A 111,279-nucleotide genomic window follows, 5' to 3' on the forward strand; every position below is an offset into this window, starting at 1 on the left:
TTTCGAGCAACTCATAATTAAGAATTGAAGTGAACTTCACTTCTCTCTCATGAGCGTTTGTAGTGCTAAGCACTAGTTCCAAAGAACTTGGCACTCGCCATCAAACGCCCACGCTTATCGGCTGTATATTTTTAATGAACCGGATCACTCACAAAGACCGAAGTCTTTCTTTGTTTTCCCGACTTAGCTGCGATCAGCTGAGCCTTGAATTCTAGCACAGTTTTTGAAGAACTGTCAAACTTTTGAAAACTTTTTCGTCTTCATCACCTTTCAAACTCAGCGTCTTGCAACACCTTGCTCTACTCAGCGAAGCCTTGAATTATATACCGGTTTTTACACCACCCACAACTCAAAACCAAACTTTCTTCACCACCTTCTCAGCCCCTGCAGCAACAAGGCCTCAGCCCCATCACCACCCGAACCACCAGCTCCCTGCATTTCTGCAGAACCGCCTCAGTAGCGAAGCCCTCGACTATAGCATTAGTTTTAGGGGCAACAGAAAGATGGGAGGAAATTTCTAGGAAGCCTCACTCGCCCCGAACAGGGGTCTGCACGTCAGCCCACTACGCGCAGCAAGCTGCGGCCACTTGTCGCGTAGCTGCACCGCTATCTATATATAGGACAGAAATTAGCAGAGACTCTCGCCAACAGAGGGCGACCAGAACCAGTCCAACAGAGGCAACGGAGAGCTGCGCAGCCTCTCGCCCCGATAATCCAGCCCTTATGGCACTTATCACCCTACTGGACGCCCAACTCGCATTTGGGCACGTTGCATTGCTGGACCACGCCGGCTTTTCCCTGGAGACTGCAGAACGCGTTGGACTGATCGGTCGCAACGGTGCAGGCAAATCCTCGCTTCTCAAAATCCTCGGCGGTCTTGCAAAGCCGGACGACGGCTCGCTACAGGTCCAACAAGGCGTGCGAATTGCCTTTGTGGCCCAGGAGCCATCGCTGGACGCTACGGCCACCATCTTCAAATCTGCTTCTGAAGGACTGCAGCGGATTATCGCAATCCGCGATCAGTATCTGTCGGGCGCGGAAGGGCTTGACCTGGATGCCCTGCAATCCGAAATCGAAGCGTACGATGCCTGGAACTGGGAGCAGCGGGTAGAGGAGACCCTGCAGCGGCTGCACCTTGATCCCGACGCTGTCATCGGGACGCTGTCGGGTGGAACCAAGAAACGTGTCGCACTGGCACAGGCGCTGGTGGCTCGTCCCGATGTACTGCTGCTCGACGAACCCACCAACCATCTGGATCTCGATTCAATCGAATGGTTGGAGGACCTTCTGCTCGATTTTCCGGGCAGCGTTGTCACCATCACCCATGATCGATCATTCCTCGATCGCGTCGCCACCCGCATCGTTGAGCTGGACCGAGGTCAATTGCGATCCTACCCCGGTAACTTCGCGCAGTATCAGCTGCAAAAGGAAGACCAGCTAGCGCAGGAGGCCGTCATTTCCGCCAAAGCCGACAAGCTTTTGGCGCAGGAAGAAGTCTGGATACGCCGCGGCGTCGAAGCGCGCCGCACTCGCAGCCAGAGCCGCATCAGCCGCCTGGAGCATTTGCGTGCGCGCCGCGAAGCACGCCGCGAAGTGGTCGGCAGCGTTCGCATGGATGTGGCGACCGGTGGCTCCAACGGATATCAGGGAAAGATCGTCGCGGAGCTGACGGGAGTCAGCAAGTCGTTCGGCGACAAGACCATCGTTCGCAATTTCACCGGAACCATCTTGCGCGGGGACAAAGTAGGACTGATTGGCCCCAATGGCGCAGGGAAGACCACACTGCTCAAAATGATCCTGGGCGAGTTGGCACCTGACGAGGGAACCATCCGCCAAGGGGCTAACCTGCAGGTTGCTTATTTCGATCAGATGCGCCACGCCGTCAATCTGGATGCCACCCTGGAAGACTTCATCAGCCCGGGCAGCGAATGGATCGAAATAGGCAACCAGCGCAAGCACGTCAAAAGCTATCTGAGTGATTTCCTGTTCTCTCCTGCCCGGGCGCATTCCCCGGTCCGCTCCCTATCAGGTGGCGAACGCAATCGTCTGTTGCTGGCACGGCTGTTCGCCCGCCCTGCGAATGTCCTGGTGCTGGACGAACCCACCAACGATCTCGACATCGACACGCTGGATCTCCTGGAAGAGCTACTGGAAAACTACGAAGGTACCGTGTTCCTCGTCAGCCACGACCGGACATTTCTCGACAACGTGGTCACCAGCACGATCGCATTTGAAGGCGACGGCTTGTGGCGCGAGTACGAAGGGGGCGTACAGGACTGGCTGGTGCAATCCAAGCGCAGCAGGGCCCTCAACGCGTCCGCGCCCACCACCAAGAAGGCTGACAGAGAAAATTTGAATGAAAATACGGCCCAGGGCTTATTTAATAGGCCTGAGCAGCTATCAAAAAAGAAGCTAAGTTACAAAGAGCAGCGCGAGCTTGATCAACTTCCCGCGCAAATAGCGGCATTGGAATCAGAACAGCAAGAACTGCAAGCGGCCTTGGCCGATGGAAGGCTGTACAGCACCGATCCTGCAAAGGCCACAGCCATGACCGCACGGGCTGGCGAGATAGAGGAAGCGTTGATGACGGCTCTGGAGCGCTGGACAGCCCTGGCCGCATAAACCAGCCGACACCGGGGCAACACCAAGGCTGCGCAATCGCCGGAAGCATCCGGTCTGCGCATGCCAGCTATGCCAGTTACCCCATCAGATTCGATGGTGCAGCCGGTCTGTAGCACCACGCAGGCGTGCGATCAATGCCGACGCAATTTGCCCCAGCGGCAGAACTTCGTCGGCAGCACCATGGGCAATCGCTTCACGCGGCATACCAAAAACGATGCAGGTCGCCTCATCCTGCACATAGTTGTAGCTACCAGCGTCCTTCATTTCCCGCATCGCAGCGGCCCCATCGTTTCCCATACCGGTGAGCATGATGCCGAACGCGTTGCGTCCGACTACAGCTGCGGCCGATTTGAACAACACTTCTACCGAAGGCTTGTGGCGGTTCACGGGTGGGCCGTCATCCACCACCGCTACATAATTGGCGCCACTGCGGGCCACATGAAACTGAGTACCACCCGGGGCAATATAGGCATGGCCAGGCAAGATGCGCTCGCCATTCACCGCCTCCTTGACCGTGATCTGGCAAAGACCATTCAGCCGAGCCGCGAAGCTGGTGGTGAACCCTGGGGGCATGTGCTGAGTGATGACGATCGCTGGCGAATCCGCAGGCATCTGCACCAACACCTCCTTGATAGCCTCCGTGCCACCCGTGGACGCACCGATGCAGATCAGCTTTTCGGTGGACAAGCGGCCCAGAAGCGCTGACGCGGTGGGCGCTGCTGCCACTCCAGCCGATCCTCCCGCACCGCCGGAAGGCGTGTTTTCACGCGCAGGCGCGCGGCGAACCTGGGCCACCGCAGCCACGCGGATCTTATCCACGATCTGAGCCGCAAGATCATTGAGGCCGCTGGCCAAGCCAACACGGGGCTTGGCTACAAAATCGACGGCACCCAGCTCCAGGGCCTTCATCGTCACCTCAGCGCCCCGCTCCGTCAGCGTGGAAATCATCACCACAGGCATCGGGCGCAAGCGCATCAAACGCCCCAGAAAGTCGATGCCATCCATGCGAGGCATCTCAACATCCAATGTGATGACATCGGGATTGAGCTCGCGGATCATCTCGCGCGCCACCAAGGGATCATTGGCGGTGCCGATGCACTCCATGTCCCGCTGCCGGTTGATGATCTCGGACAGCAGACTGCGGACCAACGCCGAATCGTCCACCACGATCACCCGGATTTTCCTGCTCATTAACTCACGCCTTCCTCAAAACAGATCAACAGAACCGCCCGAGGTAGTCTTTGCCACAGTGGCTGCATTGCCGCGCACTTCCTGGGCCACCAAGGCTTCGGGGTGTGCATGCGCCAATCGCTTCACCATGGCTTTCCCTGTGATAGGGAAAAAAACCACCTTGCGCGGATAAATATCCAGGACATCCTCGGAGACGATGGGAATACGCTCCGTATGCAGGTAGTTCAAAACAAAATTGGTGTTGCGCTCTCCGACATTCATGGTCGTGAAGTTGTGCATCACCTGCGCGCCCCCAAAAATCTTGGCCTGCATGGTTTCGCGACGGGCCCCCAGCTTGAGCATCTCGTTGATCAGCAATTCCATGGCATACGAGCCATAACGCCCTGACGCATCCGCAACATCACCGTCGGGCAGCATGAAGTGGTTCATCCCACCCACGTGCGCGCGGCTGTCCCAAAGACAGGCGGCAATACACGACCCCAACACGGTCATGATGATCATGTTCTCGTCACCGACAAAATACTCACCAGGGAGGACTTTCACAGCGTTGTGCTGGAAATGATGGTCCAGATAGAAAAAAGATGCCTCCCCAGGCTTGCGGCTGCGTGTTTTGAGCTCCTGCAGCGAAGACTCCCGTGCAGGTCCAGTCCCTGCGGAATAGATGTCCGCACTCAATGGCGCAATGCGCGGGGCACGTCGCCGTTCGGACGAGCCTGGAGAAGCTGCGGCCGGGGGAAGAGATGATCCTGAAGGAATATTGGTCATGGGGCTAGGTGCGAGGCAACATGGCAGGTCAGCGGCGCTCGTACACGGTTTTGCCACGCAGCGTAAACAGGTCTCTGGACTCGCTAAAGTTTTCGGCATGTCCCACAAACAGCATGCCCCCAGGTTTCAAGACCCGGTGAATCCGCTCTAGCACACGCCTCTGCGTAGGAGCATCAAAGTAGATCATCACGTTGCGGCAAAAAACCACATCAAAGGGTTCTTTGAACGGCCAATCGTCCCGGATGAGATTCACGCTCATGAAATCAATCGCGCGTCGCAGCTCCGGCTTGGCCCGCACCATGCCGAGATTGCCACCCTTCCCACGCAGGAAAAACTTCTGCAACCGCTCCGGGCTCAAGCCCTTGAGGCTGTCAAGACGATAGACACCTTGCGCCGCAGTCGCCAAGACACGGGAATCAATATCACTGGCAGTGAGCTTGAACGAAGCGTTGGCCCCCAGCGCCTCGAATGCCGTCATGACAATCGAATAAGGCTCTTCTCCGGTGGACGCCGCGTTGCACCAAACCTTCCAGCCGGCAGACGGCTTGCCCCGCAGGTGTGAAGCAAAAATTTCGAAGTGATGCTGCTCGCGGAAAAATGCCGTGAGGTTGGTAGTGAGCGCATTGATGAACTCCTGCCACTCCGGGCCGTCGTGCGTCTCCAACCATCCCAGATAGTCATGAAAACTGCTGTGCCCCGTATCCCGCAAGCGGCGTGAAAGCCGGCTGTACACCATGGCATGCTTGCCGTCGTGCAAGCTGATCCCCGCCCGCTGATAGATCAATGCCTGGACCCGCGCAAAATCTGCGTTGGTCCAGACAAATTCACGCCCCTGAGCCAGCGGCCCCGACGGGGCCGCCGCAGCGGCATACGCGGGGTCCACCCTGCCGATAGTGGGCCGGGCTGCAGAAGAGGCACTGGTGGTTGGGGCCATATTGATCGTCCGACGGGAAATCCTGTTCGCTCCTAGAGATCTGCAAGCCACACCCGCAAACTGGCAGGTGACGGTTCCACCACGTTAGCGACGGAGGCGTCCTACTCGTTGGCAGTCACCAGCCCCATGTCTACACCGGACATGAGCTTTTCGATGTCCAGCAGAATCAGCATTCGCTCCCCCACCGATCCAAGTCCGAGAATGCAACTGTTGTCGATGGCACTTTCAATATCTGGTGCCGAGCGGATGCTCTCTGGTGTCAGTTCCATGACGTCGCTGACGGAGTCCACCACGATTCCAACCACCCGGTTACGGAGGTTCAAGATGATGACCACCGTGAAGCTGTTGTAGTCGGCCTGCGCGCAGTTGAACTTGAGGCGCATATCGACAATGGGCACGATGGTCCCACGCAGATTGACGACACCCTTGATGAAATTGGGAGCGTTCGCAATCCGTGTCGGCGGCTCATAGCCACGGATTTCCTGCACTTTCAGGATGTCGATGCCGTACTCTTCCTGGTCGAGGCGGAACGTCAGATATTCACGGGTGCCCGTTGGCACCGCTTCTGCAGTTTTACCCATCACACTCATGGTGCATTCTCCTTTCGTGACAGCGCCATGCCCCTCTCGGGCACAGCCGCTTAAATCTAGTGGCGCGCCCGTCGCACCAAGCCACCGGTGTCCAGAATGAGCGCAACCGTGCCGTCGCCCAAGATGGTGGCCCCGGATACGTTGGGGACCTTGCGGTAGTTCGACTCAAGGTTCTTGACGACTACCTGGTGCTGGCCCAGCAACTCGTCGACCAACAGCGCCACACGGCTGCCATCTGCCTCCACAACCACCATGATGTTGCTGGATTTGTTTGGGTCGAAACGCGGCACCTGGAAAATTTTCTCCAGTGCGATCACAGGCATGTACTCGTCGCGCACTTTCACCAGTTGCGAGCCCTGGGCCACGGTGCTCACATCGTCTGCGTTGACCTGGAAAGACTCCACCACCGAAGACAGCGGAAGAATGTAAACCTCATCGCTCACTCCCACGGACATGCCATCCATGATGGCCAGCGTCAGCGGCAAGCGCACAGAGACCTTCATCCCGTAACCTTCAGCGGAATCGATTTCAACCGAGCCGTTGAGCGCAGCAATGTTGCGCTTGACCACATCCATACCCACACCACGCCCCGACACGTCGGTCACCTCATCCGCGGTAGAGAAACCGGGGGCAAAGATCAACTGCCAGACTTCGGCGTCGCTCATCTGCTCGGACACTTCAATGCCACGTTCTTGTGCTTTGCTGAGGATTTTTTCGCGCGAGAGTCCACGGCCATCGTCGCGCACCTCAATCACGATCGAGCCGCCCTGGTGAGAGGCCGACAACGTGATGGTTCCATGCTCGGATTTGCCTTTGGCCAATCGGTCTGCCGGCATCTCGATCCCGTGGTCGCAACTGTTGCGCACCAGGTGAGTCAGCGGGTCCGTGATCTTCTCGACCAAACCTTTGTCCAGTTCGGTGGCTTCGCCCAGCGTCACCAGTTCAACCTTCTTGCCCAGCTTGTTGGCCAAGTCCCGTAGCATGCGGGGGAAACGGCTAAAAACAATCGACATCGGAATCATGCGGATCGACATGACCGACTCCTGAAGATCGCGAGTATTGCGATCCAGGTCGGCCAGTCCCGCCAGCAGCTGTTGATAAGCACCCGCATCCAACCCGCGGCTGTTTTGGGCCAGCATTGCCTGGGTGATCACCAGTTCACCCACCAGATTGATCAGCTGATCGACCTTTTTCACATCGACGCGAATCGTTGTGGACTCCATTTGTGCCTGCATGGCGACCTTAGGCTCACTGGCCTTCGGCGCCACCACCGCCTTGGAGGCTTGCGCGGGGGCATGTGCAGCCGCCTGAGGTGCCTCAGCACGTGGCGCACCAGGCGCGTCACTGAAGAATCCGTAGGCTTCACCCCCAGCAGCACCGGCTGCGAGTGCAACTTCTTCATCCTCATCAAGCGATTGGGCTGGCGCTGCCCCCCCAGCATCGCGAATCAACACTTGCTCCTTGGCCACATGAAAGGCAAACAGGTCGAGAAGGTCGTCGTTGGTGGAGGTGGTTTCCACCGCGAAGAGCCGCGTATTTGCCTGTTGACTTTCTATGTCACGAATAGCCCCGAGGCCAGGGATATCCCGGAACAGCTCCTTGATGGCGTCCGCCTGCTCCAATCGGTCCAACGGGCCAATCTGAATCTCCAGCATCCGCGCTTGGCCTGCCACCGCCGGCGCAATCACCTTCGGTGCGGGCGCGGGCGCAGCAACCTGGGGTGCTGGTGAAGGTGCCGCAGGCGACGGCGTTGGAGCCACAGCGGGGGCATCACCGGGTACCTGCCCCGCAGCAAGCTCACTGATGCGACGGACCAGTGAAGTGGTGGACACAGCATCACCCTGTCCACCCGCCTGATGGCGGGCCAACAGGCTGCGGGAAGCATCGGCAGATTCCAGCAGCACGTCCACCATCTGGGGGATGGGCTGCAGTTCATGGCGGCGCAACCGATCCAAAAGAGACTCCATCTGGTGGGTCAGTTCGGCAACATCCGAGAACCCAAAAGTGGCCGAACCACCCTTGATCGAATGGGCACACCGGAAGATGCCATTGAGTTCTTCGTCGTTGGCGCTACTCAAATCCAGGTCCAGAAGCATCTGCTCCATCTGGTCCAGGTTTTCGCCCGCTTCCTCGAAAAAGATCTGATAGAACTGGCTCAGGTCGAAGTCAGCGCCTGCACCCGATCCTTCTTGGTAGGTTTCCGCCATCGTGGGCTCCTGTGTACTTGGTGATCCTGGACAACCGGCTCAGCGGATCACTTTCTGGATAACTTCGATCAGGCGATTAGGATCAAAGGGTTTGACGAGCCAGCCCGTGGCCCCTGCGGTCCGCCCCGCCTGCTTCATCTGATCGCTGGACTCGGTAGTGAGAATCAGAATCGGAATGGTCTTGAATTTTGGGTTTTCACGCAGTTTTCGCGTGAGTCCAATCCCGTCCAGCCGAGGCATGTTCTGGTCTGCCAGCACGAGATCAATGTTGTGGCTCTCGGCCTTTTCCAGGGCATCCTGCCCATCCACTGCCTCCACGACGTGATAGCCGGCACCCGTGAGAGTGAACGACACCATTTTTCGCATGGACGGTGAATCATCTACGGCAAGGATCGATTGCATGTAAGGCTCCAACTGACTTGAATATATAGGTGAACCAGTGATGTGAGGGTCAGAACAGGTCCACAGAACCCGCATCCATCTCGCTCTGCGTGACGGGATTGGGCCGGTCGGGCGCCATCTCCGCAAAGGGGGCGGCTTCTTCACCATCTTCGTTGCCCATGGCCTCGGAGGCAAGGCGGAAAGCGCATCCTTGCAGCACTTTGGTCGTGTGCCAGATCAACTGGGATGCCATGTCCTGAAACTGCAACTCGGTCACAGCACTCCGCAGTGCTGCACGGGCGGCCACCAGCTCAGGGGAATCTGCAACAGCGGCATCCGTTAGCACGGCATTCGCCTCTCCGAAGCGTTCCAGCAGGTTGTCGGTTGCATGGTTAAGCAGTCCTTCCAGGCGATGCAGGTCATGCATAACGACCAGCAACGAATCCTGCAGTTCTGCCGCCACCATGACGGGAACCTGGACAGCAGGTCCTCCAGACGTTGTTAGCGTAGATTGCATCGTTTCTCCATCGCGGCACGCAGCAGCAAAGCACGCAAAAACACAGGACTACGACACCCGCACAATGGCCCAAAGCCCTTGTGCACCCTCGTGCCAGCACCCATTGGACGCTGACGCGGAAACCATCCCAATCGGACAAACACCCTTGTTTGTTCCAATTTGTATCCTATGATAGCGCTCCTATGGTCACCATAGCACCAGACCAGACCCTCAGCATCCTGCATCTTGAAGATTCACTGGCGGATCATGAGTTGACCGCATTGACCCTGCGACGGTCTGGGCTCCACTGCCACCTCCGTCAGGTGGACTCACTTCCCGATTTCCAGCGACTGACGGACACCCAGCCGTTCGACATCATCTTGGCAGATTACCGGCTGCCCGGCTTCACTGCGCTGGACGCATGGGCGCATGTGGTGCAAAAGCCGCACCACCCACCCTTTGTGCTTCTTTCGGGGGCCATCGGCGAGGCGGCGGCTGTGGACGCGATCCGCCTGGGTATTGCCGACTATCTGCTCAAGGACGACCTTCAACGCCTGCCCCACGTCATCGCTCGCGCTCTGGAGGTTCACGAAGCCCGGCAGGCGCGCGAACGGGCTGTTGCGCAACTCGAAGCCTCCGAGCGCAGATTGGCGGATCTGACGGAGCATCTGCAGACATCGATCGAACAGGAGCGCGCGTCGATTGCTCGCGAAATACACGACGACATTGGCGGCGCGTTGACCGCCGTGAGGTTCGATGTGGCGTGGATTGGGCGCCACAGTGCCAACCCAGAGATGCAGGAACACGCGGCGTCTGCGACGGAAATGCTGCAGCACGCCATCGGGGCCAGCCAGCGCATCATGATGAATCTGCGCCCCCCCATTCTTGAACAAGGGCTGGTCGCAGCGGTGCAGTGGCTTGCCGCCGGATTTGAACGCCGCTCCGGCATTCCAGCCCGTGTTGTAAGCAGCAGCGAAACCATCCAGGCAGCCGCAGATATCCAGCTGGTTGCCTATCGCACGGCGCAGGAAGCGTTGACCAACATCGCCAAACACGCGCACCCAAAAACGGTACACATTGATCTCTCCGACACGGAGGACGTGCTGACGCTGGAAGTGACCGACGACGGCCAGGGCATCGACCCAGCCATGCTGGAAAAACCCAAAGCCTTCGGGCTTAAAGGCCTGCATGAACGCGCCAAGACCGTGGGAGGGTGGCTGGATATCAGCAGCCGTCCCGGTCATGGCACCTCCGTGATCCTGTCCATACCGCTAACATCGCACCCTACACCACCAGCCTCAGGAGATGCGCAGTGATTCATGTGGTCCTGTGCGACGACCATGCCGTCTTGCGGCGGGGAATACGCGACACGCTGGCCGACGCACCCGACATCCAGGTGACGGGCGAGGCTGGAGGATATTCCGAGCTGCGCGAGGTGCTGCGCTCCGCCCCCTGCGATGTCCTGCTGCTGGACTTGAACATGCCGGGTCGCAGCGGCTTGGAAGTGCTCACCAGCTTGCGTGAAACCCACTCCACCATCAAGGTGCTGGTGGTCTCCATGTATCCAGAAGACCAGTACGCCCTGCGCTGCCTGAAGGCTGGCGCTCAGGGCTATGCCAACAAGGCCGGAGACCCCGTCGAGTTGATTGCCGCCGTGCGGACCGTCATGCAGGGGCGCAAGTACCTCACGGCAGAAGTTGCGCAGATGCTGGCGGACAGCCTGGCCCAGCCTACGCCGGAAGCGCCGCACACGGCGCTGTCCGAGCGGGAACTGCAGACACTGGTCAAGATAGCATCCGGCCGCAGGCTGTCGGACATCGCAGAGGAATTGATGCTGAGCCCGAAGACGGTGAGCGTGTACCGTTCCCGGGTCCTGGAAAAACTCAAACTTTCCAACAACGCAGAACTCACCGTCTACGCCATCCGGAACCAGCTGGTCTGACTCCGCGCCCAGGCTCCCTAACGCTCTATCTCTGAGCGGCAAACAGATCGACTGCCTGCTGCATGAGTGCCAGTACGGGTTGCTCCAAAAGGGGCAGCGTGGCCACAATGCCCAGCATCCCCACGGTCAGTGTCACAGGGAAACCCACCGCATAGATGTTCATTTGAGGCGCGACACGCGAAATGATGCCGAGCGTCAAATTGACAAACAGCAGAAGCGCAATCATGGGCAGCGCGATCCACAGCGCGCTGGAAAACAGCGAAGAGCCCAGCTCATAAAGGCGCATTTGCCCCAGCGCCTGCAGAAAGTTGCCATTGACCGGAAAGCGGTCGAAACTTTTCACCACCGCCATCAGAATCAACAGATGGCCGTTGATAACCACAAAAAGCAGCGTCGCCATATGCCCAAAAAAGCGCGCAACGGCGCTGATCTGCGCATTGGAAGACGGGTCAAAGAACGACGCGAAATTCAACCCCATCTGCAAGCCAATGATTTCACCTGCCAGTTCTACAGCGGCAAACACCAGTCGGACTGAAAATCCGATCGCAAGCCCCACAGCCACCTGCTGCGCGACGGCACCAAACGCCTCTCGGCCATTGACACTGATGACCGGTTGATCACCCAGCACGCCCTGCGCGCAAAGTGCCACCAGAAACGCCAGTCCGATCTTGACGCGCATCGGGACTGTTCGCATGGAGAACACCGGCGCGACTGAAAATACGGCCAACACACGCAAAAAGGGCCACAGGATGGGAGACAGCCAAGCCATCAGCTGGGCTTCGGTGAAGGTGATCACGCGATCCTCAGGGGCCAGCCGGAAACGGAGACTGCGAACATCCGGCGATGGGAAACACGCCCATAGCTCGCCCTTTTCATGGAACTAGCCGATCATCGAAGGAATGGATTCGATGGTCCGCCGGATAAAGTCCACCAGGGTGCTGAGCATCCAAGGACCCGCAATGGCAAAAACGACCATGGCGGCAATCAGCTTGGGCACAAAAGCAAGCGTCGCTTCATGGATCTGGGTAACGGCCTGAAAAATGCTCACGATCAACCCCACCGCCATGACCACCCCGAGCACGGGCATGGAGATCATTAGGAGCAGTGTCAGGGCATCGCGCCCTATCGTCAGCACCATTTGCGAAGTCATTGGCAACTCCTTTAAGGCACAAAGCTGGCAGCCAGCGAACCGATCAGCAAGTTCCAGCCATCCGCCAACACAAACAGCATGAGCTTGAACGGCAGCGCCACCAGCACCGGAGACAACATCATCATGCCCAGAGACATGAGAATGCTCGACACCACCATGTCGATGACCAGAAACGGAATGAAGATCATGAACCCGATCTGAAACGCCGACTTCAGCTCACTGGTGACAAACGCCGGTACCAGCACCCTCAAGGGCGCGGTCTCCGCAGTCACACTGGAATCGAGGCGCGCCAGGCGGGAAAAGAGGGCAAAGTCGGATTGCCGAGTCTGCTTGAGCATGAAGCTGCGCATAGGCGCTTCGGCCTTCTCCAGGGCCTGTTCAAAACTGATGGTGTTGTTGGTGTAAGGGACGTAGGCATCCTGGTACACACGGTCCAGCGTAGGCCCCATCACGAAAAAAGTGAGAAACAGCGACAACCCAATGATGACCTGGTTGGGAGGCGCCGATTGGGTGCCCAGCGCCTGGCGCAGCAGCGACAAAACGATCACGATCCGAGTGAAGCCCGTCATCATGAGCAGCACTGCCGGCAAGAAAGAGAGCGCGGTAAAGAACAGCAGTGTCTGGATGGGCACAGAGTAGCTGTTGCCAGACGGCCCGCTACCCACCACCAGCGGCAAGGAGCCAGCGGACGCCTGCGCGAAGGCCGGGGCATGCACCAAGAAACTCACGGCAACCACTGCCCCCAGCAACACCACACTACGGACAGGTGACACGTCAGACATTGGCAGGACTTCCGGGAGTGTTCACTGCGGAAGCTATTTCCAGCGCAAAAGAAGGTTCCGCCTTGGAAGCTGAGTTGGGAACAGCAGAAGGGCCGACGGGAAGCACATGCAAGCAGCTCACCTGCTGTGCCGTCACGCCCAGCACCAGCCAGGTCCTCGCATGTTCCGGTCCGACCTCCACCGTGACCACGCGCTGATGGGGTCCGACTGCCACCGCAGACAACACCCGGGACGCAGCACCAACACCCGCACCACTCGCCGCGTGACGCTGCTGCAGTCGACGGACTAGCCACGGCAACAAGGCCATGGCGCCGACAAAAAGGACAACAACAACCAGCGTCTGCGTCATGCTGCCACTATCCACGACTGACCCGCCGCAAGCGCTCGGAAGGAGTCACCACATCCGTGAGACGGATACCGAACTTGTCGTTCACCACGACGACCTCACCCTGTGCAATGAGATAGCCATTGACCAGCACGTCCATTGGCTCACCCGCGAGGGCATCGAGTTCCACGACAGAGCCCTGGGCCAGCTGAAGGATGTACTTGATCGGCACCTTGGTGCGTCCCAGCTCCACCGACAACTGGACGGGTATGTCCAGCACCATGTTGATATCGTTGACCGTACCATCGCCGCCGCCTGAAAAAGGACGGACCGGCTCACCGGACAACGGACCACCCTGCTCCACGTCGCCGGGCTTGTCGTCGGTGCGTTTTTGCTCTTCAAGTGCCTCCGCCCAACCCGCAAATGGGTCGTCCGCGCCTGCATCCTTGTTATCTTCTTCAGTTGACATCTTTTTCTCCCAGCCAGCTCATGTCGGCATTGCGCAGGCATTCTTCGATACGAATGGCGTACTTGGAATTGTGCGTTCCGTACTGGCATTCAAAAATGGGAACCCCTCCGATCGACGCGCGAATACGGGGCTCACGGTCCAGCTCGATGAAATCACCAGGTTTCATGGCCAACAACTGCTCTACGGTGGCATCCGCACGGGCCAGTTCTGCCACCAGGGTCACTTCGGCCGCCTGGATTTCACGTGTCAGCACACGGACCCAGCGGCGATCCACCTCAATGGAGTCGCCCTGTGTGGACGAGTACAGCACGTCGCGGATCGGCTCCAGCGTCGCATAGGGCATGCAAATATGAATTGCGCCTGAAAGATCCCCGATTTCCAACTGAAATGCCGTGGACACGACAATCTCGCTGGGGGTGGCAATGTTGGCAAACTGGGGCTGCATCTCAGACCGCTGGTACTCCAGCTCCAGCGGATAGATGCCCTGCCATGCCTTTTTGTATTCGGCGCAAATCACGTCCACCAGACGGTTGATGACCCGTTGCTCTGTGGGTGAAAAATCCCGCCCCTCGATCCGAGTCTGAAACTTGCCCACACCGCCGTACAGCGTGTCGATGATGCCGAACACCAGCGACGGTTCACACACGATCAGTCCGCTGCCGCGCAGCGGACGAATGGCCACAATGTTGAAATTGGTGGGCACCGCCAGCTCGCGCAGAAAAGCGCTGTAACGCTGCACGGACACGGTGCCCACTGAAATTTCAGGGCTGCGGCGGATGAAGTTGAAAAGCCCGATCCGGAAGTTGCGCGCAAACCGTTCATTGACGATTTCCATCGTCGGCATGCGTCCACGGACGATGCGCTCCTGGCTGGAAATGTCGTAATTGCGGACAGAGCCCGCCTCCGCCACTTCCTCGACCGATTTCTGGCTCTCGCCAGTAACCCCTTCGAGAAGGGCATCGACCTCTTCCTGGGAAAGAAATGAATCACTCATGACTGGTCCTCGCCCGGGTCACTGGATGATGAAGCTGGAAAAGAGCACACGGTGCACCGGGTTACGCTCCGTGCGCCGACGCGAAGGCCGCTCCTGCGCGTCGTCCTCCTTGTCGGCCGCCGCAGCCCGTGGGCGCTCTGTCGAAACCGTGTAACCCAGGGGGCGCGAGACTTCACGCAAGATGTCGGCAGCCAGTTTTTCCTTGCCTTCCCGCTGCAGCAATTCGCTGGAGGTCCGCTGAGAAATCAACATCAGGATGCCACTGCGTATAGAAGGCAGATAGAGCTTTACTTGCTCCGCCGTTTTGGCATCTTCCAATTCCAGGGTAATGCCGATCTGGGCAAACCGGTCTCCGCCAGGGTCCGCCAGGTTCACCACCATGTTTTCCATGGGCAGAAAAGTGGGGGCCACCTTGGGCGCCTCCTTGCGGGCGGGCGCAGCACCTTCCTCCTCGTCGGCATGAGAACGGCTGGCAATGAACCAGGCCGCCGCGCCACCGCCAATCACCAGCACCGCCACCACAACGCCAATGATGATGATGAGCATCTTCTTGCTTTTGGCCGGGGCCGCTGCGGGAGTTGCGGGAGTATTGGCTGACACAGTGCGGATTCCTTGCTATGGGGACGGGTGGTACCCGCGCAGTCCCTGGGCGGGCAAAACCGGATGGCCCATTATTGGGCGAGGCTGCAACCAATAATAGCCAGAATAAAAGCCCAAAACCATGGCATTCGCTGCGCTAGGCCCTCTGCGCGCACCCGCAGGAACCATTCACGGCCTCGCGGTGGCCGCATGCCCTTCATGGCATCCAGGCAAGGATTTCGTCACAACGCCGCAAGAAGAAATGCCACGCGAGGCACAACACGTTATCAGCACGCGGCCAGCAGCGTAGCGTCCCCGTGGCGGGACCTCGCCCAGGAATGCAGCATGGCGACAGACCGACGGCCCCGTTGCCCGCCTGGATTTACACAAAAACATCGACGGCGCGGTCCGCAGCCCCGCCGCGCAGCAACGAGGCTGTGCCCGCGGGCGCGGTGGCAACCACCTGCGCCTGGCGGGCTCCATCGCGTTGGCTCTGGCGCTCGGAGCCCCCGGCATCTCCACGCTGTCCTGCCGAGGTTCCGACCGACATACCCGAAAGCACGAGGCCCTCACTGCGCAACAGTTCACTCAGTTGTGCCATGCTGCGGTCCAGCAGTTCACGGGTCTGCGGCTGGTCGCTGCGGAACGTGACATGGGCTTCATTGCCAGACAACGATACCGACACTTCCACCGGCTGACCGTCACGGTTGAGCGTGAGCTCTGCATTCTGTGTCTTCTGATTGACCCAATAAGCCACCTGCTCAGTCATCTGCTCTTCAGCGCCCGCCTGGGCGGGATCTGTGAACACGCCGCCCCCATCCAGGGAACCAGCCTCCACCGGCCCGGAGCCGCCCCCACTATCGAACCACGCCCCAGCCCCGGAACGCCCTTCGCCAGAGCGCCCCCCCCCCGTCTGCACCGCCACCACCCTGTGCAGATGCCACCGGAGACAACAAACCGTCCATGATGGAAGCCACCACGCCGCCGCCTGCAGGATCCCCCCCACCACCGATACTGCGATCCGCTGCGCCAGCGGCGGGCGCACCCACCACCATCCGCTCGCTGGCGGCCTGCACCGCAGCCAAGGCCGACCCCTGGTGGCCCGGCGACTGCAGCATGGCGCCGCCCACCGGTGAGCGCCCTGTAGACATCTCCAAGGCATCTGCCTTTTGGGACAACGCACTCTGCATGCGAGAAAAAACCCGGCCGTGCGCCGTCCCGCCGGCTTGAGGGAGCCCCTCCTTCAGGTCCACCGAGGTGTCGAGCATGGCCGTTTCCGCCACCATCCCTTGTGGAAGGCCGTCCGTGGCGACCAGGGAACTCGCCATAGAAGTCAAACCACCCTGGACGCCCCCCCCTTGCGCACCCGCCCCCACGGTCGATCCGTTTTGCACTCCGGTACGAAGAATGCCGCCTTCCTGAAACCCCTCAGGCGCGGCAGCATCCACCCGCGCGCTTGCGCCGGGTACCAGCAGACCTTGCCATGCCGCCATGGCCGATGCGTCCATCGCGCCCTTCGCAGCGTCGGTAGAGACAACGTCGGCAGGCACCACGGAGGCCGCAAGATCCAGCGGAGCGCCATCCCCCTGGGACACATCGCCCAGCGCAGCCATCAGTGCGAGAAAGCCTCCAGCCCCCGGTGCATTCGCATCCGAGGCCTGGGCAGTGGACCGGGGACGTGCGGCGTGGGCGGGTTGGGTGCCCTGGGAAGAAGAAATTTTTGTGGGTTCCATTGTCAATACTCCCGGCCCGCAGAGCCCTGAATCTCACTGCGGTACTGCAATGCAGCCCGCTCATCGGTTTGTTTCTGATCTCTTCGCATTTCGGCCAACTCCAGGTCATGGCGCCGCTTTTCCACGACCTTGCGCAGGCTTGCCAGCCGCAGCTCTGCCTCCAGCAAGGCGCGCCTGGCTGCCTCCACCCGGTTGGCATGCTCCCCCACCACAGTGTTCTGGACACTCGCAGCATGGCCCAGGCGGTCCATGAATTGGTAGTGGTGGTACATCACCTCGGGCTTCATCGTCGTGTCGGCCTTCATGCCCCAACGCGCCTGCGTCTCACGGGCATAGTCTTCGAGCTGGTCGAGCTGGGCACACGCCGCCTGCTGCGCAGCCAGCATGTCCTGCAGCACTTTGCGCGCGTCGTCCCGCTTGCGGGAAGCCACTTCCACAGCGACGGCGAGGGAGTTGAGGCTGGACATGGCTCGCTACCCAAGGCGTTCAATGGTCCAGCACCGCAGCCATGCCCGCCACGCTCTGGTCCATGGAGGCTGCCTCGAACATGTCCTGCTGCAGGAAATTTGCCATCTGCGGCTGCAGGCGAATGGCCTCGTCCAGGGCGGGGTCTGACCCGCTCATGTACGCACCCACCTGCACCAGATCACGGCTTTTCTGGTAACGCGAGTACACGGCCCGAAAACGTCGCGCCAGATCAAAATGCCCCCGCGACACCACGTTGTGCATCACCCGGGATGCAGACTGCTCGATGTCGATGGCCGGGAAGTGCCCCGTCTCGGCCAGGGCCCGCGACAGCACGATGTGCCCATCCAGAATGGCCCGCGCCGCATCCGCGATAGGGTCCTGCTGGTCATCCCCTTCCGACAACACGGTGTAGAACGCCGTGATCGAACCGACGCCATGCAGCCCGTTGCCACTGCGCTCCACCAGCTGAGGCAGCTTGGCAAAACAGGAGGGCGGATACCCCTTGGTGGCGGGCGGCTCACCGATGGCCAGCGCAATTTCGCGCTGGGCCATCGCATAGCGGGTGAGTGAATCCATGAGCAACAACACGTGCTTGCCCTTGTCCCGAAAATGCTCTGCCACGGCGGTGGCATACGCCGCACCCTGCATGCGCAAAAGGGGCGGGGCATCGGCAGGCGCGGCCACCACCACCGAGCGGGCGCGGCCGTCGTCGCCCAGAATGTCTTCCACAAACTCCTTGACCTCACGCCCCCGCTCGCCAATGAGTCCCACCACAATCACATCCGCCCGCGTGTAGCGGGCCATCATGCCCAGCAAGACGCTCTTGCCCACACCAGATCCAGCGAACAGACCCAGGCGCTGCCCGCGCCCCACGGTGAGCAGGGCATTGATGGCGCGCACGCCCGTGTCCAAAGATTCGCGCACGGGATCGCGGTCCATGGCATTGATCTGGCGCCGTCCCATGGGTTCGGACACCACATCCTGCACAGGCCCACCGTGGTCCAACGGCAAACCCTGCGCATCCACCACCCGACCCAGCAGGCCTTCACCCATTGGCAAACGCAGCACACCCGCACGCTGGATGGCCCGCGCAGGCTCACCCAGGCGCGGCACGGGAACGTAGGGCGCAGCGGGCACCACGCTGGCACCACTGGAGAGCCCGTGGATATCTCCCGCAGGCATCAAAAATGCACGGTCGGCAGAAAACCCCACCACTTCTGCCAGCACGGGGGCGTGCCCCGGCATCTGGACCATGCACTGCGAGCCCACCGGCACGCGAATGCCCACGGCTTCCAGCACCAGGCCCGTCAGCCGGGTCAGCGTGCCGCGCGTCTCCAGCGGCGCGCCTTCGGCAACACGCGCACGCGCATCGTCCATGAGGCACGTCCAGGCGGAAGGAGATTCAACGGTCATCGCCGCCCTCCTCTTCCCATGGCGACTGGAGTCCCAGTGCGGCAATGGCACGCTGCCAGCGTTTGTCGAGGCTGCCATCCACCACCGTCCCGGCTGATTCGACCAGACAGCCGCCCGGCGGCACCGCCGCATCGGCCATCCATTGCACACCCGGGGCGTCGATTGCTTCGCGCAGGGGCTGTGCCATGACCTCCATGTCGGCCGGGTGGAGACGAACCATGGCAGGTCGCCCTTCGGTCACGAGCATGCCCACAGCCTCTTTCACCACGGGCTGCAACGCATTGGGATTGACGGACAGTTCCTGGCGCACCACCTGGCGCGCAATGTCACAGGCCAGCTCCAGCAGTTGCTGTGCCATCTGCTGCTGCATGTCAATCAGGCTTGCATCGAGGGTCTGCACCACGCCTTGCAACCGCTGCGCCGTTTCGTGCCCTTGCTGGGCAATGTATTCGTCCATGCGCCGCTGCCATTCCAGCGCCGTCTGGGCTTGCCCCTGGGCAAAGCCTTCGGCATAGGCGTCGTCACACGCCTGCTGAATCAGTGCCTGCTGCGCAGCCTCATCAATTTCGACCGGGATCTCCACCACAGGCTCCGGCTCCGCCGGCTCAACCAGGTCAGAGCCATCCACCGCACCAAACTTCCACTGCGTGAAATCGCCCACTTCCTCGCTGGGAATGAAGCGCGAATAAGAGCGCTGGCTAGACGAAGGCATCATCACCGCCAGATCCAATCACGATTTGACCCTCGTCGGACAGGCGACGCACGGTCTTGAGGATTTCCTTTTGCTGGGCCTCGACCTCGGACAGCCGCATCGGGCCACGCGACTCGAGGTCTTCGCGCAATGCCTCGGAGGCACGCGACGACATGTTCGACAGGAACTTCTCGCGCAACTCCGGCACCGCCCCCTTGAGCGCGACGATGAGCGTTTCGGACGCCACTTCCTTGAGCACGGTCTGGATCGCCTTGTCGTCGAGCTTGAGCACGTCTTCGAACACGAACATCTTGTCCATGATCTTCTGGGCCAGGTCGGGGTCGTAGCCCCGGATGGACTCGAGCACCACGGCGTCCATGTTGCCGCCCAGCAGGTTGATGATTTCGGCCGCTGCCTTGACACCGCCGAGCGAACTCTTGCGGATCTTGTCACCGCCCGCCAGTACCTTGAACAGCACCTCGTTGAGATCCTTGAGCGCGGTCGGCTGGATGCCTTCCAGCGTGGCCACGCGCAGCAGAATTTCACTGCGCTGGCGGTCGGTGAGGTGCATCAAAATGCCCGACGCCTGGTCGCTGTCCAGATGCACCAGGATGGCCGCGACGATCTGGGGATGCTCGTTGCGCAGCAGTTCCGCCACGGACAGCGGGTCCATCCACTTGAGGCTTTCAATGCCCGAGACATCCCCACCCTGCAAGATGCGGTCGATGAGCAGGCCCGCCTTGTCGTCCCCCAGCGCTCGCTTGAGCACCGCGCGGACATAGTTGCCGGTGTCCGACACCAGCAGGCTCTGGGCCGCCGCCGCGTTGGAGAACTTGTTGATGACCTGATCGACCTTGTCGCGCGACACCGAGCGCATGCGGGCAATGGTCTCGCCAAGCTTTTGCACTTCCTTGGGCGAGAAATGCTTGAACACTTCGGCCGCCTCTTCCTCGCCGAGGGACATCAGCATGATGGCGGCGTCGTTGAGTCCTTGGTCGTCCATGGTCGTCGTCCGTGGGTTCGGTGGTCAGACGGGGTCGCCGTTCAGCCAGGTCTTCAGGATGTTGGCCACGGCAACAGGGTTCTCCTTGGCCAGCACCCGCGCATCTTCCAGGCGCAGCTGCTCCGGCGTGGCGGGAAGCACTTCGTTCTTCTTGGCGGGCGCAGGCAGCGCCGGACGCTCGGGCGTTTCGGATTCCACAGCATCCAGCTGGCCACCAGCCACCGGGATGGCGCGGGGTTTGGTAGCGGCGCCACCCTTGAGCGCAGGCCGCACCAGGCCCATCAGCACCAGGGCAGCGAACAGCACAGCACCCACCGGCCAGGCGAAGGTCTTGGCCAGGTCGATCACCTCGGGCTGCTTCCACAGCGGAACATCGGTGGTTGGCGTCACCGCAACCTGGAACGGGGTGTTCATGAGATTGACGGAGTCGCCGCGATCCCGGTTGAAGCCAATGGTCTCGCGCACCAGCGCCGTCATCTGTTCCAGTTGCTCCGGCGTGAGCGCCTTCGTCACAGTCTTGCCCTTGTCCTCCGTGGACTGGTAGTTCACCACCACCGCCGCGCTGACCCGTTTGAGCGCCCCGCTGCCGCCGCGTGTCACGCGCACGGTCTTGTCCACCTCGTAATTGGTGATGGACTCGCGCTTGCTGCCCACGGCCTGGGTGCCCTGGGCCTGCTGGCCGGCGGCGGTGGGAGGCGGGTTGGCGCCGTTGATGGGCGCGGTAGAAGGTGCGGGGGGCTGGTTCGTGGTGGCGCCCGGCACCCCCGTGGGCAGCGGATTGCCCTGGGGGCCAGCGCTTTCCACGATCTGCTGGCTGCGGATGGCGCTGGCGTCAGTGGCAAGATTGGGCCGGTGCTGCTCCGACGTGGATTCAGTCTGGGTGAAGTCCACCTCGGCCGTCACCTGCGCCTTGACGTTGTTGCGGCCCACCACGGGCTCCAGAATGTCCAGGATCCGACGGGTGTACTGTTGTTCGATCTGCTGCACATACAGCAGTTGCTGAGCATCCACGCCGTTTCCGGATGCGGTATCGGGCGATTGGGAAAGCAGCTTGCCCGTGTCGTCCAGCACGCTCACGGCAGAAGGAGACAACTCCGGCACGCTGGACGCCACGAGGTGCACGATGCCCGCCAGCTGGGCTCGGTCGAGAATGCGGCCGGGATGCAGGCTCACCAGCACCGAAGCCGACGGCTTTTGCTGCTCCCGGAAGAAGCCATTCTGGTTGGGAAGCGCCAGATGCACGCGCGCGCCCTGCACAGAAGACAGCGCCTGGATGGAGCGGGTGAGTTCGCCTTCCAGGCCACGCTGGAAGTTCAGGCGCTCCTGAAACTGCGTCATCCCGAACTTGCTGGACTCCATCAGTTCGAAGCCCGCCACCGAACCCTTGGGCAGGCCCTGGGTGGCCAGGCGCAGGCGCACGTCGTGCACGCGGTCTGCGGGGATCAGGATGGCGCCACCCCCATCTGCGTGCTTGTAGGGCACGTTCATCTGCGACAACTGAGCGACGATGGCGCCGCCATCCTTGTCGTTCAGGTTGGCAAACAGCACTCGGTAGTCAGGCTGACGCCCCAGGACAATGGCCGCAATGGCCACCGCCACCAACAGCGCCGCGCCCACACCCAGCCGCATGCGCTGTGCCCTGTCGAGGGCAGACAGCCGCTGCAGCCAGTTCGGGCTGGCAGGGGGAGTGAGAGGAATTTCAGCAACTGCAGACATCTTGCTTTCCAGTAGGGCGGCCCGGCAAGGACCAAAGCGTGGGGTCGATTATTCGGTCACGCCTCCAAAATGTTCGCTGGATAAGCCGCGCGTTTGGCCATCAATTCAGAGCGATGGATCCCGGCGCGATGGCTAGGATACGCAGCATACCGCCATTCCCACGGATACAGCCATGGACCTTCGCATCTCAAGCTCTACCGCCCCCCTCACGGGCGCTGGCGTGGCGCGCCGTGCTGCAGCGCCGCAAAACGACGCCAACGACGTGGGTTTCTCGGGCGCCCTCAAGGGCGCGCTGCAGTCGGTCAGCGCCGCGCAGAACAAGTCATCCAATCTGCAGACCGAGGTCCAGATGGAAAACCCCTCGGTCAGCCTGGAAGAGACCATGGTGGCGATTCAGAAAGCCCAGATCGGCTTTCAGGCCACGCTGCATGTCCGCAACCGGATGGTGCAGGCCTACACCGACATCATGAACATGCAGGTTTAGGAGCAGGGGCGCTCCCCTGAGCGGCTGCGCCGCTTCCCCTCGCTCCGGGGCGATCCTTGCTTGGCATCCCTCGCCTGGGGCGCGCCGGTATCGAGCGGTGGGGGCCTGCATTTACTCCTGATTTCGTAGCTGCTCGCGCCCTACAGATAAGCGCTACAGGGGTTTTTCTCACAAAAAAGGCATTCCACGCTCTTGTCACAGGGGGCTGAGCGACGCATCGCTGGCCGTGGCACCGTTTTGCCAAGCGCCAGGAAAATATGCTCCCAATTTGATAGCTTACTGCGTTTGATAGACAAGCGGTAGCGCCCCATTTCGCCCATGAAAAAGCCGACCTCGCGGGGTCGGCTTTGTCTTGAGGCTCAGCGCACGCCTCAGTGCATCATTTGCGGCTGCCCTTCAAACAGGTGTTCGAATTGCGCCAGCCAGGGCTCGGCCAGACAGCGAATCTGGGCATCGTTGCGCAGGATGCGCTGCATGATCCGGGTCTTCTCACGTTTGTGCTCGGGCAGAAGTTCGTGCTCTTGCGACTTGAAGCGCAGTTGCTCGATCAGTACCGCGCAGGCACCTTCGTAGCGCACAACGCCATCCCAGTCCTTGAGCTTGGCAGCCTCCAGCATCTTGGCGCTGCTGTCTTCAATCGCCTTGTAGTAGTCAATCAGCATGTGGGACATGGTTCAGGCCTCCACCAGCACGGGCTGGCCAGTGGCGGCAGGCGCATCGGCCGAAGCCGCGGTGCCGGTTTTCTTGATTTCGTTCCAGCCCTGCGCCACGGGCTCGATCAGGCGCATGACCTCGAGCATCATCGCGTCGTCGTTGCGGGCGTTGGCCAGGATCAGGCGGCGCATGCAGTAGTCGTAGAGCGCGCCCAGGTTTTCCGCCAGTTCGCCCCCGTCGACCTTGTCGAGCGAAGTGCTCAGGCCTTCCTCCAGAATGCGGACGGCTTTGGAGATGCCATTGACCTTGCCCAGCACGTCTCCGCGTGCCATGGAGCCACGTGCCGTGGCGATGGAATTGAGGACGCCTTCATACAGCAGACTGACCAGCTGGTGCTGATCCATCGTGTGCATGCTGGTTTCCACATTGATACGCTGGTAAGCGTTGGCTGCACGGGGGCTGTAGGCGCTGAACATGCTGACAATCCTTCCGAGGTATTACTTAAGTTATCGGCGTGCGCCAGAAAAACTGAAGCCCCTGATTAACCAGTCGACTTGTTCCAGGCGGTGACCTGCTGAGAGATGTACGCGTTCAGGCCGTTCAAGCTGCTCAGTTGCGTATCCAGTGCGTTATAGCGCTGCGTGATGCGTTTTTCAAAGGCCTCCACCTTTTCATTCACCCGCGTCTGGTCCTTGCCGTTGCGCTTGAGGCTCATCTGCAAGGTGTCGTCCTTCGATTTGAAGAAGCCGTCATTGGCGAGCAGTGTGGTGGTCAGCGCCTTGAGCTGCACCGCAATACCGTTGGCAGAGCCGCCGCCCGTGTTGCGGAACAGATTTTTGACGTCATCCGGGTTTTCGGAAAGCGCCTTGTTCAGCTTGGTACTGTCCACTGCCAGATCCCCGCCCAGCTGCTGTGTGATGCCCACGTCGGCCAGGCGCTGAAACGCGCCCCCCCCGGTGGTGACCGACTGGATCGCGTTGCGCAGAGAGTTTTGCAGCGCGACCGTCGTGGAGTCGCCTTGCAGCAAGCCGGCCGAATTGGTCTTGGCGTCGTATTTCGTCGCCTCTTGCAGCAACTGGTTGATAGCGTTGTAAGCCTTGACGAACCCATCAATGTTGGACTTGACCGCCGCGTCATCTTTGCCGACCGAGATCTCGATCGGAGCAGTGGTGACCTGCTCTGCCTTGAAGGTCACGCCTGAAATCGTGGATGCAAAGGTGTTGGTACCCGAAGACACCGCAATCCCGTTGACCGTCGCCTTGGCATTGGCTGCCGCCTGCGTCACAGTGGTTCCAGCCACCAGGCGAGACAAGCCGGTGGCGTCGGTATTGCCCGCACTTTGCGGGTCGGTATCTCCATCCTCCATGACACTGAGGCGAAAACCCGACTCTTCCCCCGTGCTCTTGCTGCGCAGCAGCAAGCGCTCGCCCGAGGCATCCGTCAGCACGGAGGCGGTGACACCTGCATTCGCGCCGTTGATCTTGCTGGCCACGTCCGACAGCTTGTCGCTGGCACTGATGGTGATGTCCACGGGCTGGCCACTCCCTGGCGTGAAGGACGCGGGCGCCACACTCCATTTGCCCAGCTCCAGCCGCAAGGTGCCTGACCCCAGCGCGCCACCCACCGGCAAAAGTGCAGCAGAGGCCGTAGCTTGTGCCTTGGCCAGGCTTTGCACCTCCACACTGAAGGTGGTAGGCAAAGTACCGCCGACCGCAGTGGCCGATACATATTTAGAGTCGGACGAGGTGGTGGTGACACCGTTCCAACCGGTCACGCTGGTGAGCTTGCTCGCAGCATCCTGCAAGGTGGACACCAGCGACTTGATCTGCCCAAAGGCAGAAATCTTGGTATTGACCGTGGCCGCCTGCAGCTTGAGCGTGTCCAGGGGCTTTTTTTCCAGCGCGACTAACTGGGAGATGATGCTCTTGACATCAAGTCCGTTCGTGCCGACGCCTGGGGATGAAATGGTGGCCATACAAACCTCCTGAACTGGTCCAACGGAAATTATGGCGCCGAATGGCGATCAAGAACGTCCGTAAACACGCCAGGAAACCCGTCTTATTCCAGCGGTCCTGGCACCCGCCTTCCAGAAAGCCAAAGGGCGGCGACAGAAATCTGCCGCCGCCTGGGGTTCGCCAGGGCGCTGCAACGCCCTGGCTGCCATGCCCGCCGCTTAACGCAGCAGGGCCAACACGCCTTGGGGCAACTGGTTGGCCTGGGCCACCATGGCCGTGCCAGCCTGTTGCAGGATCTGCGAACGCGACAGGTTGGCCGTTTCTGCGGCGAAGTCGGCATCCAGGATGCGGCTGCGCGAAGAAGACAGGTTTTCCGACGTCACTTGCAGGTTGCTGATCGATGTTTCGAAACGCGATTGCAGAGCACCGAGCTTGGCACGCTCACCGTTGATGAAGGCCAGGGCCGAATCCACAGTCTTGAGCGCGTTGGTCGCGTTGCTGAACGTGGTCACGTCCAGGTTGGCCACCGTTTGCAAGGCCGATCCACCATTGTCCAACTGATTGCTGGTCGAAGTAATTGCGAAAGACTTTTCCGAGTCCAGCGTGATGTAACCACCGGTGTTCACGTTTTCCACCGTTGCTGCAGCAGAGCTCAGCGTCGTCGTACCGCCGTTGGCTGCACCAGCTGCGTCGTAGCCGGTGACCGTCACGTTGGCCGCATTGGCGTTGGTCGTATCGCCCACCACGATGTTGTTACCGGTGGCGTTGCTCAGGATGATCTGGGTGCCATCCGTGCTCAGCGAAGCATTGATACCGGTCTTGGCAGACTGGTCGTTGATGGCGGACACAGCAGCCGACAGGCGGTCCGTGCCGGTGGCGGAGGTCAGCGTGAATGACACGGTACGAGCCGCGCCAACGTTGTCACCTTCCAGCGTCAGCGAGTAAGAGCCAACAGCCGCCATACCACCCAGGCGCACTTCGGTGCGGGCCGTGGCCGTCACGCCGGTATCGGCCTTCAGGGCATTGATCTGGTCGGCCGTAGCCTTCGCGGTAGCGCTGACAGCCACGGTCAACGTCCCCGTACCCAGAGCGCCGCTGATGGCCACGGTACCCGTGGTCACACCGTTGGTGCCTGCGGTGGCTTGGGTGGCCGATGCGCCGATGCCCGAGCCGTTGGAGGCGACGTTCTGGTTGTTACCGTAGACGCTGGTGCGCAGATTGCCCGTGGCAGCCACGATGGTCTGGTTGGCATTGGCACCCACTTGGAACTGCTGCGTGCCGAAGCTACCGTCCAGCAGCTTGGAACCGTTGAATTCCGTGGTTTGCGAGATACGGTCCAGTTCGGACACCAGCTGGCCCACTTCCTGTTGCAGGGCCTGGCGGTCGCCAGCGCTGTTGGAAGCGTTGGCCGATTGCACAGCCAGTTCACGCACACGTTGCAGGATGTCGCCAGACGCCTTCAAGGCGCCTTCAGCGGTTTGCGCCAGGGAGATGCCGTCATTGGCATTGCGAACAGCCTGGTTCAGACCACGGATCTGGCTGGTGAAGCGCTCGGAAATCGCCAAGCCAGCGGCGTCGTCCTTGGCGCTGTTGATACGCAAGCCAGACGACAGGCGCTGGATCGACGTATTGAGAGAAGTCTGACTCATGCCCAGGTTGCGTTGGGCGGTGAGCGAGGCGATGTTGGTGTTGATGGTGGAAGCCATTGCAAATCTCCAGAAAAGAACTGACTGAATATGGCGTTACCGCCAGCCGGGGCGCCAGCACCGCGCTGGCCTCCTGGGTTCCCAGCGCTGCAGGCCATCTGGTGAACGGCGGGCCGCTTACGGACCGTTGCAATTGTTTTCGGGTCGCCGCCGGAAAACTTGAGGGGCAAACGCACAAGTTGTACGACTTTTTTGCCGCTTATCTCCTAAACGCCCAAAAGCAGCGTCTCCACAATTCATCCATCGTTCCCCCATTGACAGCCGGACGGGTGCGCTTGAACCGGCAAACAGATCCGTCTTGCGACGTTAAGGAGTTTCGCCATGGCAGCAACCATCAATACCAACATCAGCTCGCTGACCGCCCAGCGCAACCTGGGCACCAGCCAGGCTTCGCTGAACACGGCCATCCAGCGGCTTTCATCCGGCTTGCGCATCAACAGCGCCAAGGACGACGCCGCTGGCTTGGCCATCTCTGAGCGCTTCACCAGCCAGATCCGTGGCCTGAACCAAGCTGTTCGCAATGCGAACGACGGCATTTCGCTGGCACAGGTGGCGGAAGGCGCGATGGGCTCGGCCGGCAATATCTTGCAGCGGGTGCGTGAATTGGCGGTGCAATCGGCCAACGCTTCCAACAGCGCTGGCGACCGCCAGGCCCTGCAACAGGAAGTCGGTCAGTTGGTCGCAGAACTGGACCGCATTTCGCAAACCACCGAATTCAACGGCCAGAAATTGCTGGACGGCACCTTTGGTACGCAGCAGTTCCAGGTGGGCGCCAACGCCAACCAGACCATCGTGGCAGCCACAGCCAACTTGCGCACCAATGTGTATGGCAACAACCAGAACGTAGCCTCCAATGGCTCGGGCATTGGCGCATCGGCCACGCAGGCCACCACGGGCACCAACGGGGTGACCACCGGATCGGCCGCCATCAGCGGCTACCTGGGCACCGGCACCCTGACCGTGGCTGTCAGTGCTACCGCGAAGGCGACGGCCGACCAGATCAATGCGCTGCAGGCGTCCACCGGTGTGACGGCCTCGGCCCGCACCGAAGTGCGCCTGGGCGGCATGGCCGCTGCGGGCTCCTACTCGCTGACACTGGAAGGCGACAACGTGGGCGCGTCCCGCACGGTCTCCTTCACGCTGACCTCCGCCACGGGCACGGACCGCCTGTCCCCCGCTGTATCGGCCATCAACGAGCAATCGGCCAAGACGGGGATCAACGCCTCATTGAATTCGGACGGCACCCAGATCATCCTGACCAACGCCACCGGGAACAACATCGTGATCGGCGACACCGTGAACGCCAACGCGGCAGCGGTCACCGTCACCGGCTACGACGCCGCTGGCGCCAGCAACGGCACGGCCCAAACTCTGGCTGCGGATGCCAATGTGGAATTCGTCAACACGGGCGGCTACATCACGCTGGACTCGGAAAAGTCGTTTGCCGTGACCTCGGCCAGCAACCAGTTGGACAACGGCGGCTCGACCCTGCACACGGTGGCCAACCTGGACGTGACCACGTTCACCAATGCCACCGACGCCCTGAAGACCGTGGACTCGGCCCTGGCCTTCATCAGCGGCGAGCGCGCCAAGCTCGGTGCCATGCAGTCCCGCTTTGAGACCAGCATTGCCAGCCTGCAGATCACGTCCGAGAACCTCTCGGCATCACGCTCGCGCATTCAGGACGCAGACTTCGCGGCAGAAACGGCCAACCTGTCGCGCGCCCAAATCCTGCAGCAGGCCGGCACGGCGATGGTGGCCCAGGCCAACCAGATCCCCCAGGGTGTGCTGTCGCTGCTCAAGTAACAGCCAACGCGCCGAAGGAACAACGACAAAGGGGCCCAACGGGCCCCTTTGTACATGGCACACTGCCGCATCCCGCCCATTTGCTCGTAGATCGGTCGCAACGTGCAACCCAAACACCCCGAACAGGACGAGGCCCGCCTCCAAGCCGCGCTCACCGCCGCCGACTGGCCCCTGCTGACCCGCCTGTGCCGCCATGCGCTTCGAAAAAGCGGACGCAGCCTCGCTGCGCACCGCCTGCTCGGGTTCTCACTGAACAAACAGCGCGAGTTCGGCGCGGCCCTCAAGGCCTATCAGCAGGCTGTCGTCCTGTGGCCCAACGATGCCGAACTGCTGATCAACTACGCCAACGTACTCATTGAGCAAGCCCGCAATATTGACGCGCTCCCCCTTCTGGAGAAAGTCTGCAAGCTGCGCCCCCGGCAAGCCATTGGCTGGATCAAGCTGGCCGAATGCTGCTACCTCCTGACCCTGCACGACAAGGGTTTTGACGCAAGCCAGACAGCCGCTGCACTGGCCGAAACCTTGCACGACCGCGTCGCTGCGCTCATGCAAAGCGCCATCCACCGGCGCGAGCTGGGCCAGGTGCGCGAGGCGGTCAAGGACTGCGAGACGGCCATCGCCCTGCGCTACAACGACCCTGGCAACTACACCAACAAGCTGTTGTTCATGCTGGCCGATCCCCAGGTGGACGCCGCGCAGCTGTCGGCGGCCGCACGGCAGTACGGCGCTGTGTTCGAGCCGCCGCTGCGCCCAGAGTGGCCCGATTTCCAGGAGCACCGGGGCTCGCCATGGCAACGCCTGAAGATCGGCTTCCTCTCCCCCGACTTCCGTGTGCACTCGGTGATGTACTTTGTGGAGGGTCTGCTGGCGCAACTGGACCGGCGGCAGTTTGAGGTTTTCGCCTTCTATCTGTTTCCACGGGACGATCACGTCACCGAGCGGGTCCAGCGCCACGCCGACCACTTTGTGCCCCTGGCCGGCTTCAGCCCCCAGCAACAGGCCGAGGCCATTCGCGCCCAGGGCATCGACATCCTGATCGACCTGGCAGGCCACACCGGCAACAACGGCCTGCTGACGCTGGCCCACAAGGCGGCGCCGGTGCAGGTGTCCTGGCTGGGGTTCCCGGCCACCACCGGGCTCACGGCCGTGGACTACAAGTTCACCGACGAGATCACCGACCCGCCCGGCGCCGACGCGCAGTACACCGAGCAGCTCTACCGCCTGCCCACGCTGTTCGCCTGCTACCGCCCCATGAGCCGCAACCCGCTGTGGCGCTACCAGCCGCGCTACCAGGTGCGCCCGGCGCCCGCGCTCACCAACGGCTTCATCACCTTTGGCTCGTGTAACAACCTGGGCAAGCTCACCGACGAGGTACTGGCCCTGTGGGGCCAGGTACTGGCGGCCGTGCCAGGGTCGCGCCTGCTGATCGAAGGCAAGAACCTTGACCGCCCCGATTTTGCGCAGGCCTACCGAGAGCGCTGCGAGCGACTGGGCCTGCCCCCTGGGCAGGTCGACCTGGTGGCTCAGCGCACCGACAACCAGTACCTGACCTACCACCGCATCGACATCGCGCTCGACCCCTTCCCGCTGACCGGCGGCACCACCACCTTCGACGTGTTGTGGATGGGCCTGCCCATCGTGTCGATGGTGGGCGAGAGCTTCAAAAGCCGCATGGGAGTGGGCCTGCTGGCCTACCTGGGCCGCACCGAGTGGCTGGCCGAGACGCCCGAAGACTATGTGCGCATCGCCAAAAGCCTGGCCGCAGACGTAGAGGCGCTGAACACACTGCGGCTGGGACTGCGCGGCGAGGTGGAGGCCTCGGCCCTCATGCGCGAGGACATCTTCAACCACCACTTTGCGGAAGGCCTCCGTGTGATGTGGCTGCAGTGGCTGGCCAAGGCCGAGCACCCGAACAACGCCGAAGCGCAGGCACAAACGATACAGGAGTGGCTGCCCCAGCTGCCTGAGGAATGGACCCATGCCCCCGTGCCCGGCGTGGGCTTGAAACCCGGCCAGCGGGTGAGCCTGCACGAGGCCCATCAGCGCCTGCAGGACCTGGTGGAAAAAGCCAAGGCCGCCACGCCTCCCGCGTCGGCGACCACCACCGAGCACCAGATCACCGACCGCCACTGGATCGCCGTGACCGAACTGGCCGAAACCGTGCTCAGCGCCGTGCCCCATGACCCCTTGGCCCTGGCCTGCCTGGCAGAGGTGGAGCATGCCCACGGCCACACCGAATTTGCCGTGACCTACCTGCAACATGCCACGCAGGCGATGGGCATGGGCTCCGCTTCAGCCGCCTGACGCCCGGGGCGCCCGGCAGCAGGGGCTGCCTGCCCCGACGGCTACTATGAATTTAATAGCTATTAGCGCTTATACATCAAGCGCCGGAGCCTGTTTTTATTCAAATTCCCGCCTTTGAGACTGCCGATCACTCCTTGCGGCGCAGAAACCCGTGCGGCGCCACCGTGACCTGCAGGCGCTGCTCCATGTGGGCATCCACTTCGAACTCGGCGTGCCCGGCCAGCCACTGGTGCACCGCCGTCTTGGGATTGTTGCCCACGTCCCAGGGTCGGTCGGCAAAGAACTTGGGCGGCATGTCTTCCACAAAGGTATCGAACACCACACAGTAGCTGCCGGGAGTGACCAGCGGCGCATAGGCGTTGAGTTCCCCCAGCACATGGTCGTGCGTGTGCATGGAGTCCAGGCACACCAGCACGCGCTGGTAGCCCTTCGCAAAGTCGCGCACCTGCTGCACCACGTCGGGCGCCACGGCCGAGCCCTGGACCATGGCGATGCGGCTGGCCATGGGGTGGGCTTCGATGGCGGCGCGGTTGTGCGCGCGGATGTCGATGTCCACCCCCAGCACCTTGCGGCGCGAGGCGCGCGGGTCCATCGTGGTGCCCGCCTCGATGGCGTCGCTCATGTCCAGCAGCGCCAGCAGCGAGGCGCTGAGCACCAGTGAGCCACCGTGCGCGATGCCGGTCTCGATGATGAGGTCCGGCCGCACGCGCCACACCAGCTCCTGCATCGCCACCATGTCCTGCGGGTACTGGATGATGGGCCGGCCCATCCAGTCGAAGTTGTAGACGTACTGCCGCTGCATCGAAGCCTGCAGCCAGTCGCGTGACAGGGTCTGGAACGCGGTGTCCTGGGCATAGCGGGCGAGGCGGTCGCGGCGCTCCTGGGCAAATTGGTCAACGGGGTTCATGGCGGGGTTACTCCAACAGGATCGGTCACAACGGAAGCGTCGTTCAGCAAAAGGTCATCGGCCAGCACGGCGCGGGGTGCCACACCCCATTCACCCCGCAGGCGTTGCACGTTGATAGGGGGAAACGCCTGCAGCGGGGCCTGGGCATCCACCTCCACAGTGCAGCCCGTGCGCGCCTGCAACCAGGCCAGCCACTGGGCATGGAGGGTCTGTCGGCCGCTGGCCACGTTGTAGGTGGCAGCGCGGCCCGCCAGCGCAATGCGCGGCAGCCAGCCCAGCAGGTCGCCCACATGCACATAGTCCTTGGCGGACTGCGGATCGGAGCGCAGCACGATGTGGCCCGCCCGGGCCTGGCCCACCAGGTCGGCCACCAGGTTGCCGGAGGCCGCGTCCATGCCCGGCCCGACCACGTTGGACAGGCGCGCCACGCGCACCCCGGGGCGCCCGCAGGCATGGCACAGCGATTCGCCGGTGAGCTTGGTGAGGTTGTACAGGTATGAAGGGTCGCCCGGCAGCACGGCCAGGGGCGCGTCTTCGTGGGTATCAGCCGCCCCCATGTAGACGCGGGTGGAAGACAGGTACAGCAACGAATCGAACTGCGCGCGCCGCAGCACCTCGGCCAGCAGGCCCACATGGGCGTCCACGGTGTCGAACGGGCGCGCGCGGAAATCAGCGGTGAGCCCCACGCAATAGATCACATGGCCCAGCGGGCGGGTGAACACCTCGGTATCGCCACGCGTTGGCGCCGACACGGTGTGGCCCTGGGCCTGCAGGTGCGCCACCAGGCGGCTGCCGATGTAGCCCGAGGCGCCCAGCACGGTGAACGTCGAAGGAGGCGCACCTGTCACTGCCGCTCCCCCACAGCCACCAAGGGTTGGCCCGCATACACGGTGTACGCCAGCAGCTCACCGCGCACGATGGAGCCCGCGCCCACCACGCAGCCGCGCCGCAGCACGGCGCCGTCCAGCAGCACGCAGTTGGCGCCGATCCATACGTCGTCCTCGATCACGATGCCGCCCTTGCTGGGCAGAAAACCCTGCTCGCGGATCAACCGGCCACGTTCGGCATAGGCATGGTTGACCGGCGCAAAGGTGCAGTTGGCGGCAATCGCCACGTAATTACCGATGTGGATGCCGTTGCCGGTGTAGAGCACGCAGCCCGCGTTGATGACCACATGTTCGCCCACCACCAGGTCGCCGCTGCCGCCCGCAGGCTTGACCTTGACGAAGCTGTCGATCACCGAATGCGCGCCCACCACGATGCGCGTTCCGCGCACCGAGTCTTCGATGTCGGCCAGGTGCGAGAGCTTCGCGGTGGGATGGATCTCGATCACCTAGAACACCTCCAGGCGCGGCACGGCCACCACCATCTGCGCGTCCCAGCTGCGCGTGTAGTCCAGCTGGTCGGCCACCTCGCTGCGCAGGTTCCAGGGCAGGATCAGGATGCGCTGCGGCTTGTGGGCGCGCAGGTGCGCCTCGCTCACCACCGGGATGTGGCTGCCAGGCAGGTACTGGCCCTGCTTAGCAGGGTTCTTGTCCACGGCATAAGGCAGCAGATCGGGCCGCACACCCGCAAAGTTGAGCAGGGTGTTGCCCTTGGCGGCCGCGCCGTAGGCGCCCACGGTGATGCCGTCGGCCTGGCATTGCAGCAAAAATGTGAGCAGCTCGCGCTTGACCCGTATGGCCTGGGCCTGGAAATCGCTGTAAAAACCGGCACGCAGCATGCCCGCCGCTGCCTCGTTGGCCAGCAGTTGCTGCACGCGGGTGGTGCCTTCAGCCGTTACCTGGGGGTGGCCCACGGTAGCGGCGCGGGCGGCAAACACCCGCAGGCTGCCGCCGTGCGTGGGCAGCTCCTGCACATCGATCACCACCAGGCCGTTGGCCGCAAAGATGCGCTGCACCGCCGTGAGCGACAGATAGGAATAGTGCTCGTGGTACGCCGTATCGAACTGGCAGCCCTGCACCATGCGCAGCAGGTGCGGAAACTCGAAGGTGGCCACGCCATGGGGCTTGAGCAGGCGCGTGAAGCCGCCCACAAAGTCGTTGATGTCGGGCACATGCGCCAGCACGTTGTTGGCGGCGATCAGGTCGGCCTGGCGGCCTGCGCCGGCCAGCTCGTCGGCCAGGGCCACGCCAAAGAAGCGCTCGACCACTTCGATGCCCTTGGCGCGGGCCGCTGCCGCCGTGCTGGCCGTGGGCTCCACGCCGTAGCAGGGGATGCCGGCCGTCTGCACGTACTGCAGCAGATAGCCGTCGTTCGATGCGACCTCGACCACGCGGCTCGCGGCGGTGAGCGCCAGGCGTTCGCGCATCGCCTCGACATAGGCCTTGGCGTGGGCCAGCCAGGACGATGAGAACGAGCTGAAGTACGCGTAGTCGTCGGTGAACAGCGCCTCGCGCCCGGCGTGGTCTTCGGTCTGTACCAGCCAGCAGGTCTCGCACACCAACAGGCGCAGGGGGAACCAGGTCTCGGGCGCGCGCAGGGCGGCTTCGCTCAGGTAGGCGTTGGACGGGGGCGCGCTGCCCAGGTCCAAAAACGGCAGTTGCAGCGGGCTGCTGCAGTGTCGGCACTTCACAGGCGCACTCCTTCGAATTCTTCGGTCATCCCGGGCTGGCCTGCGTCGCGGGGCGACATTTGCCCCACCGGCAGCGGCCAGGCAATGGCCAGGCGCGGCTCCAGAGGGTGCAGCCCGGCTTCGGCAGCGGGCGCGTAGGCCGCAGAGTGGCAATACAGCAGCTCGGCATGGTCGCTCAGCGCCTGGAAGCCGTGGGCAAAACCGGGCGGGATGAGCAGCGCGTTGCCGTTGTCTGCCGATAAATGCTCGGCATGCCACTGCAAAAAGGTGGGCGAGCCCTGGCGCAGGTCCACGGCCACATCCCAGACCTCACCGCGCAGGCAGCTCACGAGCTTCATCTCAGCGTGTGGCGGCTTTTGGTAGTGCATGCCACGCACGGTGCCTTTGAGCGCCGTGTAGCTCTGGTTGATCTGGGCGATGGGCGCCGTCCAGCCGGCACCGGCCAGCTCCTCGGCGCAGAACATGCGGGAAAAAAAACCGCGTTCGTCCACCAGGGGCTGGCGTTGCACGCGGAACAGCCCCGCCAGAGGCAGCGGCGCCACGGCCAGTCGGCTCATGGGCGCGCCTCCCAGGCGTCGATGTCGGCCAGGCACAGCGCAGGGGCATCGGCGCCACCGTGTTGCTGGCGGTACCAGTTCATGGTGCGCGCCACGGCCGTGTTCAGCGACCAGTGCGGGGCCACGCCAAGCACCTGGCGGGCCTGCGCGGTCTCCAGCGCCAGCCAGCCAGCCTCGTGCGGCCCATCACTCTCTTTTTCATAGCTGGTTGCGCTGGATGGATAAGCGCTAGAGGCCAATTCAATGACATTTTTGACCGTGGCTGCCTCGTGCGGCAGCGGACCAAAGTTGTAGGCACCGGCCAGCGCGGGCGATTCCCACAGGCACTGGGCCAGACGCAGGTAGGCGGCCAGCGGCTCCAGCACATGCTGCCAGGGGCGCGTGGCCCGGGGGCGGCGGATGTGCAAGGTTGCACCCTTTTCCCAGGCGCGCACGGCGTCTGGCAGCAGGCGGTCCTGCGCCCAGTCGCCGCCGCCAATCACGTTGCCCGCGCGCGCGGTGGCCACGGCAATGCCCTGGGCGGCCAGGAAAGAATCGCGGTAGCTGGCCGTGACCAGCTCGGTGGCGGCCTTGCTGGCGCTGTAAGGGTCGTGCCCGCCCAGCGGGTCGTCTTCACGGTAGGGGTACGCCCATTCGCGGTTGCGGTAGACCTTGTCGGTGGTGACCACCACGGCCACGCGCACGCCAGCCAGGCCGCGCAGGGCATCGAGCAAATGTGCCGTGCCCATGACGTTGGTGGAAAAGGTGTCGAGCGGCGCCGCGTAGCCGGGCCGCACCAGCGCCTGCGCGGCCAGGTGCAGCACCACCTCGGGCCGGGCGGCGCGCACACGCATGGCCAGGGCCTGGGGGCTGCGGATGTCGCAAAAATGGCTCTCCATGCCCGGGCCGCCCTGCCCCAGCTGAGCCAGGGTGAACAGGTTGGGGTCGGTGGCAGGGGGCAGCGCCACGCCGGTCACCTGCGCGCCCAGGCGCTGCAGCCACAGGGCCAGCCAGGCACCTTTGAAGCCGGTGTGGCCAGTGAGCAACACGCGCTTGCCGCGCCAGAAGTCGGGATCAGGGCGCATCGTGGTTTACCAGCACTTCCAGGGCGCGCGGCCCGATTGCCACAGGTCTTCGAGAAGGTTCTTCTCGCGCAGCGTGTCCATCGGCTGCCAAAAGCCCGTGTGTTCAAAGGCGCGCAGCTGGCCGCTGGTGGCCAGGCGGGCCATGGGCTCCAGCTCCCAGCTGGTGGCGTCGCCTTCGATGTGGTCGATCACCTCGGGCTGCAGCACAAAAAAGCCGCCGTTGATCCAGCCGCCGTCGCCACGCGGTTTTTCCTCGAACCCGGCCACGGTGTCGCCATCGCGCACCAAGGCGCCATAGCGGCCCGGAGGCTGCACGGCCGTCACCGTGGCCTGGCGGCCATGGGCGCGGTGGAAGGCAAACTGGGCCGTCATGTCGAGGTCGGCAACACCATCGCCATAGGTAAAGCAGAAGGGCTCGCCCGCAGGCAGATATTCCTGCACCCGTCGCAAACGCCCGCCGGTCATGGTGCTTTCGCCGGTGTCCACCAGCGTCACGCGCCAGGGCTCGGCGTGGCGGTGGTGCACTTCCATGCGGTTGTTGGCCATGTCGAAGGTCACGTCCGACATGTGCAGGAAGTAGTTGGCGAAATACTCCTTGATCACATAGCCCCGGTAGCCCAGGCAGATGATGAAGTCGTTGACGCCATGGGCAGCGTACATCTTCATGATGTGCCAAAGGATGGGCCGCCCACCGATCTCGATCATGGGCTTGGGACGCAGGTGCGACTCTTCCGAGATGCGGGTTCCCAGCCCCCCCGCGAGCAGTACGGCTTTCATGCCCGCAGCATAGTCCAGCCCCTGCGCCACCAAAAGGCCCTGTCACTGCGGAAATACGGGCCAAATGCAGCGATTGACACTGCGCACAGGTGTGAGCGGGTGCCAAGCAACCCCATAAAGCTACCAAATTTATAGCAATAAGTTATTGACCATCAAGCGCCAGCAGCATTTTTATAGGAAATCCTCTGAAACTGGCCATATTCAGCGCCACCATCCCACCCCTTGCGCTAAACGCGGGGGGTTGGCGAGGCCAGGTCGCACCGGCCCGGCCAAGGAAGGTCGAGGCACGGCCGAAGGAAACACAGGTGTGGCGATGGCGCCATTTGCCAGAGAAGCCCTGTGTTGATGGCACTCTTGAGCGCATTCCAGGCTCTTCAATCCGATACATTTGCAGTAACCTTCGGTAAGCCGCGTTGCCAGCGGCCCTGCCCGCCCTCCTGTTTTGCCTCGGCTGCCGCCCAACACGTCTAAAGCATGTTCGTCATCATCGGTTACGTTGTCTGCCTAGGCTGCATCTTCGGCGTGTACATCGTGCACGGCGGGAACATCAGCGTGATCCTGAAGGCCCTGCCCTTCGAGATCGTCACCATCCTGGGCGGCGCGCTGGGCGCCTTCGTGGTGAACAACCAGCCCAAGGTGATCAAGGCCACCCTGGCCGCCATCCCGATGGCGCTCAAGGGCTCCAAATACACCAAGGCCCGCTACATGGAGCTCATGGCCATGCTCTATGACATCCTGCAGAAGGCCCGCAAGGAAGGCCTGATGGCAATCGAAAAGGATGTGGAAGCGCCCCACGAGTCCGAGATCTTCAAGAAATACCCCACCGTGGGCAGCGACCACCATGTGATCGAGTTCACCACCGACTACCTGCGCATGATGGTCTCGGGCAACCTCAACTCCCACGAGATCGAAGCGCTGATGGACAGCGAGATCGACACCCACCACCAGGAGGCCCACGCCCCCGTGGCCGCGCTGGCGCGCCTGGCTGGCGCCCTGCCCGCCTTCGGTATCGTGGCTGCCGTGCTGGGCGTGGTGAACACCATGGGCTCGGTGGGCCAGCCGCCCTCGGTGCTGGGCGGCATGATCGGCTCGGCGCTGGTGGGCACGTTCCTCGGGATTTTGCTGGCCTACGGTGTGGTCGAACCCCTGGGCGGCCTGGTCGAGCAAAAGACCGAGGACGCCGCCAAGGAGCTGCTGTGCATCAAGTCCACCCTGCTGGCCAGCATGCAGGGCTACAACCCCGCCACGGCCATCGAGTTTGGCCGCAAGGTGCTTTTCTCCAGCGTCCGCCCCAGCTTCTCCGAGCTGGAGGGGCATGTGAAGGGCAAGAAGTAGCGACGGCAGCGCCGCGAAGTCCACAACGCCATGGCAGAAAAAAAACTCCAGCCCATCATCGTCAAGCGCATCAAGAAGGGCGGCCATGCGGTGCATGGTGGCGCCTGGAAGATTGCGTATGCCGACTTCGTGACGGCGATGATGGCGTTCTTCCTGCTGATGTGGCTGCTGGGCTCCACGGCCAAGGGCGAGCTGCAGGGGATTGCCGCGTATTTTGCGTCGCCGCTCAAGGTGGCGATGACGGGCGGCGATGGCGCGGGCAACAGCTCCAGCGTGATTCCGGGCGGGGGCAACGATCTCTCGAAGGTGCATGGACAAGTGCGGCGTTCCGACGTGGAGGCGGCCAAGCAGCGCCGCATGAGCATCGACGCCGCCAAGGCCGAGCAGGCCAAGCAGGACCTGGACCGCATCAAGGCCCTGGAGGCCAAGATCGACGCGCTCATCACCGAAAACCCGCGCCTGAACGAATACAAGTCGCAGATCCGCATCGACATCACGCCCGACGGCCTGCAGATCCAGATCATCGACGACCAGAACCGCCCCATGTTCGACAGTGGCAGCGCGTTGGTGAAACCCTACATGCGCGACATCCTGCGCGAGATCGGCGCTGCCCTCGGAGGGGTGGAAAACCGCATCAGCCTGGCCGGGCATACCGATGCCGTGCCCTACGGCAACAGCGACCGGGGCTACAGCAACTGGGAGCTGTCGGCCGACCGCGCCAATGCCTCGCGCCGCGAGCTTGTCTCGGCCGGCATGCCAGACGCTAAACTGGGACGTGTGGTGGGCCTGGCGGCCAGTGATCTGCTGGAGCCAAAAACCCCACGTGCACCCGCCAACCGGCGCATCACCATCACGGTGCTGACCCGGGAGGCCGAAGAACGACTCATGGGCAAGGGGATTCCTGAAATCACATCGACAGAACTGTTGAATGAAAAGCGGGAAAATCCCCCCCCTGTCAGGTAAAAGTTACGACTTGTCACCAAACCTGCCACCCATGACAATACTTACAGCCATTTCCGACCGAAAGGGTCCCACGTGACCACAGCCCTTCGTTTTTTGATCGTTGACGACTTCTCCACCATGCGGCGCATCGTGCGCAATCTGCTCAAGGAAAGCGGCTTTGCCGATGCCGACGAGGCCGAAGATGGCGTGGCCGCCTTGAACAAGCTGCGCAACAGCAAGTTCGACTTCGTGGTGACCGACATCAACATGCCCAACATGAACGGTTTTCAGTTGCTGGCGGAAATCAAGAAGGACGACAAGCTCAAGCACTTGCCCGTCCTCATGGTCACAGCCGAAGCCCGCAAGGAAGACATCGTGGCGGCCGCCCAGGGCGGTGCCGCGGGCTACATCGTCAAACCCTTCACCAAGGCCACGCTCGAAGAGAAAGTGACCTTGATCCTGAAAAAGATGGGGCTATGACACCATGGACGACACACCGGACAACAGCCAGCCGCCTGCCGATGTACACCACAAAATTGGCCAGCTGACCCGCCAGCTGCACGACTCGCTCAACGAACTGGGCTATGCCGACAAGCTGCGCGGCTCCATGGGCGAGCTGCCCGATGCGCAAAGCCGCCTGTCCTACATCGCCCGCCTGACCGGTGAAGCGGCCGAAAAGGTGCTCAACCGCGTCGAGCAGGCGAAGGCCCAGCACGACTACATCGCGGCGGAAACGCGCCGGGTCGTCAACTCACTGGTGGCCGACCCGGTGGCGGCCGTGGCCAAGGGCGAGATCTTCAACTTCCTCACCGACGTGGAGCGCGTGACCAAGGAAGCCGACACGCACCTCACCGAAATCATGATGGCGCAGGATTTTCACGACCTCACGGGGCAGGTGATCGCCCGCGTGGTGAACCTGGCCGCCACCATCGAAGACCAGCTGGTGCAGCTGCTGATCCAGACCGCCCCCGCCAATGCGCAGGTGGCCGCCGTGGTCGAGCCAGCCCGCACCGCGCACCTGCAGGGGCCCGTGGTGGACCCCGAGCACACCCCCGACGTGGTGACTGACCAGTCCCAGGTGGACGATCTGCTCGCCAGCCTCGGGTTCTGACAGCCCGCGGGGGGCTTCATCCCCGGTTTATTGATCAAAATGATCTCTAGCGTTTACCCATCAAGCGCTAGCAGCTATCAATTTTGACAACTTCCTCCTGCATTGAGCTGTTGCCAGCGAGTGACCGTATGCGCGTGAAGCCGCTTCACGCCGCATCGAAAAGGGGGGGCTGCCACCTCTTTATCGGGCTTTAGATTTCCGGGTCGCTCACGACAATGGCATGACACCAGCCGTCATGCCATCATGGAATCCAGCCAAGAAAAAAGCCTACCCGCGTCAGAGCGCAAGCTGCAGAAGACGCGCGAAGACGGCCAGGGAGCGCGCTCACGCGATCTTTCCCACTTGGCAATCCTCGGTGCTGGGGCAGCCTGCCTTCTCGTGCTGGCCCCCCAGCTGATGGACCATATGCAGCGGGCGATGAGCCAGCAGCTGGCGTTTGATGCCGCCACCGTGATGGCACCGGGCACCATGCTCAAGCGCTTGCAGGACATGATGTTGGTGGGCCTGGTGGCCAGCACGGTGTTTGCCCTTCTCACCAGCGCCGCCGCCCTGATCAGCGCCATTGGCGCGGGCGGCTGGATTCTGAGTCTCAAGCCGATCACCCCCCAATTCAACCGGCTCAACCCGATCTCGGGCGTGGCCAACCTTTTCTCCAAGCAGCAGATGGCCAATGTGGCCAAGATGGTGCTGATGACCGCGATCCTGAGCTATGTGGCCTGGAAGTTCATGGGCAACAGCATCGACACCGTGGCCATGCTGGTGCTGCAACCCTCCCCCATGGCCATCCGCCAGTTGGCGGACTGGCTCACGTCCGGCATGAGCCTGCTGCTGCTGGTGGTGTTTCTGGCGGCGCTGGTGGACGTGCCCCTGCAGGCTTACTTCTTCAAGGCGCGCCTGAAGATGTCGCACGAAGAAATCAAGCAAGAGCACAAGGAATCCGACGGCAACCCGCACACCAAGGGCCGCATCCGCCAAAAGCAGCGCGAGATTGCCGACCGTGCCAGCGTGGGCGCCGTTCCCAAGGCCGACTTCGTGGTCATGAACCCCACCCACTACGCCGTGGCGCTCAAGTACGACGAAAAGACCATGAGCGCCCCGCAAGTGATTTCGCGCGGCACCGACCTCATCGCACTCAAGATCCGCGATGTCGCCAAGGAGCACAACGTGCCCGTGCTGCAGTCACCCATGCTGGCCCGGGCGCTGTATGCCCATGCCGAGCTCGACCAGGCCATTCCCACCGCGCTCTACACCGCCGTGGCCCAGGTGCTGGCCTATGTCTACCGCTTGAAGGCCGCCCTGCGTGGCGAAGGCCACATGCCTGACGGCCTGGTGGAGCCGTTTGTGCCTCCTGAACTCGATCCGCTGAACCGCACTCCCGTGCAAGGCGCTGCCGTATGAACACCTCCGTAACGTCTCTTCGGCAATGGGCTGGCAGCAATGCAGGCGCCCTGCAGGGCCTGTCGGCGCCGCTGCTGGTGGTCGCCATTCTCGCGCTCATGGTGCTGCCGATCCCGCCGTGGCTGCTCGACGCGTTCTTCACGCTGAACATCGCCGTGGCCCTGATGGTGATGATGGTGGCGGCCTACATGCTGCGCCCCCTGGATTTCGCGGCCTTCCCATCGGTGCTGCTGCTGACCACCCTGATGCGCCTGTCGCTGAACGTGGCCTCTACCCGGGTGGTGCTGCTGGAAGGCCACACGGGCCCGGGCGCCGCCGGTGCGGTGATCGAGGCCTTCGGCCACTTCCTGATCGGTGGCAACTTTGCCGTCGGGCTGATCGTGTTCGCGATCCTGGTGGTGATCAACTTTGTGGTGATCACCAAAGGCGCCGAGCGCATTGCCGAAGTGTCGGCCCGCTTCACGCTGGACGCCATGCCCGGCAAGCAGATGGCGGTGGATGCCGACCTGAACGCCGGGCTGATCGACGAGAAGGAAGCCAAGCGCCGCCGCGCCGAAGTGGCGGAAGAAGCGAACTTCTTCGGGTCCATGGACGGTGCCTCCAAGTTCGTGCGCGGCGATGCGGTCGCCGGCATCCTGATCCTCTTGATCAACATCATCGGTGGCTTTGCCATCGGTGTTTTGCAGCATGACCTCTCGGCCAAGCAGGCGGCCGACAGCTACATCCTGCTGGCCATTGGTGATGCGCTGGTGGCGCAGATCCCCGGCCTGCTGATTTCGGTAGCCGCCGCCATGGTGATCTCACGCGTGGGCAAGGACCACGACATGGGCCGCCAGATCGTGCAGCAGCTCTTCATGTCACCCCGCGTGCTGGGCGTGACCGCTGGCATCCTGCTGCTGCTGGGCCTGATCCCGGGCATGCCCCACGTGGTGTTTCTGACCATGGGTGGCCTGCTCGCCTATGGCGCCTGGGTGCTGCACGAGCGCCAAAAGGTACCGCCCGAAGTCGAGGCCCCGCCCGCCCCCGTCAGCGATGGCGAAGCCACCTGGGACGATCTGCAGCCCGTGGACCTGCTGGGCCTGGAGCTGGGCTACCGCCTGATCAGCCTGGTGGACAAGAGCCGCCAGGGCGACCTGCTCACGCGCATCAAGGGCGTGCGCCGCAAGTTTGCGCAGGAAGTCGGCTTCCTGCCTCCGGCCGTCCACGTGCGTGACAACCTCGAATTGAAGCCCAGCGGCTACCGCATCACGCTGCGTGGCGTGGTGGTGGGCGAAGGCGAAGCCTTCCCCGGCATGTTCCTGGCCATCAACCCGGGCGGCATCACCACGCCGCTGATTGGCACCCCCACCACAGACCCTGCTTTTGGACTCCCAGCACACTGGATCGACGACCGGCAGAAGGAAGCCGCACAAATGGCTGGTTTTACGGTCGTTGATTCCGAAACCGTGATGGCCACCCATTTGTCACACTTGATGCAAGTGCAAGCCGCCAAGCTCCTCAGTCGCACGGAAACGCAGCAACTGGTGGAACACGTGGCCAAGCTGGCTCCCAAGCTCATCGAAGAAGTGGTCCCCAAAATGGTCTCCATCGCAACGTTCCAGAAAGTCCTCCAGCTGCTGTTGGAAGAGTCTGTGCACATCCGCGATATCCGCACCATCATTGAAACGCTGGCCGAGCACGCCGGTGGCATCTCCGACCCGGTCGAGCTGGCCCGCCGCGTGCGCATCGCGCTGTCGCCCGCCATCGTGCAACAGATCTACGGCCCCACCCGCGAACTCAACGTCATCGCCATCGAACCCGGCCTCGAACGCCTGCTGGTACAGGCGCTGGGCAACACGGCCGGCCCCGCCCTGGACCCGGGCGTGGCCGACATCCTCACGCAAAAGGCCGCCGAGGTGGCCCTCAAGCAGGAAGAGATGGGCCTGCCCGCCTGCCTGCTGGTTCCCGACCAGATCCGCAACGCCATCTCCCGCCTGGTGCGCCGCGTGGCCCCCCGGCTGCAGGTGCTTGCGCACAGTGAAATCCCCGAGACCCACACCATCCGCATTGGGCCGATCCTTAGAGGTGCATCAGCATGAACATCAAACGCTTCCACGCTCCCACATCCCGGGAGGCTCTGGCCAAAGCGCGCATGGCCTTTGGCGACGGCACACTGATCCTGTCCAACCGCCCCACGGCCAACGGCGTCGAAGTCGTGGCCACGGCCGAAGACACCCTCTCGGCTCTGGATGGCGGCGGCAGTGCCGGCTCTTCCAGCAACCCGCCCTTGCTGGCCCCCACACCGGCGCGCAGCGCACCCCAGCGCACAAACCAGGCAGCCACGGCCAACACCCTGGGCCGCAACCCGGTGGAGGAAGACACCGAGCAGCTGGCGATGAGCACGCTGTCGTTCCAGGACTACGTGCGTGAGCGCATGCTGCGCCGCCGCCACGAGGCGCTCAACGGCCCAGCCGAACCACAAACCTTGTCGGAGCGCAGCCGCGACCAGGAGCCGGAACGTGAACGCATGCCCGCGCCCGCCGTGGTGCGCCACAACCCGCTGCGCACCATCCCCATGGACATCCCGCCCGAGCCGCCACGCCGCCGGCAGGAAGCCGCCAGCGCCAACCTGATCCAGTCGAACAACCAGCAAAGTGTGATGAACGAACTCCATGCGATGAAGGAGCTGATCGAAGACCGCTTCAACACACTGGCCTGGCTGGGCCAGGCGCGCCAGAACCCGATCCAGTCCAATCTCATGCTCAAGATGATCCGCGCGGGCTATTCGCCCTCGCTGGCCCGCGCCGTGCTGGAACGCATGCCCGAAGAGCTGTCGGCGGCAGAGTCGGTGCGCTGGTTGATGGAAGTGCTGGAGCGCAACCTCAAGACCGACCTGGCCGAACCTCCGCTGTACGAGCAAGGCGGCATCTTCGCGATGGTGGGCTCCACCGGTGTGGGCAAGACCACCACCACGGCCAAGCTGGCCGCACTGTGCGCACGCATCCACGGCCCCGGCAGCGTGGGCCTGATCACGCTCGACACCTACCGCGTCGGCGCACACGAGCAGCTGCGCACCTATGGCCGCATGCTGGGCATCGTGGCCCATCTGGCGCACGACCGCGCCGCGCTGCAGGACCTGCTGGGCCTGCTCAGCGGCAAGAAGATGGTGCTGATCGACACCACGGGCGTTGCCCCGCGCGACCCGCGCAAGCGCGACATGCTCGACGTGCTGGACCTGCCCCACGTCAATCGCCTGCTGGTGCTCAATGCGGGCTGCCATGGTGACACGCTCGATGACGTGCTTACTGCCTTCAAGACCGAGGGCTCCCAGCAGGCCATCCTGTCCAAGGTGGACGAAGCCGTGAAACTCGGCCCCGCCATCGACGCACTGATTCGCCACCAGATGGTGCTGCGCGGCGTGACCAACGGCCAGCGCGTGCCGGAAGACTGGGAGCGCGCCGATGCACACAAGCTCATCAGCACCTCCATGCGCGCGCCCGCCAAATCGGCCTTTGATCCCAAGGCGACCGACCTGAACTTCTTCTTCTCGCATTCGCCTGACACCATGAACGAGCGAGGGCTGGTCGATGCTTGATATCGGCTTTCACCAGGCGGCCGGCCTGCACAGCTTCACCCCGCAGTCTGAATTGCGGGTGGTGGCGGTCGCCAGCCAGGACAACGCAGGCACCGGGCTGGAGACGCTGTGGCAGATCTGCGCGAGCCTGCAGCGCCTGGGCTACCCGGTGGTGGTGCTTGACGGCACCGCCCAGGAGACGGACGACTGCCCGGGGCTGCTGCACCTATTGCAACAGGCACCGTGGAACGAGGGCGTCAGCCTCAACATGGGGGCGATGGCATCGTCACTAGCGGTGATTCCGGCGGCGAAGGGCCTTTTGCGCATCAGCCGGGAGGCCAGCCGCAATGAAACGGCGCCGCTGCCCGGCCTGCTGCCCTATTTTCGGACGTACGGACTGATCGTGCTGCACGCGCCTGCGGCCACACTCGGACCGCTGCTGACGCACACGTCCACCATACCGCTGGTGGTGATGGGTGACGGCTCGGCAGGTGTGCTCACCAGTTACAAGAGCCTCAAGCAAATCGCACAGCACACCACCCTGCCCTGCATGGTGGCGGCCTTGCTGCATGGCAACACCGCGGCCGAACGGCGCAAGACGCAACACGCACTGCTGACCCTGCAGGACTGCGCCGAGCGCCACCTGGGTGGCCCGGTGCGCACGACCACCATCGCCACGCAGAACCCCCAGGACCTCCAGCGCCTGGCCTTGCAACTGCTGGAAAATGCGGGCACTATCAGTGAATCGCTGACGGCCCTGCCGCCTTGCAACATGACAGAAATGCCTGCGCATTTCGTCCGGAGCCATTGACCAGCGTACCAGAGCGTGTGATGTACTTGTTTAACCCCATGCCGTTGCTGGCCGCCGCATGCGGCGTTCAGGCCCTGGCACATGCGGGGCCAGGCCAAACCGGCCTGCCCGGCGGCTTTGCAGGCACTTGAAGGTGGATAACACGATGTACACCGCCAAAGGCCAGCTCGATCGTGATGCGCTGATCCGCCAGCACGTCCCGCTGGTGCGAAGGATTGCGCACCACATGATCGCCAAGCTGCCCCCCAATGTGGAGCTGGACGATTTGATCCAGGTCGGCATGATGGGCCTGGCGGATGCCCTGTCGCGCTACGAAGTCGCCCAGGGCGTGCAGTTCGAGACCTTTGCCACCCAGCGCATCCGCGGCGCCATGCTCGACGAGTTGCGCGAGGGGGACTGGATGTCACGCAGTTCTCGCAAGAGCCAGAAAGACATCGAGCACGCAGTGCGCCGGATGGAACAAAAGCTGGGCCGCAGCCCCCTGGAGTCTGAAATCGCCAGTGAGATGGGCATGAGCCTGCCCGACTACCAGAACCTGCTGGGCAAGGTCCGGGGCACACAACTCGTGTACCTGGAAGACATGACCCATGGCAACGACGACGACGATGGTTTCCTCGACCGCCACGTTGCCGATGGCGATGCCGACCCGATGGAAATGCTGCGCGACCAGCGGCTCAAGATGTCGCTGGTGAATGCCATCAAGACCCTGCCCGAGCGTGAGCAGCACATCATGGGCATGTACTACGAGCACGACATGAATCTCAAGGAGATCGCAGCCGTGCTGGGGGTTACCGAGTCACGGGTGTGCCAGCTGCACAGCCAGTCTATCGCCCGGCTGCGCGCCAAGATGCGCGCGCATTAGCTCCCTCTGAGGCCATAACTCCCCCCGAGTCGCCCGCGGCGCCTTCCCCCTGAGGGGGACGCCACCCCTGGACTGGCGAAGCCAGATCCACGGTGGCACTGGTATTGGGCTGCGACCGTTTCGACGGCCATTGCGCTCGGCCGAACTCCGACGTACTGAACCCGGTTTGCTATCGATGAGATAGCTGCTCGCGCTTTACTAGCGTCGGATCAAACCGGTTTGACCATTCAAACAAAGGTAGCTAAAGCGCTGGCAGCTATCTTTTTTGGGTTGCGACTCGACTCAGCCCGCCGACTTGTAGATCCGTGCCACGCCGGGCTTGCCGGGCTGGGCGCCGCGGCCGTCGCCATAGGTGGCGGGGGAGCCGGCCTGGGGCAGCAGACTGGCAACCTGGCGGTCGGCGTTGGCGGACAGGCGGGCGAGGCCCTCGCGGTGGTTGGCCAGCATGCCGCCGATAGCATCCACCCGCTTTTGCAACTGCACCGGCAAAGGCAGACCTCTGGCCGCCGTCTGCTCCAGAATGCGCGCGAACTGAGCCGCTGCATCCCGAAGGGCCGTGCTGTTCTTTTCCAGGGATTGGGGATCTGCCGCGAGAAGGGCGGCAGAGACTTTTTCGATCAGCTGTTCAACAGCCGAGAGGGATTCTTCCAGCGACATGGCGCATTGTGCGTTCTATGGCACCCGCCTGCCAAGTGAGTTGACGAATCAGCCGCGGGAGCGGGCCAAGATTTCCTGGGCGTTGGAGAGCATCTTGTCAGCAATGGCCTCGGCATCTACCGAAAAGGTGCCTTTTTCGATGGCCGACCGCACAGCCTTGACCTTGCTGGCATCAAAATCACCGGTGGAACGGGTCGTCTGGTCCAGTGCACGGGCAGCAGTGGAGACCGTGACGGGCACACCGGCGGTTGACACAGCCGCAGCGTCTTTGACGGCTCCTTCAGCAGCGCTGGCAGGACTTTTGGCTTGCTTGGCAAGCCCCGTCTGCGCCAAGGCGCCCGGGAGTTCCGGTTTTTGACCAATCTTCATCGCTCTCTCCACCACCCCGTTGGATGTGGGGCATCAGTAGCAATGTTTTCGACCCATTTGGCCCGGACTTTAGCCATTTATCGCGGCAGCGTCATCAAAGAGCTACGACCACAGTTCCATTTTCATTGACAGTACCACTAACCATTCGACCATTGTCCATGCGGATGCGAACAATCTGCCCCGCAGCGCCTGCAGACATGGCCTGCCCCGCCGACGTCACCGCATAGCCAGGCCCCTGGGCAACCACCTTGACCTGGGCACCTGCGCGGAAGAGTTGAGGGGGCCGCACCATGGTCTGGCGCAATGCCTGGCCCGCCACCAGCTGGCGCGCGGCCACCTGTCCCACCCACATTTCCGGGTTGGCCATGACCGCCGCCGACTCTTCAGCCCAATCCACTTCGGCTTCCGTGGCGTCGTTGGCGGTGAGGACGGCCCCCGAGGCCACCGGGCCGGTCAACACCCAGGCTGGGCCAAAGGCCTTGACGGTCACGGGAAGGTACACATTCCAGGCGGTCTGGCCCTCTACGCAGCGCAGCCCCAGGCGGGTGCGCCCCCACAGGCGGGCGCCCGCTGGCAGGTAAGGCTCGACCCGCGCACAGGGCGCAAGCCGCAAACGGGAGTCGAGTGAGCCAACACTCACTTCCATACGTAACGGCAACCCGGAAGCCTGATTGCGCGACATCGCGTCATTCAGCCAGCGCTGGGTCAAAGGCCCCAGGTCGGTGCTGGGGTCGGCTGCAGCCTGGGCCAATGCGGCCCCACTGCCGCCGACAACCGTTGCCAGCCCCAGCGCCACCGCCAGAGCGTGGCGCACCGCAGCGCGCCCCTGCCCAGCCGCAGCCAGGGCGCCAGAGCGCACCAAACGGGAAATGAAGGGGGAAACGAAGATCGCTGGCATGGGGCCTCCTGGGCATCGCAGGTCTTCCCGCACTGGCGGCAAAGACTATTTCACGACTGGAACTATAGGCACACGGGCCCTGCGCAAAACCCGAAACTGCGCGCCCATTTCCGCGTTCTTCGCGCTTTAGAAAAAAGCGGCGGCTTTCACAATCGAACCACGCCGGAAACCCCCAAACCGGCCCCTATTGCAACCCAGGGTGTGAGGCAACCATGCTTGACAAGATGACCAACCGGCTGGACTTCCACGGCAACGCGCTGCTGCTGCGTGCCGAGCGCCAGCGTGCCATCGCCAGCAACATCGCCAACGCCGACACCCCTGGCTACGTGGCTCGCGATTTCAGCTTTGGCGATGCGATGCGCGAAGCCACAGGCTCAGGATCTGGTGTGACCCGCCTCGCCACAGGGGGCTCCGTGGGCACTGGGGGCAACTTGGGGGCCAAGGGCGCCACAGACCCCCGCCACATTCCTCTGCCCGCCGCCAGCACAGGCACCGGCGCACCCGGTGCGCTGGGCTACTCCGTGCAGGCACAGCCCAGCCTGGACAACAACACGGTGGACCTGGACCGGGAACGCGCCAATTTTGTGGACAACGCGGTGCGCTACGAAGCCACGCTGCGTTTCATCAACGGCAACGCCAAAACCATGCTCAGCGCGATCCAGGGCCAATAAGCCACCCGCATTGCAGCGCAGAAAGCGAGTCTCCCCATGTCCATGTTCTCCATCTTCAATGTGTCGGGCAGCGCCGTCAGCGCGCAGTCGCAGCGGCTCAACGTGGTGGCCAGCAACCTGGCCAACGTCGATGCGGTGGCCGGCCCCGATGGCAAGGCTTACAAGGCCCGCCAGGTGGTCTTCCAGACCGCCCCCATGGGCGCAGACAGCTCGGCCGGTGTGCGCGTGAGCTCCATCAGCGAAAGCAACACGCCCGGCCGCCGCGTGCACGACCCCAGCCACCCGTCGGCCGACGAACAGGGCTATGTGACGCACTCCAACGTCAATGCCGTGGAGGAGATGGTCAACATGATCTCCGCCTCGCGCTCGTACCAGAACAACGTCGAGGTCATGAACACGGCCAAGTCGCTGCTCCTCAAGACCCTGCAGATGGGCCAGTAATTTCCGGGAGACCCCACCATGATTCTCAGTGCCACCAACGCCCCCTCCGTGACCGACGCAACCGGCACGAAGGCCAACACCGCCGCCACCGACCCGGCGGCCGCGCAGGACCGCTTCCTGAAACTGCTGGTTGCACAGCTGAACAACCAGGACCCGATGAATCCGCTGGACAACGCCCAGATGACCTCGCAGATTGCGCAGATCAACACGGTGACGGGCATTCAGCAGCTCAACCAGACGATGGAGAGCATGTCGGCGCAGTTCAACTCGCTGCAGGTCATGCAGGGAACGGCCCTGATTGGCCGCAACGTGATGACCGAAGGTTCCACGCTGGCCGTGGCCGACAAGGCCGGCAAGGGCGGCTTTGAGCTGGGCTCGGCCGCCACCAAGGTGAAGGTCGAGGTCATGACCGCTGGCGGCCAGGTGATCGAGACCATGGACCTGGGCGCCAAGGCCGCAGGGCGCCACACCTTCGAGTGGGATGCCAGCAAATACACCGGCTCCACCGAGGGGCTGCAGTTCCGCGTCAGTGCCACCAATGGTTCGACCAAGATCGAAAGCACGTCGCTGGCCCTGTCCAAGGTGACGGCCGCAGGTGCCGAGGACGGCCAGCTGGTGCTGACCCTGGCCAACGGCAAAACCATCAACTACAGCCAGATCAAGGCCCTGGTCTAAACCCCGGCCGATTCAGTGACCGCCCCCATCAGGAGAACACCATGAGTTTTCAGCAAGGCCTCTCTGGCTTGAACGCCGCCAGCAAGAACCTCGACGTCATCGGGCACAACATTGCCAACTCCAACACCGTCGGGTTCAAGGCCTCGCGGGCAGAATTCGCCGAAATGGTGGCTTCGGCCATCGGCTCGGCGGGTGGCACCAATGCCGGCATCGGCGTCGAAGTGGGCGCTGTCTCCCAGCAGTTCACCCAGGGAAATCTCACAATCACCGGCAACAGCCTGGATGTCGCCATCAACGGCAACGGCTTCTTCACGCTCACGCTGCCCGATGGCACGCCCGCCTACACCCGCTCCGGCAACTTCAAGCTGGACAAGGAGGGCAACATGATCACCAACGACAACGCGAACGTGATGGGGTACCCCGTGGACCCGGTCACCGGGCTGCGTTCGGGCACGGACCCCATCCCGATGGTGTTCCCCACCTCCGAGCCCATCCCCGCCAAGCAGACCACGACGGTCACTGCCGCCTTCAACCTGCCCGCCACGGCCACCGACGCGGCCGGCGACCCTGCCGCGACACCCCCGATCCCGGCCACGCCACGCGCCACCTATGGCACGTCCATCAACGTGTTCGACAGCCAGGGCGTGGCCAAGCCGGTGAGCCTGTACTTCCAGAAGACCGCCACCGACAACACCTGGGACGTGTACGACGCACTCGACGACCCGACGGCGGTGCCCCCAGTGGTGGCTGCACCCATCGGGCAGATCACGTTTGACAACAATGGCGCCATCACCGGCCCGGTGGCCACGCCACCCGCCACGGGCTTTGCGCTCACGCTGAACGTGAACCCGACCCCGCCCAACCCCAACAACCTGCCCGCCTTTGATGTGGCGGTGAGCCTGGACGATGTTTCCCAGAGCGGCAACAAGTTCTCGGTCTCGAACCTGAGCCAGGACGGCTACACCACGGGCGAGCTCACCGGCATCAACATCGAGAACAACGGGATGATCATGACCCGTTACTCCAACGGCGTGACCCGCGCGGAAGGCCAGCTTGCGCTGTCGAGCTTCCGCAACACGCAGGGCCTGGCAGCGGTGGGCAGCAACAATTGGGTGGCCACCTTTGAATCCGGCCAACCCGTAGCAGGCACGGCCACGGACGGCAACTTCGGATCACTCCGCTCGGGCGCGCTGGAAGACTCCAACGTGGACCTGACCGCCGAGCTGGTGAACATGATGACCGCGCAGCGCGCCTACCAGGCCAACGCCCAGACGATCAAGACGCAAGACCAGGTGATGTCCACCCTGGTGAACTTGAGATGAAACACCCCCTGAGTCGCTTCGCGCCTTCCCCCTCTCTCTGCGCGCTGCGCGCTCCGGGAGGGGGACGCAGCCAGCGCGGCGGGGCGGCCCTTGCGCGGCTGGCCGCGCCTGGGCCGCGCCGGTTGCACACGCTGCGCACGGCACGCAGCACTGCAGGGTACTGAAAGGAACATCGCACCATGGACCGCATCATTTACACCGCGATGACGGGCGCCAACGCGGCCGCCCACCGGCAGGCCGTGTTGTCCAACAACCTCGCCAACGCCTCCACCCAGGGGTTTCGCGCGGAGATGTCCACCTTCCGCTCCGTGCCCATCCAGGGCGATGGCTCCAAGACCCGCGTTTTTGCGCTGGAGGCCACCTCGGGCCATGTGAGCACGCCCGGCCCCGTGCAGCGCACCGGCCGCAACCTCGACGCCATGGCCGTGGGCAATGCCTGGTTTGCCGTGCAGGGCCTGGATGGCACCGAGGCCTACACCCGAGCAGGCACCTTCGAGGTGTCGGCCACGGGCCAGCTGCTCACCCCCACCGGGCTGCCGGTGCTGTCCGACGGCGGCGCGCCCATTGATGTTCCCCCGGGCGCCGAGGTCACACTGGGCTCGGACGGCACGGTCACCGCCAAGGCGGCAGGCCAGCCCGCGCAGGCCATTGGCCGCCTCAAGCTGGCCACCCCCACACTGGAAGACCCGCTCAAGCGCGGCGACGACGGCCTGTTTCGCGCTGCGTCGGGGGACCCGATCCCGAGCGACGCCAACGCCCGCATGCTGGCCGGGGCGGTGGAAGGCTCGAACGTGAACCCGGTCGAAAGCATGGTCGGGATGATTGCCGCATCGCGCCAGTTCGAGCAGCAGATGCGCCTGCTGCAGTCCGCTGAAACCAACGACAAGACCGCCAGCCAGCTGCTGAGCATGAACGGCTGAGGTCGCGCCCCACGCCGCCACGCCAAAAGGAAGCACCATGATCAACTCCCTCTGGATCGCCAAGACCGGCATGTCTGCCCAGCAGACCCAGCTCGACGTCATCTCGCACAACCTGGCCAACGTCTCCACCACCGGCTACAAGCGCAACAACGCGGTGTTCGAAGACCTGATCTACCAGAACCTGCGCCAGGTGGGCGCCAACACCACCGAGCAGAACCAGTTGCCCACCGGCCTGCACCTGGGCCTGGGCGTGCGCACGGTGGCCACCAGCCGCAACTTCGTGCAGGGCAGCCTGCAGGAGTCCAAGAACAACCTGGACGTGGCCATCAATGGCAACGGCTTTTTTGAAGTGACCATGCCCGACGGCACGCTGGGCTACACGCGGGACGGCTCGTTCCAGGTCGATTCGCAAGGCCGCCTGGTCAACTCCAGTGGCCTGCCCGTGGCCAACGGCATCACGGTGCCCGCCAATGCCACGAGCGTGACCATCAGCGCCGACGGCGTGGTGTCTGCCACTGTGCAGGGCAACACCCAGCCCCAGCCGCTCGGCAACCTGGCGATGTCAGCCTTCATCAACCCGGCCGGCCTCGAGCCCATCGGCCAGAACCTGTTCAAGGAATCTGCCGCCTCGGGCCAGCCCCAGCAGGGCACGCCCGGCACCAACGGGCTGGGCATCCTGAAGCAGGGCTTTCTGGAAGCCTCCAACGTCAACGTGGTGGAAGAGCTGGTCACCATGATCCAGGCCCAGCGCGCCTACGAAATGAATTCCAAGGCCATCCAGACCTCGGACCAGATGCTGGCCAAGCTCAGCCAGCTGTGACGAAGATGACGACGACAGGAGCTTTCGCCATGCTGCAGTTCACTCGCCTTTTTGCCCTGCCGGCCGCCCTGGGCGCGCTGCTGCTCACGGGCTGCGCCACCATGTCACCCCCGCCGCCAGTGGACATCCTGCCCACCACGCCGCCGCCGCTGGCCGCCGCGCCGCGCACCCCACCACCCGTGACGGGCGGGCTGTTCCACAACGCCAGCTACCGCCCCGCCTTCGAAGACCGCCGCGCGCGCATGGTGGGCGACAACGTGACGATCATGATCGTCGAGAACGTGACGGCCAGCCAGAAATCCTCATCCACCGTGGACCGCACCTCGGAGGCCTCAGCCGGCATCACCAACCTGCCTTTCGTGAAGAAGTCGCTGGCCGACCGCACCACGCTGGGCGCCGCGTCGGAAAACACCTTCTCCGGCAAGGGCGGCACCGAAAGCGCCAACACCTTCACCGGCTCGATCACGGCCACCGTGGTGGACGTGCTGCCCAATGGCCACCTGGTCGTGACGGGTGAAAAGCAGATCGGCGTGAACCAGAACGTGGATGTGCTGCGCTTCTCGGGCACCATCGACCCGCGTGCGCTGCAGCCGGGCAGCATCGTGAACTCGACCCAGGTGGCCAATGTGCGGGTGGAATCCCGTGGCCGTGGGGCGCAGAACGAAGCCCAGGCCATGGGGTGGATGAACCGGATCTTCAACACGATCACGCCGTTCTAGATTCCCCCCTGAGTCGCTGCGCGCCGTCCCCCCTGAGGGGGGACGCCACCCCCTGCCCGGCAAAGCCGGATCCGCGGTGGCGCTGGCCTTTGGCCGCGCCAGTTTTTACGGGTGTGGTTTCTGGATACGCCGGGGGCACAAAGCCTGGGGTTTTGAGGCTTCGGGATGCCTGACCGTTGTGAAAAATCCCCGCCCCGATTTGCTACATAATTTATAGCTACCAACGCTTATCCATCAAGCGGTATAGGCTATTTTTATTCATAATTTCTCCTGTAGCGCGGCACCGGCGCCTGCCTGGCTTTACGCGCGCCACTGGCCGTTCACCACCTGCCCTGGAACCCACGCAATAGGCCGGTGAACCCGCTTCTTTTTGGGTTTTAGTTCCTGGCGGGGCCGCCCACAATGGATGCCATGAAAGCCTTGTCCCACTCCCTCCTGTCACGCCGCGTGCGCGCGCTGTGGCTGTTGTTGGCCCTTGTGGCCGTTGGTGTGGCGGTGCCCGCACATGCCTTGCGCATCAAGGAAGTGGCGGCGGTGCAAGGGGTGCGCAGCAACCAGCTGACGGGCTATGGCCTGGTGGTGGGGCTGGACGGCACGGGCGACCAGACCACGCAGATGCCCTACACCACGCAGGCCATGTCCAACTACCTGCAGCAGATGGGCATCAGCCTGCCCCCCAGCGCGGCGGGCCAGCTGCAGCTCAAGAACGTGGCGGCCGTGATCGTCACGGCGCAGCTTCCCGCTTTTGCGCAGCCGGGACAGACGATCGACATCAACGTCTCCTCCATGGGCAACGCCAAGTCGCTCAAGGGCGGCACGCTGATCGTCACGCCGCTGCGCGGCGCCGACGGCGAGATCTATGCGCTGGCCCAGGGCAATGTGGTGGTCGGTGGCGCCGGTGCATCGGCCGGCGGCAGCAAGGTGCAGATCAACCACCTGAGCGCAGGCCGCATTCCGCAGGGCGCGCAGGTCGAGCGCGCCGTGCCCACGCCGCTCAACGAGGGCGACACCATCAACCTCGGGCTCAACGCCTCGGACTTCCAGACTGCGCGCCGCGTGGCGCAGGCCATCAACACCAAGCTGGGCAGTGGCCTGGCCACGGCGCTCGACGGCCGCACGGTGCAGGTGCGCGCGCCGATCGACCCTGGCGCCCGCGTGGGTTTCATCGCCGACCTCGAAGAGCTGGCGCTGGAGTCGTCCACCCCCTCGGCCAAGGTCGTCATCAACGCACGCACTGGCTCGGTGGTGCTCAACCAGGCGGTCACGCTGGGCCCCTGCGCCATTGCGCACGGCAACCTCTCGATCACCATCAGCTCGACGCCCATCATCAGCCAGCCCGCACCGCTCTCGCAAGGGCAAACCGTGGTGGCGCAGCAAAGCGACATCCGCATCAACCAGGAGCCGGGCAACATCATCCAGATGCCGCCCTCGCCCCAGCTGGCGGACGTGGTGAAGGCGCTCAACACACTGGGCGCCACACCCCAAGACCTGCTGGCCATCCTGCAGGCCATCAAGGCCGCTGGCGCGCTCAACGCCGAGCTGGAAGTGATCTAAATGCTCCCCCTGAGTCGCTTCGCGCCTTCCCCCAAAGGGGGACACACCCGGTGGCCTGGCAAAGCCAGTTCCACGGGTGCACAGGCCTGGGCAGCGCCGAATTCACTGTCTGTGGGTAGCCCAGCGCAGGAGGCTTGACCATGGCCCTCACACTCCCTTCGTCCAGCACCACCAGCACGTCCAATGCGCTGGCGGTGGACATCCGCTCGCTCAACACGCTCAAGTACGACGCGGGCACGGCCAACAACGCCCAGACCACCCGCGAGGTGGCCAAGCAGTTCGAGTCGCTGTTCATGCGCGAGCTGATCAAGAGCATGCGCGACGCCACGATGAAATCCGGCCTCATGGAAGGCGAGCAGGCCAACCTGGGGCAGGACATGCTGGACCAGCAGCTGTCTGTCAGCATGTCCGGCCAGCAGGGCGGGCTTTCTGAAGCGATTGCGCGCCAGCTCTCGCGCCAGATGGGCGGTGCCGATGCGAACTTCTCCGTGCCTTCCACGCTGAGCCTGCCGCAGGCACTGCCGCGTGCAGCGGCACCGGCCACCGGCACCCCGGCTGAGGCGACGGCACCCGCACCCAAGGGGCGCGATGGATTTGTGCAACACCTCTCCGGCACCGCCGAGCGCGTGGCCCAGGAGAGTGGCATTCCGGCGAGCTTCATGCTGGGCCAGGCCGGCCACGAAACTGGCTGGGGCAAGAGCGAGATCAAACACAAGGACGGCTCCAACTCGTTCAACCTGTTCGGCATCAAGGCCGGCAAGGGCTGGACGGGCAAGGTGGCCGAGATCACGACCACCGAATACATCAACGGCAAGGCCCAGAAGGTGACCGCCAAGTTCCGCGCCTACGACTCGTACGAGGACTCGTTCCGCGACTACGCCCGCCTCATCACTGAAAGCCCCCGCTACGAAAAGGCGCAGGCCACCGCCAAGAACGGTTCGGCCGTGGCCTATGCGGCCGAGCTGCAAAAGGCCGGATACGCCACCGACCCCGAGTACGCCCGAAAGCTCAGCGGCGCCATCAACAGCGCTTTGCGCGTACAGCGCGCCCAGGCGTGATGAGAAAGCCGAGGTAAGCCATGAGTCTTCTCAACGTCGGCGCCCGCGCCCTGCTGGCCAACCAGGTGGCCCTGCAGACGGCGGGCCACAACATCGCCAACGTCAATACGCCCGGCTATTCGCGCCAGACCGTGGTGCTGCAGACCGTGCAGGGCCAGTTCACGGGGGGTGGCTATATCGGCCAGGGTGTGGATGTGCAGACCATCCTGCGCAACCAGAGCGAGCTGCTCACGCGCCAGTCGGCCACGGCGGGCTCCGTGCAGTCGTCCGACATCGTGCGGGCCGAGCGCCTGCGCCAGCTGCAGGAGGTCTTCAGCGGCGGCACGGCCGGCCTGGGTGCCGCCATCAACGACATGATGAATGCGTTCTCGGACGTGGTGAGCGCCCCCACCGACATCACCGCACGCACCGTGGTGCTCACGCGCATGGACGAAACCGCGTCGCGCATGCGCTCGGCCGCCGACCGCATCAACGAGATCCAGTACACCGTCACCGAGCAGCTGCAAAGCAGCATCACCGCCGTCAACAGCCTGGCCGGGCAGATGGCCAGTGTGAACGAGCAGATCGCGCGCGCCAAGGGCAATGGACAGACCCCGAATGACCTGTTGGACCAGCGCGACCAGATCATCCGCGACATCAACCAGTATGTGCAGACCACGCAAATCCCGGCCGACGACGGCACGGTGGGCCTGTTCGTGGCGGGCAGCCAGCCGCTGGTGCTGGGCACCACGGCGACCAGCCTCTCGGTAGACGATGCCACCGCCTTCCCCGGCAGCGGCCAGATCAAGCTGTTCTTCAACCGGCCCGGTGCACCGGCCGTGGAAATGGACGAGAACGTGCTCGGCGGGGGCTCGATGTCGGGCCTGCTGCGCTTCAACAACACCGATCTGGCCGAGGGACGCAACCTGCTGGGCCGCATGGCCATGGCCATCGGCATGACGATGAACGACCAGCACAACCTGGGCCTCACGCTCGACGGTGCGCTGGGCAAGGACCTGTTCGCGTTGCCCGCCAGCATGCCAGGCCACACCAACGGCGCGGGCGTGGGCACGGTGTCCTTCACCGGCCCCACGCAGTTCGCGGCGTCGGACTATGAAATCCGCTTCACCACCGGCACGGCCGGGCAGGTGGTGCGGCTGTCGGACGGCACCTCCACCCCGTTCACCGACGCGGCCAACCTGGCCACGCTGCAGATCGACGGCCTCAACTTCAACCTGACCACGCCCGGCAACCCGGGCGAGCGCATGCTGTTCAAGCCGTTCAGCACGGCGGCGGCCAACATCCAGTCGCTGGTGTATTCGCCACGCGATCTGGCAGCGGCCAACCCCATCAATGCGGCCATGGGCACCTCCAACGGCGGCACGATGCAGCTGGCCGGCCTCAAGGCCACCGGCCTGCCCAACCCGCCGGGGCTGGTACTTCCGCCCAATGCCAACCCCGCCGCACTGCCCCCCATCCTGGGCGGCATCCAGCTGCAGTTCACGGCCGGCCCGCCCACCACCTACGATGTGCTGGACCGCGGCACCGCACCGCCCACCACGATTGCCGCCGCACAGCCCTACACGCCCGGTACGCCCATTTCCATCAACGGGTGGGAGATCAAGCTGCAGGGCAGCCCCAACACGGGCGATACCGTGGTCATCGGCAATGCCTCGGACCCGCAGTACGGCGACATCTTCACGCGCAACTCCGGCAACGCCAACGCCCTCATGGGCCTGCGGGACGTGAAGATGTTCGACGAATCCACGCTCTCCGACGGCTATGCGGGCGCCATTTCCCAGGTGGGGACCCGCACCCAGAGCGCGCTGTTCGCGGCCGAGCTGTCCACCACCATCGCGTCCAATCTGGAGCGGGATCGCACTGCGATTTCCGGGGTCAATCTGGACGAAGAGGCAGCAAGGCTGATCCAATACCAGCAGGCGTACCAGGCATCGTCCAAAATGATCCAGATCGCGCAAAACATCTTTGACTCGCTGCTGCAAGGCCTCGGCCGCTGACGGCGGGACAGGAGTTAGGAGTTCGACATGAGCAATAGCATCTACCGCCTTGGCACGGCCAACATGTATGACAACGCCCTGCGCAACCTGGGCACGCGCCAGACCAACCTGTCGAACCTGCAGGAGAACCTGACCTCGGGCAAACGCGTGGTGCGGGCCAGCGACGACCCCGTGTCGGCCGCACAGGCAGAACGCGCCATCAACCGGCTGGCGCGCGTCCAGACCGAGCAGCGCGCACTGGAAACCCAGCGCAACGCGATTGCCCAGGCCGAGTCTGCCCTGGGCGATGCGGTGGACCTGGTGCAGAACTTCCGCGAGCTGGTGGTGAACGCCGGCAGTGCGGCCCTGACGCCCAACGACCGCACCACCATCGCCAACCAATTGCAGGGTCTGCGCGAGCAGCTTCTGGAGGTGGCCAACCGCAAGGACACCAACGGCGTTCCGCTGCTCAGCTCCCTGGGCAGCGCGCTCGCACCGTTCCTCGGCCCCTTGAGCAGCAGCCCCGACTACACCTTCGAGGGGCTGCCCGGCCAGACAGCCAGCAGTGGCGTATCCATTCCCGGCGCGCTGGACGGCGAAGCCACCTTCATGTTCGATCCGCAGCGCGACGGGGTCTACACCGCAGGCGTCAGCGCCATCCCCTCCAGCCGCTTCCTCAACACCACGGCAGTCACCCCCGTGAACCCGAGCCTGGTGACCGGCGACAACTACACCATCACCTTCAGCGCGGTGGGCCCGGGCGCCACACCGGGCACGACCACCGCCACCTACACGCTCACCAACACCACCACCGGCGCCGTGTCGCCGGCCGTGGTGGTGCCCGACTATCCGTCGGACAAGCCGGTGACCATCTCCATCACCAGCATTCCGGGCCTGAGCTTCGACATCAAGGGCAACCCCGCCACCGGGGACGCCATCACCCTGCAGCCCAGCCCGAGCATGTTCAGCACCATGGACAACGCGATCCGCGACATCCGCAATGCCCCCGACAGCAATGCGGCGGCACAGGCGGTGGGGCAGGCCCTGGGCAACATGGACATCGGTCTGGAACGCATGCACAACATGCGCGGCTACGCGGGCGAGCTGCTCAACCGCGCGGACCGCATCACGGGCGACCAGGAAAAGCGGTCCATCCAGCTCGAAGGCGACCGCTCGCGGGCCGAGGATCTCGATATGATCCAGGGAATTTCAGACTTCCAGAACCAGCAGGTGGGCTATGAGGCAGCGCTCAAGTCCTATGCGCAGGTTCAGAAGCTGTCCCTGTTCAATTTCATTAGCTAGGACTTGCTCACGCGGTGATGGGGTGAGCCCCCCACGCCCCGGGAACAGGCCCCCGTCACATTGCCTGAGAGCACATGGTCCAATCTGTCCTTGGCAGCCTGATTCTGGGTTACCGCCCCTTGTGGAACCGCGCCCGCAAACTCGCGGCCATCCAGCTTTATGTGCACAGCGAGGCCTCGGCCCTGGTCGATACCGCCCACCTGCTGCGCACGCTGCAGGAGTTGTGGTCCGCCAGTTCCCCACCGATCCTGCTGTCCCCCCAAAGCCACCAGTTGCTGTCCAACATGCTGGAGCATGCGCCGCGGGGTGCGCCGTGGATCGAGGTACGCGGCGACTGGTTGTCCGACTCGACCATTTACAAACACGTCAAGGCCGCCCACCAGCGGGGCCTGAAGCTCGTGTGGCGCGGCGAGCTGGGCCGGCTGCCCGAGCCCGACATTGCCCAGTGCTTTGACAACAGCCTGCTCACCCTGCGCCCCGAAGACGCCGTGGCAGCCCTGAAGGCGGCCCCTGCCACCCGCCCCGGCGGCGCTCCCCCGCAGCCAGTACGCGCCACCAGCCCCGTGCTGGCCGGGCAGATGTACGAAGGCATCGCCAGCCGTGCGCTCATGGAGCATTGCCTGGACCAGCACAACGCACTGGCACTGGCGGGATGGCCGGCGGAAGACGTGCTCTACAGCCTGCGCCACCATCCCCAGCAGCCGTCGCACGCGGTGATCTTCAAGCTCATGAAGGCCATCGACGCAGAGCAGTCGCTGGAAACCTTTGAAGACATCATGGGCCAGGACCCGATCCTCGCGTACCGCTTCATGGTGTACACCAACTCCGCGGCCCTGGGCCTGCGCACGGGCATCGACTCGCTGCGCCGGGGCCTGGTGATGATGGGCTACGGCTCCATCAAGCGCTGGCTGTCCGACCAACTGCCCCATGCCAGCACCGACCCCAACATGCAGCCGGTGCGCGAGGCCATGGTGATGCGTGCCGAGCTCACCGCCCACCTGCTCGATGCGGGCGTCGAGAACGACCTGCGCCGCGAGATCTACCTGTGTGGTCTGGTTTCCCAGCTGGACGACCTGCTGGGCGAGCCGCTGGGCACCATCCTGCGCCGCCTGCCCCTGTCCGAGCGCATCTACGACGCCACGGTGCTGCGCACCGGCCCCTACACCGGCGGCCTGCAGATGGCCTGCGCGCTGGAGACGGACGACGCCAGCGCCATCCGCCAGCTTTGCGAAACCTACGAGCTGGACCTGGAAGAGGTCAATCGCGCCCTGCTGCGTGTGCTGGCCGATCTGGAAGTAGAGAGAAAGTAATCCCCCTGAGCCGCTTCGCGCCTTCCCCCCAAGGGGGACGACGCAAGCGGCCTGGCAAAGCCAGTTCCGCCGCGTCTGCTGGTTTGCGTTGTGCCAGTTTCACAGGCTGCGCGACAGGCCTCCGTCGGCCCATTCGCAATAGCCCGATAGCCTGGGGTCACCGGCCCTGCTCTGCCCGCACACGCTCGAAAGTCTTCCAGAACTCCGCCTCTTGCGTGGTGGCAAAGTTGATGCGCATGAGGGTGCTGGGTTTGCGCTCTGCATGGAACAGCGCGCCGGGCGCCAGGAGGTAGCCTTCGTCCAGCATGCGCTGCGACAGCGCGTCGGTGTCCACCCCCGTCTCCACCCAGCCAAACAGGCCCACAGGCTCGGCCGCAAAGGTGCATCCGGCCCCCAGCGCCAGCTTCACGCTGCGCGCACGCGCAGCATCGAGCCGCGTGCGGATGCGCTCGGCGTGGCGGCGCAGTTGGCCCTGTTCGATGCACAGGGCCAGGGCCTTTTCCAGCAGCGCGGGCGTGGTCAGCGTGGCCAGCAGCTTGGTGTCCAGCAATTGCTCCACCAGCGCAGGCGGTGCCGCCATGAAACCGATGCGCCAGTTGGGCGCAAGGATCTTGGCAAAACCACTCACGTAGATGGTGCGCTGCAGGCCATCCAGCGCCGTGAGGCGCGTGGCGTGCTCGGGGGCAATGTGGCTGTAGGTGTCGTCCTCCACCACATGGAAGTTGTACTGGTTGGCCAGCTGCAAGATGCGGTGTGCGCTGCCCGGCGACAGGCAATAGCCCGTGGGGTTGTGGAACACGCTCACGCTCACGTAGAGCTTTGGCTGGTGCACCTCGCAGTATTTCGCCATGACCTCCAGGTCGGGCCCGTCGGCGCGGCGCGGGACGGGCAAGATGTGCATGCCAAGCGCCGCCAGCCGCGCAAACTCCACCGCCCAGCCGGGCTCCTCCACCATCACCGGGTCGCCCGGGCGCAGCAGCGTGCGGCTCACGATGTCGAGTGCGTGTGTGGCGCCCACGGTGGTGATGATGTTTTCGGGGGCCGCATGCACGTTAAGCGTGGCCAGCTTCTTGGACAGCACCCGGCGCAGCCCCGTATCGCCCAGTGGCTCGCCGTACTGCAGTGAAAAATCATTCAGCGCGCGCGTGCTGGTCACCTTGCGCACAGCGGCGGGCATGAACGTGGACTCCAGCCAGGCGGGCGGAAACACCCCCATGCCGGGCTGCGGCTTGTCGCTGATCTTGTGGAACATGCCGCGGATCAGCGCCGTGGCATTGACCGGCGGCGCCCCCCGCGCAGCGCCGCGCCCGGCGCCACGGGCCGCAAACCAGTGCGCGGTGCTCCAGTTGCCCATGGCACGTTCGACCTCCTGGGCTCCCGTCTCGTCGTCCTCCGGCACCCGCTCCACCTGTCCTGTGGCCATCTCGCGCACAAAGAAGCCCCGATTCTTGCGCGCCTCCACCAGGCCCTGCGCCAGCAATTGGTCATACGCTGCCACCACAGTGGAAGGACTCACGCCATGCTGCTGCGCGCACTGCCGCACCGAAGGCAGGCGCGCGCCAGGTGCCAACAGCCGGTTGCGGATGCGCTCGCCAAAACGCGCCGACAGCTGCTCGGTCAGCGACTGGGTGGTGGTTTTCATCAGCATGGCCGTGTCCTTGTGTACTGTTATCGCAGCCAATACAGATCACGAACTGCGCTGCTTAACTGTATTGATTGTGTACTGGCATCGAAGATTACATTGAAGCCCAGGCGCTGACAAGCCACCCGCCAAAAAGCCCGGAAACACCTGCCCATGACCGCCCCCGAACTGACTGCCCTGCTGCTGTTCTGCACCGCGATGAGTTTTTCGCCGGGGCCCAACACCACCTTGTCCACTGCACTGGCCGCGAACCTGGGTCTCAAGCGCGCGCTGCGCTTTTGCTTCGCGGTGCCCACGGGCTGGACACTGCTCATGCTGGGCAGCGGCCTGGGCCTGGGCGCCCTGATCACCGGCGTGCCCGCGCTGCGCTGGGCCGTGACGCTGCTGGGCGTGGCCTACATGCTCTGGCTGGCCTGGAAGCTCAGCCGCGCAGGCCAGATGACCGAGGTCGACACCACGCGCCTGAACGTGACCTTCTGGCAAGGCGTGGGCCTGCAGTTCGTGAACATCAAGGCCTGGATGCTGGCGCTCACGCTCAGCGCAGGCTGGGTGGTCAACGCCGCAGGCCAGCCCTCGACCAATCCGGGCGAGCGTCTCGCCATCATCTGTGGGGTGATGATGGTGTTTGCCTTCACCAGCAACTTTGCCTACGCGCTCATCGGCTCGCTGCTGCGCCAGTGGCTGGCGCAGGGCCAGCGCCTGCTCTGGTTCAACCGCGCACTGGCCCTGGTGCTCGTCGCCACCGCCCTCTGGATGCTTTCCCTATGAACAACGCACAAGAACGCGAAGCGCTGATCTGGGGGCTGGTGGGCGTCACCTTGTTTGCGGCCACCCTGCCGATGACCCGCCTTGCCGTGGGGCCCACCGACGCGCCGCAGCTGTCGCCCTGGTTTGTCACGTTCGGCCGCGCTGCCGTGGCAGGGCTGCTGTCCATCGCCTACCTGTGGCTGCAGCATGTGCGCGGGCGCCTCAACCTTCCACGGAAAGCCGAATGGCCGCTGCTGGCCATCACGGCCTTTGGCGTGATCGTGGGGTTTCCGCTGTTTCTGGCCCTCGCGCTGCGCCATGTGCCCAGCACCCATGGGGCCGTGGTCACCGCCTTGCTGCCACTGTCCACCGCCCTGTTGGGCGCACTGTGGTTCCGGCAACGGCCCTCCGCCGGTTTCTGGGCCTGCGCCGTGCTGGGCAGCGGCCTGGTACTGGGGTTCATGGTGTGGCGTGCGGGTGGCATCTACCTGGGCGCAGCCAACATCTACCTGCTCATTGCCATGACCACGGGCGCGTTCGGCTACATCGGCGGCGCCCGCCTCACGCCGAGGCTGGGGGCCGAGCAGGTCATCTGCTGGGTCCTGGTGTGTTCCCTGCCACTGACCATTCCCATCGCCTGGTGGTTTGCACCCGCCGTGCCCTCGGCCATCGGCGGCATGAGCTGGCTGGGCTTTGTCTATGTGGCGCTGTTCTCGATGTGGATCGGCTTCTTTGCCTGGTACCGGGCGCTGGCACTGGGTGCCGTGCGCGTAAGCCAGATCCAGCTGATCCAGCCCTTCCTGAGCCTGCTTTTTGCCGTGCCGCTGCTCGGAGAGCGCCTGGATACCGTCACGGTGGTGTTTGCACTGGCCGTGATCGCCACCGTATTTGTGGGCAAGAAGATGCCCGTTCACCAAGGAGCCCCCGCATGACCCCCATCGCCCCGGAACAACGCCTGCAGCAACTGGGCCTGGTATTGCCCGCCGTGACCGCACCCCGTGGCAACTTTGACGCCTATGTGCTCGACGGCGACACGCTGTACCTGTCGGGCAAGGGCTCTCCCACCCGCGAAGACATGGCCAACGTGCCCAAGGTGGGGCGCGAAATCAGCGCCGCGCAAGCCAGGGACCATGCCCGCGAGGTGGGACTGCACCTGATCGCGACGATGAAGGCTGCACTGGGCGACCTGTCGCGCGTGCGCCGCGTCGTGAAGGTCCTGGGCATGGTCAACGCCACCCCCGACTTCATGCAGCACACCGAGGTCATCAACGGCTGCTCCGACCTGCTGGTCGAGGTGTTCGGCGATGCGGGGCGGCATGCGCGCTCGGCCGTGGGCGTGGGCTCGCTGCCGCGCGGTTTCGCGGTGGAGATCGAAGCGGTGGTTTCCTTGAAGGACTGACATTCATGCAAATACACCACATCCCGTTTGCCACCACCGACTGGTCTGGCATTCCGCGCGAAGAAAAAAGCGCAGAGGCCGGCCAGGCCTTCTGGCGCACGCAACAGTTCGGCGACGTGCGCGTGCGCATGGTGGAGTACACACCGGGCTACGTGTCGGACCACTGGTGCGTCAAGGGCCACGTGCTGCTGTGCCTGGGCGGAGAATTGCACACCGAGCTGGCCGACGGCCGCCGGTTCACGCTGACGCCGGGCATGAGCTACCAGGTGGCCGACAATGCAGAACCCCATCGGTCCACATCCCCACAGGGTGCCACCTTGTTCATCGTGGACTGACAGAGCGCCCGGCACGGCCCGCGCATTCCGATTTTTTAGACTTTGCAACAGGGTGGTCATTTGCGAACCGCCCACAGGAGAACGAGAGTGAAACTGAACGACCTCCCACAGACCAGCACCTGGACCCTGGCACGCCGCGCCGAGCGCATGAACCCTTCGGTCATCCGCGAAATCCTGAAGGTCACGGAAAAGCCCGGCATCATCAGCCTGGCGGGTGGCCTGCCCTCACCCAAGACCTTCCCGGTGTCGGCCTTCGCCGAAGCTTCCGCCGCCGTGCTGGCCAATGATGGCCCAGCTGCACTGCAATACGCCGCCAGCGAAGGCTATGCCCCGCTGCGCCAGGCCATCGCCGACTTCCTGCCTTGGAGCGTGGACCCCGAGCAGATTCTCATCACCACCGGCTCGCAGCAAGCCCTGGACCTGATCGCCAAGGTGCTGATCGACACGGACAGCCGCGTGCTGGTGGAAACACCCACCTACCTGGGCGCGCTGCAGGCCTTCACGCCCATGGAGCCTGCCGTGGTGTCCGTGGCCAGCGATGATGAAGGCGTTCTGATTGACGACCTGAAGGCCAAGGTGGGCACGGGTGCCAACAAGGCGCGCTTCCTGTACGTGCTGCCCAACTTCCAGAACCCCACGGGCCGCACCATGAGCGAAGCCCGCCGAGCCGCCCTGGTGCAGGCTGCCGCCGAACTGAACCTGCCGCTGGTAGAGGACAACCCCTACGGCGACCTGTGGTTCGACAACCCACCACCCGCCCCGCTCACCGCCCGCAACCCCGATGGCTGCATCTACATGGGCTCGTTCTCCAAGGTGCTGGCCCCCGGGCTGCGCCTGGGCTTCGTCGTGGCGCCCAAGGCGGTGTACCCCAAGCTGCTGCAGGCCAAGCAGGCGGCCGACCTGCACACCCCCGGCTACAACCAGCGCCTGGTGGCCGAGGTGATGAAGGGCAACTTCCTGGACCGCCATGTGCCCACCATCCGCGCGCTGTACAAGCAGCAGTGCGAGGCCATGCTGGCGGCACTCGACAAGGAAATGCAGGGCCTCTCCGTGCAATGGAACCGCCCCGACGGCGGCATGTTCCTGTGGGTGCGCCTGCCCGAAGGCATGAGTGCCGTCGAACTGCTGCCCAAGGCCGTGGAGCGCAACGTGGCCTTCGTGCCCGGCGCGGCCTTCTATGCCGACAACGCCGACCCGCGCACGCTGCGCCTGTCGTTCGTGACCTCCAGCGTGGAGCAGATCGCGACCGGCATCGCGGCACTGGCCGCTTCGATACGCGATGAGCAGAACAAAGGCTGATCCATGCTGAGGCTCTGGGGGCGCCTGTCGTCCATCAATGTGCGCAAGGTGGTGTGGACAGCGCAGGAGCTGGGCATCACGCTGCAGCGCACCGACGCGGGCGGCCAGTACGGCATCGTGCGCGAGGCACACTACCTCGGCCTCAACCCCAACGGCCTGGTGCCGCTGATTGAGGATGAGGATACGGACACCGTGCTGTGGGAATCCAACCCCATCGTGCGCTACCTGTGTGCCCGGCATTCCATGGGTGCGCTGTACCCCGACGCATTGCGCGAGCGCTTTGTGGCCGAGCAGTGGATGGACTGGCAGCAGACCACCCTGAACCCGGCCGGGCGCGATGCCTTTGTTCAGTGGATACGCACGCCCCCAGCCCAGCGCAACGATGCGCTGATTGCCGCGTCGGTGGCGGCCACCGAGCCCCTGCTGGCAATGCTGGACGCCCACCTGGCGCGCCAGCCCTTCATGGCGGGGGAGCAGTTCACCATGGCCGACATTCCCGTGGGCTGCGAGATCCACCGCTGGTGGGGCCTGCCGCAGGACCGCATCGCACGGCCGCACCTGGAGCGGTGGTACAACGCGGTCAGCACCCGCCCCGGCGCTCGGGGCGTATTGGACCAGCCTCTCTCCTGAACCTCACCATGCACCAGCGCCCCTTCAAGCAGATCGACGTCTTCAGCGACCGCCCCGGCTACGGCAACCCCGTGGCCGTGGTGCTGGATGCCGAGGGTTTGAACGACAGCGACATGCGCCGTTTTGCGGCCTGGACCAACCTGTCGGAAACCACCTTTCTGCTGCCCCCCACCGAGGCAGGGCACGCTGCGGGCGCCGACTACCGCCTGCGCATCTTCAGCCCCAACGGCGAGCTGCCTTTTGCCGGCCACCCCACGCTGGGCACCTGCCACGCGTGGCTGCAGGCGGGCAACACACCGCGCCAGAGCGGCATGGTGATCCAGGAGTGCGCGCTGGGTTTGGTGCGTATCGCGCAGACCGATGACACGCTGGCCTTTGCCGCCCCGCCCCTCAAGCGCAGCGCGCCCAGCCCCGCCCTGGTGCCGCTGATTGCGAGCGCGCTGGGCCTGCGCCCCCAGCAGATCCTGGGTGCGCAACTGCTGGACAATGGCCCCGTGTGGCTGGGCCTGCTGCTCGACAGCGCGGACACCGTGCTCGGCTTGCGCCCGGACCACGCGCGCCTGAAAGACCTGGGCCAGGACGTGGGCGTGATCCATGTCGGCCCCACCGCCAGCGACACAACCCAGCCCGGCGTGGTGGTGCGCGCCTTTGCCGCACCCATGGGCAACCCCGAAGACCCGGTCACCGGCACCCTCAACGCCAGCCTGGCCGAATGGCTGATTGCCGACGGCCTGGCCCCGCACAGCTACCTGGTGGCCCAGGGCGAATGCCTGGGCCGCGCGGGCCGCGTGCATATCCGGCAGGACAACGACCACCAGCTCTGGGTGGGCGGGCGCGCCGTCACCTGCATTGAAGGCTCGGTGCTGCTATGAGCTGGTCCAAAACCCCGCGCCCCAGCGGCTGACCCCCACCCCGGCGGACTCCTTCCCCCAGGTGCCCACCGAACACAAGCCCAAGAACCCCAGGCCCCCGGTCAGCCCCCGGCGTGCCCAGCTCGACCGATCCACCGCCCGTTTCACCGCTTTTTTGCTTCAAGGACCCTGACCACCATGCAACAACGCCCCTTCAAACAAGTCGATGTTTTCACCGCCCAGGCCTACCGGGGCAACCCACTGGCCGTGGTGCTGGACGGCACGGGCCTGTCCACCGAAACCATGCAGGAGTTCACGAACTGGACCAACCTGTCAGAAGCCACCTTCTTGCTCCCACCCACCTCGCAAGGCCGCGCCGCCGGTGCCGACTACCGCGTGCGTATCTTCTGCCCCGGGCGCGAACTGCCCTTTGCTGGCCACCCCACGCTGGGCAGCTGCCACGCCTGGCTGCAGGCCGGGGGCCAGCCCCAGGTGGCCGGCAAGGTGGTGCAGGAATGCGGCGTGGGCCTGGTCGCGCTGCGCCAGGACGGCGACCGCCTGGCTTTTGCCGCGCCTGCGTTGATCAAAAGTGGCCCGCTGGCGGAAGACGACGTGGCCTTGATTGCCCGGGGTCTGGGGGTGGACCGCAGCGACATCCTGCACCACGCCTGGTGCGACAACGGCCCCAACTGGCGCGGTGTGATGCTGCGCAGCAGCGAACAGGTGCTGGCGCTCAAGCCCGACGCCAGCATCCTGGGCCAGTTGGATGTGGGCGTGGTCGGACCGCGCGGAAAGGTCGGTGTCATCGGCAGCACCGACGCCGAAGGCATCGCCTTTGAAGTGCGCGCCTTTTTCCCCGGCAACAACGGCCTGGCCGAAGACCCCGTCACCGGCAGCCTGAACGCCGCGCTGGCCCAGTGGCTCATCGGCGCGGGCCTGGCCCCCACAAAATACGTGGCCAGCCAGGGCACCTGCCTGGGCCGCGCCGGGCGCGTCTATGTGGAGCAGGACGGCGACACGATCTGGGTGGGCGGCAGTTCGGTCACCTGCGTGTCGGGCGAGGTGCTGCTGTGACAGCGAGCCCCTTGGCCCCGTGCGTAGACCATCTGGTCGTGTTGGCCGCCGACCTGGTCAGCGGCGTAGCCTGGTGCGAACGCACGCTGGGCATCACCCCCACAGCGGGCGGTGAACACCCTCTGATGGGCACGCACAACCGCATCTTCAATGTCTCCGGCCCCACCCACCCGCGCGCCTACCTGGAAATAATTGCTATCAACAAAGGAGCTGCTCCCGCAATACCAGAAAGCGCCAGCCGCTGGTTTGATATGGATGATGCTGCCTTGCGGCAACAGGTGGCACAACACGGCCCACAGCTGATCCACTGGGTGGCCAGCGTGCCCGACGTGGCCGAGCGGTGTGCCGCGCTGGCGGCGCGGGGCATCGAGCGCGGCGCCGTCATCACCGCCAGCCGCCCCACGCCGAATGGCCTGCTGCAATGGCAGATCACCGTGCGCGACGACGGCCTGCGCCTCATGGACGGCTGCCTGCCCACCCTCATCCAGTGGGGCGACGTGCACCCGTGCAGCAGCCTGCCCGCCAGTGGTGTGCAACTGCAGCAGCTCGCGCTGCAGCATCCGCAGGCCGCCACGCTGCAGGCCGCGTGCGAAGCCGTGGGGGTAGCAAACTCCGTCGCCATCACACCCGGCAACACGCCCCGGCTCACCGCGCAGCTCAGCACGCCACGGGGCCCGGTCACCCTCTCGTCGTTCACCCCCCAGGAGTAACCACCATGCTTTTCTCTGTACAGGAACTGCTGCTCTTCGCACTCGCCGCCCTCGTGCTGGTGCTCACGCCCGGCCCCAACATGGTGTACTGCGTCTCGCGCAGCCTCACCCAGGGGCCACGCGCCGGGCTCATCTCGCTGACCGGGGTGGTGCTGGGTTTTGTCGTGCACCTGCTGGCGGCGGCGCTGGGCCTGACGGCGTTGCTGGCCGCCGTGCCGCTGGCGTTTGACGCCATCCGCTACGCCGGTGCCGCGTATCTGCTGTGGATGGCATGGCAGGCCGTCAAACCCGGCGGCAACGCGCCGTTCGAAGCCCGCAACCTGCCCCACGACCGGCCGCGCACGCTGTTCCTCATGGGCTTCATGACCAACCTCTTGAACCCCAAGGTGGCCATGTTCTACCTGTCGTTCTTCCCCCAGTTCCTCCACCCCGAGCGCGGCCAGTTGCTGCTGCAGAGCCTGACGCTGGGTGCCGTGCAGATCACCACCAGCGCAGCCGTCAACACGCTGCTCATCCTGTGCGCCGCCCGCGTGGCGCTGTTCCTGAACCGCAACGCCGCATGGATGCGCGCCCAGCGCTATTTCATGGGCACCGTCCTGGGTCTGCTGGCCCTGCGCCTCCTCACCGAAAAGAAAGCCGCCGCATGAACACCCGCCTCGACCCCACCGCCCTGCTGCCCACCCTGGCCGACATCGAAGCCGCTGCCGAGGTGGTGTACCGCGACTTCGCCGCCACGCCCCAGTACCGCTGGGGCCTGCTCAGCCAGCGCCTGGGCACCGACTGCTGGCTCAAGCACGAAAACCACACGCCCGTGGGCGCCTTCAAGATTCGCGGCGGCCTGACCTACTTTGACCAGCTCGCGCTGCGTGGCGCCCTGCCCACCGAGGTCATCAGCGCCACGCGCGGCAACCACGGCCAGAGCATGGGCTGGGCCGCGCACCGCCACGGCGTGGCCTGCACCATCGTCGTGCCGCGTGGCAACTCGGTCGAGAAAAACGCCGCCATGCGCGCACTGGGCGTCACGCTCATCGAACACGGCGACGACTTCCAGGAAGCGCGTGAACACGCCATTCAATTGGCCGCCCAGCGCGGCGCCCACATGGTGCCCAGCTTCCACCCCGACCTGCTGCGTGGCGTGAGCACCTACTGGTGGGAATTCCTGCGCGCAGTGCCGCAGCTCGACGTGGTGTATGTGCCCATCGGCCAGGGCTCGGGCGCGTGCTCGGCCATCGCTGCCAAGCTGGCGTTGCAGCACCCCGTGCGCGTGGTGGGCGTGGTCAGCAGCCACGCCACCACCTATGCCGATTCGCTGGCGGCAGGCCGCGTGGTCGAGGCACCCGTCACCACAACGCTCGCCGACGGCATGGCCTGCCGCGTGGCAGACCCCGAAGCCCTGGCCGTGATGGCCCCGCACATCGACCACATCGTGCAGGTGAGCGATGCCGAAGTGGCCGCCGCCATGCGCGCCTTGTTCACCGACACGCACAACGTGGCCGAGGGCGCAGGCGCTGCCGCGCTGGCGGCGGCGCTGCAGGAGCGCGACCAGCTCCAGGGCTTGCACGTGGGCCTGGCGTTGACGGGTGGCAACGTCGATGCGCCCATGTTCAGCAGCGTTCTGGCGGGCTGATCCCGTTGCACACACAAGCTACAACGCTATTCATTCAGTAGCATTGGTCGCTTGCGTGACAAGCGCCAGGGCCCTGTTTTGGCCACAATCCGCCGCATGGGAACCCTCTACCTCGTGCGCCATGGCCAGGCCTCGTTTGGCGCAGATGACTATGACGTGCTCAGCGCCCGGGGCCGCGAACAGGCCGTGCGCCTGGGCGAATACTGGCGAGCGCGGGGGATGGCGTTCGACGCCGTCATCACCGGCACGCTGCGCCGCCACACGCAAACGCTGGAAGGCATTGCCGAAGGCCTGCAGACCACGCACGAAGTGCTGCAATTGCCAGGCCTCAACGAATACGACAGCCACGCACTCATCGCGGCCATTCACCCCCAGCCCCTGGGCCCGGCCGACACGCCAGAGCGCTACCGCGCGCACTTTCGCATCCTGTGCGACGCGCTGGCGCAGTGGATGGCGGGCGTCATCAGCCCCCAGGGCATGCCCAGCTGGAACGAATTTTCAAACGGTGTGCGCAGCGCGCTGGACCATGTGCGCCACCACCACGCGGGCCACAACGTACTGCTGGTGAGCAGCGGCGGCCCCATCTCCACGGCCGTGGGCGAGGTGCTGGGCACCGCACCCGAGGTGACGATTGCGCTGAACATGCGCATCCGCAACAGCGCGGTGACGGAGTTCTCGATTGCGCCCAAGCGGCTGATGCTGCAGACGTTCAACACCCTGCCGCATTTGAATGAGCTGGAGCATGCGGGATGGGTGACACATGCTTGACGCCTGAGGCCGGAATTTTGGGTATTTTTTGGCTTCTAGCGCTTATTGGGAAAGCGCAAACAGCTATTTAATTTATAGCAAACTGACATGCCTGCCCCCAACTGGGCCAGGCAGCAGCACCGCGACCCCAGGCCGCTCTCACACCGGAACCTGTGTGGGGAGGCGTTACCGCCCCTCTACAAATCCAGCGCCAGAAACCGGGTTCCCGGCACCGGGTTGAAGCTCACGGGCTCTGCCGTGACAAAGCCCAAGGATTCATAGAGCCTTTGGGCCGCGACAAACTCGGGAAGCACGTCCAGGCACATGCGCCCGTAGCCGGCCTGGCGAGCAACGCGCAGCATCTCTTCGACCAGTTGTCGCCCCAAGTCCATTCCCCGGGCTGCTGGCCGCACATACACACGCTTCAACTCGCAGGTGCCGCCCTCCACGCGGCGCAGGGCCGCACAGCCCACCACGCTGCCCTCGACAAGGGCCAGCAGGACACAGCCATCGGGCGCCGCGTACTTGCCGGGCAACGCCGCAAACTCCCGCTCATAGTCCTGAAAGTCAAGATTGGCCGTCGGACTCTGGACATACTCGCGAAAGATTGCGGTGACGGCGGGGAGATTGTCGGGGAAGGTGGCGCGCCGGATTGTGGTCATGCGGAGGCGGACGGGAGGGACTGCACCAATGCGCTCGCTCATTCGGTCTCGGGGCGCACGGTTTGCAGCGGCAGGTGCACCAGCTCCTGCAGCAGCGCCACCAGTTGCCCTGCCGCAGCATCCACCACTGCCCGCCCCTTGTCCGCCGTGGCTCCTGCCGCATTGCCCACGGCACCCGCCGGGTGGTAGTCCTGCATCTGCCAGCCCAGCTTGGCGCTTTTGCCGTTGCCCAGAATGGCGTAGCGCTCCGACCGGTCTTGCGACGTGGATCGGAAATCCCGCGCATGCTCCATGTGCACCGTGGCGGGCGCGAGGTGCAGCATCATCGACGTCTCGATCTCGCCCGCGTGGATGCCAAAGCGGTGCTCCTCGCCGCTGAACTGGCTGGCCACCGCGTCGGGCAGCGGCAAGCTGAACCAGCTGGCGCTGTAGACGATGAGGTCGCAGCGCGTGCGCAGCTCGCGCGCCACGATGTCCATCACGCTGACCTGGCCGCCGTGGCCGTTGAACAGCAGCAGCTTTTTGATGCCCGCGCGGGCCACACACTCGCCAATCTCCGTCCACAGCGCGATCACGGTGGCGGGCGAGAGCGTGAGCGTGCCCGGAAAGCGGATGTGCTCCGGGCTCAGGCCCACGTTCTGCGGGGGCAAAAAGAGCACGGGCAGGTCGGCGGTCATTTGCGGCAGCGCGGCATCGATCACACCCTGCAGCAAGGTGGCATCCACCGACAGCGGAAGGTGCGGGCCATGCTGTTCGACGGCCGCCACCGGCAACACGGCGACCACCTGTTCGGCCTGGCCGCTGTGCTGCAGCGCGGCAAAGTCGCGGGTGGACAGGTCGGCCCAGAAGCGCGAGGGCAAGGTGAGGGGGGAGGGTTGGGGCGCAGCGGCAGCGGTCATGCCGCGATGTTAGGGCCTGTTCAGGGACGCGTCACTTCAGCGCCATCTTGCCCAGCCAGTACAACAGATGCCCCACGCCCATCACCAGCAGCGCTCTGGACGCCAGCCCGCTGGCCCTGCCGCACAGACCACGGCGGCGCTGCCATGCGCGCAGCACCAGCGCCCCCACCCACCCCACGGTGGCCAATACCGCCCACACCATCCAAAGCAGCCCCACGCCCAGGCAGCCAAAGTTCTCGCAGTACAGCGTGAAGCTGTAGTACGACAGCGCCACCAGCACCACGCACAGGCCCAGCAGCATCACATCGAGCGTGCGCGACGCCCAGACGGCCACACGCGAGATCGATGCCGGAGAAGGCGACGACGGCGATGAAGGCAAAGGCGTATTCATAAAAAACCGGGGGCAGGGTGGTACTGGATGGGGTGGCAGAACCCCTGCAGCCCAGCATAGCGCCCGCCCCACCGCCGCGCTCCGCCGCCCATCCCGCTACCATCACCGCATGACCCAAGACCTCTTCCGCCAAGACGCCTACCTGCGCGAATGCAGTGCCCACATCACCGCCGTCACCGATACCGGCATCGTGCTGGACCAGACCGTGTTCTACCCCCTGGGCGGCGGCCAGGCCGGTGACAGCGGCGTGCTGGTGCTGGCCGACGGCACCGAGATCGCCATCACCGACACCCGCAAGGGCAAGGACGCCGAAGGCAACCCCACCAGCGACATCGTGCACATCCCCGCCCCCGGGCAGGAAGACCGCGTGGCGCAGCTGGCCCTACAGGGACCAGGCACCGCCGTCACGGCCCGCATCGACTGGGAGCGCCGCCACCGCATGATGCGCCTGCACACCACCTCCCACCTGCTGTGCCATGTGGTTCCGCAGCTGGTCAACGGCTGCTCCATCACGCCCGACTACGCGCGGCTGGACTTTGCGATGACCGACCCGCTCGACAAGGAAGCCCTCACCGCCGCCATCGCCACCCTGGTGGCCGCCGCGCACCCGCTCACGGTGGCTTCGATCAGTGACGAAGAACTGGACGCCAACCCTGCCCTGGTCAAAAGCATGAGCGTGCAGCCCCCGCGTGGCACCGGACGCATCCGCACCATCCGCATCGGGGGCGACAACGACGCACCGCTGATCGACCTGCAGCCCTGCGGCGGCACGCATGTGGCCAATACGTCGGAGCTCGGCGCCATCGTGGTGACGAAGATTGAAAAGAAAAGCGCCACCACCCGCAGGGTGGTGCTGGGCTTTGCCCAGTGAGCGTAGCGAAGAGCGCTTTTCTTTGGGGTGTACTCATTTGCGTGCAACGCAAGTGAGTGCGCACCAAAAGCCTTGGCATCAACCACCACCCGCAGGGTGGTGCTGGGCTTTGCCCAGTGAGCGTAGCGAAGAGCGCTTTTCTTTGGGGTGCACTCATTTGCGTGCAACGCAAGTGAGTGCGCACCAAAAGCCTTGGCATCAACCACCACCCGCAGGGTGGTGCTGGGCTTTGCCCAGTGAGCGCAGCGACGAGCACGCCCCTCAAATGTCAACAATCTTGAGCCGCCGCAGCCCCCGGTTGCAATGGCTTACCCCGCCGGACCCACAACGGGGACAATAGCGGCCCGCGCGCGCGGTCTTTTTTGGACTTCTTGCACCAGGCGTCCTGGGGCTGCGGCGCTCACTTTTGCCTGCCGCCCATGCCGATCTCTCTGCGCTCCGTCTCGTTTGCCTCCCTGCGCCAGCACCGCTGGTTCCGCCCCGCCGTCCGCGCGCTGGTGGGTTTGATCGTGTTGTGGCTGGTCACCTGGCTGGCTATCCCGCCCCTGGTCAAGGGGCCGCTGGAGCGCATCGCCTCCGAGCAATTGGGCCGCACAGTCACCGTGGGGGGCATCGACTTCCAGCCCTGGAGCCTGGAATTCGCACTGCGCGACGTGGCCGTGGCGGGCGCCAAAGGTGCGCCCCCGCAGCTGACGATTGGCCGGATCTACGCCGATGGCGAGCTGCAATCGCTGCTGCGCCTGGCGCCCGTGGTGGACGCCTTCACCATCGAAAACCCCGTGCTGCGCCTCACCCACCTGGGTGACGGCCACTACGACGTGGACGACATCATCGCCAAGGTCACGGCGCCCACGGGCGAGCCCGACACCGGCCCCGCGCGCCTGGCGCTGTACAACCTGGCGCTGACGGGCGGCAGCATCGACTTCATCGACCAGGCCGTGGACAAGACCCACCAAGTGCGCGCGCTGGCCTTCACGGTACCCTTCATCAGCACCCTGCCCTCGCAGCGCGAGGTGAAGGTGGAACCCCACCTGGCGTTCACGCTCGATGGCAGCCGGTTCGACTCATCCGCCCAGGGCACCCCGTTTGCGCAGACCGGCAAGGCCGATGCACAGCTGCGCCTGGACGGGCTGAATCTGGCACCGTACCTGGCCTACCTGCCGGCCGACCTGCCCGTCAGGGTGCAGGGCGCCACGCTGGACGCGGATGTGAAGGTGGCCTTCGAACAGCACCCCCGCATGGCCGTGAAGCTGACCGGCACCGTGCAAGCCAGCGGGGTGCGCATGACCGACCGCCAGGGCGCCGACCTGCTGAGCTACGAGCGCCTGAAAATCGACATGGCCGATGTGCGCCCGCTGGACCAGGTAGTGCGCCTGCAGCACATCGAGCTGACGGCGCCCGTGGTGACTGCTACGCGCGATGCAGCCGGGCAGATCAACCTCGCCCAACTGGCGCCGCCCGCACCGCCCTCCTCGCCGGTCAAGGGCAAGACCACCACACCTGCGGCGCCTGCATCTTCTGCTGAACCGGCGTCTTCGCCACTGGCCAGCGCCAGCGCCGCATCGGCCTCTGCCCCCCCCGCTTCCTCCAGCAAAGCCAAGGCCAAGGCCGCCCCCGCCTGGGTGGTGGAAGTCGCCACCGCCGCCGTGCGCGGCGGCACCCTGCGCTGGGCCGACCAGACCACGCGCCCCGCAGCGGCCTTGCAGGCCACCGAGGTCACGCTGGATGCGGCCGACGTCGCCGTGCCCTTTGCCAAAGAGAATGCCAAGCCCTTCACCTTCAAAGGCGGGCTCAACCTGCAGGGCAGCACGCTCAGTTTTACCGGCGAAGCCACCGACCAGAAGGCACAGGTCAACGCGACCCTCAACGCCCTGGCGCTGCAGCTGGCCGCCCCCTACCTGGCCCAGACGCTGGAGCCCGTGGTGACCGGCCAGCTCACCGGCGACGTGGGTGTGGTGTGGCAAGCCCCCTCCCCCCAAGCCGCGCAGGCCGGCGCCACCGGCGTCACGGTCAAGGCAGGCCCCTTGGCGCTGGAGCAGTTGGCCGTCAAGCAGGGCAAGACCACCTTGGCCAGCCTGGGCAAGCTCGACATCGCGGGGGCCGAAGTGCCCCTGGACGCGCGCACCGCCACGCTGGAGCGCCTGGCGCTCAGCCAGCCACAACTGGCGGTGGAACGGGGCGCGGACGGGCGCTGGATGTTCGAGCGCTGGCTGAAAACGGCACCCGTCATGCAAGGCAGCACACCATCTTCTGCCCCCAACGCCCCAGCGTGGAAGCTGCGCGTGGCCGATTTCTCGCTGCAAGGCGGCACCGTCTCGCTGGCCGACAACGCGCAACAGCGCCCCGTGGCGCTGGAAGTGACCTCCCTGGGCATCACCGCCCGCAACCTGGCCACCGACGGCAGCAAGCCCGAGGCTTTCCAGCTCACGGCCCGCGCAGCCGCGCCAGGCAAGGGCGGTAGCAACAAGACAGCGCCGGGCAAGCTCGACTACCAGGGCACGCTGGCGCTGCAGCCGCTGGCCACCCAGGGCAAGCTCGACGCCACCCGCCTGCCCCTGCACACGCTGGACGGCTACCTGGCCAGCCAGTTCGCGGTGGAGCTGCTGCGCGCCGATGTGGGCTATCGCGGTCAGGTGACCCTGGCGCAAACGGACAAAGGCATCAGCCTGCGCCTGGCGGGCGATGCGGTGGTCGAAGAACTCAAGGCCAACAGCACCGCCGCATCGACCCCCAAGACCGAAGCCCAGGTGGGCGAGGAACTGCTGGCCTGGAAGAGCCTGAACCTGCGGGGCCTCTCCGTGGCCACCGCCCCCGGCACCGCACCGCGCGTGGAGGTCAAGGAGACCAGCCTGGTCGATTTTTTCGCCCGCATCACGATCAACGAAGCGGGCCGCATCAACCTGAGCGACATCGCCAAGACCCCGGCCGAGGCCCAGGCCGCCAATGCAGCCAGCGCCAACGCCCCCACAGCCGCCCCTGCAGCCGCACAGACTGCCGCAGCGCCCGCAGCATCTGCCCCCGCCGCCGCGTCTACCACCCCGGCCGCCGTGGCCCAGGCTGACCCGCTGGCCCCCGTGGTGGTGTTTGGCCCGGTGAGCCTGGTCAATGGCAAGGTGCTGTTTTCCGACTTTTTCATCAAGCCCAACTACTCGGCCGACCTCTCCGAGCTGACCGGCAAGCTCAGCGCGTTCTCGTCCGAAGCCCCCGGCGGCGAGCCCGTGCTGGCCGACCTGGAGCTGCGCGGCCGCGCCGAGGGCTCGGCGTCGCTCGAAGTCACCGGCAAGCTCAACCCGCTGGCCAAGCCCCTGGCGCTCGACATCGTGGGCAAGGTGCGCGACCTGGAGCTGCCACCGCTCACGCCGTACGCGGTCAAGTACGCGGGCCATGGCATCGAACGCGGCAAGCTCAGCGTGGACGTGAACTACAAGGTGCTGCCCAATGGCCAGCTCACCGCCAGCAACCGGCTGGTGCTCAACCAGCTGACCTTTGGCGAACCCGTGGAAGGCGCACCCAACAGCCTGCCCGTGAAACTGGCCGTGGCCCTGCTGGCCGACCGCAACGGGGTGATCGACCTGGACCTGCCCATCAGCGGTTCGCTCAACGACCCGCAGTTCCGCGTCGGCCCCGTGATCTTCAAGATCATCGTGAACCTGATCGGCAAGGCGCTGACCTCGCCCTTCAGCCTGCTGGCCAGTGCCTTTGGCGGTGGCGACGAAATGAGCAACGTGCCCTTTGCCCCCGGCAGCGCCGCGCTCACGCCCGAGGCGCAGCAGAACCTGGGCAAGGTGGTCAAGGCCCTGACCGACCGTCCCACCCTCAAGATCACCGTGACGGGCATGGCCAGCCTCAAGGAGGAACGCGAAGGCCTGCAGCGCGAACGCGTGCAGCAGCTGGTGCTGGCCGAAAAGCGCCGCGCCAACCCGGCGGACACCGCCCCCGTGTCGGCGGCTGAATACCCCGCCCTGCTCAAGGAGGTGTACCGCCGCGCCGACATGCCCAAGCCGCGCAACCTGGTCGGCCTGGCCAAGGAACTCACCGTGCCCGAGATGGAAGCCCTGCTGCTGGCCAACCAGCCGGCCACCGAGGCCATGGCGGCTGATCTGGCCACGCAGCGCGGCCAGGCCATCCGTTCGTATCTGGTGTCGCAGAAGCTGCCCGTGGAGCGGCTGTTCGTGGCCGCCCCCAAGGCGGGCAACCCGCCTGAAAAGTGGACACCGCGTGCGGAATTGACCCTGACTACTCAGTAGCCCCCTGAGCCGCTGCGCGGCTTCCCCCAGAGGGGGACGCACCCGGTGGACCGGCAAAGCCGGATCCACGGGTGCACTCGCCCAGGGCGCGCCAGTTTCAAAAGGCGAGGGGCTCCAAGCATGGGGCGGCGCGCGATGGCCCTTGGGCCGCTGCGCTGCGTCCCACACGGGTGTCCCGCGTGGGGCGACAGTTTCCGGGGGCGGTGCGTCCCCGCGCACAATGTCGGATTCACTGGAATGGACGGGCGAGCACCGGAACCAACGGCGCTGCGCCCGCTCCCACACTGCAACCATGCCCCACCGCCTGCTCCACCGCCTTGCAGTTACTCTGCTTTTGATAGCTGTCAGCGCTTTATGGACAAGCGCCAGCGCCCAATTTGGCTCCAAATCCGGTGCCCCAGGCACCAGCGTGGTCACCACGCCCTATGTGCGTGCCGAGCTGCTGGCCCATGCGCCCCAGGGCGTGGCGCCCGGCCAGCCGCTGTGGCTGGGGCTGCAAATCACCCACCAGCCCGAGTGGCATACCTATTGGAAAAACCCCGGCGACTCCGGCCTGCCCACCGACCTGGCCTGGACGCTGCCCGCGGGCCTGGACGCGGGCGAGATCGCCTGGCCCCTGCCCAGGAAGATCCCCATCGGCACGCTGGCCAACTACGGCTATGAAGGCACGGTGCTGCTGCCCATCCCCGTCACGGTGGCCAGCACCTTCGCCGCGGGCCCGCTGGTGCAGGACGCGACCATCAAGCTGCGCGCCTCGTGGCTGGTCTGCCGCAAGGAGTGCATTCCCGAAGAGGGCGAGTTCACACTGCAGCTGCCCATCCGCAGCACCACCGCGCTGAACGGTGCCGCGTTTGACGCCGCCGCCAAAGTACAGCCCCGGCCGGTGCTGGCGGGCACCACCGGCATCGTGCCGGACAGCCAGGCGCAGATTGCCGATGGCAATACGCTGCAGGTCAGCGTGCACGGCCTGCCCGTGGCGCTGCGGGGCAAGACGCTGGACCTGTTCCCCGAAACCGCTGAGGTCATCGACAACGCCGCCAGTTGGAAGCAGGCCTGGAATGGCAGCGTATGGACGGCGCAGATTCCCCTTTCGGCCCAGCGCAGCGCCAGCCCCAACTTGATGCCCGTTGTGGTGGCCGAGCAGGCAGCGCCAGGCCACGGCACCGGCCCCGACACCCGCACCGGCTACCGTGCCGAGCTGAAGGTGCTGGGCACCTGGCCTCCCGCAGCCTCGGTGGCCAGCGTATCGCCTGCCTTGGAGGCCGCGCTCAAAGCCAATGCAGCGCAAGCGGGGGGAGCGGCAACATCGGCTGCGGGCTCGGGCGCATCGTCGCTCACGCTGACGGCCGCGTTGCTGGGAGCCTTGCTGGGTGGCCTCATCCTCAACCTCATGCCCTGTGTGTTCCCCGTGCTGGCGATCAAGGTGGTGGGCTTCACCCAGCATGCGCAGGACCGCAGAGCGCACCGGCTGAGTGGCATGGCTTACACCGCTGGCGTGGTGCTGTCGTTCATTGCGCTGGGCGCGCTCATGCTGGGCCTGCGCGCGGCGGGCGAGGCCGTTGGGTGGGGCTTTCAGCTGCAGTCGCCGGCTGTGGTGGCATCACTGGCGGCGCTGTTCACGCTGATCGCGCTCAACCTGGCAGGCGTGTTCGAGTTCGGGCACTTCCTGCCCTCCTCGGTGGCCAGCCTGCAGGCGCGCCACCCGGTGGCCGACAGTTTCCTCACCGGCGTACTGGCTGTTGCCGTGGCATCGCCCTGCACCGCACCGTTCATGGGCGCGTCGCTCGGCCTCACTGCCACGCTGCCCGCGCCACAGGCGCTGGCCGTGTTCGCGGCGCTGGGCCTGGGCCTGGCGCTGCCGTTTCTGGCCGCCAGTTTTATCCCCGCCGTGGCCCGCGCACTGCCGCGCCCCGGCGCGTGGATGGACACCTTCCGCAAGCTCATGGCCTTCCCCATGCTGGCCACCGTGGTCTGGCTGGTGTGGGTGCTGGGCCAGCAAAGCGGCATCGACGGCGCCGGTGCGCTGCTGATCCTGCTGGTGGGCCTGTCGCTGGTGGTGTGGGCGCTGTCGCTGGCGGGCCGCGCCCGGGTGTGGATGGCCACCGTGTCCGTCGCGGCCATGGCCTTGCTGGTCTGGTCCTTTGCGCCGCATATCACCAACGTGCCCACCACACCAATCAGCCCCCAGGCATCCACCAACGGCTGGCAGCCCTGGGCACCGGGCGCGGCCGAGCAGATCGTGGCCACGGGCCGCCCCGTGTTTGTGGACTTCACCGCCGCCTGGTGCGTGACCTGCCAGTACAACAAGAAGACCACGCTGGCCAACACCGACGTGATCGCCGACCTGCAGACCAAAAACGTGGCCCTGCTGCGCGCCGACTGGACGCGCCGCGACCCCGCCATCACGGCCGCGCTGGCGGCGCTGGGCCGCAGCGGCGTGCCCGTGTATGTGTTCTACCGGGCCGGCAAGCCGCCCGTGGTGCTGACCGAGGTGCTCAGCGTGGACGAGGTGCGCGCCACCATTGCCCAGCTATAGGGCAGGAATACTGCAAGCGCACGGCATGCGATGTATTTGAAAACCCCCAGCCATAACGCCGCCCCATGCTGACTTACCCCGCCATCGACCCCGTCGCGCTGCAGCTTGGACCGCTGGCCGTTCACTGGTACGGCCTGACCTACCTCGCAGCCTTCGGGCTGTTCCTGCTGCTGGGCCGTCTGCGCCTGCACCACGCACCGTTCGCCTCCATCAGCGGCCCTGGCGCTTGGTCACGCAAGGATGTGGAGGACATCCTCTTCCTTGGCGTGGTGGGCGTGGTGGTGGGTGGGCGCCTGGGCTACTGCCTGTTCTACAAGCCCGCCTACTACCTGAGCCATCCGCTGGAAATCCTGATGATCTGGACCCCGGGCATGTCGTTCCACGGTGGCCTGCTGGGCGTGGTGGTTGCCATGCTGTGGTTTGCGCATTCGCGCAAGCGCCCTTGGCTGCAGGTGGCCGACTTTGTGGCGCCCTGTGTGCCCACAGGCCTCGCTGCGGGGCGCGTGGGCAACTTCATCAACGGCGAACTGTGGGGCCGTGTTGCAAGCCCGGACCTGCCCTGGGGCATGGTGTTTGCGCACAGCGGCTCGCTGCAGCCACGCCATCCATCGCAGGTCTACCAGTTTCTGATGGAAGGGTTGCTGCTGTTCATCCTGCTGTGGCTGTATGCGCGCAAAGAACGCCGCCCGGGCCAGGTGGCCGCCGCCTTCCTGGTGGGCTACGGTGTGTTCCGCTTCATCGCCGAATATTTCCGAGAACCGGATGCCCACCTGGGCTTGCTGTCGCTGGGCATGAGCATGGGGCAGTGGCTGTGCCTGCCGATGATCGCGGCGGGCGTGGGGCTGTGGGCACACAGCAAGGCCCGCCCAGGAGTCCCCCCTGGCGAGCTTCGACCCCGTCCAAATTGATTGTCTGAGGGGCCACCCGGTCACTGCGCGCCGAGTAGCACCCCTCCACGCTGCCCTGTTGATTGCCAGAACAATTCGCCCCCCGCCAACCGCTAGGAGACCTGCCATGAAGCTGCTTCGCCGTACGTTGATCGCCACCGCCGCCCTGGTCGCGCTGGGCGCCCAGGCCGCCGCCACCGTGGGCCAGCCCGCCCCCGACTTCACGCTCAAGGACGCCACCGGCAAGACGGTGCGCCTGTCGGACTTCAAGGGCAAGCACGTGGTGCTGGAATGGACCAACCCCGGCTGCCCGTTTGTGCGCAAGCACTACGACAGCGGCAACATGCCCGCCACACAGAAGGATGCCACTGGCCAGAACGTGGTGTGGCTGGCGGTCAATTCCACCGAGAAGGCCAGCAGCGACTACCTGGAGCCCGCCAAACTCACGGCCTGGCTCACCGAACGCAAGGCCGTGCCCACCGCCGTGCTGATGGACGAGGAAGGCACCGTGGGCAAAAGCTATGGTGCGCGCACCACGCCGCACCTGTACATCGTCAACCCGCAGGGCGTGCTGGTCTATGCGGGCGGCATCGACAGCATCCCCTCGGCCCGCCCGGCCGACATCGAGAAAGCCACCAACTACGTGAAGGTGGGGCTGTCGGAGGCGCTGGCGGGCAAGCCGATCTCGGCGGCGACGACACAGCCGTATGGCTGCAGCATCAAGTACAAGTAGGAAGCCCCCCTGAGGCGCTGCGCGCCTTCCCCCGGCGGGGGACGCCACCTGTGGCCTGGCAGAGCCAGTTCCACGGTGGCACTGGTGTGGGGAGCACGCCAGTTTTTACGAGTGTGGCGGGCTCGGCTCAGCGCGCCACGCAGTTCACGCGCAGCACACGGGGCGCCTGGAAGAACATCGTGTTGCCCTGGCCACGGATGTAAGTGCCACCGTCGCCGTACCCAAAGCCGGTGACCACACGCTCAGGCTGCAGCGGCACGGTGCGGCCGTTCATCTCCAGCAGCGCAGGGCCATCGGGCTGGGCGGGCCAGTGCACCACCAGCATGGGGCCACGGTCACAGGCGTAGGTCGTGACACGCTGGACCTTGGGCACATCGGGGGCGCGCGGCGGTGTGCAGGCGCTCAGGGCAATGGTGGACAGGGCAACGGCGGCCACAAGGCCAGTGGCGCGGCGGGCGCGTGGGGGGTTCTGCACGGGATCTCCTCGGAATCTGGGGCGGGGCCACAGTGTTGATGGCAGTGTTGGTGGACAACGCGGGGCTCTGGCGCCGCAGCAGTTCGCCCCCATACACTGCCATGTATGAAACGCACGCCCGACACCATCAGCACCCTGCGCGATATTCTGACGCACTGCCGCACCCTTGCGGTGGTGGGACTGTCGCCCCAATGGCACAGGCCCAGCTATTTCGCGGCCAAATACATGCAGGCGCACGGCTACCGCATCGTGCCGGTGAATCCGCTCGTCGCGCGCGAGGGCGGGCAGATTCTGGGCGAGACGGCCTACGCCAGCGTGGCCGATGCCGCCCAGGCGCTGGCGGCCCGGGGCGAACGGATCGACATGGTGGACTGCTTTCGCAAGAGCGAGGACATTCCGCCGCTGGCCGGGGAGGCGATTGCCATCGGCGCGCGCTGCCTGTGGCTGCAGCTGGGCGTGTTCAATGAGACTGCCCGCCTGCAGGCGAAGGCCGCCGGGCTCCAGGTGATCGAAAACCGCTGCGTGAAGATCGAACACGCGCGGCTGTTTGGCGGCCTGGGCTGGATGGGCGTGAACACCCGCGTCATCAGCGCCAAACGCCTGCGACAGCTGCCTTACTAGCAAATTCATAGCTCCTAGCGCTTATCCATCAAGCGCTGGCGGCCAATTTTATTCAAAATCATGTCTTCCAACCACCCCTCCGGCGCCGACCGCGACTTCGGTTTTGGCACCCGCGCCATCCACGCCGGCGCCCAGCCCGACCCCGTGACTGGCGCTCGTGCCACGCCCATCCACCAGACGACCAGCTTTGTGTTCGACAACGCGGAGCACGCCAGCAGCCTGTTCAACCTGCAGACCTTTGGCAACGTCTACAGCCGCATCAGCAACCCCACGGTGGCGGTGTTCGAGGAGCGCATTGCAAGCCTCGAAAACGGCCGCGCCGCCCTGGCCTGTGCCAGCGGCATGGCCGCGCAGATGGCGGCGCTGCTGGCCATCCTGAAGACCGGCGACCACATCGTGGCGGCCAGCACGCTGTATGGCGGCACGGTGGGGCAGCTGGGCGTGGGCTTCGCGCGCTTAGGGATAGAGACCACCTTTGTGGACCCGGCCGCCCCCGAGAACTTTGCACGCGCCATGCGCCCCAACACCCGCGCCGTGTATGGCGAAACCATCGGCAACCCGCTGGTCAACGTGCTTGACATCGCCGCCGTGGCCGAGGTGGCGCATGCCCACGGCGTGCCGCTCATCATCGACAACACGGTGACCAGCCCCTACCTGTGCAACCCGCTGGCGCTGGGCGCCGACATAGTGGTGCACAGCGCCACCAAGTACATCGGCGGCCACGGCACGACCATGGGCGGCGTGGTGGTGGAGGGTGGCAAGTTCCCGTGGGACAACGGCAACTTCCCCGAGATGGTGGAGCCCAGCCGCGCCTACCACGGCGTGAAGTTCTACGAGACCTTTGGCGACTTTGGCTACACCATGAAGGCGCGCATGGAGGTCAACCGCACCTTCGGCGGCGTGCTGTCGCCCATGAACGCGTGGCAGCTGCTGCAAGGCGCCGAAACGCTGCACCTGCGCATGCGCGAGCACTGCCGCAACGCGCTGGCCGTGGCGAAGTTTCTGCAAAGCCATCCGCAGGTGGCGTGGGTCAACTACCCCGGTCTGGCGGATTCGCCGTATTTCGATCTGGCGCAAAAGCAGTTCCGTGCCGTGGATGGCACGCCCGGGGCCTCGGGCATCCTGACTTTTGGCGTCAAAGGCGGTGCGTCGGCCGGAGAGAAATTCATCGACGCCTGCGAGTTCCTGAGCCACCTGGCCAACATCGGCGACGCCAAGACGCTGGTGATCCACCCCGCATCGACCACCCACCGCCAGCTGAGCGAAGAAGAGCTGGCCCGCGCAGGCGTGAGCGCGGACATGGTGCGGCTGTCGGTGGGGATTGAGGATCTGGATGACATCCTGTGGGATGTGGACCAGGCGCTGGGGCGGGCGACAGAATCCCTCTGAGCCAATTTTTGGAACAATGCGCCGCTAGGAGACTACTACTGTGGAAACTTCCGACGCAGTCTCGGCTGGAAATTTGGCAGCAGTTCGAATTTACGGCATCGTTAAGTTCGAACAACCGTTGCTTTGTCTCAAAGAGGTACTTGGTACTAGCTTCCCCATCTGTATCGGTGGTGTTCAAGGACACTTTGAGTTCCCCTCGGAACCCATCGAATCAGGGCGGCCGGCTGACCCACTGCGCGAACCCCTTGTACCGCCTAAGGATGCAAAGACGTGGAGGCAGGGAGATCCACCAATTTTGTGGGGACTTCGGCATGCATACCAGTACCCGGACGGTCATCCTGAAGTATTGCGTGCGCTGCTGTGGTTTGACACTATCCCCGACAAGACGGCAGAACTGAGTACCGCTGTCTATCAAAATTTCGATCGATGGAGAACCCGACTTTTTGACGGGTTTGACCTGTTCAGCACGCGATGGTTTGCCAATTCAACGACAGTAGTAAGTCCGTCCCCAGGCGATCTGAACTTATTTGTTTTTGATCAATCAGGCAAACAGGAACGCCCATATAAAAAAAAGGGAACTCAAGTCGCTGTTTACGAAGATCCGGCGGCCCCCGATCCTGCTTTGACTCAAACTCAGATCGAGAAGGCTTGTATGTTGGCGTCGAGCGATACAGAGTTGTCGCTTCCATATCGGTTTCAACTGGCGGCGTATCGGGCCATCAAGGAAAAGGACTTTAGAAAAGCTATTGTTGAAACTGCAGTTGCGTCGGAGATTGCTCTCACGCAGGCCATTGAAAATCGCCTCCGCCTCGATCAACTCCCGTATACAGACAAGATCCTCGAGAAGTTCAGAATGCTCAGTGGCAGAGTTGAACTAGCGAGAGCAATGGGTTTCGCTGTTCCTGAAAATATCAAATCCGCCCTCGTAGAACCTCGCAATATGGTTGCGCACAGAGGCGAATCCCCAACTCAAAGGCAAGCGTTTGCAGCAGTAAGCGCAACAGCCAAAATTCTTGGCGACAACCTGCCGCCATTAGTTTGAAAAACCTGAGCAGACTTGGTCGCAACCTCCGGCATTCCTGTGTTTGATGGGCTACAACCACCGCCGCACATCCCGGCGGTAGTCCGCATACTGGCGCCCAAAGCGGGCTACCAGCTTGCGCTCTTCCAGGGGGATGTACCAACACTGCGCCAGCACAAAAAACAGCAGCACCAGAATCCACGGCGACAAGGCACCCAGCGCCAGCGCCACGCCCGCCAGGGCCAGCAGCATGCCCAGGTACATGGGGTTGCGCGTGTACGCAAACAGGCCCGCCGTGGTGAGCGTGCCGGGCTCGCCGAAGGTGTTGATATTGGTGCCGATGCGCTTGAACAGGCGAGCATGCCACTGGGCCATGGCCAGGCCCGCCAGCACCAGCACACCCCCCGCCCACCAGGCCAGCACGCGTGCATCGGTGGGCAGCGCGGCCAGGGGCCAAGTGCGCTGCAAAATCACCATCACACCCACCGACGCAAACCAGACCACAGGGGGCAGCAGCAAACGTTGCATTCCGACCTCTCCTTGCAAAATCAAGACATGGGCCGCAGTCTGCCGATGGCGCGCTGTGCTGGCGATAACCTGGGTTAACGGAGTCCTCTTTTGCCGACCTTTTCTCATTCCACCCACACGGTGCTGGAGCAACTGGCACAGGCCCCGCTGCCCGAGTGGGAGGCTCTGGAGCGCGCCACCACGGTGCGGCAGCTGCAGCCCGGCGAGGTGCTGTTCCACGCGGGCGAGGCGCAGCCCCGGGTGTTTGTGGTGAACCGGGGGCTCATCAAGATGGTGTACGAGACAGCCGGGGGCGACGCCTGGGTCAAGGGGTTTGCGCCCGCCGGCCTGTGTTTTGCCAGTCTCACGGCCCTGCAGCCGGGCGGCGTGACCAGCTATGCCGCCCTGGCCGAGGGCGGACCCTGCACGGTGGAGCAGATCGACCATGCAGCGCTGGAGGCGCTGGCCGCACGCCACAGCCTGTGGCAACGTGCGCTGAGCAATGCCTACCGCCTGTACGGCCAGCGCAAGGAACAGCGCGAGATGGAGTTGCTCACGCTGTCGCCCGAGGAGCGCTACCGGCGTTTCTTGCAGCAGCACCCACAGATCGCCACCCAGGTACGCCAGCGCGACATTGCCAGCTATGTGCGCGTGACACCGGTGGCGCTCAGCCGCATCAAGGCGCGCATGTTGCGCGGCGGCTGACGACAGCGGCTCAGAGGCGGCTGCTCAGGGGTTGCCGCCCTGAGCGGCGCCCAGGCGCTGCGACAGGTTGCGCGCGGTGTCGCGCAGGTGCTGCGCCGCCGGGCTCGCGGGCCCGGTCTGCAGCGTGGCGCTGGGGCCGATCACGGCGATGCACAGCACCAGCTGCCCGAACCCATCGAACACCGGCGTGGCCAGCGCGCTGATGCCGGGCAAAAGCTGATCTGTCACTGCGCTGATCTGGTACTGGCGCACGGCCTCCAGTTCGGCCGCAAATGCGGGCTCATCCAGCGCGCCCGCAAACCCTTCGGCCGCCAGTGCGGCGGCAGCGCGCTCGCGCGGGCCGAAAGCCGCGAACACCTTGCCCGTGGCCGTATGCCGCACCGAGGCCGTGGTGCCGTGGCGCATGGCCACATACACGGCGGTGGGGCCTTCTTCCACACGAATGATGGTGGGGCCACTGTCGCCCCAGACCGAGGCCGACACGGTGTAGCCGATGCGCTGGGCCAGCGCGGGCAGCTCGGCGATCGCCAGGCGCACGGGGTCCACCTGCTGCAGGCTGATGAGGCCCAGCTGCATGGCCAAGGGGCCCAGGCCGTAATGGCCGCTCACGGCGTCCTGCTCGATCAGGCCCAGCTTGCCGAAGCTCACCAGGTAGGGGTGGGCCTTGGCGGCCGTCATGTCGGCCGCGCGGGCCAGGTCCTTGAGCGCCATGCGGCGGCCGGTGCGCGCCAGCACCTTCAGAAGTTGCCCGCCCACCTCCACGCTCTGGATGCCGCGCGGGGTGCGGGGCGTGTCTTCGTCGTCGGCATGGGGCAGGTCGAGGGTCGTGGAGGCCATAGGCCCGATTGTCCACGCACCATGGCACCGCCTCGCCCTTCGGGTTTTCACCTAAACAAATGCGTTAGACATAAACAAATTTCTTGCCTAACATCAACACATTCCGTTTAGATAAACGCATTCACCATTAACAAATCACTACCATGAGCACCGTCAAAACCTTTGCCTCCGCCGCTGACCTCGAAGTGAAGAAGGTGAGCTTCGACCAGCTATCCGACCACGCCTACGCCTACACGGCCGAAGGCGACCCCAACACCGGCATCATCGTTGGCGACGACGCGGTGATGGTCATCGACACCCAGGCCACTCCCGTGATGGCGCAGGACGTGATCCGCCGCATCCGCGAGGTGACCGACAAGCCCATCAAGTACGTGCTGCTGTCCCATTACCACGCAGTGCGCGTGCTGGGCGCCAGTGCCTACGGGGCCGAGCACATCATCGCCAGCGAAGACACGCGCGACCTCATCGTGGAGCGCGGGCAGTTCGACAAGGACAGCGAGATTGGCCGCTTCCCCCGCCTGTTCCAGAACGTGGAGAGCGTGCCCGACGGCCTGACCTGGCCGACCATGACCTTCAACAAGAAGATGACCTTGTGGCTGGGCAAACTGGAGGTGCAGATCCTGCAACTGGGCCGAGGCCACACCAAGGGCGACACGGTGGCCTGGCTGCCGCAGGAAAAGATCCTGTTCAGCGGCGATCTGGTGGAGTTCGATGCCACCCCGTATGCGGGCGATGCGTACTTCCAGGACTGGCCACAGACCCTGGACAACATTGCGGCCCTGAAGCCCGAAAAGCTGGTGCCTGGCCGGGGCGCCGCACTGCAGACGCCCGAGCAGGTGCAGGCGGGCCTGGCCGGTACGCGCGCCTTCATCAGCGACCTGTACGAGAGCGTGAAGGCCAGTGCTGCGCAAGGCGAAGACCTGCGCAAGGTGTACGAGGCCACGTTCGCCAAGCTGCAGCCCAAGTACGGGCACTGGGTGATCTTTAACCACTGCATGCCCTTTGACGTGACCCGTGCGTACGACGAGGCCACGCAATACCCCGACCCACGCATCTGGACCGCCGAGCGTGACATTCAAATGTGGAAGGCTTTGGAAGGCTGAGCCGCCGAGGTTGGAAGAGACAAAAGATATGAACCCCAGAGACATTCCCACCGAAGCCTTCCACGCCAGCGGCCCTGAAGTGCAGGCCATCGACTTCGGCTACGTGCACTCGCCCGACCAGGACAGCGCCCAACCCGCGCGGCACCCCATCGTGATCATCGGCGCGGGCCCCGTGGGCCTGTCGCTCGCGATTGACCTGGCGCAGCGCGGCCAGCGCGTGGTGGTACTGGACAACGACCACAAGCTCTCCATCGGCTCGCGCGCCATCTGCTTCGCGAAGCGCACGCTCGAAATCTGGGACCGCCTGGGCGTGGGGCAGCGCATGGTGGACAAGGGCGTGTCGTGGAACCTGGGCAAGGTGTTCCTCAAGGACGAGCAGTTGTACGAGTTCAACCTGCTGCCCGAGCAGGGCCACGAACGCCCGGCCTTCATCAACCTGCAGCAGTACTACGCCGAGGCCTACCTGGTGGAGCGGGCACTGCAGCTGCCCGGCATCGACATCCGCTGGCACAACAAGGTGACCACCGTGGCCAGCCGCGAGGACGGCGCATTGCTCGGCATCGAGACGCCCGAAGGCAGCTACCAAATAGACGCCCAGTGGCTGGTGGCCTGCGATGGCTCACGCTCGCCCACGCGGCAGATGCTGGGGCTGGAGAGCAAAGGCCGCATCTTCCAGGACCGTTTCCTGATCGCCGATGTGAAGCTGGCGGGCGATGCGGACTTCCCGACCGAGCGCTGGTTCTGGTTCGACCCGCCCTTTCACCCCAACCAGAGCGTGCTGCTGCACCGCCAGCCCGACAACGTGTGGCGCATCGACTTCCAGCTCGGTTGGGACGCGGACCCGGAAGAAGAAAAGAAGCCCGAGAACATCCTTCCGCGCGTGAAGGCACTGCTGGGCGCGGATGCGCAGTTCGAACTGGATTGGGCGAGTGTCTACACCTTTGCCTGCCTGCGCATGGACCAATTCGTGCACGGCCGCGTGGTCTTTGCCGGCGACAGCGCGCACGGTGTCTCGCCCTTTGGCGCACGCGGCGCCAACAGCGGCGTGCAGGACGCCGAGAACCTGGCCTGGAAGCTCGATTGGGTGCTCAAGGGCCGTGCAGGCACCGCCCTGCTGGCGACGTATGGACCCGAGCGCGAATACGCGGCCGATGAGAACCTGTGCAACTCCACGCGCGCTACCGACTTCATCACGCCCAAGAGCGAGGTGAGCCGCCTGTTCCGCGACGCCGCGCTGCACCTGGCGCGCGACCATGCCTTTGCGCGCCGCATCGTCAACAGCGGGCGCCTGTCGGTGCCGGCCACGCTGCACACATCGCCGCTGAACACGCCGGATACCGATACCTTTGTGGGCACCCAGGTGCCTGGCGCGGTGCTGCTCGATGCGCCTCTGACGAAACAAGGCCAGCCGACTTGGTTGCTGCGCGAGCTGGGGCCGGAGTTCACGCTGCTGGTGTTTGGCCCTGCTCCCACCTGGGCTGGCGCACTGCCCCATGTGCGGGTGCTGCAGATCGGACTGGACGTGATCGACGCCCAGGCGCTGGCGGCGCAGCGGCTGGACGCGCTGCCAGGCACGGCGTACCTGGTGCGGCCCGATCAGCATGTGTGTGCCCGCTGGCACGCCCCCACCGAAGCGGCCGTGCGCGCCGCTCTGGCCCGTGCCACGGCAACGGTCTTGTGAGCGGCCTCGGACAAGGAAACCAACATGCTGAACACCCAACCCCATCTGCAGGCTTGCGACGACTTTTACGAAGCACTGATCGCCGCACACCAAGGCCTGTCGACCCCCGAGAGCCACGCCATGAATGCACGCCTGGTGCTGCTGCTGGCCAACCACATCGGCGACCAGGCCACACTGCTGCAGGCCTTGCAGCTGGCACGGGGCAACCCACCCCACGGTGCCCTGCCCGCTGCGGCAGAGCGCAAAGCCATCACGCCCGTGGTGCCCACCCACGCAAACGCCTGAGACGCCCCACCGCCAGGGCTATCCTGCCTTCCTGAATGCACACCCGCCCCCAAGCGCCGCAAAAAGACGGTGCGTGGCCTTTTCTCGCCCATCACACACAACCACCGGAGACACACCAACATGCTGCGCAAACACTTCCTCGCCACCCTTGCCGGGCTGGCACTGGCAACCGCCCTCCCCCTGGCCCATGCGCAAGGCGCCAAGCCGCTCGAATGGGTGGTGGGCTATGCCGCAGGCGGGGGTTCCGACATCGTGGCACGCACCATCGCCGAGTCGATGTCGGCCACGCTGGGGCGCCCCATCGTCATCAACAACAAACCCGGTGCAGGCACCAACATTGCCGCCGAGTACAGCGCACGCAACAAGGACTATGGCAACCTGATCTTCTCGGCCGATTTCGCCACGCTGGCGGCCAATCCGTCCCTGTTCAGCAAGCTGAGCTACAACGCCGAGAAGGACTTCCAGCCGGTGGGCCTGCTGGTGCGTTTCCCGATGTTCCTCGTGGTGTCCAACAACGTGCCCGCCAAGAACCTCAAGGAATTCATGGCCTGGGCCAAAGGCCAGGCCGATGGTGTGAACTGGGCGTCGGCCGGGCCGGGCAGCCCGCACCACCTGGTGGGCGAGCTGTTCCGCGAGCAGAGCGGCCTCAAGCTCACGCATGTGCCGTACCGTGGTGCGGCCCCGGCCATTCAGGATGTGATCGGCGGCCAGGTGCCGGCGATGTGGATCGACAGCGCCACCGTGTACCCGTTTCTCAACGGTGGCAAGGTCAAGGCCATCGGTGTGGCCAGCCCACAGCGTGTGGGCACCATGCCCGATGTACCCACCATTTCAGAACAAGGGCTGCAGGGTTTTGAAGGTTTTGCGTGGCAGGGCATCGTGGCCCCGACAGGCACACCTGCCGATGCCGTGGCCACCTTCAGCAATGCCTTGCAGACCGCTTTGGGCGACACACGCACCAAGGCGCGCCTCCAGGCATTGGGTGTGGAGCCCATGCCCGGCACCGCAGCGCAAATGGGCAGTTTTGCGCGCACCGAGCGCGAGAAGTGGGGCCGGGTGATTACCAAGGTGGGCGTAAAGCTGGATTGACCCCCTAAGCGGCTGCGCCGCCTCCCCCTGAAGGGGAACTCCACCCCTGGCCTGGCAAAGCCAGTTCCACGGTGGCACTGGTGTGGGCAGCGCCCGTTTTGTGCGTCAAGCGGCTGCTCTGCGGCAGCGTGCCAGTCGGCGCTTGCGCTGCAGTGCGGGGGCCAACCACAGCAACTGCACCGTGGCATAGCCCAGCGCCGCCAGCAACGCACCGAGCGTGGGCAGGCCTACAAGCAGCGGTGTTCCCAGGGCCTGGATCCAGGCAGCCATCGCCTGCACCGAGAAATCGCCACCCGGCGCCACGCTGCTCCAGGCAGGCAGCGTCTGCTCGCCCGGCATCACCAGCGCGCCCAAGTAAAAGGCCAGCGCATACAGCGGCACGGTGGTGAGGGGGTTGGTATAAAAAGTAGCCACGCCCCCCGCCACGATGTTGCCGCGCAGCCAGGCGCACACCATCAACGTGCCCGGTATCTGCAGCGGGCCGGGGATGAGCCCGCAGAACATGCCCGCAGCCACACCGCGCGCCAGGGGTTGGCGTTGGAAGCGGAACAGCTCGCGCCGCTCCAGCCAAGGCCGCAAGCTGGCGAGCCAGCCGCGGTCCAGGTGCACACGGGCCCGGGGTTCCAGGCCACGCAGCCAACGGCGCAGGGTGCACAGCATTTGCATCACCACCCTGATCAGCCCCACGCGAGGGCCGTGGCCGTTCCGGCGCCCCACAGGGCCGTCAGGCCCGCCAGCAGGCGCACATCCCGCCGCTCATTGCCAGCGCGGTGCGCCGTCACCGTGGCCAACGCCAAGCCGCACCACACGCACAACATGATTGCATCGAGGAGTTCCATGGTCTTCTATGCTCCGTTCAGTCCTTGGGCGGCAGTGCCAGAGGTTTGTGGGCGCCCGGGGCCGTGTTGCGCAGCGACAGGAAGATGGAGCCTGCGATCAGGCCGGCTGTCACCAGGAGGGCGTAGCCGATCGGGATCTTGACCAGGTCGATGAGCAGCATCTTGCCACCGATGAAGATCAGCACCAGCGCTAGGCCATAGGCCAGCAGGTGGAAGCGGTCCGCCAGGTCGGCCAGCAGGAAGTACAGCGCACGCAGGCCCAGGATGGCGAAGATGTTGGCCGTGAGCACGATGAACGGGTCGTTGGTGATCGCGAAGATGGCAGGAATGCTGTCGACCGCGAAGATGATGTCGGTGGTCCCGATGAGCACCAGCACCACGAACAGCGGGGTGTAGTGCTTCACGCCGTTGACCAGCGTGGAGAGCTTCTCGCCGTCGAACTGGTCGGTGATGCGGATGCGCTTTTTCAGGAACTTGAGCACCGGGTTGGTGGCGATGTCGGGCTCCTGCCCGGCAGCGAACCACATCTTGGCACCCGTGACCACGAGGAACGCGCCGAACACGTACAGCAGCCAGTGGAAGGTGGCCAGCAGCCAGGCGCCCGCCAGGATCAGCAGCGTGCGCAACACGATCGCGCCAATGATGCCGATGATGAGCGCGCGCTTTTGGTACTGCGGCGGCACGGCAAAGTAGCTGAACAGCATCAGAAACACAAAGATGTTGTCGATCGACAAACTCTTTTCGACCAGGTAGCCGGTGATGAACTGCATCGACACCGTGTTGGCCACCTCGCGCCCCTGGCTGCTGTCGAGGTACCACCAGAGGATGGCGACGAACACGAACGCCAGCGAGAACCACAAGAGGCTCCAGCGCAGCGCTTCCTTCATCGTGACCTTGTGCGCGCCCTGGCGCTCCATCACCAACAGGTCGACGCCGATCGCGACGACCACAAAGACGGCAAAACCCGCCCACATCCACCAGGTTCCTATGGTTTCCATGATTGATAGCTCCGAGGGGAAAAATGTTTCACCGGGCAAGACCTGCCGATGACTGGACGGACTGTAGGGGCGGAATCGATTCTTAAAAACCTGTCATATCAGTACCATTGGTTCGGTTTTTACGAACCAATGCCACCGCACCGTTGTGCCGATTGCGAGAAATCATGAGCCAGAGCTTCAACTACCGCCATCTTTTTTACTTCTGGGTCGTGGCCAAGGAGGGCGGCATCGCACGCGCCGCCGAACGGCTGGACATGGCCGTGCAGACCATCAGCGCCCAGGTGCGCGAGCTGGAAAAGGCCCTGGGCGTGAGCCTGCTGCGCACCGAGGGCCGCAACCTGGTGCTCACCGACGCCGGTGTGGCCGCGTTGCACGAGGCGGACCACATCTTTGCGCTGGGCGAGCTACTGCCCGTGCGCGTGCGCGAGGCCGCCACCGGCCAGACGCTGCGGCTGAACCTGGGCATCTCCGACGGCATCGCCAAGCTGGCCGTGCACCGGCTGCTGACCCCCGTGCTGGACGAGCCCCACCTGCGCCTGCTGTGCCACGAGGGCGAGTTCCAGCCGCTGCTGGGCGAGCTGGCGCTGCACAAGCTCGATGCGGTGCTGGCCGACCGCGCCGCACCGCCCAACCGCGCGCTGCGCACCACCAGCCAGCTGCTGGGCACGAGCGCCATCGCCTGGTACGCCCCGCCCTTGTGGGCCGATGCGGCCGCCACGGACTTCCCGCACAGCCTGGCCGTGGTGCCCGTGCTGCTGCCCACCGACCACGCCGCCATGCGCGCGCGCATCGACCACTGGCTGGAGCGCGAACGCATCCGCCCGCGCATCGCGGGCGAGTTTGAAGACAGCGCGCTGCTGAGCACCTTTGCCGCCACCGGCATGGGCGTGATGCCCGCGCCGGTGTCGCTGGGCGAGCACCTGGCACAGACCCACGGGCTGGTGCAGGTGGGCACCACGCCGGACGTGCAGGAGCAGTTCCACCTGATCTACAGCGCCCGCAAGGTGATGCACCCGCTGCTCACGCGGCTGCTGGAGGTGGGGAAGAGCGGAATGCTATTAAATTAATAGCTATTAACGCTTTTCTATCAAGCGGCGGGGACCAAAAAGACTAAAAACTATTCTCCCTGCGGCAGCGCCAATCGCCCCCTCCACGAAACAGGCACGCCCCACGCCAGAGGCGCCCAGCAAGGGCCGCCCCGCAGCGATGGCGTCGTCCCCCTCCAGGGGGACGCGGCGCAGCCGCTCAGGGGGTATCCAGCTAATCCCGCCCGGCCCGCTCGATGCTCGCCGCCGCCATCTCCGGGTCCGAAAAGCAGATCTCGTGGCTGCCCGCGCACTCCACCAGCCGGAACAGGCCCAGCCGCTCCGACAGGCGCGGGTGCCAAGGCAGGCTGTGGGGCAGCGCCGCATCCTGCTGGGCGTTGAGGTAGCTCTTGCCAATCTCCAGCGCCGCCAGCGGCACGGGCAACTGCGCCGGCTCGGTGAAGGTGCGGTACGGGTGCGGATTCAACTGCGCGTAGCTGCTGCGCGCCAAGGCCTCGTCGGCGTCGTTGATGAAGGCCTCGCGCCAGATGGCGTACGGCAGCATCACGGCATTGCCGCTGGCCGCCGCCACCTGGTCGAACAGCGCGCGGTAGTGCGGCGGCACCAAGTCGTTCAGGCATTCGCCGTGCATCGGCACAAACGCGTTCCAGTACACCAGCCGGCGGATGCGCCCGGGCAGCCGCGCGGGCATGTGGCTGATGACCATGCCGCCATAGCTGTGGCCGACCAGGCGCACATCGGTGAGGCCGTGGCCCTCGATAAAAGCCGCAAGCGAGTCCACCGCATCCGCCAGGCCCGTGGCTGCGCGGTCATCGCCCGGCCGGTTGCCGGCCAGGGTGGGGCAGTGCACGGTGTGGCCGCGTGCGCGCAGGTGGCCGGCCGTGGCCTCCATCTCGGCGCCGGTGTGCCAGGCGCCATGGACCAGAACATAGGTATCCGCCATGTGTGTCTCCTTCGGTTTTGTTGCGGGATGGACAGGGTGATCTGCCCTGCCGCCACCTTACGAAGAGAGCGCTGTCCAAAATGGCCTGCGCGTGCCAGCCCGGTGTGCCGGATGCGCCAAATGGGCCACATCGCGACCAGGCTCAGCCGCCGCGCCGCCATTGCGCGGGGGATGCCCCCATGGCGCGTTGAAACGCCCGCGCGAAGTGCGACGCGTCGGCAAAACCACAGCGCCGCCCAATCTCGGCCACCGCCACATGGGCCAGCTGAGGCCGGCGCAGCAGCTCGCCCGCGCGCTCCAGGCGCATCTGCCGCAGCGTGCCCGCAAAGGTGTGGCCCTGCGCCGCAAACGCGCGGTGCAGGGTGCGTACCGAGACACCCGCCTCCTTTGCAAGAGCCTCGGCGGAAACGCCTGGCTGGTCGATGCGGGCGCGCAGCAGTGCGCACAGGCGGACATGCAGGCTTCGCACGGCGGAGGGAGTGGGCGGCTGGGACGGCTCCAGCGCTGCGCTCAGCAAGGCTCCGAGGTGGTTCGACAACAGCGAAGGCGACAGGGCCTGCGCCGAAGCCGGGTCGCGCGCCAGCTGCACGGCCAGTGCGCCCAGGCTCTGGCCCCAGCCCTGGTCCCGCCAGGCCACGCGGGGCCCGTGTGCCTCGGCCTGAGCCAGCCATTGCCCCACCCAGACGCGCGGCAACTGCAACGAGACACAGTTCACGCCGTCCGGAAAATGCAATTCATACGGCCGGGCCGAATCCACCAGCACCACATCGCCGGGGCGCAGGTAGGCCACTTGGCCGTCTTGCCGCACATGCCAGGCGGACTCTGCCTGGCCGATCAGGTAAAACGGCAGTTGCCGACTGCGCGCAATGCCGGACGGCGTGCGGTACACGTCCTGCGTGGAAGCGCGAACCTGGTTGACCGACAGGGTCTCAACCGGCAGGCTGTGCAGCACCCCATCAAACGTGGGTGCTTCGCGCGAGCTGCACTCCATCTCGAGGAACGCTTCGCAGATGGCCCCCACCCAATAGTCCAGGCGCGCTGCGGGCGCGACCACATCGGTCGTCCACTGGCGCAGTGGAGGCGCGGTGGCGGATGCAGGAACTGCAGGCATGGCGCCAATCTAGCGGCAAGCCCTGCCCGCAGGCAACAGGGCAAGCCCACCCTTCCAGCCGAATGCGTGCGGCGGCCCCAAAGAGATCGTCGACGGGTTCTCAGCGCTGCGGCATGTCCTTGACCGAATAGCCCAGGCTCACCGTCGCATCGTCCGGAATCGGGGGCATTGAGGCGTTCCACGCTTCCCACGCCGCGCGCATGGCCTGCAGCCGCGCGGGCTCCAGCGGCGCGCGGTTGGCGCGCTCGCGCTCGTCCTGCGCCAGGTTGAACAGGTAGTCGTTGCCGTCCACCCGCAGGTACTTCCAGTCGCCCTGGCGCATGGCGCGCTGGCCGCGGTGGTTCATACGCCAGAACAGCGCGGGCTCGTGCAGCACCGACGAATCACGCAGCAGCGGCATCAGCGAGCGGCCGTCCAGCGGGTAGTCGGCGTGCGGCATCGCGCCCGCTGCATCGAGCATCGTGGCGGACCAGTCCATGGTCATGCAGGTCTGCGGGCTCACGCTGCCCGGCGCGATCACGGCGGGCCAGTGGGCGATCCAGGGCACGCGGATGCCGCCTTCGGTCAAATCCATCTTGCCGCCGACCAGGGGCCAGCTGTCCGAGAAGCGCTCGCCGCCGTTGTCGCTGGTGAAAACGACCAGCGTGTCGCGATCGATGCCATGGCGCTGCAGCGCGGCCATGATGCGGCCAATGCCCTCGTCCATGTGGTGGATCATGCGGCGGTAGGTGTCGATGCTGCCGCCGTGCAGGTGGAACAGGTTGCCCTTGACCTCCTGCGCCAGCGCCTCGTCGTCCCGCGTCTCCCACGGCCAATGGGGCGCCGTGTAGTGCAGGCTCAAGAAGAACGGCGTGCCGGCCTGTGCGCCGGGCGCCATGCGTGCAACGTAGTCGAGCGCGTGGTCGGTGATGAGGTCGGTGAGGTAGCCGTCCTGCTGCTTTTCTTCTTCGCCCAGGTACAGGTCGTGCGTGCCGTTGGAGCTGCAGTGGGTGAAGTAGTCCACCCCACCTGACATGGGCCCGAAGAACTCTTCGTAGCCCGAGCGCAGCGGCCCAAACGCGGGCGGGTAGCCCAGGTGCCACTTGCCCATCAGCGCCGTGCGGTAGCCCGATGCGCGCAGCAGCGACGGCAGCGTGGGGTGCTCGGGCGGCAGGCCCAGCGTGGTGCTGCCCCGGCTCTTGCTGTTGATGGGCTCTTCGGCCGCGCCGCGCAGGCGGTACTGGTAGCGCGCGGTCATCAGCGCAAAACGCGTGGGCGAGCAGACCGGTGAATTGGAGTAGCCCTGCGTGAGCTGGAGGCCGTGGGCGGCCAGGCCGTCGAGCACCGGCGACACGGCGCCGAAGCTGGCGTCGCGCCCGCCGTAGCAGCCCAGGTCGGCATAGCCGAGGTCGTCGGCAACGATGAAGATGATGTTCGGGCGGGGTTGTAAGGTCATCTCGAAATCCAGTTTCACTCAACGTGGCCCGCAGTCTTCGCGACAGGCACGGCCGAGGCGAGGGGCGGCTAGCAAGGGCCGTCCCGCAGCAAGGCCGCCGTCCCCCTCGAGGGGGAAGCGGCGAAGCCGCTCAGGGGGGCTTCCTGTCAAGGCTTGAAGCCCGAGCGCTGCACCACCGGCGCCCACTGCGCGCGGTACGCCTTGAGCATCGCTTCGGTCTGCGCCATGGTCGCCACCACCGGCTCCATCTTGGCGGCCTCGAACTTGCGCTGGGTGTCTGGGTCTTTCATCACTTCCACGATCAACCCGGCCAGACGCTCGGCCTGGGCCTTGGGCATGCTCATGGGGGCGTAGAAGGTGTTCCAGCCCGTCGCGGCCAGGTCCATGCCGCTTTCCTTGAAGGTGGGGATCTTGGGGTCCAGCGGGCTGCGCTTGGCGCTCGACACGGCCAGGATGCGGATCTTGCCGGCCTCGTGCTGGGGCAGCAGGGTGTCGAAGGTGTCGAACGCCACGGGCACCTGGCCGCCCAGCAGGTCGTTGAGCAGCGGCGCAGAGCCGCGGTAGCCCACCACCTCGGCGCGCACCTTGGCGGCGTCGCCCACCATCAGGCCGAAGAAGTGCGGCAGGCTGCCCGTGGCTGGCACGCCGAAGTTGGCCTTGTCGGGGTTGGCGCGCAGCCAGGCCATCAGGTGCGGCAGCTCCTTGACCGGCACGGCGCTGGCCACGGCCACGCCGAACTCGTAGCTGTTGACATGGCTCACGGGGCGGAAGTCGCGCTCGGGGTCGTAGCCTGCGTCGGGGAACACCAGGGGTGCCACCAGCATGACGGCCGGGTTGGCCAGCAGCAGCGTGGGCTGGTTGGCGGGCGCGGCCTTCACGGCCTGGGCCGAGAGGCGGCCGCCGGCGCCGGTCTTGTTCTCCACGATGACGGGCGTGCCGAGCTTGGTGCCCAGCTTGTCGGCCACGATACGGGCCACGCGGTCGGTCGCGCCGCCGGGGGCGTAGCCGACCACGATGCGCAGGGGAGCTTCCTGCGCCTGTGCAAGCGATGCGGACAAGGCCAGCACGGTGGCCAGCAAGGAGGAAAGAGGTTTCCACATGGTCAGGGTCTCCTGGGGCGATGGCAGGGCTCTGCGCGGCTGCGCAGGTTGATGGGCGCACTGTATTGCCCACACAATCAATTGATCTAATCAATTCTTGCCCGGAAATACCCTGATGCCTGCGCCTGCCCCGGCACCCTGCGACCCCGCCGAAATGGGCCACCGACTGACCCACCCCGCGGCCGCCAATGACCTGCTGATGTACCGCCTGAACCGCCTGCTGGCAGTGGCAGGCAGCCTGGTAGTGCGGCTGTGCGAAGGGGGTTATGGCATCACGCGGCGCGAGTGGGGGTTGCTCATGATGCTGGCGCAGCACCCCGGCATGCCCCCGGCCGAGTTGGCGCAGCGCCTGGGACTGGACCGGGCGCGCACGTCACGCGCCATCACGTCACTCTTGGCCAAGAAGCTGCTCACCCGCGATGCGATGCCGGGCGACCGGCGCCAGGCCGTGCTCTCACTCACCCAGGCAGGGCAAGCGCTGCACGATGCCCTGTTCCCACAAGTGAAGGCGCTCAACCAGGATCTGCTGGCGGGACTGGACGAGGGGGCTGTGCAAGCGCTGGACCACGCACTGGCAGATATGCAAAAGCGGGCGGAAGCGCTGGTAGCCAGCCGCACCGATGTGCCGCGCACCTACCGGTTGCGAGGAGGCCGGAAACCCCCTGAATAGACCAGGAATGGCAAAGGCAGCATTACCAGTGGCACTTCCGAATCCCCCTTGGAATCACGACTTTCTATTTTTCAGTATTTGCCTGGATGTCCATGAGCTGATTCAAATCAGCTCGCAGCATTCCATTCGGATCCACGGCAGCATCGTTGGCTGAAGATCGAATTCCTGCCCCCACAATGGCAGCGGTGACATCGGTAATCGAAATCTGAACCTGATAAAGGTTGCCATCATTTGCATATTCCTTGGTGAATGCACAAACGGCCTCCCCAGGGTCTGCAAAGTAAATGACCGCCGCGTCGGTAGCCCGCTTAGGAGTCCGCAGAAAGCTGGAGTACAGAGACGCCGGCACAGGTGTTCGTGCCGAACCATTGACGTAGTACTCTTCCTCCCAATCGTCGTTCTGCATCACATAGTTATATTTCAGCGAACTGACTTTGAGCATGGGATCACGCCCACTACCCATCGATTCAGCAAAGATATACAGCACTTTGGTACCACGGTACGACGCCCCGTCGTATCCAGCTATAGTGCAAGCGACGGCCTCCAGATTGGTCGCAGAATGGACCCCGGCCGCGCTGATATTTTTGAGATCGGCATGCGCGAATCCAGCCGCACAAATAAACCCCATAGAAATAATGCTTTTTTTCAACATTTCCTCTCCTCCGCAGATGGATTGACCTAGGATTGCCGTCGATTTCTACAAATAGTTACGACGCCCACAAATACTAACAAACTCCTCCTGTGGCGCTATCCCCCATTCTGGGGATTGACCGCACAGGGCCGCGTCAAAGGTCGCGGCGTTGGGCGTGGCCGCTCCAGCGCATGCTTTCCGGTCCGCCTTTTCCTTTGCCCTCACACCATGTCATCGCCCCCAACCTCTTTGTGGAGCCCCTTGCGCCAACCAGCATTCCGGGGCCTGTGGGTCTGCGGTGGCGTGTTCTTCATCGGCAGCGGCATGCAGACCATGGCAGCGGCCTGGCTGATGGTGGAGCTCACGGGCTCGTCGTTCCTGGCGGCGCTGGTGCAGACGGCGGTGTTCATGCCGATGTTCCTGCTGGCACTGCCGGCGGGTGTGTTGGCCGACACGACGGACCGGCGGCGCCTGATCTCGGGGGCGCTGCTGGCACAGGTGGGGGCCTGCGCACTGTTGACACTGCTGGTCCTGGGGGGCTGGGGCGGCCCGGCATCAGTGCTGTTCCTGGTGTTCATCTGCGGCTGCTGCACGGCGGTGCTCACGCCGGCGTGGAACTCTTCGGTCATCGACCCGGTGCCGCGCGACGAGTGGCCGCAGGCCATCACTGCGGTCAGCATTGCGTACAACGCAGCGCGCGCCATCGGACCTACGCTGGCCGGGCTGGTGTTTGCCCAATTGGGCGCGGGCTGGGTGTTCGCCGTCACGGTAACCACCACCTTGGTGATGTGGGAGTCCATCCGCCGCTGGCCCCCCAAGGCCCACCCGCCGTCCAAGCTGCCCGCCGAGCGCCTGTGGGGCGGCACGTTGAGCGGCCTGCGGTTTGCATGGCACTCGCGCATCATCCTGGCGCAACTGGTGCGGGTGATGGCATTCAGCGCTGCGGGCTCGGCCCTGTGGGCTCTGCTGCCCGTCATTGCCCAGCGCCTGGGCACCGGCGCGCCGGGCTTTGGCCTGCTGATGGGGTGCCTGGGCACCGGCGCCGTGGCTGTGGGCCTGGTGCTGGGGCGGCTGCGCGCACGCTTTGGCATGGAAGCCATCGTGGGCGTGGGCGGCGTGGTGTTTGCAGCGGCCATGCTGGTGGCGGCACTGACCAAGATCGCATGGGTGGTCTACATCGGCATGCTGTTTGCGGGCGCGGCCTGGATGTCGGCGATGTCCACCTTCAACACCGCCACGCAAGCCAGCGCACCGCAGTGGGTGCGCTCCCGCGCGGTGGCGATGCACATGGTGGCAGCGTTGGGCGCATTTGCGATGGGATCGGCCTTTTGGGGTGCGGCGTCCGACATCGTGGGCCTGGCACCCACGCTGTATGTGGCCGCTGCGCTCATGGGCGCAGGCTTGCTGCTGGCGCGGCCGATGCCGCTGCGCATGGGGGCTCTGCACGAGGTGACGCAGGCCACGCCCTGGGATGAACTCTTCATCGAGGCCGAGCCCCTGCCCGAGGCCGGGCCCGTGGCCGTGGAGGTGGGCTACCGCATTGCGCCCGGCACCGACACCGAGTTTCTTGACACCATCAGCCGCATGAAGGCCCCGCGCCGGCGCGATGGCGCGACCTTCTGGCGGGTGTACAAGGACCTGGGCGAGCCTTCACGCTATGTGGAGCGCTTCATCGTCGAGTCCTGGGCCGACTATTTGCACCAGCGCGCCCGCGCCACCATGGCCGACCAGGCGCTGGAGACCGAGGTGCGGGCGTTCCTCGCGCCCGGCGAGGTGGTGCGCATGTCGCACTACATCGCAGAGCGGTAGTTCGTTCGTACCCGACCAGCCACCCTGCGGAGCAAGCCCTGCTCAACCTCCGCGCCGAAAGTACCGCGCCGGCGTTTCCCCAAACGCCTGCTTGAACACGGTGATGAAGCCCGACACGTCCAGATAACCGACTTCGAGCGCCACCTCGGTCACGCTGCGGCCCTGGCTGAGCCATTGCATGCCCTTGAGCAAGCGCAACTGCTGGCGCCACTGGGCAAAAGTCAGCCCCGTCTCCTTGGCAAACAGGCGCGCGGCGGTGCGGGCAGTCATGCCGCAGGCGGCGGCCAGTTCACCGAGCGTGCGGGCATCGGCGGGCTGCGCCTGCAGCGCGGTGGTGAGGCGCACCAGCCGCGGGTCTGCCGGGGTGGGCAGGTACGACGGCACGGTTTCCAGGTTCGGCAGGCGGTCCAGGATGACGGCGATCAGGCGCTCCTCTCGCCCGCCCAGCGGGTAGTCGGTGCCAAAACTCGCGGCCTCGGCCAGCAGGGCGTCGAGCAACGGATCGACCGTAACGACGCCTGGCTCCGACGGGGTGTCGGCCGCGCCGGGTTTCACGTACAGCGTGCGCAGCCACACCGGGCGATCCGCGGCCACCTTGTGGACCATGCCGGGCGGCAGCCACACCGCACGGTGGGGCGGCACGATCCAGGTGCCGCGCTGCGTGTGGGTGGTCAGCATGCCTTCGCAGGCATAGACAAACTGGGCACTCTGGTGGGCGTGCCAGTGGCCGTCAAAGGGCGGGTAGCGGTCAGAAACCACACAGACCCCGCGTTCGGCGGCGTCCGCATCGACCGGGTTGTCGAGCACCGGTGGGGCCAGCGCCGCAGTGCGAGGCCTGCGGCGGCCCACCGCAGGCGCCTGGGCAGCGTTCGTTGCGTTTGTCTGTTTGGGCATATTTTTTGTCGTGGTACGCCGAGACGGCCAAGCCTCGAGAATTTACCTTAAGGGCTCATCTCCACTTCACAGAGCCCACACCATGACTGCCCCCTATTCCACCCGTTTTTTCAGCCCCTTCCGCTCCCTGCGCCGCCCTCGCGCTCTGCGCACGCTGACTGCCATCGCCCTCACGTTCGCCAGCATCACGTCCTGGGCGGGCACCGTGCAAGTGTTCACCTCCGATGCCGCCGGTTTCAACACCCACTCCGTCTGGTACGACGACGGCCAGGAGGTGACGGTGGTCGATGCCCAGTTCACCCCCGCCCATGCCGAGGCCCTGCTCGCGTCCATCCGCGGCGAGACCAAGTCCCCGGTGACCCGTGTGGTCGTGACGCACCCCAACCCCGACAAATTCAACGGCCTCTCGGTGTTCCACGCACAGGGCATCGAGAGCATTGCCTCCGCCAAGACCGCCGCCGCCGTGCCGGACACGGACGCGTACAAACGCCACTTCTGGGTGAAGATCGCCAAGGCGTTCACGGACGCAACGTACCCGCGCGCAGAGGCCATCAAGACCACGTATTCCGGCCAGCACCGCATCACGCTCAAGTCGGGCGAAACCATCACGCTGTTCGAGCTGCCCCAGCCAGGCATCTCCAGCAACCAGACCGTGGTGCGCTTTGACCAGACCGGCGACCTTGCCGTGGGCGACCTGGTGCACACGCGCACCCACGCCTGGCTCGAAGGCGGCATCGTGAACGGTAAGCCCCTGCCCACACTGGCGGGCTGGAAGGCCGGCCTGGCCGAGCTGCCCCGCCTGGGCACCGGCAAGGTCTACGGCGGGCGGGGCGTGTTCGTGCCCGTGGCACAGGCGGTGGCCGAGCAGACGGCCTATCTCGACAAGGCCGACGCGGTGGTGACGGGCTACCTCCAGCGCCTGGGCAGCCGCGCCAGCGAGCTGAGCGATCCCGCGCGCCAGGGCGCGCACCATCAGGCCATCCAGGCGGAAATGGCCAAGGCCTTCCCCGGCCATGCGATGCCCGACCTGGTGGGCTACAGCGTCTACGGGCTGGTGCAGCAGAAACTCGCGCCGTGACGTGATGGCAAGCACCCGGGGCAGGCCGGGCCTGCGGGGCGCACTGCGCACCCTGCGACAATTCAGGCCATGAGCTTTGCCCCCCTCTCCAACGACACCTTCCTGCGCGCCTGCCGCCGCCAGGCCACCGACTACACCCCCTTGTGGCTGATGCGCCAGGCGGGCCGCTACTTGCCGGAATACAAGGCCACGCGCGCCCAGGCCGGCAGCTTCATGGGCCTGGCCACCAATGTGGACTACGCCACCGAAGTGACCTTGCAGCCGCTGGAGCGTTTCCCGCTCGACGCGGCCATCCTGTTCAGCGACATCCTCACCGTGCCCGACGCCATGGGCCTGGGCCTGACGTTTGCCGAGGGCGAGGGCCCGCGTTTTGCCAAGCAGGTGCGGGACGAAGCCGCTGTTGAACAGCTGGCCGTGCCCGACATGGACAAGCTGCGCTATGTGTTTGACGCCGTCACCAGCATCCGCAAGGCCCTGAATGGCCGGGTGCCACTGATCGGCTTCTCGGGCAGCCCCTGGACGCTGGCCTGCTACATGGTCGAAGGCAAGGGATCGGACGACTACCGCCTGGTCAAGAGCCTGATGTATGCGCGCCCCGACCTGATGCACCGCATCCTGGCCATCAACGCCGACAGCGTGGCCGCCTACCTCAATGCCCAGATCGACGCGGGCGCCCAGGCCGTGATGATTTTCGACAGCTGGGGCGGCGTGCTGGCCGACGGCGCTTTCCAGGAGTTCAGCCTGGCCTACACCAAGCGGGTGCTCGCGCAATTGAAGCGCACCGGCGTGGACGGCACCGACGTGCCGCGCATCGTCTTCACCAAGGGCGGCGGCATCTGGCTGGAAGACATGAAGGACATCGACTGCGAGGTGCTCGGCCTGGACTGGACCGCCAACCTGGGCAAGGCCCGCGCCATCGTGGGCGGCCAGGCCGGCGGCCCCGGCAAGGCGCTGCAGGGCAACATCGACCCGAACGTGCTGTTCGCTCCGCCCGCGCAGATCGCCACCCAGGTGCGCCACGTGCTGGACAGCTTTGGCCGGCCACATACCGACCGCAGTACCACCGGCCCCACGCACATCTTCAACCTGGGCCACGGCATCAGCCAGTTCACTCCGCCCGAGCATGTGGCGGCGCTGGTGGAAGCGGTGCACGGCTACTCGCGCGCGCAGCGCCAGGGTTGAGCGCCCGGCGTTAGCACGGCGTACTTATGCACAAAAATGGAGCGTGCGCGGGGCTGTCGCCCAGCGGCGCCCTGGTTTGTAAAAAAACAATTCCAATCTCATAAGCCATTGATTCATAAGGAATTTAATCCCGTGCTTTTTTGACAGGCAATCCACCGAAAGCACGGTTTTTCAAGGGCTTGCGCTGCAAACCCAAGGGATATCAACAAAGTTATCCACAGAAATTCTGGATTTCTTACAAATTCCCAGTCAAATCAAGCACTTGCAGCCTGTTTCGCATCAAACCCTCAACACGCAGGCAAGCCGCTAGCACAAATTTGGGGCCTCCCACCCCCTTGACGGGCCACCGATGTCCGACTTATGCACACAAAACGTGATGCGGCGCAACATAAAGCCAGACCGGAGCCATAGCACAGAATTTGCAGCAAAATTTCTTCAGATGATTGATTCATAAGGATTTTTTGGGCGTGCCGCATTTCCGGGCAATCTGTTCGCAGCCAGCATTCATGCGGGTTGGCAGGGTGTCCGGGCAGGATGTCAACAAAGTTATCCACAGAAAGTCGGGATTACTCCCCCGATCTTGTCAAATCAAGCACTTAGCCTCCAAACCTCCGCGCGACCTCCACAAGCCGCTGTAACCCGCCCTTCGCCGTGCCCGCCCCCTCCACCCTCGTTCAGGTTGCCCTGCACACCCCGTCGCACAGCGGCGTGGGCGACCTGCTGAGCTACGCCAGTGAGCGCCCGCTCGCGCCCGGTACGCTGGTGCGCGTACCTCTGGGCACGCGCGAGGTGCTGGGTGTGGTGTGGGATGCCGACGAAGCCACGGGCGAACTGCCCGATGGCGCCACGCTGCGCGCGGTTGCCGGCGTGCTCGACGGCGTGGCCCCGCTGGATCTGCCCTGGCGCCGCCTGGTGGCGTTTGCGGCGCGCTACTACCAGCGCGCCCTGGGCGAAATCGCCATGGCCGCCCTGCCTCCGCAGCTGCGCGACCTGCGGCCCGAGCAACTGGCGCGCCGCCTGTGCCGCCCCGGCAAGGCGGCTGGGGAGACCGCAGATGCTATTCAAAACATAGCACTCACCGCAGAACAGGAAAGCGCCAGGTCCCGAATTTCTGCAGAAAAAGGTCCCTTTCTGCTGTTTGGCAGCACCGGCAGCGGCAAGACCGAGGTCTACCTGCGCTGCGTGCAGGAGATGCTGGAGGCCGATCCCACGGCCCAGGCGCTGGTGATGGTGCCCGAGATCAACCTCACGCCCCAGCTCGAGGAACGCTTCGTGGGCCGCTTCGCCCCGCGTTTTGGCGCGGGCGCCGTGGTGTCGCTGCACAGCGGCATGACCAACCCGCAGCGCCTCAAAAGCTGGCTGGCCGCCCACAGCGGCAACGCGCGTATCGTGCTGGGCACGCGCATGGCGGTGTTTGCCAGCCTGCCGGGGCTCCAGCTGATCGTGGTCGATGAGGAGCACGACCCCAGCTACAAGCAGCAGGAGGGCGCCCGCTACTCAGCGCGCGACCTGGCCATCTGGCGCGGGCGCGAGCAAGGCGCCAAGGTGCTGCTAGGCTCTGCCACACCGTCGCTCGAGAGCTGGCACGCCAGCCGGCCGCCTACACCCGAAGACCCCGAGGGCGGGCGCTACGTGCGCCTGCACATGCCCAGCCGGATTGGCGCGGGCGCCCTGGCCCGGGTGCGGCGGGTGGACATGAACCAGCAGCCCCGGCGCGCAGTGTTCAGCGCGCCGCTGCTGCAGGCCATCACCGAACGTGTGGCGCGCGGCGAGCAAAGCATGATTTTGCTCAACCGCCGGGGCTATGCCCCCGTGCTGCACTGCGTGGACTGCGGCTGGAAAAGCGACTGCCCCCACTGCAGCGCGCACCAGGTCTTCCACAAGACCGACCGCACGCTGCGCTGCCACCACTGCGGCTACACGCTGCGGGTACCGCGCCACTGCCCCACCTGCGGCAGCCCCGACATCCACCCCATGGGCCGGGGCACCGAGCAGTTGGAGGAACAACTCTCGGCCCTGCTGTCCGAAGTGCTGCGGCCCGACCGCACGCCCGCGCGCATCGCCCGCATCGACGCCGACACCACCAAGGCCAAGGGCGCGCTGGAGGCCCAGCTGGCGCAGGTGCACGCGGGCGAGGTGGATGTGCTGGTGGGCACGCAGATGATCGCCAAGGGCCACGACTTTCGCCGCATCACGCTGGTGGCGGCCGTGCAGCCCGACGGCGCCCTGTTCAGCAGCGACTTTCGCGCGTCGGAGCGGCTGTTTGCGCTGCTCATGCAGGCCGCCGGCCGCGCCGGGCGCGACGCCGCCTACATGGCCGCGCAGGGCACACCGTGCGAGATGTGGGTGCAGAGTTTTCACCCCAAACACGCCGTGTTCGAGGCGCTGCGCACGCACGACTACGAGGCCTTTGCCGCCCAGCAGCTCAAGGAGCGCGAAGAGGCCGCCATGCCACCCTTCTCCTACCAGGCCCTGGTGCGCGCCGACGCCCGCACGCAGGACGTGGCACAAGGGTTTCTGACCGCCGCCACGGCCGCCGCACAAGCCGCCGGGCTGCCGGGGCTGGACGTGGTGACGCTGTTCCCGCCCGTGCCCCTGACCATCCAGCGCGTGGCCAATGTCGAACGCGCCCAGATGCTCATGGAAAGCAGCAGCCGCACCGCACTGCAGCGCTTTCTGGCCGCATGGCAGCCCATGCTGCAAACCACGCGCAGCCAGCCCGAGCACAAGGGCTTGATCCGGTGGCTGGTGGACGTGGACCCTCTGGCGATCTAGGCTGAAAATCCAAGCGTTTTACGGTCCTGGCGCTTGATGGATATGCGCAAACAGCTATTTAATTAATAGCAAAATCATTCGCACCCCAGCGCATCCTGACCTCCGGCAGATTCCGGGCCAGGGTGCGCGACAGCCAGGTGGTCACCCCTGGCGGCACTGCCGGTCCACGTACTGCAAGGCGTCGGGCAACGCGTCGCGGAACACCAGCCATTCGTGGTCGCCGTCGATGACGCGCAGCTCCACCTGCTTGGGCTGGATCTGGTACAGCCGCCAGTACAGGGTGGCCGACATGGGGGCGATGCCCAGGTAGTCGTGGTCGCCCGACACGATCCACATCGGGACACGCGGCGTGCCCGCCTTGTAGGCATCGAGCGCGGCCGCGTAGTTCAGCGACTTCCAGGTGTCGGGGTCAAACTGCCCGTCGCGCACGAACTGCGGAGTGCGCCGTGCCGCCGAGGTGTCCGGCGGCAGCGGGTCATAGATGGCAGGGCTGATCACCGCCGCAGCGCAGAACTGCGTGGGGTTGCGCAGCGACAGGTTCAACGCGCCATAGCCCCCCATGGACAGGCCACCGATGGCCCGGCCGCTGCGCTCCTTGTGCACGCGGTAGCGCGACTCGACGTAGGGCAGCAGGTCTTTCATGATGGCCGTGCCCGCCTTCTCTGCCGCACCATCGGCCCACCACGACGCCGGGCCCGCCGTGGGCATGACCACCACCGATGGGCGGATCAGCCCTCGCTTGATGAGCCCGTCCAGGGTCTCGACCGCACCTCCCTTGGTGCGCCACTCGTTCTCATCGCCACCCGCGCCATGCAGCAGGTAGA

110 protein-coding genes (1 of these 110 only partly in view) are annotated in these 111,279 nt (G+C 64.8%); 58 read left to right on the plus strand and 52 right to left on the minus strand.

The features are described 5' to 3' along the window. Positions 1-723: 723 nt before the first annotated feature. A complete protein-coding gene (locus ARADN35_RS0121815; protein WP_010465995.1) occupies positions 724-2,622 on the plus strand; it encodes an ATP-binding cassette domain-containing protein in 1,899 nt (632 codons plus the stop codon). A gap of 84 nt (positions 2,623-2,706) precedes the next feature. Here ARADN35_RS0121815 and ARADN35_RS0121820 read toward each other — a convergent pair whose 3' ends face one another. The 7 genes from ARADN35_RS0121820 to ARADN35_RS0121850 form a co-directional block, all read right to left on the minus strand. Continuing rightward, entirely contained in the window at positions 2,707-3,813 is a 1,107-nt protein-coding gene (locus ARADN35_RS0121820; protein ID WP_010465997.1) for a protein-glutamate methylesterase/protein-glutamine glutaminase, read from the minus strand. A gap of 15 nt (positions 3,814-3,828) precedes the next feature. Further along, entirely contained in the window at positions 3,829-4,578 is a 750-nt protein-coding gene (gene cheD / locus ARADN35_RS0121825; RefSeq protein WP_029414287.1) for a chemoreceptor glutamine deamidase CheD, read from the minus strand. Positions 4,579-4,606: 28 nt separating this feature from the next. Further along, positions 4,607-5,512: a CheR family methyltransferase gene (locus tag ARADN35_RS0121830; protein WP_010466003.1), complete on the minus strand. Its 906-nt coding sequence runs from the start codon at positions 5,510-5,512 to the stop codon at positions 4,607-4,609. A gap of 101 nt (positions 5,513-5,613) precedes the next feature. Further along, positions 5,614-6,102: a chemotaxis protein CheW gene (locus tag ARADN35_RS0121835; protein ID WP_010466005.1), complete on the minus strand. Its 489-nt coding sequence runs from the start codon at positions 6,100-6,102 to the stop codon at positions 5,614-5,616. 56 nt (positions 6,103-6,158) lie between these two features. Beyond that, positions 6,159-8,309 carry a chemotaxis protein CheW gene (locus ARADN35_RS0121840; RefSeq protein WP_010466007.1) on the minus strand — a complete coding sequence of 717 codons (2,151 nt, stop codon included), beginning with the start codon at positions 8,307-8,309 and terminating at the stop codon, positions 6,159-6,161. A gap of 39 nt (positions 8,310-8,348) precedes the next feature. After that, a complete protein-coding gene (locus ARADN35_RS0121845) occupies positions 8,349-8,711 on the minus strand; it encodes a response regulator (RefSeq protein ID WP_010466008.1) in 363 nt (120 codons plus the stop codon). A 49-nt stretch (positions 8,712-8,760) separates the two neighbouring features. Further along, positions 8,761-9,207 carry a hypothetical protein gene (locus ARADN35_RS0121850; protein WP_010466010.1) on the minus strand — a complete coding sequence of 149 codons (447 nt, stop codon included), beginning with the start codon at positions 9,205-9,207 and terminating at the stop codon, positions 8,761-8,763. A gap of 182 nt (positions 9,208-9,389) precedes the next feature. On the opposite strand from ARADN35_RS0121850, the gene ARADN35_RS0121855 reads away from it, so the two are divergent. Together ARADN35_RS0121855 and ARADN35_RS0121860 are read left to right on the plus strand one after the other, a co-directional pair. Further along, positions 9,390-10,502 carry a hybrid sensor histidine kinase/response regulator gene (locus ARADN35_RS0121855; RefSeq protein ID WP_010466011.1) on the plus strand — a complete coding sequence of 371 codons (1,113 nt, stop codon included), beginning with the start codon at positions 9,390-9,392 and terminating at the stop codon, positions 10,500-10,502. Continuing rightward, positions 10,499-11,128 carry a response regulator gene (locus ARADN35_RS0121860; protein WP_010466014.1) on the plus strand — a complete coding sequence of 210 codons (630 nt, stop codon included), beginning with the start codon at positions 10,499-10,501 and terminating at the stop codon, positions 11,126-11,128. The genes ARADN35_RS0121855 and ARADN35_RS0121860 overlap by 4 nt, the downstream gene beginning before the upstream one ends. Before the next feature lie 25 nt (positions 11,129-11,153). Here ARADN35_RS0121860 and fliR read toward each other — a convergent pair whose 3' ends face one another. The 14 genes from fliR to fliF form a co-directional block, all read right to left on the minus strand. Beyond that, positions 11,154-11,924, minus strand: coding sequence for a flagellar biosynthetic protein FliR (gene fliR, locus ARADN35_RS0121865; protein ID WP_010466016.1), 771 nt, complete (start codon positions 11,922-11,924; stop codon positions 11,154-11,156). A gap of 84 nt (positions 11,925-12,008) precedes the next feature. Then, the gene (gene fliQ, locus ARADN35_RS0121870; protein WP_010466018.1) at positions 12,009-12,278 is read right to left on the minus strand and encodes a flagellar biosynthesis protein FliQ; all 270 of its coding nucleotides are present in this window, start codon (positions 12,276-12,278) and stop codon (positions 12,009-12,011) included. Positions 12,279-12,289: 11 nt separating this feature from the next. Next, positions 12,290-13,060, minus strand: a complete 771-nt coding sequence (gene fliP / locus ARADN35_RS0121875) for a flagellar type III secretion system pore protein FliP (protein WP_010466020.1) — start codon at positions 13,058-13,060, stop codon at positions 12,290-12,292. Further along, on the minus strand, positions 13,053-13,409 hold the full coding sequence (locus tag ARADN35_RS27555; RefSeq protein WP_081474695.1) for a FliO/MopB family protein: 357 nt from the start codon (positions 13,407-13,409) through the stop codon (positions 13,053-13,055). Before ARADN35_RS27555 ends, fliP begins: the two co-directional genes overlap by 8 nt. A gap of 7 nt (positions 13,410-13,416) precedes the next feature. Next, the gene (gene fliN, locus ARADN35_RS0121880) at positions 13,417-13,854 is read right to left on the minus strand and encodes a flagellar motor switch protein FliN (RefSeq protein ID WP_010466023.1); all 438 of its coding nucleotides are present in this window, start codon (positions 13,852-13,854) and stop codon (positions 13,417-13,419) included. Then, on the minus strand, positions 13,844-14,848 hold the full coding sequence (gene fliM / locus ARADN35_RS0121885; RefSeq protein ID WP_010466026.1) for a flagellar motor switch protein FliM: 1,005 nt from the start codon (positions 14,846-14,848) through the stop codon (positions 13,844-13,846). Before fliM ends, fliN begins: the two co-directional genes overlap by 11 nt. 18 nt (positions 14,849-14,866) lie before the next feature. After that, positions 14,867-15,394: a flagellar basal body-associated FliL family protein gene (locus tag ARADN35_RS0121890; RefSeq protein WP_010466028.1), complete on the minus strand. Its 528-nt coding sequence runs from the start codon at positions 15,392-15,394 to the stop codon at positions 14,867-14,869. 415 nt (positions 15,395-15,809) lie between these two features. Beyond that, positions 15,810-16,235 carry a flagellar hook-length control protein FliK gene (fliK, locus tag ARADN35_RS28610; RefSeq protein WP_010466030.1) on the minus strand — a complete coding sequence of 142 codons (426 nt, stop codon included), beginning with the start codon at positions 16,233-16,235 and terminating at the stop codon, positions 15,810-15,812. Positions 16,236-16,284: 49 nt separating this feature from the next. Beyond that, on the minus strand, positions 16,285-17,160 hold the full coding sequence (locus ARADN35_RS28615; RefSeq protein WP_139019229.1) for a hypothetical protein: 876 nt from the start codon (positions 17,158-17,160) through the stop codon (positions 16,285-16,287). A gap of 2 nt (positions 17,161-17,162) precedes the next feature. After that, positions 17,163-17,627, minus strand: a complete 465-nt coding sequence (fliJ, locus tag ARADN35_RS0121905) for a flagellar export protein FliJ (RefSeq protein WP_010466034.1) — start codon at positions 17,625-17,627, stop codon at positions 17,163-17,165. Between the two features lie 19 nt (positions 17,628-17,646). Next, positions 17,647-19,041 (minus strand): flagellar protein export ATPase FliI, encoded by a 1,395-nt coding sequence (gene fliI, locus ARADN35_RS0121910; RefSeq protein ID WP_029414289.1) that lies wholly within the window; start codon positions 19,039-19,041, stop codon positions 17,647-17,649. Next, positions 19,031-19,756, minus strand: coding sequence for a FliH/SctL family protein (locus ARADN35_RS0121915; protein WP_029414290.1), 726 nt, complete (start codon positions 19,754-19,756; stop codon positions 19,031-19,033). The genes fliI and ARADN35_RS0121915 overlap by 11 nt, the downstream gene beginning before the upstream one ends. After that, positions 19,740-20,735 (minus strand): flagellar motor switch protein FliG, encoded by a 996-nt coding sequence (fliG, locus tag ARADN35_RS0121920; RefSeq protein WP_010466039.1) that lies wholly within the window; start codon positions 20,733-20,735, stop codon positions 19,740-19,742. Before fliG ends, ARADN35_RS0121915 begins: the two co-directional genes overlap by 17 nt. A gap of 24 nt (positions 20,736-20,759) precedes the next feature. After that, complete coding sequence (gene fliF / locus ARADN35_RS0121925; protein ID WP_029414291.1) at positions 20,760-22,451, minus strand: flagellar basal-body MS-ring/collar protein FliF; 1,692 nt, start codon at positions 22,449-22,451, stop codon at positions 20,760-20,762. Between the two features lie 172 nt (positions 22,452-22,623). On the opposite strand from fliF, the gene fliE reads away from it, so the two are divergent. Next, the gene (gene fliE, locus ARADN35_RS0121930; protein ID WP_010466044.1) at positions 22,624-22,935 is read left to right on the plus strand and encodes a flagellar hook-basal body complex protein FliE; all 312 of its coding nucleotides are present in this window, start codon (positions 22,624-22,626) and stop codon (positions 22,933-22,935) included. Between the two features lie 371 nt (positions 22,936-23,306). On the opposite strand, the gene ARADN35_RS0121935 is transcribed toward fliE, so the two are convergent. The 4 genes from ARADN35_RS0121935 to ARADN35_RS0121950 all read right to left on the minus strand — a co-directional run bounded on the left by ARADN35_RS0121935 (position 23,307) and on the right by ARADN35_RS0121950 (position 27,250). Beyond that, complete coding sequence (locus ARADN35_RS0121935) at positions 23,307-23,606, minus strand: flagellar protein FliT (RefSeq protein WP_010466046.1); 300 nt, start codon at positions 23,604-23,606, stop codon at positions 23,307-23,309. 3 nt (positions 23,607-23,609) lie between these two features. Then, on the minus strand, positions 23,610-24,065 hold the full coding sequence (gene fliS / locus ARADN35_RS0121940) for a flagellar export chaperone FliS (RefSeq protein ID WP_010466047.1): 456 nt from the start codon (positions 24,063-24,065) through the stop codon (positions 23,610-23,612). Positions 24,066-24,130: 65 nt separating this feature from the next. Beyond that, on the minus strand, positions 24,131-25,564 hold the full coding sequence (gene fliD / locus ARADN35_RS0121945; protein ID WP_010466049.1) for a flagellar filament capping protein FliD: 1,434 nt from the start codon (positions 25,562-25,564) through the stop codon (positions 24,131-24,133). 198 nt (positions 25,565-25,762) lie between these two features. Beyond that, positions 25,763-27,250 (minus strand): flagellin N-terminal helical domain-containing protein, encoded by a 1,488-nt coding sequence (locus tag ARADN35_RS0121950; protein ID WP_010466051.1) that lies wholly within the window; start codon positions 27,248-27,250, stop codon positions 25,763-25,765. Between the two features lie 321 nt (positions 27,251-27,571). Between ARADN35_RS0121950 and ARADN35_RS0121955 the strand changes: the two genes are divergently transcribed. Further along, positions 27,572-29,056, plus strand: coding sequence for a flagellin N-terminal helical domain-containing protein (locus ARADN35_RS0121955; RefSeq protein ID WP_010466054.1), 1,485 nt, complete (start codon positions 27,572-27,574; stop codon positions 29,054-29,056). 102 nt (positions 29,057-29,158) lie between these two features. Then, positions 29,159-31,360, plus strand: a complete 2,202-nt coding sequence (locus ARADN35_RS0121960; protein ID WP_010466056.1) for an O-linked N-acetylglucosamine transferase, SPINDLY family protein — start codon at positions 29,159-29,161, stop codon at positions 31,358-31,360. Between the two features lie 127 nt (positions 31,361-31,487). Here the strand turns inward: ARADN35_RS0121960 and ARADN35_RS0121965 are convergent, their stop codons facing one another. From ARADN35_RS0121965 to rfbF, 7 genes are read right to left on the minus strand one after another with little or no spacing between them, the layout of a single operon-like run. Then, positions 31,488-32,267: a cephalosporin hydroxylase family protein gene (locus ARADN35_RS0121965; protein ID WP_010466057.1), complete on the minus strand. Its 780-nt coding sequence runs from the start codon at positions 32,265-32,267 to the stop codon at positions 31,488-31,490. Continuing rightward, positions 32,264-33,115, minus strand: coding sequence for an NAD-dependent epimerase/dehydratase family protein (locus tag ARADN35_RS26740; protein ID WP_010466059.1), 852 nt, complete (start codon positions 33,113-33,115; stop codon positions 32,264-32,266). Before ARADN35_RS26740 ends, ARADN35_RS0121965 begins: the two co-directional genes overlap by 4 nt. Next, complete coding sequence (locus ARADN35_RS0121975; RefSeq protein WP_010466062.1) at positions 33,112-33,600, minus strand: acyltransferase; 489 nt, start codon at positions 33,598-33,600, stop codon at positions 33,112-33,114. Before ARADN35_RS0121975 ends, ARADN35_RS26740 begins: the two co-directional genes overlap by 4 nt. Then, complete coding sequence (locus ARADN35_RS0121980; RefSeq protein WP_010466064.1) at positions 33,601-34,842, minus strand: class I SAM-dependent methyltransferase; 1,242 nt, start codon at positions 34,840-34,842, stop codon at positions 33,601-33,603. Beyond that, positions 34,839-35,399, minus strand: a complete 561-nt coding sequence (locus ARADN35_RS0121985) for a dTDP-4-dehydrorhamnose 3,5-epimerase family protein (protein WP_010466066.1) — start codon at positions 35,397-35,399, stop codon at positions 34,839-34,841. Before ARADN35_RS0121985 ends, ARADN35_RS0121980 begins: the two co-directional genes overlap by 4 nt. After that, complete coding sequence (rfbG, locus tag ARADN35_RS0121990) at positions 35,396-36,463, minus strand: CDP-glucose 4,6-dehydratase (protein WP_010466068.1); 1,068 nt, start codon at positions 36,461-36,463, stop codon at positions 35,396-35,398. The genes ARADN35_RS0121985 and rfbG overlap by 4 nt, the downstream gene beginning before the upstream one ends. A 6-nt stretch (positions 36,464-36,469) precedes the next feature. After that, positions 36,470-37,240 (minus strand): glucose-1-phosphate cytidylyltransferase, encoded by a 771-nt coding sequence (gene rfbF, locus ARADN35_RS0121995; RefSeq protein WP_010466070.1) that lies wholly within the window; start codon positions 37,238-37,240, stop codon positions 36,470-36,472. Positions 37,241-37,714: 474 nt separating this feature from the next. On the opposite strand from rfbF, the gene motA reads away from it, so the two are divergent. The 9 genes from motA to ARADN35_RS0122045 all read left to right on the plus strand — a co-directional run bounded on the left by motA (position 37,715) and on the right by ARADN35_RS0122045 (position 47,252). Further along, complete coding sequence (motA, locus tag ARADN35_RS0122000; protein WP_010466072.1) at positions 37,715-38,575, plus strand: flagellar motor stator protein MotA; 861 nt, start codon at positions 37,715-37,717, stop codon at positions 38,573-38,575. Between the two features lie 30 nt (positions 38,576-38,605). Beyond that, entirely contained in the window at positions 38,606-39,538 is a 933-nt protein-coding gene (motB, locus tag ARADN35_RS0122005) for a flagellar motor protein MotB (RefSeq protein WP_010466074.1), read from the plus strand. Positions 39,539-39,610: 72 nt separating this feature from the next. After that, the gene (gene cheY, locus ARADN35_RS0122010) at positions 39,611-39,997 is read left to right on the plus strand and encodes a chemotaxis response regulator CheY (RefSeq protein ID WP_010466076.1); all 387 of its coding nucleotides are present in this window, start codon (positions 39,611-39,613) and stop codon (positions 39,995-39,997) included. 4 nt (positions 39,998-40,001) lie between these two features. After that, a complete protein-coding gene (locus tag ARADN35_RS0122015; protein ID WP_010466078.1) occupies positions 40,002-40,628 on the plus strand; it encodes a protein phosphatase CheZ in 627 nt (208 codons plus the stop codon). A 243-nt stretch (positions 40,629-40,871) separates the two neighbouring features. Then, positions 40,872-42,026 (plus strand): EscU/YscU/HrcU family type III secretion system export apparatus switch protein, encoded by a 1,155-nt coding sequence (locus tag ARADN35_RS0122020; RefSeq protein WP_010466080.1) that lies wholly within the window; start codon positions 40,872-40,874, stop codon positions 42,024-42,026. Next, positions 42,023-44,104: a flagellar biosynthesis protein FlhA gene (flhA, locus tag ARADN35_RS0122025; RefSeq protein WP_010466082.1), complete on the plus strand. Its 2,082-nt coding sequence runs from the start codon at positions 42,023-42,025 to the stop codon at positions 44,102-44,104. The genes ARADN35_RS0122020 and flhA overlap by 4 nt, the downstream gene beginning before the upstream one ends. Further along, complete coding sequence (flhF, locus tag ARADN35_RS0122030) at positions 44,101-45,600, plus strand: flagellar biosynthesis GTPase FlhF (RefSeq protein ID WP_010466084.1); 1,500 nt, start codon at positions 44,101-44,103, stop codon at positions 45,598-45,600. Before flhA ends, flhF begins: the two co-directional genes overlap by 4 nt. Then, positions 45,593-46,390 carry a hypothetical protein gene (locus ARADN35_RS0122035; protein ID WP_010466086.1) on the plus strand — a complete coding sequence of 266 codons (798 nt, stop codon included), beginning with the start codon at positions 45,593-45,595 and terminating at the stop codon, positions 46,388-46,390. The genes flhF and ARADN35_RS0122035 overlap by 8 nt, the downstream gene beginning before the upstream one ends. A gap of 145 nt (positions 46,391-46,535) precedes the next feature. Next, a complete protein-coding gene (locus ARADN35_RS0122045) occupies positions 46,536-47,252 on the plus strand; it encodes an RNA polymerase sigma factor FliA (protein ID WP_010466088.1) in 717 nt (238 codons plus the stop codon). Between the two features lie 282 nt (positions 47,253-47,534). On the opposite strand, the gene ARADN35_RS0122050 is transcribed toward ARADN35_RS0122045, so the two are convergent. The 3 genes from ARADN35_RS0122050 to flgA form a co-directional block, all read right to left on the minus strand. Further along, the gene (locus ARADN35_RS0122050) at positions 47,535-47,909 is read right to left on the minus strand and encodes a hypothetical protein (protein ID WP_010466090.1); all 375 of its coding nucleotides are present in this window, start codon (positions 47,907-47,909) and stop codon (positions 47,535-47,537) included. 48 nt (positions 47,910-47,957) lie between these two features. Further along, on the minus strand, positions 47,958-48,278 hold the full coding sequence (flgM, locus tag ARADN35_RS0122055; RefSeq protein ID WP_010466092.1) for a flagellar biosynthesis anti-sigma factor FlgM: 321 nt from the start codon (positions 48,276-48,278) through the stop codon (positions 47,958-47,960). Between the two features lie 94 nt (positions 48,279-48,372). Beyond that, complete coding sequence (flgA, locus tag ARADN35_RS0122060; protein WP_010466094.1) at positions 48,373-49,176, minus strand: flagellar basal body P-ring formation chaperone FlgA; 804 nt, start codon at positions 49,174-49,176, stop codon at positions 48,373-48,375. Positions 49,177-49,388: 212 nt separating this feature from the next. On the opposite strand from flgA, the gene ARADN35_RS0122065 reads away from it, so the two are divergent. From ARADN35_RS0122065 to ARADN35_RS0122120, 12 genes are all read left to right on the plus strand, one after another. Next, entirely contained in the window at positions 49,389-49,847 is a 459-nt protein-coding gene (locus ARADN35_RS0122065; RefSeq protein WP_010466095.1) for a flagellar basal body rod protein FlgB, read from the plus strand. 36 nt (positions 49,848-49,883) lie between these two features. Further along, the gene (gene flgC / locus ARADN35_RS0122070) at positions 49,884-50,288 is read left to right on the plus strand and encodes a flagellar basal body rod protein FlgC (protein WP_010466097.1); all 405 of its coding nucleotides are present in this window, start codon (positions 49,884-49,886) and stop codon (positions 50,286-50,288) included. An 18-nt stretch (positions 50,289-50,306) separates the two neighbouring features. Further along, the gene (locus ARADN35_RS0122075) at positions 50,307-50,963 is read left to right on the plus strand and encodes a flagellar hook assembly protein FlgD (protein ID WP_010466099.1); all 657 of its coding nucleotides are present in this window, start codon (positions 50,307-50,309) and stop codon (positions 50,961-50,963) included. A gap of 41 nt (positions 50,964-51,004) precedes the next feature. Further along, positions 51,005-52,285, plus strand: coding sequence for a flagellar hook protein FlgE (gene flgE, locus ARADN35_RS0122080; protein ID WP_010466101.1), 1,281 nt, complete (start codon positions 51,005-51,007; stop codon positions 52,283-52,285). 179 nt (positions 52,286-52,464) lie between these two features. Next, a complete protein-coding gene (gene flgF / locus ARADN35_RS0122085; RefSeq protein ID WP_010466103.1) occupies positions 52,465-53,205 on the plus strand; it encodes a flagellar basal-body rod protein FlgF in 741 nt (246 codons plus the stop codon). Between the two features lie 37 nt (positions 53,206-53,242). After that, on the plus strand, positions 53,243-54,025 hold the full coding sequence (gene flgG, locus ARADN35_RS0122090; protein ID WP_010466105.1) for a flagellar basal-body rod protein FlgG: 783 nt from the start codon (positions 53,243-53,245) through the stop codon (positions 54,023-54,025). Between the two features lie 29 nt (positions 54,026-54,054). Next, the gene (locus ARADN35_RS0122095) at positions 54,055-54,744 is read left to right on the plus strand and encodes a flagellar basal body L-ring protein FlgH (protein ID WP_010466107.1); all 690 of its coding nucleotides are present in this window, start codon (positions 54,055-54,057) and stop codon (positions 54,742-54,744) included. Between the two features lie 411 nt (positions 54,745-55,155). Beyond that, positions 55,156-56,298, plus strand: a complete 1,143-nt coding sequence (locus tag ARADN35_RS0122100) for a flagellar basal body P-ring protein FlgI (RefSeq protein ID WP_029414292.1) — start codon at positions 55,156-55,158, stop codon at positions 56,296-56,298. 140 nt (positions 56,299-56,438) lie between these two features. Then, positions 56,439-57,356: a flagellar assembly peptidoglycan hydrolase FlgJ gene (gene flgJ, locus ARADN35_RS0122105; RefSeq protein WP_010466112.1), complete on the plus strand. Its 918-nt coding sequence runs from the start codon at positions 56,439-56,441 to the stop codon at positions 57,354-57,356. Between the two features lie 20 nt (positions 57,357-57,376). Beyond that, a complete protein-coding gene (gene flgK / locus ARADN35_RS0122110) occupies positions 57,377-59,353 on the plus strand; it encodes a flagellar hook-associated protein FlgK (RefSeq protein ID WP_010466114.1) in 1,977 nt (658 codons plus the stop codon). 27 nt (positions 59,354-59,380) lie between these two features. Then, positions 59,381-60,634, plus strand: coding sequence for a flagellar hook-associated protein FlgL (gene flgL, locus ARADN35_RS0122115; RefSeq protein ID WP_010466115.1), 1,254 nt, complete (start codon positions 59,381-59,383; stop codon positions 60,632-60,634). A gap of 74 nt (positions 60,635-60,708) precedes the next feature. Beyond that, the gene (locus ARADN35_RS0122120; RefSeq protein WP_010466117.1) at positions 60,709-61,944 is read left to right on the plus strand and encodes an HDOD domain-containing protein; all 1,236 of its coding nucleotides are present in this window, start codon (positions 60,709-60,711) and stop codon (positions 61,942-61,944) included. Positions 61,945-62,101: 157 nt separating this feature from the next. On the opposite strand, the gene ARADN35_RS0122125 is transcribed toward ARADN35_RS0122120, so the two are convergent. Continuing rightward, positions 62,102-63,592 (minus strand): aminotransferase-like domain-containing protein, encoded by a 1,491-nt coding sequence (locus ARADN35_RS0122125; protein WP_010466119.1) that lies wholly within the window; start codon positions 63,590-63,592, stop codon positions 62,102-62,104. A gap of 147 nt (positions 63,593-63,739) precedes the next feature. On the opposite strand from ARADN35_RS0122125, the gene ARADN35_RS0122130 reads away from it, so the two are divergent. The 12 genes from ARADN35_RS0122130 (at position 63,740) to ARADN35_RS0122185 (ending at position 73,026) form a co-directional block, all read left to right on the plus strand. Then, positions 63,740-64,354, plus strand: a complete 615-nt coding sequence (locus tag ARADN35_RS0122130) for a LysE family translocator (RefSeq protein WP_010466121.1) — start codon at positions 63,740-63,742, stop codon at positions 64,352-64,354. After that, entirely contained in the window at positions 64,351-65,265 is a 915-nt protein-coding gene (locus ARADN35_RS0122135; RefSeq protein ID WP_010466123.1) for a DMT family transporter, read from the plus strand. The genes ARADN35_RS0122130 and ARADN35_RS0122135 overlap by 4 nt, the downstream gene beginning before the upstream one ends. Further along, positions 65,262-65,732, plus strand: coding sequence for a RidA family protein (locus tag ARADN35_RS0122140; protein ID WP_010466125.1), 471 nt, complete (start codon positions 65,262-65,264; stop codon positions 65,730-65,732). Before ARADN35_RS0122135 ends, ARADN35_RS0122140 begins: the two co-directional genes overlap by 4 nt. A 5-nt stretch (positions 65,733-65,737) precedes the next feature. Next, positions 65,738-66,067 (plus strand): DHCW motif cupin fold protein, encoded by a 330-nt coding sequence (locus tag ARADN35_RS0122145; protein WP_010466128.1) that lies wholly within the window; start codon positions 65,738-65,740, stop codon positions 66,065-66,067. 87 nt (positions 66,068-66,154) lie between these two features. After that, positions 66,155-67,366 (plus strand): aminotransferase-like domain-containing protein, encoded by a 1,212-nt coding sequence (locus ARADN35_RS0122150; RefSeq protein WP_010466129.1) that lies wholly within the window; start codon positions 66,155-66,157, stop codon positions 67,364-67,366. A 3-nt stretch (positions 67,367-67,369) separates the two neighbouring features. Beyond that, positions 67,370-67,996: a glutathione S-transferase gene (locus tag ARADN35_RS0122155; protein WP_010466131.1), complete on the plus strand. Its 627-nt coding sequence runs from the start codon at positions 67,370-67,372 to the stop codon at positions 67,994-67,996. An 8-nt stretch (positions 67,997-68,004) separates the two neighbouring features. Continuing rightward, positions 68,005-68,868, plus strand: coding sequence for a PhzF family phenazine biosynthesis protein (locus ARADN35_RS0122160; RefSeq protein WP_010466133.1), 864 nt, complete (start codon positions 68,005-68,007; stop codon positions 68,866-68,868). A 177-nt stretch (positions 68,869-69,045) separates the two neighbouring features. Continuing rightward, positions 69,046-69,921 (plus strand): PhzF family phenazine biosynthesis protein, encoded by an 876-nt coding sequence (locus ARADN35_RS0122165; RefSeq protein WP_010466136.1) that lies wholly within the window; start codon positions 69,046-69,048, stop codon positions 69,919-69,921. After that, positions 69,918-70,631, plus strand: a complete 714-nt coding sequence (locus tag ARADN35_RS0122170) for a VOC family protein (protein ID WP_029414293.1) — start codon at positions 69,918-69,920, stop codon at positions 70,629-70,631. Before ARADN35_RS0122165 ends, ARADN35_RS0122170 begins: the two co-directional genes overlap by 4 nt. Before the next feature lie 5 nt (positions 70,632-70,636). Then, positions 70,637-71,278, plus strand: a complete 642-nt coding sequence (locus ARADN35_RS0122175) for a LysE family translocator (protein WP_010466140.1) — start codon at positions 70,637-70,639, stop codon at positions 71,276-71,278. After that, positions 71,275-72,258 carry a threonine dehydratase gene (locus tag ARADN35_RS0122180; protein WP_010466143.1) on the plus strand — a complete coding sequence of 328 codons (984 nt, stop codon included), beginning with the start codon at positions 71,275-71,277 and terminating at the stop codon, positions 72,256-72,258. The genes ARADN35_RS0122175 and ARADN35_RS0122180 overlap by 4 nt, the downstream gene beginning before the upstream one ends. A gap of 96 nt (positions 72,259-72,354) precedes the next feature. Continuing rightward, on the plus strand, positions 72,355-73,026 hold the full coding sequence (locus ARADN35_RS0122185) for a histidine phosphatase family protein (RefSeq protein ID WP_010466144.1): 672 nt from the start codon (positions 72,355-72,357) through the stop codon (positions 73,024-73,026). A 176-nt stretch (positions 73,027-73,202) separates the two neighbouring features. Here ARADN35_RS0122185 and ARADN35_RS0122190 read toward each other — a convergent pair whose 3' ends face one another. Genes ARADN35_RS0122190 through ARADN35_RS0122200 form a run of 3 tightly spaced genes read right to left on the minus strand, consistent with a single transcriptional unit; the run spans position 73,203 to position 74,957 of the window. After that, positions 73,203-73,667 (minus strand): GNAT family N-acetyltransferase, encoded by a 465-nt coding sequence (locus ARADN35_RS0122190; RefSeq protein WP_029414294.1) that lies wholly within the window; start codon positions 73,665-73,667, stop codon positions 73,203-73,205. Positions 73,668-73,705: 38 nt separating this feature from the next. Then, the gene (locus tag ARADN35_RS0122195) at positions 73,706-74,566 is read right to left on the minus strand and encodes a creatininase family protein (RefSeq protein ID WP_010466148.1); all 861 of its coding nucleotides are present in this window, start codon (positions 74,564-74,566) and stop codon (positions 73,706-73,708) included. Positions 74,567-74,597: 31 nt separating this feature from the next. Beyond that, positions 74,598-74,957, minus strand: a complete 360-nt coding sequence (locus ARADN35_RS0122200; RefSeq protein ID WP_244265937.1) for a hypothetical protein — start codon at positions 74,955-74,957, stop codon at positions 74,598-74,600. Between the two features lie 109 nt (positions 74,958-75,066). Here ARADN35_RS0122200 and ARADN35_RS0122205 point away from each other — a divergent pair, with 109 nt between their 5' ends. The 5 genes from ARADN35_RS0122205 (at position 75,067) to ARADN35_RS0122225 (ending at position 84,231) form a co-directional block, all read left to right on the plus strand. Continuing rightward, positions 75,067-75,828 carry an alanyl-tRNA editing protein gene (locus ARADN35_RS0122205; protein WP_010466152.1) on the plus strand — a complete coding sequence of 254 codons (762 nt, stop codon included), beginning with the start codon at positions 75,067-75,069 and terminating at the stop codon, positions 75,826-75,828. 419 nt (positions 75,829-76,247) lie between these two features. After that, complete coding sequence (locus ARADN35_RS0122210; RefSeq protein WP_010466154.1) at positions 76,248-80,075, plus strand: DUF748 domain-containing protein; 3,828 nt, start codon at positions 76,248-76,250, stop codon at positions 80,073-80,075. Positions 80,076-80,367: 292 nt separating this feature from the next. Next, entirely contained in the window at positions 80,368-82,611 is a 2,244-nt protein-coding gene (locus tag ARADN35_RS0122215; RefSeq protein ID WP_029414295.1) for a protein-disulfide reductase DsbD family protein, read from the plus strand. Between the two features lie 65 nt (positions 82,612-82,676). Continuing rightward, on the plus strand, positions 82,677-83,519 hold the full coding sequence (lgt, locus tag ARADN35_RS0122220) for a prolipoprotein diacylglyceryl transferase (RefSeq protein ID WP_010466160.1): 843 nt from the start codon (positions 82,677-82,679) through the stop codon (positions 83,517-83,519). Between the two features lie 106 nt (positions 83,520-83,625). Beyond that, a complete protein-coding gene (locus tag ARADN35_RS0122225; protein WP_010466162.1) occupies positions 83,626-84,231 on the plus strand; it encodes a thioredoxin family protein in 606 nt (201 codons plus the stop codon). Between the two features lie 127 nt (positions 84,232-84,358). On the opposite strand, the gene ARADN35_RS0122230 is transcribed toward ARADN35_RS0122225, so the two are convergent. Then, positions 84,359-84,706: a hypothetical protein gene (locus ARADN35_RS0122230; protein ID WP_010466164.1), complete on the minus strand. Its 348-nt coding sequence runs from the start codon at positions 84,704-84,706 to the stop codon at positions 84,359-84,361. Positions 84,707-84,811: 105 nt separating this feature from the next. On the opposite strand from ARADN35_RS0122230, the gene ARADN35_RS0122235 reads away from it, so the two are divergent. From ARADN35_RS0122235 to ARADN35_RS28100, 3 genes are read left to right on the plus strand one after another with little or no spacing between them, the layout of a single operon-like run. Continuing rightward, a complete protein-coding gene (locus tag ARADN35_RS0122235) occupies positions 84,812-85,327 on the plus strand; it encodes a CoA-binding protein (RefSeq protein ID WP_010466166.1) in 516 nt (171 codons plus the stop codon). Positions 85,328-85,387: 60 nt separating this feature from the next. Continuing rightward, positions 85,388-86,716 (plus strand): O-acetylhomoserine aminocarboxypropyltransferase/cysteine synthase family protein, encoded by a 1,329-nt coding sequence (locus tag ARADN35_RS0122240; RefSeq protein ID WP_010466168.1) that lies wholly within the window; start codon positions 85,388-85,390, stop codon positions 86,714-86,716. A 40-nt stretch (positions 86,717-86,756) separates the two neighbouring features. After that, positions 86,757-87,758: a hypothetical protein gene (locus tag ARADN35_RS28100; protein ID WP_139019230.1), complete on the plus strand. Its 1,002-nt coding sequence runs from the start codon at positions 86,757-86,759 to the stop codon at positions 87,756-87,758. Positions 87,759-87,809: 51 nt separating this feature from the next. Here ARADN35_RS28100 and ARADN35_RS0122245 read toward each other — a convergent pair whose 3' ends face one another. Next, positions 87,810-88,265, minus strand: a complete 456-nt coding sequence (locus ARADN35_RS0122245; protein ID WP_010466170.1) for a methyltransferase family protein — start codon at positions 88,263-88,265, stop codon at positions 87,810-87,812. A gap of 90 nt (positions 88,266-88,355) precedes the next feature. Here ARADN35_RS0122245 and ARADN35_RS0122250 point away from each other — a divergent pair, with 90 nt between their 5' ends. Further along, positions 88,356-88,949 carry a Crp/Fnr family transcriptional regulator gene (locus ARADN35_RS0122250; RefSeq protein ID WP_010466172.1) on the plus strand — a complete coding sequence of 198 codons (594 nt, stop codon included), beginning with the start codon at positions 88,356-88,358 and terminating at the stop codon, positions 88,947-88,949. 24 nt (positions 88,950-88,973) lie between these two features. Here the strand turns inward: ARADN35_RS0122250 and ARADN35_RS0122255 are convergent, their stop codons facing one another. Beyond that, a complete protein-coding gene (locus ARADN35_RS0122255) occupies positions 88,974-89,786 on the minus strand; it encodes an IclR family transcriptional regulator (protein WP_010466174.1) in 813 nt (270 codons plus the stop codon). Between the two features lie 143 nt (positions 89,787-89,929). On the opposite strand from ARADN35_RS0122255, the gene ARADN35_RS0122260 reads away from it, so the two are divergent. From ARADN35_RS0122260 to ARADN35_RS0122275, 4 genes are all read left to right on the plus strand, one after another. Beyond that, positions 89,930-90,889 (plus strand): MBL fold metallo-hydrolase, encoded by a 960-nt coding sequence (locus tag ARADN35_RS0122260; protein WP_010466176.1) that lies wholly within the window; start codon positions 89,930-89,932, stop codon positions 90,887-90,889. 28 nt (positions 90,890-90,917) lie between these two features. After that, positions 90,918-92,570, plus strand: a complete 1,653-nt coding sequence (locus ARADN35_RS0122265) for an FAD-dependent oxidoreductase (protein WP_010466178.1) — start codon at positions 90,918-90,920, stop codon at positions 92,568-92,570. 24 nt (positions 92,571-92,594) lie between these two features. After that, entirely contained in the window at positions 92,595-92,855 is a 261-nt protein-coding gene (locus tag ARADN35_RS0122270; RefSeq protein WP_010466180.1) for a DUF2783 domain-containing protein, read from the plus strand. A gap of 120 nt (positions 92,856-92,975) precedes the next feature. Further along, the gene (locus ARADN35_RS0122275; RefSeq protein ID WP_010466182.1) at positions 92,976-93,944 is read left to right on the plus strand and encodes a Bug family tripartite tricarboxylate transporter substrate binding protein; all 969 of its coding nucleotides are present in this window, start codon (positions 92,976-92,978) and stop codon (positions 93,942-93,944) included. Between the two features lie 105 nt (positions 93,945-94,049). Here the strand turns inward: ARADN35_RS0122275 and ARADN35_RS0122280 are convergent, their stop codons facing one another. Genes ARADN35_RS0122280 through ARADN35_RS0122290 form a run of 3 tightly spaced genes read right to left on the minus strand, consistent with a single transcriptional unit; the run spans position 94,050 to position 95,781 of the window. Then, positions 94,050-94,610 carry a DUF2062 domain-containing protein gene (locus ARADN35_RS0122280; protein ID WP_242421540.1) on the minus strand — a complete coding sequence of 187 codons (561 nt, stop codon included), beginning with the start codon at positions 94,608-94,610 and terminating at the stop codon, positions 94,050-94,052. Between the two features lie 11 nt (positions 94,611-94,621). Next, complete coding sequence (locus tag ARADN35_RS28325) at positions 94,622-94,783, minus strand: hypothetical protein (protein ID WP_010466186.1); 162 nt, start codon at positions 94,781-94,783, stop codon at positions 94,622-94,624. A gap of 17 nt (positions 94,784-94,800) precedes the next feature. Continuing rightward, positions 94,801-95,781 (minus strand): TerC family protein, encoded by a 981-nt coding sequence (locus ARADN35_RS0122290; protein WP_029414296.1) that lies wholly within the window; start codon positions 95,779-95,781, stop codon positions 94,801-94,803. Between the two features lie 164 nt (positions 95,782-95,945). Between ARADN35_RS0122290 and ARADN35_RS0122295 the strand changes: the two genes are divergently transcribed. Further along, positions 95,946-96,848, plus strand: a complete 903-nt coding sequence (locus tag ARADN35_RS0122295; protein ID WP_010466190.1) for a LysR family transcriptional regulator — start codon at positions 95,946-95,948, stop codon at positions 96,846-96,848. Positions 96,849-97,041: 193 nt separating this feature from the next. On the opposite strand, the gene ARADN35_RS0122300 is transcribed toward ARADN35_RS0122295, so the two are convergent. The 4 genes from ARADN35_RS0122300 to ARADN35_RS0122315 form a co-directional block, all read right to left on the minus strand. Next, positions 97,042-97,770: an alpha/beta hydrolase gene (locus tag ARADN35_RS0122300; RefSeq protein ID WP_010466192.1), complete on the minus strand. Its 729-nt coding sequence runs from the start codon at positions 97,768-97,770 to the stop codon at positions 97,042-97,044. Positions 97,771-97,912: 142 nt separating this feature from the next. Further along, on the minus strand, positions 97,913-98,881 hold the full coding sequence (locus ARADN35_RS0122305) for a helix-turn-helix domain-containing protein (protein ID WP_010466194.1): 969 nt from the start codon (positions 98,879-98,881) through the stop codon (positions 97,913-97,915). Positions 98,882-98,981: 100 nt separating this feature from the next. After that, on the minus strand, positions 98,982-100,316 hold the full coding sequence (locus tag ARADN35_RS0122310; protein ID WP_010466196.1) for a sulfatase family protein: 1,335 nt from the start codon (positions 100,314-100,316) through the stop codon (positions 98,982-98,984). A 146-nt stretch (positions 100,317-100,462) separates the two neighbouring features. After that, positions 100,463-101,416: a tripartite tricarboxylate transporter substrate-binding protein gene (locus ARADN35_RS0122315; protein WP_010466198.1), complete on the minus strand. Its 954-nt coding sequence runs from the start codon at positions 101,414-101,416 to the stop codon at positions 100,463-100,465. Positions 101,417-101,531: 115 nt separating this feature from the next. Here ARADN35_RS0122315 and ARADN35_RS0122320 point away from each other — a divergent pair, with 115 nt between their 5' ends. Further along, positions 101,532-102,086 (plus strand): MarR family winged helix-turn-helix transcriptional regulator, encoded by a 555-nt coding sequence (locus ARADN35_RS0122320; RefSeq protein WP_010466200.1) that lies wholly within the window; start codon positions 101,532-101,534, stop codon positions 102,084-102,086. A 64-nt stretch (positions 102,087-102,150) separates the two neighbouring features. Here ARADN35_RS0122320 and ARADN35_RS0122325 read toward each other — a convergent pair whose 3' ends face one another. Continuing rightward, positions 102,151-102,738, minus strand: coding sequence for a hypothetical protein (locus ARADN35_RS0122325; protein WP_010466202.1), 588 nt, complete (start codon positions 102,736-102,738; stop codon positions 102,151-102,153). Positions 102,739-102,945: 207 nt separating this feature from the next. Here ARADN35_RS0122325 and ARADN35_RS0122330 point away from each other — a divergent pair, with 207 nt between their 5' ends. Further along, the gene (locus ARADN35_RS0122330; RefSeq protein ID WP_029414299.1) at positions 102,946-104,526 is read left to right on the plus strand and encodes an MFS transporter; all 1,581 of its coding nucleotides are present in this window, start codon (positions 102,946-102,948) and stop codon (positions 104,524-104,526) included. Positions 104,527-104,568: 42 nt separating this feature from the next. On the opposite strand, the gene ARADN35_RS0122335 is transcribed toward ARADN35_RS0122330, so the two are convergent. After that, a complete protein-coding gene (locus tag ARADN35_RS0122335; RefSeq protein ID WP_010466206.1) occupies positions 104,569-105,420 on the minus strand; it encodes a helix-turn-helix transcriptional regulator in 852 nt (283 codons plus the stop codon). Between the two features lie 82 nt (positions 105,421-105,502). On the opposite strand from ARADN35_RS0122335, the gene ARADN35_RS0122340 reads away from it, so the two are divergent. The 3 genes from ARADN35_RS0122340 (at position 105,503) to priA (ending at position 110,455) form a co-directional block, all read left to right on the plus strand. Then, entirely contained in the window at positions 105,503-106,498 is a 996-nt protein-coding gene (locus ARADN35_RS0122340; protein WP_010466208.1) for an MBL fold metallo-hydrolase, read from the plus strand. A 69-nt stretch (positions 106,499-106,567) separates the two neighbouring features. Further along, positions 106,568-107,680: a uroporphyrinogen decarboxylase gene (hemE, locus tag ARADN35_RS0122345; RefSeq protein ID WP_010466210.1), complete on the plus strand. Its 1,113-nt coding sequence runs from the start codon at positions 106,568-106,570 to the stop codon at positions 107,678-107,680. A gap of 651 nt (positions 107,681-108,331) precedes the next feature. After that, positions 108,332-110,455: a replication restart helicase PriA gene (gene priA, locus ARADN35_RS0122350; protein WP_010466211.1), complete on the plus strand. Its 2,124-nt coding sequence runs from the start codon at positions 108,332-108,334 to the stop codon at positions 110,453-110,455. 141 nt (positions 110,456-110,596) lie between these two features. Here the strand turns inward: priA and ARADN35_RS0122355 are convergent, their stop codons facing one another. Then, positions 110,597-111,279 carry the 3' portion of an alpha/beta hydrolase gene (locus ARADN35_RS0122355; protein ID WP_010466212.1) on the minus strand. Its footprint extends 190 nt past the window's final position, so 683 of the gene's 873 nt are visible here — the last part of the coding sequence; the start codon falls outside the window, past its right edge — the gene reads right to left on this strand; it ends in the stop codon at positions 110,597-110,599.

This window comes from Acidovorax radicis N35, from assembly GCF_000204195.1.
GTDB classification, from domain to species: Bacteria; Pseudomonadota; Gammaproteobacteria; order Burkholderiales; family Burkholderiaceae_C; genus Acidovorax; species Acidovorax radicis.

What these genes read in the sequence shown, in the direction of transcription:
- ARADN35_RS0121890 (WP_010466028.1), bottom strand. Translation starts at nt 15,394, where the DNA reads ATGCTCATCATCATCATTGGCGTTGTGGTGGCGGTGCTGGTGATTGGC.
- flgF (WP_010466103.1), top strand. Translation starts at nt 52,465, where the DNA reads ATGGACCGCATCATTTACACCGCGATGACGGGCGCCAACGCGGCCGCC.
- ARADN35_RS0121830 (WP_010466003.1), bottom strand. Translation starts at nt 5,512, where the DNA reads ATGGCCCCAACCACCAGTGCCTCTTCTGCAGCCCGGCCCACTATCGGC.
- fliI (WP_029414289.1), bottom strand. Translation starts at nt 19,041, where the DNA reads ATGACCGTTGAATCTCCTTCCGCCTGGACGTGCCTCATGGACGATGCG.
- fliE (WP_010466044.1), top strand. Translation starts at nt 22,624, where the DNA reads ATGGACCTTCGCATCTCAAGCTCTACCGCCCCCCTCACGGGCGCTGGC.
- ARADN35_RS0121985 (WP_010466066.1), bottom strand. Translation starts at nt 35,399, where the DNA reads ATGAGCCGACTGGCCGTGGCGCCGCTGCCTCTGGCGGGGCTGTTCCGC.
- ARADN35_RS0122240 (WP_010466168.1), top strand. Translation starts at nt 85,388, where the DNA reads ATGTCTTCCAACCACCCCTCCGGCGCCGACCGCGACTTCGGTTTTGGC.
- ARADN35_RS0121950 (WP_010466051.1), bottom strand. Translation starts at nt 27,250, where the DNA reads ATGGCTTCCACCATCAACACCAACATCGCCTCGCTCACCGCCCAACGC.
- ARADN35_RS0122330 (WP_029414299.1), top strand. Translation starts at nt 102,946, where the DNA reads ATGTCATCGCCCCCAACCTCTTTGTGGAGCCCCTTGCGCCAACCAGCA.
- ARADN35_RS0122125 (WP_010466119.1), bottom strand. Translation starts at nt 63,592, where the DNA reads ATGCTGATGAAAACCACCACCCAGTCGCTGACCGAGCAGCTGTCGGCG.
- ARADN35_RS0122175 (WP_010466140.1), top strand. Translation starts at nt 70,637, where the DNA reads ATGCTTTTCTCTGTACAGGAACTGCTGCTCTTCGCACTCGCCGCCCTC.
- ARADN35_RS0122320 (WP_010466200.1), top strand. Translation starts at nt 101,532, where the DNA reads ATGCCTGCGCCTGCCCCGGCACCCTGCGACCCCGCCGAAATGGGCCAC.
- flgM (WP_010466092.1), bottom strand. Translation starts at nt 48,278, where the DNA reads ATGAAGATTGGTCAAAAACCGGAACTCCCGGGCGCCTTGGCGCAGACG.
- ARADN35_RS0122135 (WP_010466123.1), top strand. Translation starts at nt 64,351, where the DNA reads ATGAACAACGCACAAGAACGCGAAGCGCTGATCTGGGGGCTGGTGGGC.
- flgK (WP_010466114.1), top strand. Translation starts at nt 57,377, where the DNA reads ATGAGTCTTCTCAACGTCGGCGCCCGCGCCCTGCTGGCCAACCAGGTG.
- ARADN35_RS0122045 (WP_010466088.1), top strand. Translation starts at nt 46,536, where the DNA reads ATGTACACCGCCAAAGGCCAGCTCGATCGTGATGCGCTGATCCGCCAG.
- flgE (WP_010466101.1), top strand. Translation starts at nt 51,005, where the DNA reads ATGAGTTTTCAGCAAGGCCTCTCTGGCTTGAACGCCGCCAGCAAGAAC.
- ARADN35_RS0122145 (WP_010466128.1), top strand. Translation starts at nt 65,738, where the DNA reads ATGCAAATACACCACATCCCGTTTGCCACCACCGACTGGTCTGGCATT.
- ARADN35_RS0122270 (WP_010466180.1), top strand. Translation starts at nt 92,595, where the DNA reads ATGCTGAACACCCAACCCCATCTGCAGGCTTGCGACGACTTTTACGAA.
- ARADN35_RS0122120 (WP_010466117.1), top strand. Translation starts at nt 60,709, where the DNA reads ATGGTCCAATCTGTCCTTGGCAGCCTGATTCTGGGTTACCGCCCCTTG.
- ARADN35_RS0122200 (WP_244265937.1), bottom strand. Translation starts at nt 74,957, where the DNA reads ATGAATACGCCTTTGCCTTCATCGCCGTCGTCGCCTTCTCCGGCATCG.
- ARADN35_RS0122335 (WP_010466206.1), bottom strand. Translation starts at nt 105,420, where the DNA reads ATGCCCAAACAGACAAACGCAACGAACGCTGCCCAGGCGCCTGCGGTG.
- ARADN35_RS0122165 (WP_010466136.1), top strand. Translation starts at nt 69,046, where the DNA reads ATGCAACAACGCCCCTTCAAACAAGTCGATGTTTTCACCGCCCAGGCC.
- fliF (WP_029414291.1), bottom strand. Translation starts at nt 22,451, where the DNA reads ATGTCTGCAGTTGCTGAAATTCCTCTCACTCCCCCTGCCAGCCCGAAC.
- ARADN35_RS0122265 (WP_010466178.1), top strand. Translation starts at nt 90,918, where the DNA reads ATGAACCCCAGAGACATTCCCACCGAAGCCTTCCACGCCAGCGGCCCT.
- ARADN35_RS0122180 (WP_010466143.1), top strand. Translation starts at nt 71,275, where the DNA reads ATGAACACCCGCCTCGACCCCACCGCCCTGCTGCCCACCCTGGCCGAC.
- fliQ (WP_010466018.1), bottom strand. Translation starts at nt 12,278, where the DNA reads ATGACTTCGCAAATGGTGCTGACGATAGGGCGCGATGCCCTGACACTG.
- ARADN35_RS0122290 (WP_029414296.1), bottom strand. Translation starts at nt 95,781, where the DNA reads ATGGAAACCATAGGAACCTGGTGGATGTGGGCGGGTTTTGCCGTCTTT.
- ARADN35_RS0121855 (WP_010466011.1), top strand. Translation starts at nt 9,390, where the DNA reads ATGGTCACCATAGCACCAGACCAGACCCTCAGCATCCTGCATCTTGAA.
- flgG (WP_010466105.1), top strand. Translation starts at nt 53,243, where the DNA reads ATGATCAACTCCCTCTGGATCGCCAAGACCGGCATGTCTGCCCAGCAG.
- ARADN35_RS28615 (WP_139019229.1), bottom strand. Translation starts at nt 17,160, where the DNA reads ATGGAACCCACAAAAATTTCTTCTTCCCAGGGCACCCAACCCGCCCAC.
- flhA (WP_010466082.1), top strand. Translation starts at nt 42,023, where the DNA reads ATGAACACCTCCGTAACGTCTCTTCGGCAATGGGCTGGCAGCAATGCA.
- motB (WP_010466074.1), top strand. Translation starts at nt 38,606, where the DNA reads ATGGCAGAAAAAAAACTCCAGCCCATCATCGTCAAGCGCATCAAGAAG.
- ARADN35_RS0121820 (WP_010465997.1), bottom strand. Translation starts at nt 3,813, where the DNA reads ATGAGCAGGAAAATCCGGGTGATCGTGGTGGACGATTCGGCGTTGGTC.
- ARADN35_RS0122300 (WP_010466192.1), bottom strand. Translation starts at nt 97,770, where the DNA reads ATGGCGGATACCTATGTTCTGGTCCATGGCGCCTGGCACACCGGCGCC.
- rfbG (WP_010466068.1), bottom strand. Translation starts at nt 36,463, where the DNA reads ATGCGCCCTGATCCCGACTTCTGGCGCGGCAAGCGCGTGTTGCTCACT.
- flgL (WP_010466115.1), top strand. Translation starts at nt 59,381, where the DNA reads ATGAGCAATAGCATCTACCGCCTTGGCACGGCCAACATGTATGACAAC.
- flgJ (WP_010466112.1), top strand. Translation starts at nt 56,439, where the DNA reads ATGGCCCTCACACTCCCTTCGTCCAGCACCACCAGCACGTCCAATGCG.
- ARADN35_RS0122280 (WP_242421540.1), bottom strand. Translation starts at nt 94,610, where the DNA reads ATGCAAATGCTGTGCACCCTGCGCCGTTGGCTGCGTGGCCTGGAACCC.
- ARADN35_RS0122185 (WP_010466144.1), top strand. Translation starts at nt 72,355, where the DNA reads ATGGGAACCCTCTACCTCGTGCGCCATGGCCAGGCCTCGTTTGGCGCA.
- fliJ (WP_010466034.1), bottom strand. Translation starts at nt 17,627, where the DNA reads ATGTCCAGCCTCAACTCCCTCGCCGTCGCTGTGGAAGTGGCTTCCCGC.
- fliS (WP_010466047.1), bottom strand. Translation starts at nt 24,065, where the DNA reads ATGTTCAGCGCCTACAGCCCCCGTGCAGCCAACGCTTACCAGCGTATC.
- ARADN35_RS0122310 (WP_010466196.1), bottom strand. Translation starts at nt 100,316, where the DNA reads ATGACCTTACAACCCCGCCCGAACATCATCTTCATCGTTGCCGACGAC.
- ARADN35_RS0121845 (WP_010466008.1), bottom strand. Translation starts at nt 8,711, where the DNA reads ATGCAATCGATCCTTGCCGTAGATGATTCACCGTCCATGCGAAAAATG.
- ARADN35_RS0122255 (WP_010466174.1), bottom strand. Translation starts at nt 89,786, where the DNA reads ATGGCCTCCACGACCCTCGACCTGCCCCATGCCGACGACGAAGACACG.
- ARADN35_RS28325 (WP_010466186.1), bottom strand. Translation starts at nt 94,783, where the DNA reads ATGGAACTCCTCGATGCAATCATGTTGTGCGTGTGGTGCGGCTTGGCG.
- ARADN35_RS0121840 (WP_010466007.1), bottom strand. Translation starts at nt 8,309, where the DNA reads ATGGCGGAAACCTACCAAGAAGGATCGGGTGCAGGCGCTGACTTCGAC.
- ARADN35_RS0122140 (WP_010466125.1), top strand. Translation starts at nt 65,262, where the DNA reads ATGACCCCCATCGCCCCGGAACAACGCCTGCAGCAACTGGGCCTGGTA.
- fliP (WP_010466020.1), bottom strand. Translation starts at nt 13,060, where the DNA reads ATGTCTGACGTGTCACCTGTCCGTAGTGTGGTGTTGCTGGGGGCAGTG.
- ARADN35_RS0122210 (WP_010466154.1), top strand. Translation starts at nt 76,248, where the DNA reads ATGCCGATCTCTCTGCGCTCCGTCTCGTTTGCCTCCCTGCGCCAGCAC.
- ARADN35_RS0122050 (WP_010466090.1), bottom strand. Translation starts at nt 47,909, where the DNA reads ATGTCGCTGGAAGAATCCCTCTCGGCTGTTGAACAGCTGATCGAAAAA.
- ARADN35_RS0122225 (WP_010466162.1), top strand. Translation starts at nt 83,626, where the DNA reads ATGAAGCTGCTTCGCCGTACGTTGATCGCCACCGCCGCCCTGGTCGCG.
- fliN (WP_010466023.1), bottom strand. Translation starts at nt 13,854, where the DNA reads ATGTCAACTGAAGAAGATAACAAGGATGCAGGCGCGGACGACCCATTT.
- ARADN35_RS0122235 (WP_010466166.1), top strand. Translation starts at nt 84,812, where the DNA reads ATGAAACGCACGCCCGACACCATCAGCACCCTGCGCGATATTCTGACG.
- ARADN35_RS0122100 (WP_029414292.1), top strand. Translation starts at nt 55,156, where the DNA reads ATGAAAGCCTTGTCCCACTCCCTCCTGTCACGCCGCGTGCGCGCGCTG.
- ARADN35_RS0122275 (WP_010466182.1), top strand. Translation starts at nt 92,976, where the DNA reads ATGCTGCGCAAACACTTCCTCGCCACCCTTGCCGGGCTGGCACTGGCA.
- ARADN35_RS0121850 (WP_010466010.1), bottom strand. Translation starts at nt 9,207, where the DNA reads ATGCAATCTACGCTAACAACGTCTGGAGGACCTGCTGTCCAGGTTCCC.
- ARADN35_RS0122155 (WP_010466131.1), top strand. Translation starts at nt 67,370, where the DNA reads ATGCTGAGGCTCTGGGGGCGCCTGTCGTCCATCAATGTGCGCAAGGTG.
- ARADN35_RS0122065 (WP_010466095.1), top strand. Translation starts at nt 49,389, where the DNA reads ATGCTTGACAAGATGACCAACCGGCTGGACTTCCACGGCAACGCGCTG.
- motA (WP_010466072.1), top strand. Translation starts at nt 37,715, where the DNA reads ATGTTCGTCATCATCGGTTACGTTGTCTGCCTAGGCTGCATCTTCGGC.
- fliG (WP_010466039.1), bottom strand. Translation starts at nt 20,735, where the DNA reads ATGGACGACCAAGGACTCAACGACGCCGCCATCATGCTGATGTCCCTC.
- cheD (WP_029414287.1), bottom strand. Translation starts at nt 4,578, where the DNA reads ATGACCAATATTCCTTCAGGATCATCTCTTCCCCCGGCCGCAGCTTCT.
- ARADN35_RS0122305 (WP_010466194.1), bottom strand. Translation starts at nt 98,881, where the DNA reads ATGCCTGCAGTTCCTGCATCCGCCACCGCGCCTCCACTGCGCCAGTGG.
- ARADN35_RS0122020 (WP_010466080.1), top strand. Translation starts at nt 40,872, where the DNA reads ATGGAATCCAGCCAAGAAAAAAGCCTACCCGCGTCAGAGCGCAAGCTG.
- ARADN35_RS0121955 (WP_010466054.1), top strand. Translation starts at nt 27,572, where the DNA reads ATGGCAGCAACCATCAATACCAACATCAGCTCGCTGACCGCCCAGCGC.
- ARADN35_RS0121965 (WP_010466057.1), bottom strand. Translation starts at nt 32,267, where the DNA reads ATGAACCCCGTTGACCAATTTGCCCAGGAGCGCCGCGACCGCCTCGCC.
- hemE (WP_010466210.1), top strand. Translation starts at nt 106,568, where the DNA reads ATGAGCTTTGCCCCCCTCTCCAACGACACCTTCCTGCGCGCCTGCCGC.
- ARADN35_RS0122260 (WP_010466176.1), top strand. Translation starts at nt 89,930, where the DNA reads ATGAGCACCGTCAAAACCTTTGCCTCCGCCGCTGACCTCGAAGTGAAG.
- rfbF (WP_010466070.1), bottom strand. Translation starts at nt 37,240, where the DNA reads ATGAAAGCCGTACTGCTCGCGGGGGGGCTGGGAACCCGCATCTCGGAA.
- ARADN35_RS0121815 (WP_010465995.1), top strand. Translation starts at nt 724, where the DNA reads ATGGCACTTATCACCCTACTGGACGCCCAACTCGCATTTGGGCACGTT.
- ARADN35_RS0122160 (WP_010466133.1), top strand. Translation starts at nt 68,005, where the DNA reads ATGCACCAGCGCCCCTTCAAGCAGATCGACGTCTTCAGCGACCGCCCC.
- ARADN35_RS0122195 (WP_010466148.1), bottom strand. Translation starts at nt 74,566, where the DNA reads ATGACCGCTGCCGCTGCGCCCCAACCCTCCCCCCTCACCTTGCCCTCG.
- ARADN35_RS0122295 (WP_010466190.1), top strand. Translation starts at nt 95,946, where the DNA reads ATGAGCCAGAGCTTCAACTACCGCCATCTTTTTTACTTCTGGGTCGTG.
- ARADN35_RS0122035 (WP_010466086.1), top strand. Translation starts at nt 45,593, where the DNA reads ATGCTTGATATCGGCTTTCACCAGGCGGCCGGCCTGCACAGCTTCACC.
- ARADN35_RS0121935 (WP_010466046.1), bottom strand. Translation starts at nt 23,606, where the DNA reads ATGTCCCACATGCTGATTGACTACTACAAGGCGATTGAAGACAGCAGC.
- ARADN35_RS0122315 (WP_010466198.1), bottom strand. Translation starts at nt 101,416, where the DNA reads ATGTGGAAACCTCTTTCCTCCTTGCTGGCCACCGTGCTGGCCTTGTCC.
- fliM (WP_010466026.1), bottom strand. Translation starts at nt 14,848, where the DNA reads ATGAGTGATTCATTTCTTTCCCAGGAAGAGGTCGATGCCCTTCTCGAA.
- ARADN35_RS0122215 (WP_029414295.1), top strand. Translation starts at nt 80,368, where the DNA reads ATGCCCCACCGCCTGCTCCACCGCCTTGCAGTTACTCTGCTTTTGATA.
- ARADN35_RS0122325 (WP_010466202.1), bottom strand. Translation starts at nt 102,738, where the DNA reads ATGTTGAAAAAAAGCATTATTTCTATGGGGTTTATTTGTGCGGCTGGA.
- ARADN35_RS0122340 (WP_010466208.1), top strand. Translation starts at nt 105,503, where the DNA reads ATGACTGCCCCCTATTCCACCCGTTTTTTCAGCCCCTTCCGCTCCCTG.
- ARADN35_RS0122190 (WP_029414294.1), bottom strand. Translation starts at nt 73,667, where the DNA reads ATGACCACAATCCGGCGCGCCACCTTCCCCGACAATCTCCCCGCCGTC.
- ARADN35_RS0122015 (WP_010466078.1), top strand. Translation starts at nt 40,002, where the DNA reads ATGGACGACACACCGGACAACAGCCAGCCGCCTGCCGATGTACACCAC.
- fliD (WP_010466049.1), bottom strand. Translation starts at nt 25,564, where the DNA reads ATGGCCACCATTTCATCCCCAGGCGTCGGCACGAACGGACTTGATGTC.
- flhF (WP_010466084.1), top strand. Translation starts at nt 44,101, where the DNA reads ATGAACATCAAACGCTTCCACGCTCCCACATCCCGGGAGGCTCTGGCC.
- lgt (WP_010466160.1), top strand. Translation starts at nt 82,677, where the DNA reads ATGCTGACTTACCCCGCCATCGACCCCGTCGCGCTGCAGCTTGGACCG.
- ARADN35_RS0122130 (WP_010466121.1), top strand. Translation starts at nt 63,740, where the DNA reads ATGACCGCCCCCGAACTGACTGCCCTGCTGCTGTTCTGCACCGCGATG.
- ARADN35_RS0122075 (WP_010466099.1), top strand. Translation starts at nt 50,307, where the DNA reads ATGATTCTCAGTGCCACCAACGCCCCCTCCGTGACCGACGCAACCGGC.
- ARADN35_RS0122245 (WP_010466170.1), bottom strand. Translation starts at nt 88,265, where the DNA reads ATGCAACGTTTGCTGCTGCCCCCTGTGGTCTGGTTTGCGTCGGTGGGT.
- ARADN35_RS0122095 (WP_010466107.1), top strand. Translation starts at nt 54,055, where the DNA reads ATGCTGCAGTTCACTCGCCTTTTTGCCCTGCCGGCCGCCCTGGGCGCG.
- flgA (WP_010466094.1), bottom strand. Translation starts at nt 49,176, where the DNA reads ATGCCAGCGATCTTCGTTTCCCCCTTCATTTCCCGTTTGGTGCGCTCT.
- ARADN35_RS27555 (WP_081474695.1), bottom strand. Translation starts at nt 13,409, where the DNA reads ATGACGCAGACGCTGGTTGTTGTTGTCCTTTTTGTCGGCGCCATGGCC.
- ARADN35_RS0122205 (WP_010466152.1), top strand. Translation starts at nt 75,067, where the DNA reads ATGACCCAAGACCTCTTCCGCCAAGACGCCTACCTGCGCGAATGCAGT.
- flgC (WP_010466097.1), top strand. Translation starts at nt 49,884, where the DNA reads ATGTCCATGTTCTCCATCTTCAATGTGTCGGGCAGCGCCGTCAGCGCG.
- ARADN35_RS0121915 (WP_029414290.1), bottom strand. Translation starts at nt 19,756, where the DNA reads ATGATGCCTTCGTCTAGCCAGCGCTCTTATTCGCGCTTCATTCCCAGC.
- ARADN35_RS0121835 (WP_010466005.1), bottom strand. Translation starts at nt 6,102, where the DNA reads ATGAGTGTGATGGGTAAAACTGCAGAAGCGGTGCCAACGGGCACCCGT.